General features: G+C 30.8%; 104 protein-coding genes, 3 tRNA genes, 1 pseudogene, 2 riboswitches and 3 other annotated features. Of the genes and pseudogenes, 7 read left to right on the top strand and 101 right to left on the bottom strand.

The features are described 5' to 3' along the window. Nucleotides 1-109: 109 nt before the first annotated feature. The 4 genes from I2E98_RS09140 to I2E98_RS09125 all read right to left on the bottom strand — a co-directional run bounded on the left by I2E98_RS09140 (nt 110) and on the right by I2E98_RS09125 (nt 738). A tRNA-Gly gene (locus I2E98_RS09140) sits at nt 110-183 on the bottom strand. A gap of 102 nt (nt 184-285) precedes the next feature. Continuing rightward, nucleotides 286-357: transfer RNA gene (locus I2E98_RS09135), tRNA-Gly, on the bottom strand. 3 nt (nt 358-360) lie between these two features. Next, nucleotides 361-444 (bottom strand) — tRNA-Leu (locus I2E98_RS09130). Between the two features lie 57 nt (nt 445-501). Continuing rightward, entirely contained in the window at nt 502-738 is a 237-nt protein-coding gene (locus I2E98_RS09125; protein WP_195468607.1) for a hypothetical protein, read from the bottom strand. Nucleotides 739-886: 148 nt separating this feature from the next. Further along, nucleotides 887-1,096 (top strand) — a binding site (T-box leader). A gap of 256 nt (nt 1,097-1,352) precedes the next feature. Between I2E98_RS09125 and thrS the strand changes: the two genes are divergently transcribed. Continuing rightward, nucleotides 1,353-3,284 (top strand): threonine--tRNA ligase, encoded by a 1,932-nt coding sequence (gene thrS / locus I2E98_RS09120; protein WP_195468606.1) that lies wholly within the window; start codon nt 1,353-1,355, stop codon nt 3,282-3,284. Nucleotides 3,285-3,437: 153 nt separating this feature from the next. Continuing rightward, nucleotides 3,438-4,364 (top strand): M48 family metallopeptidase, encoded by a 927-nt coding sequence (locus I2E98_RS09115; RefSeq protein WP_195468605.1) that lies wholly within the window; start codon nt 3,438-3,440, stop codon nt 4,362-4,364. A gap of 177 nt (nt 4,365-4,541) precedes the next feature. Here the strand turns inward: I2E98_RS09115 and rpsD (I2E98_RS09110) are convergent. From rpsD (I2E98_RS09110) to I2E98_RS09080, 7 genes and pseudogenes are all read right to left on the bottom strand, one after another. Next, nucleotides 4,542-4,916 (bottom strand): annotated as a pseudogene (gene rpsD, locus I2E98_RS09110) (30S ribosomal protein S4); the annotation flags it as partial. Between the two features lie 74 nt (nt 4,917-4,990). Beyond that, on the bottom strand, nt 4,991-6,211 hold the full coding sequence (locus tag I2E98_RS09105; protein ID WP_195468604.1) for a homoserine dehydrogenase: 1,221 nt from the start codon (nt 6,209-6,211) through the stop codon (nt 4,991-4,993). A 21-nt stretch (nt 6,212-6,232) separates the two neighbouring features. After that, nucleotides 6,233-7,510 carry an O-acetylhomoserine aminocarboxypropyltransferase/cysteine synthase family protein gene (locus I2E98_RS09100; protein ID WP_195468603.1) on the bottom strand — a complete coding sequence of 426 codons (1,278 nt, stop codon included), beginning with the start codon at nt 7,508-7,510 and terminating at the stop codon, nt 6,233-6,235. A gap of 234 nt (nt 7,511-7,744) precedes the next feature. Then, nucleotides 7,745-7,941: riboswitch (SAM riboswitch) on the bottom strand. Between the two features lie 71 nt (nt 7,942-8,012). Beyond that, complete coding sequence (locus tag I2E98_RS09095; RefSeq protein ID WP_195468602.1) at nt 8,013-8,585, bottom strand: 5-formyltetrahydrofolate cyclo-ligase; 573 nt, start codon at nt 8,583-8,585, stop codon at nt 8,013-8,015. Between the two features lie 57 nt (nt 8,586-8,642). After that, entirely contained in the window at nt 8,643-9,671 is a 1,029-nt protein-coding gene (locus tag I2E98_RS09090) for a homoserine dehydrogenase (protein WP_195468601.1), read from the bottom strand. Nucleotides 9,672-9,730: 59 nt separating this feature from the next. Further along, nucleotides 9,731-10,585, bottom strand: coding sequence for a CPBP family intramembrane glutamic endopeptidase (locus tag I2E98_RS09085; RefSeq protein WP_195468600.1), 855 nt, complete (start codon nt 10,583-10,585; stop codon nt 9,731-9,733). 105 nt (nt 10,586-10,690) lie between these two features. Then, nucleotides 10,691-11,011, bottom strand: a complete 321-nt coding sequence (locus I2E98_RS09080; RefSeq protein WP_195468599.1) for a DUF1540 domain-containing protein — start codon at nt 11,009-11,011, stop codon at nt 10,691-10,693. 305 nt (nt 11,012-11,316) lie between these two features. Here I2E98_RS09080 and I2E98_RS09075 point away from each other — a divergent pair, with 305 nt between their 5' ends. Next, nucleotides 11,317-12,978 (top strand): glutamine--tRNA ligase/YqeY domain fusion protein, encoded by a 1,662-nt coding sequence (locus I2E98_RS09075; protein ID WP_195468598.1) that lies wholly within the window; start codon nt 11,317-11,319, stop codon nt 12,976-12,978. 118 nt (nt 12,979-13,096) lie between these two features. Here the strand turns inward: I2E98_RS09075 and I2E98_RS09070 are convergent, their stop codons facing one another. The 29 genes from I2E98_RS09070 to cdaA form a co-directional block, all read right to left on the bottom strand. After that, complete coding sequence (locus I2E98_RS09070) at nt 13,097-13,249, bottom strand: hypothetical protein (RefSeq protein ID WP_195468597.1); 153 nt, start codon at nt 13,247-13,249, stop codon at nt 13,097-13,099. A gap of 108 nt (nt 13,250-13,357) precedes the next feature. Beyond that, entirely contained in the window at nt 13,358-13,561 is a 204-nt protein-coding gene (locus I2E98_RS09065; protein WP_195468596.1) for a hypothetical protein, read from the bottom strand. A gap of 268 nt (nt 13,562-13,829) precedes the next feature. Beyond that, nucleotides 13,830-13,976: a hypothetical protein gene (locus I2E98_RS09060; protein WP_195468595.1), complete on the bottom strand. Its 147-nt coding sequence runs from the start codon at nt 13,974-13,976 to the stop codon at nt 13,830-13,832. A 172-nt stretch (nt 13,977-14,148) separates the two neighbouring features. Continuing rightward, the gene (gltX, locus tag I2E98_RS09055; RefSeq protein ID WP_195468594.1) at nt 14,149-15,810 is read right to left on the bottom strand and encodes a glutamate--tRNA ligase; all 1,662 of its coding nucleotides are present in this window, start codon (nt 15,808-15,810) and stop codon (nt 14,149-14,151) included. 94 nt (nt 15,811-15,904) lie between these two features. After that, nucleotides 15,905-16,093 (bottom strand) — a binding site (T-box leader). 106 nt (nt 16,094-16,199) lie between these two features. Beyond that, nucleotides 16,200-17,066, bottom strand: a complete 867-nt coding sequence (locus I2E98_RS09050; RefSeq protein WP_195468593.1) for an ABC transporter ATP-binding protein — start codon at nt 17,064-17,066, stop codon at nt 16,200-16,202. Continuing rightward, on the bottom strand, nt 17,063-19,456 hold the full coding sequence (locus I2E98_RS09045) for a hypothetical protein (protein ID WP_195468592.1): 2,394 nt from the start codon (nt 19,454-19,456) through the stop codon (nt 17,063-17,065). The genes I2E98_RS09050 and I2E98_RS09045 overlap by 4 nt, the downstream gene beginning before the upstream one ends. Nucleotides 19,457-19,563: 107 nt before the next feature. Further along, nucleotides 19,564-20,805: a hypothetical protein gene (locus I2E98_RS09040; protein ID WP_195468591.1), complete on the bottom strand. Its 1,242-nt coding sequence runs from the start codon at nt 20,803-20,805 to the stop codon at nt 19,564-19,566. Nucleotides 20,806-20,888: 83 nt separating this feature from the next. Further along, on the bottom strand, nt 20,889-22,148 hold the full coding sequence (locus I2E98_RS09035; protein WP_195468590.1) for a hypothetical protein: 1,260 nt from the start codon (nt 22,146-22,148) through the stop codon (nt 20,889-20,891). A 492-nt stretch (nt 22,149-22,640) separates the two neighbouring features. After that, nucleotides 22,641-23,948 carry an NCS2 family permease gene (locus tag I2E98_RS09030; protein WP_207737589.1) on the bottom strand — a complete coding sequence of 436 codons (1,308 nt, stop codon included), beginning with the start codon at nt 23,946-23,948 and terminating at the stop codon, nt 22,641-22,643. 126 nt (nt 23,949-24,074) lie between these two features. Next, nucleotides 24,075-24,176: riboswitch (purine riboswitch) on the bottom strand. A gap of 228 nt (nt 24,177-24,404) precedes the next feature. Beyond that, nucleotides 24,405-24,554 (bottom strand): hypothetical protein, encoded by a 150-nt coding sequence (locus tag I2E98_RS09025; RefSeq protein ID WP_195468611.1) that lies wholly within the window; start codon nt 24,552-24,554, stop codon nt 24,405-24,407. 11 nt (nt 24,555-24,565) lie between these two features. Beyond that, nucleotides 24,566-24,880 carry a heavy metal-binding domain-containing protein gene (locus tag I2E98_RS09020; RefSeq protein WP_195468589.1) on the bottom strand — a complete coding sequence of 105 codons (315 nt, stop codon included), beginning with the start codon at nt 24,878-24,880 and terminating at the stop codon, nt 24,566-24,568. A gap of 178 nt (nt 24,881-25,058) precedes the next feature. Next, complete coding sequence (locus tag I2E98_RS09015) at nt 25,059-25,982, bottom strand: type II CAAX endopeptidase family protein (RefSeq protein WP_195468588.1); 924 nt, start codon at nt 25,980-25,982, stop codon at nt 25,059-25,061. A gap of 165 nt (nt 25,983-26,147) precedes the next feature. Beyond that, nucleotides 26,148-27,152: a ketol-acid reductoisomerase gene (ilvC, locus tag I2E98_RS09010; RefSeq protein WP_195468587.1), complete on the bottom strand. Its 1,005-nt coding sequence runs from the start codon at nt 27,150-27,152 to the stop codon at nt 26,148-26,150. A gap of 77 nt (nt 27,153-27,229) precedes the next feature. Continuing rightward, on the bottom strand, nt 27,230-28,912 hold the full coding sequence (gene ilvB, locus I2E98_RS09005) for a biosynthetic-type acetolactate synthase large subunit (protein WP_195468586.1): 1,683 nt from the start codon (nt 28,910-28,912) through the stop codon (nt 27,230-27,232). A gap of 115 nt (nt 28,913-29,027) precedes the next feature. Beyond that, complete coding sequence (locus I2E98_RS09000) at nt 29,028-29,381, bottom strand: four helix bundle protein (protein WP_195468585.1); 354 nt, start codon at nt 29,379-29,381, stop codon at nt 29,028-29,030. A 110-nt stretch (nt 29,382-29,491) separates the two neighbouring features. After that, on the bottom strand, nt 29,492-31,150 hold the full coding sequence (ilvD, locus tag I2E98_RS08995; protein WP_195468584.1) for a dihydroxy-acid dehydratase: 1,659 nt from the start codon (nt 31,148-31,150) through the stop codon (nt 29,492-29,494). A gap of 165 nt (nt 31,151-31,315) precedes the next feature. Continuing rightward, nucleotides 31,316-32,386 carry a 3-isopropylmalate dehydrogenase gene (gene leuB, locus I2E98_RS08990; protein ID WP_195468583.1) on the bottom strand — a complete coding sequence of 357 codons (1,071 nt, stop codon included), beginning with the start codon at nt 32,384-32,386 and terminating at the stop codon, nt 31,316-31,318. Between the two features lie 118 nt (nt 32,387-32,504). Next, nucleotides 32,505-32,999 (bottom strand): 3-isopropylmalate dehydratase small subunit, encoded by a 495-nt coding sequence (gene leuD, locus I2E98_RS08985; RefSeq protein ID WP_133015443.1) that lies wholly within the window; start codon nt 32,997-32,999, stop codon nt 32,505-32,507. A 14-nt stretch (nt 33,000-33,013) separates the two neighbouring features. Next, entirely contained in the window at nt 33,014-34,273 is a 1,260-nt protein-coding gene (gene leuC, locus I2E98_RS08980) for a 3-isopropylmalate dehydratase large subunit (protein WP_195468582.1), read from the bottom strand. 14 nt (nt 34,274-34,287) lie between these two features. Continuing rightward, nucleotides 34,288-35,880: a citramalate synthase gene (gene cimA / locus I2E98_RS08975; protein ID WP_195468581.1), complete on the bottom strand. Its 1,593-nt coding sequence runs from the start codon at nt 35,878-35,880 to the stop codon at nt 34,288-34,290. Between the two features lie 77 nt (nt 35,881-35,957). Beyond that, nucleotides 35,958-36,470: an acetolactate synthase small subunit gene (gene ilvN, locus I2E98_RS08970; protein ID WP_195468580.1), complete on the bottom strand. Its 513-nt coding sequence runs from the start codon at nt 36,468-36,470 to the stop codon at nt 35,958-35,960. Between the two features lie 653 nt (nt 36,471-37,123). Next, nucleotides 37,124-38,467, bottom strand: coding sequence for a phosphoglucosamine mutase (gene glmM, locus I2E98_RS08965; protein ID WP_195468579.1), 1,344 nt, complete (start codon nt 38,465-38,467; stop codon nt 37,124-37,126). Nucleotides 38,468-38,570: 103 nt separating this feature from the next. Next, nucleotides 38,571-38,873, bottom strand: a complete 303-nt coding sequence (locus tag I2E98_RS08960) for a YerC/YecD family TrpR-related protein (RefSeq protein ID WP_195468578.1) — start codon at nt 38,871-38,873, stop codon at nt 38,571-38,573. An 83-nt stretch (nt 38,874-38,956) separates the two neighbouring features. Then, nucleotides 38,957-39,730 (bottom strand): AIM24 family protein, encoded by a 774-nt coding sequence (locus tag I2E98_RS08955; RefSeq protein ID WP_195468577.1) that lies wholly within the window; start codon nt 39,728-39,730, stop codon nt 38,957-38,959. Nucleotides 39,731-39,943: 213 nt separating this feature from the next. Next, complete coding sequence (buk, locus tag I2E98_RS08950; protein ID WP_195468576.1) at nt 39,944-41,011, bottom strand: butyrate kinase; 1,068 nt, start codon at nt 41,009-41,011, stop codon at nt 39,944-39,946. 21 nt (nt 41,012-41,032) lie between these two features. Further along, nucleotides 41,033-41,941, bottom strand: coding sequence for a phosphate butyryltransferase (gene ptb / locus I2E98_RS08945; RefSeq protein WP_195468575.1), 909 nt, complete (start codon nt 41,939-41,941; stop codon nt 41,033-41,035). Between the two features lie 248 nt (nt 41,942-42,189). Then, nucleotides 42,190-43,788, bottom strand: a complete 1,599-nt coding sequence (locus I2E98_RS08940) for an FAD-dependent protein (protein ID WP_195468574.1) — start codon at nt 43,786-43,788, stop codon at nt 42,190-42,192. Nucleotides 43,789-43,931: 143 nt separating this feature from the next. Further along, the gene (locus tag I2E98_RS08935; RefSeq protein WP_195468573.1) at nt 43,932-45,191 is read right to left on the bottom strand and encodes a CdaR family protein; all 1,260 of its coding nucleotides are present in this window, start codon (nt 45,189-45,191) and stop codon (nt 43,932-43,934) included. Further along, complete coding sequence (gene cdaA, locus I2E98_RS08930) at nt 45,161-46,015, bottom strand: diadenylate cyclase CdaA (RefSeq protein WP_195468572.1); 855 nt, start codon at nt 46,013-46,015, stop codon at nt 45,161-45,163. Before cdaA ends, I2E98_RS08935 begins: the two co-directional genes overlap by 31 nt. Before the next feature lie 244 nt (nt 46,016-46,259). Here cdaA and I2E98_RS08925 point away from each other — a divergent pair, with 244 nt between their 5' ends. Together I2E98_RS08925 and I2E98_RS08920 are read left to right on the top strand one after the other, a co-directional pair. After that, nucleotides 46,260-47,282, top strand: coding sequence for a hypothetical protein (locus I2E98_RS08925; RefSeq protein WP_195468571.1), 1,023 nt, complete (start codon nt 46,260-46,262; stop codon nt 47,280-47,282). 73 nt (nt 47,283-47,355) lie between these two features. Beyond that, a complete protein-coding gene (locus tag I2E98_RS08920; protein ID WP_195468570.1) occupies nt 47,356-47,934 on the top strand; it encodes a cell wall hydrolase in 579 nt (192 codons plus the stop codon). A gap of 51 nt (nt 47,935-47,985) precedes the next feature. Here the strand turns inward: I2E98_RS08920 and iadA are convergent, their stop codons facing one another. Beyond that, nucleotides 47,986-49,158: a beta-aspartyl-peptidase gene (iadA, locus tag I2E98_RS08915; protein WP_195468569.1), complete on the bottom strand. Its 1,173-nt coding sequence runs from the start codon at nt 49,156-49,158 to the stop codon at nt 47,986-47,988. A 346-nt stretch (nt 49,159-49,504) separates the two neighbouring features. Here iadA and I2E98_RS08910 point away from each other — a divergent pair, with 346 nt between their 5' ends. Next, the gene (locus I2E98_RS08910) at nt 49,505-50,221 is read left to right on the top strand and encodes a helix-turn-helix transcriptional regulator (protein ID WP_195468568.1); all 717 of its coding nucleotides are present in this window, start codon (nt 49,505-49,507) and stop codon (nt 50,219-50,221) included. Nucleotides 50,222-50,301: 80 nt separating this feature from the next. Here I2E98_RS08910 and ptsP read toward each other — a convergent pair whose 3' ends face one another. The 3 genes from ptsP to I2E98_RS08895 form a co-directional block, all read right to left on the bottom strand. Continuing rightward, complete coding sequence (ptsP, locus tag I2E98_RS08905) at nt 50,302-51,921, bottom strand: phosphoenolpyruvate--protein phosphotransferase (RefSeq protein ID WP_195468567.1); 1,620 nt, start codon at nt 51,919-51,921, stop codon at nt 50,302-50,304. A 469-nt stretch (nt 51,922-52,390) separates the two neighbouring features. After that, the gene (locus tag I2E98_RS08900) at nt 52,391-53,425 is read right to left on the bottom strand and encodes a ribonucleotide-diphosphate reductase subunit beta (protein ID WP_195468566.1); all 1,035 of its coding nucleotides are present in this window, start codon (nt 53,423-53,425) and stop codon (nt 52,391-52,393) included. A gap of 102 nt (nt 53,426-53,527) precedes the next feature. Then, nucleotides 53,528-55,717, bottom strand: coding sequence for a ribonucleoside-diphosphate reductase subunit alpha (locus tag I2E98_RS08895; RefSeq protein WP_195468609.1), 2,190 nt, complete (start codon nt 55,715-55,717; stop codon nt 53,528-53,530). 357 nt (nt 55,718-56,074) lie between these two features. On the opposite strand from I2E98_RS08895, the gene I2E98_RS08890 reads away from it, so the two are divergent. Next, nucleotides 56,075-56,932, top strand: a complete 858-nt coding sequence (locus I2E98_RS08890) for a YitT family protein (protein ID WP_195468565.1) — start codon at nt 56,075-56,077, stop codon at nt 56,930-56,932. A 53-nt stretch (nt 56,933-56,985) separates the two neighbouring features. On the opposite strand, the gene I2E98_RS08885 is transcribed toward I2E98_RS08890, so the two are convergent. From I2E98_RS08885 to tuf (I2E98_RS08605), 57 genes are all read right to left on the bottom strand, one after another. Next, nucleotides 56,986-57,546, bottom strand: a complete 561-nt coding sequence (locus tag I2E98_RS08885; protein ID WP_195468564.1) for a Fe-S-containing hydro-lyase — start codon at nt 57,544-57,546, stop codon at nt 56,986-56,988. A gap of 12 nt (nt 57,547-57,558) precedes the next feature. Then, nucleotides 57,559-58,401, bottom strand: a complete 843-nt coding sequence (locus I2E98_RS08880) for a fumarate hydratase (protein ID WP_195468563.1) — start codon at nt 58,399-58,401, stop codon at nt 57,559-57,561. Nucleotides 58,402-58,565: 164 nt separating this feature from the next. Beyond that, nucleotides 58,566-59,261 carry an N-acetylmuramoyl-L-alanine amidase CwlD gene (gene cwlD / locus I2E98_RS08875; protein ID WP_195468562.1) on the bottom strand — a complete coding sequence of 232 codons (696 nt, stop codon included), beginning with the start codon at nt 59,259-59,261 and terminating at the stop codon, nt 58,566-58,568. Between the two features lie 121 nt (nt 59,262-59,382). Beyond that, entirely contained in the window at nt 59,383-60,984 is a 1,602-nt protein-coding gene (locus I2E98_RS08870) for a Na/Pi cotransporter family protein (RefSeq protein WP_195468608.1), read from the bottom strand. A gap of 273 nt (nt 60,985-61,257) precedes the next feature. Next, on the bottom strand, nt 61,258-61,650 hold the full coding sequence (gene rpsI, locus I2E98_RS08865) for a 30S ribosomal protein S9 (protein ID WP_133016271.1): 393 nt from the start codon (nt 61,648-61,650) through the stop codon (nt 61,258-61,260). Nucleotides 61,651-61,676: 26 nt separating this feature from the next. Beyond that, entirely contained in the window at nt 61,677-62,111 is a 435-nt protein-coding gene (gene rplM / locus I2E98_RS08860) for a 50S ribosomal protein L13 (RefSeq protein WP_042401459.1), read from the bottom strand. A gap of 162 nt (nt 62,112-62,273) precedes the next feature. Then, nucleotides 62,274-63,008: a tRNA pseudouridine(38-40) synthase TruA gene (gene truA, locus I2E98_RS08855; RefSeq protein ID WP_195468561.1), complete on the bottom strand. Its 735-nt coding sequence runs from the start codon at nt 63,006-63,008 to the stop codon at nt 62,274-62,276. Between the two features lie 25 nt (nt 63,009-63,033). Continuing rightward, a complete protein-coding gene (locus I2E98_RS08850; RefSeq protein WP_195468560.1) occupies nt 63,034-63,831 on the bottom strand; it encodes an energy-coupling factor transporter transmembrane component T in 798 nt (265 codons plus the stop codon). Nucleotides 63,832-63,921: 90 nt separating this feature from the next. Next, the gene (locus tag I2E98_RS08845) at nt 63,922-64,776 is read right to left on the bottom strand and encodes an energy-coupling factor transporter ATPase (RefSeq protein ID WP_195468559.1); all 855 of its coding nucleotides are present in this window, start codon (nt 64,774-64,776) and stop codon (nt 63,922-63,924) included. Next, on the bottom strand, nt 64,761-65,603 hold the full coding sequence (locus I2E98_RS08840) for an energy-coupling factor transporter ATPase (protein WP_195468558.1): 843 nt from the start codon (nt 65,601-65,603) through the stop codon (nt 64,761-64,763). The genes I2E98_RS08845 and I2E98_RS08840 overlap by 16 nt, the downstream gene beginning before the upstream one ends. A gap of 220 nt (nt 65,604-65,823) precedes the next feature. Next, nucleotides 65,824-66,165 (bottom strand): 50S ribosomal protein L17, encoded by a 342-nt coding sequence (gene rplQ / locus I2E98_RS08835; RefSeq protein WP_195468557.1) that lies wholly within the window; start codon nt 66,163-66,165, stop codon nt 65,824-65,826. Nucleotides 66,166-66,177: 12 nt separating this feature from the next. After that, entirely contained in the window at nt 66,178-67,125 is a 948-nt protein-coding gene (locus I2E98_RS08830) for a DNA-directed RNA polymerase subunit alpha (RefSeq protein WP_195468556.1), read from the bottom strand. A gap of 102 nt (nt 67,126-67,227) precedes the next feature. After that, nucleotides 67,228-67,848, bottom strand: a complete 621-nt coding sequence (rpsD, locus tag I2E98_RS08825; protein ID WP_195468555.1) for a 30S ribosomal protein S4 — start codon at nt 67,846-67,848, stop codon at nt 67,228-67,230. Between the two features lie 31 nt (nt 67,849-67,879). Next, nucleotides 67,880-68,275, bottom strand: a complete 396-nt coding sequence (gene rpsK / locus I2E98_RS08820) for a 30S ribosomal protein S11 (protein WP_005212098.1) — start codon at nt 68,273-68,275, stop codon at nt 67,880-67,882. A gap of 15 nt (nt 68,276-68,290) precedes the next feature. After that, nucleotides 68,291-68,659: a 30S ribosomal protein S13 gene (gene rpsM / locus I2E98_RS08815; protein WP_042401482.1), complete on the bottom strand. Its 369-nt coding sequence runs from the start codon at nt 68,657-68,659 to the stop codon at nt 68,291-68,293. Between the two features lie 215 nt (nt 68,660-68,874). Beyond that, a complete protein-coding gene (gene rpmJ, locus I2E98_RS08810; protein WP_003448032.1) occupies nt 68,875-68,988 on the bottom strand; it encodes a 50S ribosomal protein L36 in 114 nt (37 codons plus the stop codon). Between the two features lie 41 nt (nt 68,989-69,029). After that, nucleotides 69,030-69,248 (bottom strand): translation initiation factor IF-1, encoded by a 219-nt coding sequence (gene infA, locus I2E98_RS08805; protein WP_005212092.1) that lies wholly within the window; start codon nt 69,246-69,248, stop codon nt 69,030-69,032. A gap of 7 nt (nt 69,249-69,255) precedes the next feature. Continuing rightward, nucleotides 69,256-69,537, bottom strand: a complete 282-nt coding sequence (locus tag I2E98_RS08800; RefSeq protein WP_195468554.1) for a KOW domain-containing RNA-binding protein — start codon at nt 69,535-69,537, stop codon at nt 69,256-69,258. Between the two features lie 83 nt (nt 69,538-69,620). Next, nucleotides 69,621-70,370, bottom strand: coding sequence for a type I methionyl aminopeptidase (gene map, locus I2E98_RS08795; RefSeq protein ID WP_195468553.1), 750 nt, complete (start codon nt 70,368-70,370; stop codon nt 69,621-69,623). Then, the gene (locus tag I2E98_RS08790; RefSeq protein WP_195468552.1) at nt 70,370-71,020 is read right to left on the bottom strand and encodes an adenylate kinase; all 651 of its coding nucleotides are present in this window, start codon (nt 71,018-71,020) and stop codon (nt 70,370-70,372) included. The genes map and I2E98_RS08790 overlap by 1 nt, the downstream gene beginning before the upstream one ends. 23 nt (nt 71,021-71,043) lie before the next feature. Continuing rightward, on the bottom strand, nt 71,044-72,321 hold the full coding sequence (secY, locus tag I2E98_RS08785; RefSeq protein ID WP_195468551.1) for a preprotein translocase subunit SecY: 1,278 nt from the start codon (nt 72,319-72,321) through the stop codon (nt 71,044-71,046). A gap of 1 nt (nt 72,322) precedes the next feature. Next, nucleotides 72,323-72,763 carry a 50S ribosomal protein L15 gene (gene rplO / locus I2E98_RS08780; RefSeq protein WP_195468550.1) on the bottom strand — a complete coding sequence of 147 codons (441 nt, stop codon included), beginning with the start codon at nt 72,761-72,763 and terminating at the stop codon, nt 72,323-72,325. 22 nt (nt 72,764-72,785) lie between these two features. After that, entirely contained in the window at nt 72,786-72,965 is a 180-nt protein-coding gene (gene rpmD, locus I2E98_RS08775) for a 50S ribosomal protein L30 (RefSeq protein WP_005212077.1), read from the bottom strand. 12 nt (nt 72,966-72,977) lie between these two features. Then, entirely contained in the window at nt 72,978-73,475 is a 498-nt protein-coding gene (rpsE, locus tag I2E98_RS08770) for a 30S ribosomal protein S5 (RefSeq protein ID WP_195468549.1), read from the bottom strand. Between the two features lie 20 nt (nt 73,476-73,495). After that, the gene (rplR, locus tag I2E98_RS08765; RefSeq protein WP_195468548.1) at nt 73,496-73,858 is read right to left on the bottom strand and encodes a 50S ribosomal protein L18; all 363 of its coding nucleotides are present in this window, start codon (nt 73,856-73,858) and stop codon (nt 73,496-73,498) included. 19 nt (nt 73,859-73,877) lie between these two features. Continuing rightward, nucleotides 73,878-74,420: a 50S ribosomal protein L6 gene (rplF, locus tag I2E98_RS08760; protein WP_195468547.1), complete on the bottom strand. Its 543-nt coding sequence runs from the start codon at nt 74,418-74,420 to the stop codon at nt 73,878-73,880. 65 nt (nt 74,421-74,485) lie between these two features. Further along, complete coding sequence (rpsH, locus tag I2E98_RS08755) at nt 74,486-74,884, bottom strand: 30S ribosomal protein S8 (RefSeq protein WP_005212071.1); 399 nt, start codon at nt 74,882-74,884, stop codon at nt 74,486-74,488. A gap of 28 nt (nt 74,885-74,912) precedes the next feature. Beyond that, nucleotides 74,913-75,098, bottom strand: a complete 186-nt coding sequence (locus tag I2E98_RS08750; RefSeq protein WP_005212070.1) for a type Z 30S ribosomal protein S14 — start codon at nt 75,096-75,098, stop codon at nt 74,913-74,915. A gap of 15 nt (nt 75,099-75,113) precedes the next feature. Further along, nucleotides 75,114-75,656 (bottom strand): 50S ribosomal protein L5, encoded by a 543-nt coding sequence (gene rplE / locus I2E98_RS08745; RefSeq protein WP_133016285.1) that lies wholly within the window; start codon nt 75,654-75,656, stop codon nt 75,114-75,116. Nucleotides 75,657-75,678: 22 nt separating this feature from the next. Beyond that, nucleotides 75,679-75,993, bottom strand: a complete 315-nt coding sequence (gene rplX, locus I2E98_RS08740) for a 50S ribosomal protein L24 (protein WP_195468546.1) — start codon at nt 75,991-75,993, stop codon at nt 75,679-75,681. A gap of 17 nt (nt 75,994-76,010) precedes the next feature. Continuing rightward, nucleotides 76,011-76,379 carry a 50S ribosomal protein L14 gene (gene rplN / locus I2E98_RS08735; protein WP_195468545.1) on the bottom strand — a complete coding sequence of 123 codons (369 nt, stop codon included), beginning with the start codon at nt 76,377-76,379 and terminating at the stop codon, nt 76,011-76,013. 32 nt (nt 76,380-76,411) lie between these two features. Continuing rightward, on the bottom strand, nt 76,412-76,666 hold the full coding sequence (gene rpsQ, locus I2E98_RS08730) for a 30S ribosomal protein S17 (protein ID WP_005212062.1): 255 nt from the start codon (nt 76,664-76,666) through the stop codon (nt 76,412-76,414). Nucleotides 76,667-76,688: 22 nt separating this feature from the next. Beyond that, on the bottom strand, nt 76,689-76,901 hold the full coding sequence (rpmC, locus tag I2E98_RS08725) for a 50S ribosomal protein L29 (RefSeq protein WP_005212060.1): 213 nt from the start codon (nt 76,899-76,901) through the stop codon (nt 76,689-76,691). Then, a complete protein-coding gene (rplP, locus tag I2E98_RS08720; protein ID WP_040419026.1) occupies nt 76,901-77,335 on the bottom strand; it encodes a 50S ribosomal protein L16 in 435 nt (144 codons plus the stop codon). The genes rpmC and rplP overlap by 1 nt, the downstream gene beginning before the upstream one ends. Before the next feature lie 18 nt (nt 77,336-77,353). Next, entirely contained in the window at nt 77,354-78,022 is a 669-nt protein-coding gene (rpsC, locus tag I2E98_RS08715) for a 30S ribosomal protein S3 (RefSeq protein WP_195468544.1), read from the bottom strand. Nucleotides 78,023-78,042: 20 nt separating this feature from the next. Further along, nucleotides 78,043-78,378, bottom strand: a complete 336-nt coding sequence (gene rplV, locus I2E98_RS08710) for a 50S ribosomal protein L22 (protein WP_005212053.1) — start codon at nt 78,376-78,378, stop codon at nt 78,043-78,045. A 21-nt stretch (nt 78,379-78,399) separates the two neighbouring features. Next, on the bottom strand, nt 78,400-78,684 hold the full coding sequence (gene rpsS, locus I2E98_RS08705) for a 30S ribosomal protein S19 (RefSeq protein WP_005212052.1): 285 nt from the start codon (nt 78,682-78,684) through the stop codon (nt 78,400-78,402). A gap of 65 nt (nt 78,685-78,749) precedes the next feature. Then, nucleotides 78,750-79,583: a 50S ribosomal protein L2 gene (rplB, locus tag I2E98_RS08700; RefSeq protein WP_195468543.1), complete on the bottom strand. Its 834-nt coding sequence runs from the start codon at nt 79,581-79,583 to the stop codon at nt 78,750-78,752. A 58-nt stretch (nt 79,584-79,641) separates the two neighbouring features. After that, nucleotides 79,642-79,938, bottom strand: coding sequence for a 50S ribosomal protein L23 (gene rplW, locus I2E98_RS08695; RefSeq protein ID WP_133016289.1), 297 nt, complete (start codon nt 79,936-79,938; stop codon nt 79,642-79,644). Then, nucleotides 79,938-80,558, bottom strand: a complete 621-nt coding sequence (gene rplD / locus I2E98_RS08690) for a 50S ribosomal protein L4 (protein WP_133016290.1) — start codon at nt 80,556-80,558, stop codon at nt 79,938-79,940. Before rplD ends, rplW begins: the two co-directional genes overlap by 1 nt. Nucleotides 80,559-80,582: 24 nt before the next feature. Beyond that, nucleotides 80,583-81,212, bottom strand: a complete 630-nt coding sequence (gene rplC, locus I2E98_RS08685) for a 50S ribosomal protein L3 (protein WP_195468542.1) — start codon at nt 81,210-81,212, stop codon at nt 80,583-80,585. Between the two features lie 80 nt (nt 81,213-81,292). Then, nucleotides 81,293-81,601 (bottom strand): 30S ribosomal protein S10, encoded by a 309-nt coding sequence (rpsJ, locus tag I2E98_RS08680; protein WP_195468541.1) that lies wholly within the window; start codon nt 81,599-81,601, stop codon nt 81,293-81,295. Nucleotides 81,602-82,560: 959 nt separating this feature from the next. Then, complete coding sequence (gene tuf, locus I2E98_RS08675) at nt 82,561-83,754, bottom strand: elongation factor Tu (protein ID WP_195468540.1); 1,194 nt, start codon at nt 83,752-83,754, stop codon at nt 82,561-82,563. 181 nt (nt 83,755-83,935) lie between these two features. Beyond that, a complete protein-coding gene (fusA, locus tag I2E98_RS08670; protein ID WP_195468539.1) occupies nt 83,936-86,002 on the bottom strand; it encodes an elongation factor G in 2,067 nt (688 codons plus the stop codon). 77 nt (nt 86,003-86,079) lie between these two features. Next, nucleotides 86,080-86,550: a 30S ribosomal protein S7 gene (gene rpsG, locus I2E98_RS08665; RefSeq protein ID WP_005212828.1), complete on the bottom strand. Its 471-nt coding sequence runs from the start codon at nt 86,548-86,550 to the stop codon at nt 86,080-86,082. Nucleotides 86,551-86,704: 154 nt separating this feature from the next. Beyond that, nucleotides 86,705-87,082: a 30S ribosomal protein S12 gene (gene rpsL, locus I2E98_RS08660; RefSeq protein ID WP_133016968.1), complete on the bottom strand. Its 378-nt coding sequence runs from the start codon at nt 87,080-87,082 to the stop codon at nt 86,705-86,707. Nucleotides 87,083-87,137: 55 nt separating this feature from the next. Continuing rightward, nucleotides 87,138-87,377, bottom strand: coding sequence for a ribosomal L7Ae/L30e/S12e/Gadd45 family protein (locus tag I2E98_RS08655; protein WP_195468538.1), 240 nt, complete (start codon nt 87,375-87,377; stop codon nt 87,138-87,140). A 151-nt stretch (nt 87,378-87,528) separates the two neighbouring features. Continuing rightward, the gene (gene rpoC, locus I2E98_RS08650) at nt 87,529-91,065 is read right to left on the bottom strand and encodes a DNA-directed RNA polymerase subunit beta' (RefSeq protein ID WP_195468537.1); all 3,537 of its coding nucleotides are present in this window, start codon (nt 91,063-91,065) and stop codon (nt 87,529-87,531) included. 21 nt (nt 91,066-91,086) lie between these two features. Further along, nucleotides 91,087-94,794 carry a DNA-directed RNA polymerase subunit beta gene (gene rpoB / locus I2E98_RS08645; protein WP_195468536.1) on the bottom strand — a complete coding sequence of 1,236 codons (3,708 nt, stop codon included), beginning with the start codon at nt 94,792-94,794 and terminating at the stop codon, nt 91,087-91,089. A gap of 328 nt (nt 94,795-95,122) precedes the next feature. Next, the gene (rplL, locus tag I2E98_RS08640) at nt 95,123-95,488 is read right to left on the bottom strand and encodes a 50S ribosomal protein L7/L12 (protein WP_195468535.1); all 366 of its coding nucleotides are present in this window, start codon (nt 95,486-95,488) and stop codon (nt 95,123-95,125) included. Nucleotides 95,489-95,521: 33 nt separating this feature from the next. Further along, entirely contained in the window at nt 95,522-96,025 is a 504-nt protein-coding gene (gene rplJ / locus I2E98_RS08635; protein WP_133017086.1) for a 50S ribosomal protein L10, read from the bottom strand. A gap of 36 nt (nt 96,026-96,061) precedes the next feature. Then, nucleotides 96,062-96,193: a sequence feature (ribosomal protein L10 leader region), on the bottom strand. A 45-nt stretch (nt 96,194-96,238) separates the two neighbouring features. Next, nucleotides 96,239-96,928 (bottom strand): 50S ribosomal protein L1, encoded by a 690-nt coding sequence (gene rplA, locus I2E98_RS08630; protein ID WP_195468534.1) that lies wholly within the window; start codon nt 96,926-96,928, stop codon nt 96,239-96,241. A gap of 61 nt (nt 96,929-96,989) precedes the next feature. Next, nucleotides 96,990-97,415 carry a 50S ribosomal protein L11 gene (gene rplK, locus I2E98_RS08625; RefSeq protein ID WP_042402288.1) on the bottom strand — a complete coding sequence of 142 codons (426 nt, stop codon included), beginning with the start codon at nt 97,413-97,415 and terminating at the stop codon, nt 96,990-96,992. 81 nt (nt 97,416-97,496) lie between these two features. Continuing rightward, complete coding sequence (gene nusG, locus I2E98_RS08620; RefSeq protein ID WP_133017084.1) at nt 97,497-98,018, bottom strand: transcription termination/antitermination protein NusG; 522 nt, start codon at nt 98,016-98,018, stop codon at nt 97,497-97,499. Between the two features lie 39 nt (nt 98,019-98,057). Beyond that, nucleotides 98,058-98,294, bottom strand: coding sequence for a preprotein translocase subunit SecE (gene secE / locus I2E98_RS08615; RefSeq protein ID WP_195468533.1), 237 nt, complete (start codon nt 98,292-98,294; stop codon nt 98,058-98,060). 50 nt (nt 98,295-98,344) lie between these two features. Then, nucleotides 98,345-98,494: a 50S ribosomal protein L33 gene (rpmG, locus tag I2E98_RS08610; protein WP_042402281.1), complete on the bottom strand. Its 150-nt coding sequence runs from the start codon at nt 98,492-98,494 to the stop codon at nt 98,345-98,347. A 175-nt stretch (nt 98,495-98,669) separates the two neighbouring features. Continuing rightward, nucleotides 98,670-99,863, bottom strand: a complete 1,194-nt coding sequence (gene tuf / locus I2E98_RS08605; RefSeq protein WP_195468540.1) for an elongation factor Tu — start codon at nt 99,861-99,863, stop codon at nt 98,670-98,672. Nucleotides 99,864-99,868: the final 5 nt, after the last annotated feature.

Below are 99,868 nucleotides of genomic sequence, written 5' to 3'. Positions count from 1 at the left end.
AAAGGAGTTTTTTTATATACTCAACGCTTAAGCTAATCTGAACATACCTGCACAGCAGGTAGTATTCATTTATACAACAAAAAAAGCTGTGAAAAACACAGCTTTAACATGGAGCGGGTAGTGGGAATCGAACCCACCTTTCCAGCTTGGAAGGCTGGAGTATTACCGATATACGATACCCGCATATTCATTTTATTAAGTTCCCTTGAACAATTTAAATTATATTATAATCATTATAGGTTGTCAACATATTTTTTAAAATTTATATAAATATTTTTATTATGAAGCGAAAGACGGGACTCGAACCCGCAACGTCCACCTTGGGAAGGTGATGCTCTGCCATTGAGCCACTTTCGCAAATGGTGCAGGTGAAGGGAGTCGAACCCTTACGCCACTGGCGCTAGATCCTAAGTCTAGTGCGTCTGCCAATTCCGCCACATCTGCATCTACTATTTATATATTACCATATTTTGTAAGAAAATTCAATGTATTTTACTTTTTTTATATTCCCATATTAAGTTGAACAAAAGCTTCTCCTAATGGTTTTCTGAATTCGTAAGTATTTCCCTTCTCCTTATCCCCTATTATAAATAATCTTCTATCACTTATTATTGTAAATCTATTAAAAAACTCTTCTCCATTATTTCTCCAATATCTTAATACCCAATGATTAGACCTACCTGAAAAGTATTGAAGCCAATCATAAGAAGAAAATTCCATAGAATTATAATCATACATAAGACTCACTCCCCAAACTTTAATTTATAAAATAATATGTTACTTTACTTAATAATATGACTTGTTAAACAAAATATTTTACCTTACAATTTATTGACATTACAAAGTTAGATACTTATAATTATTGTTAAGTAAAATTGTAAATTATTTTAATTCGATGAAGAGACGAGTAAATTAAACCTTCATTTACAGAGAGAAAATGCATTAGCTGTAAGCATTTTTAAATGAAATTAATTGAAGACTACCTCTGAGAGACTCTAATCAAGTCCGTTGCATCACGTTACGATGTTTACTTAAGTGGTCTATTTTAGACAATTAAGGGTGGAACCGCGGGAATTATAATGCTCTCGTCCCTTTTCTATACTATTTTGTATAAGAAAAGCGACGAAGAGCTTTTTTTATACAGTAAATTACTACTATATTATTTAAGATAAAGCATAATTTATTTAGAGTTAATTTAAAAACAGCTACACAAACACTTTAACTCTTTTTTATTACTACTTAGCTCTTAAATACTATAAAAGGAAACTCATCATCATATTCAATTCGATGAGCAAATTCAATTAACAAAATCAAAGATTTTGAATTTTACTTAAATGAAGGGAGATATAAAAATGATAAAAATCACTTTAAAAGATGGATCAATTAAAGAAGTTGAAAATGGATCATCAGTTTTAGACGTTGCTAAAGCTATAAGCGAAGGTTTAGCAAGAGTTGCTCAATGTGGAATAGTTAATGGTAAGGTTGTTGATTTAAGAACAACTTTAAATGAAGATTGTGAATTAGAAATTTGTACTTTTGATTCTCAAGAAGGAAAAGATGCCGTAAGACATAGTATTTCTCATGTACTTGCTGCTGCAGTTAAAAGATTATTCCCTGAAGCAAAAATTGCTATTGGACCTGCAATTGCTAACGGCTTCTACTATGATTTTGATGTAGAAAAACCTTTCTCTGCTGAAAATTTAGAAAAAATCGAAGCGGAAATGAAAAAAATAATAAAGGAAAATCCTCAAATTGAAAGATTTGAACTTCCTAGAAATGAAGCTTTAGAGCTTATGAAGGATGAACCTTACAAAGTTGAATTAATAAATGATCTTCCAGAAGATGAAGTTATATCATTCTATAAAATGGGTGATTTTACTGATTTATGTGCTGGACCTCACGTATTATCATTAAAGAATATCAAAGCTATTAAACTTATAAGAAGTGCTGGTGCTTACTGGAAAGGTGACGAAAAGAACAAGATGCTTTCTAGAATATACGGAACTGCATTCTTAAAGAAAGCTGACTTAGATGTTCATTTAGAAGCTTTAGAAGAAGCTAAAAAGAGAGATCATAATAAATTAGGTAGAGAACTTGGATTATTTACTACTGATGAAAAAGTAGGTCAAGGACTTCCATTATTCATGCCTAAGGGAGCTAAATTATTCCAAACTCTTCAAAGATGGATTGAAGATGAAGAAGAAAAAAGAGGTTATGTTTTAACTAAGACTCCATTCATGTCTAAGAATGACTTATTTGTAGCTTCTGGACACTGGAGCCACTATAAAGATGGTATGTTTGTATTAGGTGATGAAGAAAAAGATGCTGAAGTTATGGCTTTAAGACCAATGACTTGCCCATTCCAATTCACTGTTTATAATGCAGAACAACACAGCTATAGAGATCTTCCAATAAGATATGCTGAAACTTCTACTCTATTTAGAAAAGAAGCTTCAGGTGAAATGCACGGTCTTACTAGAGTTAGACAATTCACTTTATCAGAAGGTCATATAATCTGTACTCCAGACCAATTAGAAGATGAATTCAAAGAAGTTGTTGATTTAATAAACTACGTTATGGAGACTTTAGGAATTTCTGAAGATATATCTTACAGATTCTCTAAATGGGATCCAACAAATACTGAAAAGTATATAAACAATCCAGAAGCTTGGGAAGCTACTCAAAACCAAATGAGAACTATATTAGATCACTTAGGAATTGATTATGTTGAAGCTGAAGGTGAAGCAGCATTCTATGGGCCAAAACTTGATATTCAATCTAAGAATGTTCACGGAAAAGAAGATACAATAATTACTGTTCAAATTGACTTTGCTTTAGGTGAAAGACTTGGTATGACTTACATCGATAAAGATGGTGAAAAGAAAATACCATTTGTTATTCATAGATCATCAATTGGATGTTATGAAAGAACTATCGCAACTTTAATTGAAAAATATGCTGGTGCTTTCCCAACTTGGATGTCTCCAGTTCAAGCTAAGGTTCTTCCACTATCAGATAAATATGCTGACTATGCTAATGAAGTAGTTAAAACTTTAAGAAGCAATGGTGTTAGAGTTGAAGCTGACCACAGAGTTGAAAAAATTGGTTACAAAATTAGAGAAGCTAGACTTGAAAGAGTTCCTTATATCTTAGTTGTAGGTGAAAAGGAAGCTGCTAACAATGAAGTTTCTGTAAGAAGTAGAAAGAATGATGATGAAGGAGCAATGGCTTTAGATGCATTTGTTTCTAGAATCACTTCTGAAATAGCTAATAAAGAAAGATAATTTTATTAAACATGATAAGCAAATTTGTTTATCATGTTTTTTTATTTAATTTTATAATTTTAATATATTGTTTTATATGCAATTAACATAAAATTTATTAATTTGTATATCATTATATATATGAAGTATTTAGTATAAAAGGATTGATTAATTTTGAGATTTAATGAAAATAATAATTTAAAATTAACTAAAGAAGAAATTGAAAATTGTAGACATAAATCCGAAAAAAAGTGGTATGGAATTCTAGTATTTATTAACTTAATTATAATAATTTCAGTAATAATTTTTTGTATTATAAATATTCATAATTATAATACCTTACCTAATACTTTAAAAGAATCTTTTTCCGATCCTTCTGCCTATGCAAATGTTGTAATCTCTCCTAGTTCTGCTTTAAGTAATTTTCCAACAGAACTTCAACTACTAATAACAGGATTAATAGTAATAATTGCTTTTCCTTTTGGAGTAAATATCTATTATGCAAAATATAGATCTAGAGCAATAAAGATAACTGAAAATAACTTTCCAGAAATATACTATAATATTTCTGAATACTCTAATAAGCTAGGTCTAAAAAAAATACCTGAAGCTTTTTTAATTCAACAAAATGGTGTTATGAATGCTTTTTCTGCATTTATAATTCATAAGCAATATATAGAAATAGATAGCGATTTATTTGAAATTGCTTATAGAGAATATAATGATTTAGAATCTATTAATTTTATAATAGCTCATGAATTGGCTCATATAAGATATAAGCATGCTACATTTTCTTATAATTTATTTATTTTATTTTCAACTTTAATTCCTATAATAGGAACTACCGCATCTAGAGCCAGAGAATATAGCTGTGATAGGCTTGCTCAAAAAGTTACTGGTAATAGTGGTGTTGAAGCCATATTTTCTTTATTTGCCGGTAAGCATCTTTATAAGAAAATTGATGTTTATGATTATATTGAAAATAGTAAGGATATAAAAGGATTTTTTGTATGGTGTAATAATTTAGTAAGTTCTCATCCAATATTACCAAAAAGAATTAGAGCATTAATTATGGAAAAAGGAAGCGGAGAACTTTATTAGCAAATTACAAATTTTAACCTTAATGAGTTATAAATAAGAAAAAAGCTAATGTAATCTGCACATTACATTAGCTCTTTTCCTTTTCACACAACTTATTTAAATTCAACATTGGCTTATAAATAATACAAGATATAATTTTTAGAGAAAATTTCTTCCTTAAAGAAAAGATGATTTTAACTAGTTTTTAGAATAATACTCTACAACTAAAACTTCATTAATTTCTATTGGAACTTCAGATCTTTCAGGAAGTCTTTCTAAAACTCCAGAGAAATTAGCTTCATTTTTACTTAAGTATGGTAAAACATTAAGTATATTTGATTCAAAGTTTTCTTTGAACATAACATTCTTTTGAGATTTTTCTCTTAATTTAATCTCATCCCCAACTGAAACGTTGAATGATGGAATATCAACTTTTTTACCATTAACTAAAATATGACCATGAACAACCATTTGTCTTGCTTGTCTTATTGAGTTTGCAAATCCTAATCTATAAACTAAATTATCTAATCTGCATTCTAATAAGTTAATTAAAGCATGACCTGTTAATTCTTTTATATAATTTTTAACCAAATCAAAAAAAGAAAGTGCATTAAATTTAAATGCACTCCCTTTAGCTTTTCTTTTTATTAAGCAACTATTAATTTCTTTGCTTCTTCGTAATAATCTTCATTTTTCATATTCTCAATAAACTTCTCTACATATGCTTCTGAAGTACATTCAATAAAAATTGCAACTTCCCCACTTATACTTTTATCTATAATCTTTATATTATTAAAATTTTCCCTACATTTATTTATTGCTTCATCTATATTTAATGTCTTTATTCTTAATATACAATTACATGTCTTGCTTGCAAATTTTATTACATTTGCTTCTTCTTTATTAAAACTATCAACATCAGTAAATCTATTATTTATAATATCATTTAAATCACTATAAACAGCACTTCCTGTAGGTAATTTTCCAGCCCCTTTACCTACAAATAATAATTCACCTATTTCATCCCCATTTAAAATAACTGCATTAACTTCATTATTAATCTTAGCTAATATACTTTGTTCATCTACTAATACAGGCTTAACAGATGTATATATTCCACTTTTACATTTAAATGCTTCTGCTACAAGCTTAATCTTACAATTTAATTTATTAGCATATTTAAAGTCATTTTCATCTATATTAGTGATTCCTTCTATTGATATATCATTCCACTTAAACTTCTTATCAAAAGCTAGACTTGATAGTATTGAAAGTTTTCTAGCTGCATCATACCCCATAACATCAGATTCTGGATTAGTTTCTGCAAACCCAAGCTCTTGCGCCTCTTTAAGTGCCTCTTCATAAGACAAACCTTCACTATCCATCTTAGTTAATATAAAATTAGTTGTTCCGTTTAATATTGCTTTTATACTATTTATCTCATTTCCATAGAGGCTTTCAGTTAATGGCTTTATTATAGGAATACCACCTGCCACTGCTGCTTCAAATTTTAAAGAAACATTATTTTCCTTAGCTAATTGAAATAATTCATGTCCAAATGTAGCTATTAAATCCTTATTTGCTGTAACTACATGCTTCTTTAATGATAATGCATTTTTAACATAATCATAAGCTGGATGAAGACCACCCATTACTTCTATTACAACATCACTCTCTACAGAAAATAATTCTTCTACATTATCAGTAATAACTTCATTATGGCTTGAAGCAATATGCTTTTCCTTGTTTCTAACTAATATACTTGTTATTACTACTTCATTTTTTTCATTATTTTCTCTATTTTTATCTATTAATTCAATAAGTCCACTACCTACTACTCCATATCCCATAATAGCTACTTTAGTCATAATTATTCCTCCACTCAATTCTTATATAGCTTTTAATGCTTCACTAATATCATTAATTAAATCTTTAGTATCTTCTATCCCAACAGAAAGTCTTAATAAATCTGGTGTAACACCACTTGCTAATAACTCTTCTTCATTTAATTGACTATGACTTGTAGTTGCTGGATGTAAAAGACAACTTCTCGCATCTCCTAAAGTCACTGCCAATGCTATTAAATTTAATCCTCTACTAAATTCTTTAGCATTTTCTATTCCACCTTTAATTCCAAAAGTTAAAAGACCACTTGCTCCACCTTTAAGATATTTCTTTGCTAAATCATAAGATTTACTTCCTTCAAGTAAAGGATAATTAACCCATGATACTTTTTCTTGAGTTGTTAACCACTGTGCTATTTCTAATGCATTTTTGGAATGTCTTTCCATTCTTAAATGTAAAGTTTCTAAACCTAAATTAGTTAAATAAGCATTAAATGGACTCATACATGCTCCTAAATCTCTTAATAAAGTTACTCTAAGCTTAACTATATATGCTGCACTTCCGAAGCTTTCAACATATTTAATTCCATGATAACTTGGATCTGGTTCTGTAAAATCATTGAAATTACCATTTGTCCAATCAAAATTTCCTCCATCTACTACTATTCCCCCAATAGTTTGGGCATGTCCTTCAGAATACTTTGTTGTTGAATGAACAACTATATTTGCCCCATGTTCAAATGGATTGCAAAGATAAGGTGTTGCTACTGTATTATCAACTATAAATGGTACCTTAATCTTTTTAGCTACATTTGAGAATTTATTGAAATCTAAAACATTTAATCCTGGATTTCCTATTGTTTCTCCATATATAGCCTTTGTATTTGGCTTAGCCTTAGATAAAATTTCTTCTTCAGATGCGTCTGGCTCTACAAAAGTAACTTCTATTCCTAAATTCTTTAAGTGTACTGTAAATAAATTAACTGTTCCGCCATATAAAGATGTTACTGAAATTAAATGATCTCCAGCTTTACAAACATTTAAAACTGCGTAAAGAATTGCTGATTGACCTGAAGCAGTTGCAACTGCACCAACTCCGCCTTCTAATTTTGCATACTTTTCTTCCAACGCCCCAACTGTTGGATTAGAAATTCTACTGTATAAATGACCATCAGCCTTTAAAGCAAATAATGCCTCTAATGTATCTGGGTCATCATACTTATAAGTTGCACTTTGGTAAATTGGTAAAACCCTTGGTTCACCTGACTTTGGTGAATATCCTCCATGAATTCCTACTGTTCCTTTTCCTAAATTAATTGCCATAAAAAATCCCCCTTTTTATTAGTTAGAATTTAGTAGTTTTAATTATTAGATATTTTAAAACTATGCTCCTATCTTCATTTAATTTTTAATACTTATTGCTTTTTATTAATAGATAATTTTCAAATATTGTTTATTATCTAAAATGCCCCTAATTTTTTGTACAAAAAAAGCTATTTCTTATTATCCTTTATAGATAATGAGAAATAGCTAAATAAGCTTATTTACTAATATATACTCTCATTTCTCAGGTTAAACCTGCAGGATTTAGCACCAGCGTCAATGAGTGACAAGTTTCAAGTGATAAGTTTCAAATTATTTAAAACTCCTTATGGAACTTTATTATTAACTATTCACTTGCCACTTGTTACTTGTCACTTGCGACAGGTTGCTAGGTTTCTCAGGGCCAGTCCCTCCACCATTCTTAATAAAAGATTTTTTATTTAATTTGTTATCTTTATTATACACATATGGAATATTTTTTCAAGTAATTTGTTTTATTTTTTTAAATTTCATCAATTTTTATAAATTCATTATTAGTTATTATACAATTCACTTTAATATCATGAGCTTCATTCTCGATACTATTTACTATCTGAAAATCATAAGCTAATACTATCTTATTACTTTCATCTTTAATGTGTGAAAAATATTTATCATAATATCCTCCACCATAACCTATTCTATTTCCTCTTCTATCAAAAGCCACACCTGGCATTATTATTAAATCAAAATTTTCACATATTTTATCTTTATCCACATGTTTTGGCTCAAGTATTCCCCACTTATCCACAATCATGTTATCCAAACTGTTAATTCTCATTGCTACCATTTCTTTATTAACCTTATCAGTCTTAGGAACATAGATTTCTTTATTATCATTTAAAGCATATTTTATAAATTCAATAGTATCAACCTCAGAGCCGAAACTTACATAAGTGAATATTTTCTTAGAATTTTTATAAAACTCACAATTTATTAATTCACTAAATATACAAATATCATATTCAATTTTAATATCTAAAGATAAATCATTTCTTTTGTTTATTATATTTTTTCTTATACTTTTCTTATCCATTAATATTATCCCCCATATAACCTTTACTATATTACTTATTTTATATTATTAAATAAATTATTCTAAAACTCTCTCTTTAATTAAAACAATATCCCTTAATATTGACGCTGCTGCATTCATTGTACCAGAAGCTCCTCCAATTATACTTATATCTCCTAATGTATCAGTTTTAAAACAAACTCCCTTATTTTTATAATCAACAAAATAAAGTGGATGATCTTCCTTTATTTCTATTAGTCTTACATAAGCTTTTACTATATTATCTTCTCTCTGAACTTTCCCTATTAATTTTAACTTTTTATTTTCTTTTTGAGCCTCTTTTATTGTTTCTAGTTTAACTTCTGTTATACCCTTTACTTCTATATCTTCTAATTTCATATTTGCATCCATAAGAACATTAGCTAATATTACTATCTTACATGCAGTATCATATCCTAAAACATCAAGACTTGGATTAGCTTCTGCTATTCCATCTTTTTGTGCTTGAGTTAAAGCCTCTTCATAACTCACTTCCTCCATTGACATTTTACTTAATATATAATTTGTCGTTCCATTTAATATACCTGCAATAGATTGTATCTCACTACCCGCAACATCATATAAGCCTCCATTAATTGAAGGCAATGCTCCTCCAGTTGTACAACCTACCTTAAGTTTTACTGAATTTTTATCAGCAATTTCTTTTAATTTTTTATATTTTAATATAATAGGGCCCTTGTTACCTGTAACAACATTTATTCTGCTCTCTAATGCTCTTTTTATATGTGTTAATCCAGGCTCACCAGTTTCTATATTAGTAGATGTTAATTCTACCAAAGTATCAATATCATTATTTTTTATTACTTCATCAATACTTAAATTATCTTTCCATGATATATGTTCTTTAATACTTTTGCCTTTATTAATAAATTCAAGTAATTCTTCTAAATCAATACTATTTGCTTTATAGATTCCACCATCACTTTTTATTATATATTTTACTTTTATATCTACGTTATATTTTTCAAAAATATAGTTTTTCTTTTCTACTAATAACTTTATTAATGCTTGTCCTACTCCACCAAAACCTATTAATCCTATCTTCATATTACACCCCAAACTTTATATTAAAGGCATTTACCTTTAACAGATAAACGCCTTCTATGCTATTCATAAATATTTATTTCTTTTTTAGCTCGTTCTTTTAAATTTAATATCTTAAAACATAAAACCATTAATACCAAACCTATTATAGGCACAGCAATAAATAATATAGTTGTCCATATTTCACTTGTAGGATAATAAACAAAATTAACTAAAAAATTATTTGTAAAATGCATGGTCATACATAAATAAATTGACCTAGTATAATAAAATACAGTTCCTAATATTAATCCTAATAAAAAGGCATTAATACCTTGTGGTACATTTAAATGTGCTATCCCAAAAATTAATGCTGAATAAACTATAGCCTTTTTGCTATTATACTTATTTATTAATCCCTTTAATAATATTCCCCTATATAAAGTTTCTTCAAAAATAGGTGCAATTACACAAGTTTCTATTAACAATATTACTATTGGCAATGAATTAAAGTATTCAACTGCAGATTCAAACATATCTCCTGTGGGGATTAAGAATAATATATAATCAAACCATCCATAAGTAATAAATATATATGAAATAATTAATAATGATACAACTAAATAATCTCTTTTTCTTATTTCAAAACTATTACTAATATCATTTGATATATGAAAGTTTCTATTTATAAATACAATAATAATTAAAAGAGTTCCAAATTGATAAATACATGATAATAATGTTGATATAATATACCAAAAATCAGTATATGTATCAACTCCTACCTCACTTAAAACACTATAAAATACATCTGTCGGAGTATTCAAAAACATAAGCACTATATCAAATAAAAATGATAGTCCCAATGCTTGCCAAAAATTTATTGGCTTTATTTCTATTTTTTCTTTATTCAAATCTTTAAAATAGTTTATACTCATACAATCCTTTTCCTTTTATATTAATATATTTATTTTATTTTATTCTCCAGTTAATGTAAACATTATTGTAAAAATAAAAAAGCTAGTTAAACTAGCCTTTTATTTTTACTTATCTATTTTTGATGAAAAAGTTGCACATTCAGTCTGTATTTCTGATAAGGCATAAGAGCCTTCTATACTTATATTGCCAGCTTCACATTTCTGATTATTATTATATTTACAATTTTCTGCTTCACATAATACATTTAATAAATTTTTAGGTGATTGTATATTATTAGTAAGTTCTCCTTGACTTCTTCTAAAATTTTCACAACTTGTAAATTTTGCAGTAATTGTATTTTTGCCTGCAACTTTTATAACTTCTCTACAACATAAATTATTTTGATTATGAGTACATGTATTAACACTACATACTAAGTTATTCATTTTTAATCCTCCGATAAAATACTATTTCAGATAATATTATCTTATTAATATTACCTTTTTATACTTTGTTCTAATTTTAAATAATGTATAAATGATATTACTCTTACTTCCTCTCTAGTAATTAGCTAACTTTTTCTATAAGCCACTTTATTTTTTACTTATATTCGATTAAAATTATTAGTAATAGCCAAAATATATGTTATAAATGTTATATAATTAGGAAATAATTATTTTTTATAGAATAATTTTTATTCTTATATAAATATTTTTAACTTAAAATTAATCGTTAATAGGAGAGGTAAACTATGTCAACTGAAATTAATTCTTCTAATTTTATAAGAAATATAATAGTAGATGATTTAGAAAGCGGAAAACACAAAGAAATAATAACTCGTTTCCCACCAGAACCAAATGGATATCTTCATATAGGTCATGCAAAATCTATACTTTTAAACTTTGGTTTAGCTGAAGAATTCAAAGGTAAAACTCATCTTAGATTTGATGATACTAACCCAGTAAAAGAAGATACTGAATATGTTGAATCAATAAAGGAAGATGTAAAATGGCTTGGTGGAAACTGGGATGAACTTTACTTTGCATCAGATTATTTTGATGAAATGTACAACAGAGCAGTTCTTTTAATAAAGAAAGGATTAGCTTATGTTTGTGATTTAACTCCAGAAGAAGCTAAAGAATACAGAGGTACTTTAACTCAACCTGGTAAAGAAAGCCCATATAGAAATAGATCTGTAGAAGAGAACCTAGATTTATTTGAAAGAATGAAGAACGGTGAATTTAAAGATGGAGAAAAAGTTTTAAGAGCTAAGATTGATATGTCTTCTCCTAATATGAATATGAGAGATCCTATTATCTATAGAATTGCTCATGCAACTCACCATAATACAGGAGACAAATGGTGCATCTATCCTATGTATGACTTCGCTCATCCATTAGAAGATGCTATAGAAAAGGTAACTCACTCTATTTGTACTTTAGAATTTGAAGATCATAGACCTTTATATGATTGGGTTGTTAGAGAGTGTGAAATGGAAGCTCAACCTAGACAAATTGAATTTGCTAGATTAAACATGACTAACACAGTTATGAGTAAAAGAAAACTTAAACAATTAGTTGATGAAGGTATTGTTGATGGATGGGATGATCCAAGAATGCCTACTATATCTGGTTTAAGAAGAAGAGGATGTACTCCAGAGGCCTTAAAGAACTTCTGTGCTGCAATTGGTGTTGCTAAAGCTAACTCTACAGTAGACTCTCAAATGCTTGATTATTTTGTAAGAGAAGATTTACAAATGAAGGCACCTAATGCAATGGCAGTTTTAAGACCTTTAAAATTAGTTATTACTAACTATCCAGAAGGGCAAACTGAAATGCTTGAAGTTAGTAATAATGCTAAGGATGAGTCTTTTGGTAAGAGATTAGTTCCATTCTCAAGAGAATTATATGTTGAACAAGAAGACTTTATGGAAGTTCCAATAAAGAAATATTTCAGATTATTCCCTGGAAATGAAGTTAGATTAATGGGTGCTTACTTTGTTAAATGTAATGAAGTAATTAAAGATGAAAATGGTAATGTAACTGAAATTCATTGTACTTATGATCCTGAAACTAAGAGTGGTTCTGGATTTACAGGAAGAAAAGTTAAAGGAACTATTCACTGGGTAGATGCAAATAATTGTGTACCTGCTGAATTTAGATTATATGAACCTTTAATTTTAGATGATGCTCCTGAAAATGAAGGTAAACACTTCTTAGAACAAATAAATCCAAATTCTATGGAGGTTTTACAAGGATTTATAGAGCCAACAGCTGTAGAAAATGCTAAACCTCAAGATAAATTCCAAATGGTTAGAAATGGGTTCTTTAATGTAGACTCTAAATATACTACACCTGAAAAATTAGTATTTAATAGAATAGTTTCTTTAAAATCTTCATTTAAATTAAAATAAGAGAAAGGCATTTGCCTTTCTCTTATTTTAATTAGGTATAGTGAGTGTCTTTGAGGTTTCATACACAGTAATTTTTATAATTTTATAATCAGGTACACACAAGTCGCCACTTATATAATCATTTTTTTAGAGTTCCTCTATCTTCATGGAACCCATAATCACCAGTTAAATCGTTTAACAAATTACAATCACAGTCTATATCCCAATATTGAGAACTTAAATGATTGTCTTCACTTTTATAAGTATAAATTTTCTTTTTATTATCATTCATCCCATTGGTCTACCCTCCTAACACTCTTATCGATATTAGTTTGCACTATATTATTAATTTAATACTAGTACTTATTGTTATAATTTAAAAAATTTATATTTTCTTAATTTAGCACCATTGGTTATTTGTTTCAGTTTTTTCTTTTTTCTCACATTTACATTTATCAGTAATATTTGATTTTACACTTGCAGGTGATGCCCATTGATTATTTACTGCAGATTTTGGTGCACCACTATTGCATCCACATCCACAAGTTGATTCACAATCACTTTTTCCTTCTGTATGACATCCACAATTTGAATGTTTACTCATAACATTTACCTCCAATATTCTGTTAAATTTAGTCCTGATACAACCAAGTCTAATACTTAGTTCTACCACCACTACAATAATAGTTTATACATTATAATTACTTTGATACCTTGTATTAATTGTTGCTATTAGCGAGAGCTTCTCATTTTTTCTATAATATAATCTAATTTATCTTTTTACCCAATACAAATTAAATTTAGCACCTTTAATAATATTTCTACAAAATAAAAACTTTCTATAAAAATAGAAAGTTTTTATTTGAAATATTTTATTGCATAGAATTTTGATTTGAATTTTGTTGTGCTTTTTTATATGCTTCAATATTTGCATCAATTTGAGCACTACTATTCATACCTTGTTGTGCATTGTTAGTCATAGCTGAATTACTTTGATTTTTATTATTCATATTGTTCATAATATTACCTCCAATTATATTTTTCGGTATTATTTTATGAATTTTAAATAATATAATACATACCAATATATTCAGATTAAGCTTAATTATGTAATATAATAAATATAAATTAGTATAAAAATGCTGTATTTAGATTAAATTAATAATTTCAATCTAAATACAGCTCCCTTTATTATAAACTTAAAAATTTATTAAATCTTTCTCTAACTCTTTCTTCACCCATGATTTGCATTAAAGTATAAAGATCTGGAGTATTTGTTCTATGTGATAGTGCACTTCTTACAGCTCCTGCAACATCAGAAATCATACCCTTATATGCATCTGGATTAGCCTTGAACTCTTTTCTATTTGCACAGTATCCAAGCTCTGCTCCAATCACTTTTAATTCTTCAAACCAATTTTCTTGGCTTCCTATATTGAAAGTAAACTTCTTTGCATATTCTTCAATTATAGCTTTAGCATTTTCTAAAGATAAAGTCTTTGGTAATTCTACTTGTTCAGCAGTTTCATTATAGAATAATTCATCAAAGAAGTAGAATATTTTATCTTTAACTTCATCCCACTTAGCAAAGTCTTTTCTTGGCTTTGGACCTTCTTTATCTATATTAAATATTTCTCTAGCCATAGCTTCATTTGAAGTTACTAGGTTATACATTTCTTCGTCATATTGCTTAGCCCATGCAGTATATTGTTCATATACTTTATCTGCTGGCATTCTAGCTATAACATCTTTAGAAACGTCATTTAATTTTACTAAATCAAATAATGCTCCACTCTTACTCATTTTTTCTAAAGCAACATGGAATTCATGATAATCAGCAGTTGGATTTTCTGCTCTCCATTCTTCATAACTTGAGTTTACTATGTTTAATAAGTATTCAATAACACATACTACTGGATATCCAACTTCATTATAGTAAGAAACAGCTGCTTCAGCATCTTTTCTCTTAGAAAGCTTTCTCTTAGATCCACCTTCTTGTTTCATTATTGTTGGAATATGAGCATAGTTTGGTCTTTCAAATCCTAATACTTCAAATAATTGAACGTGTATTGGAAGTGATGATAACCATTCTTCTCCTCTTATTACATCTGTAGTTCTCATTAGATAGTCATCTATAGCATGTGCAAAGTGATATGTTGGAAGTCCATCACCTTTTATTAAAACTACGTCTTGATTATTTTCTGGGAAAGATATGTCTCCCTTTATTAAATCGTGGAATTCTACTCTATTTTCAATGTTTCCTGGTGATTTTAATCTTAAAATATAAGTTTCACCATTATTTATTCTTTCAATAGCTTCCTCTTCAGTAATATTTCTGTATTTAGCATATTCTCCATAGTATCCTGGAGTTATTTTATTAGCAATTTGTTCTTCTCTTAATGCTGCTAATTCTTCTGGAGTACAGAAATCTGGGTATGCTAAACCTTTTAATAATAAATCCTTAGCAAAAGTTCTGTATATTTCAGCTCTTTCACTTTGTCTATATGGACCGTATTCTCCTTTTGAAGTTTCTTGACCAGTCATTCCTTCGCTGAAGTCCATTCCAAAGTTATGCATAGTTGCAATTGTATCTTCAATAGCTCCTTCAACTTCTCTTTTTTGGTCTGTATCTTCTATTCTTAAATAGAAAACACCTTCACTTTGGCTTGCTAATCTTTCATTGATTAATGCAGCAAAAACTCCACCTATATGTTGGAATCCTGTTGGTGATGGTGCATATCTAGTTACTCTAGCACCCTCTTTTAAGTTTCTTTTTGGATATTTTGCTATGTAATATTCTCTATCATGTTCAACATTAGGGAATATTATTTCAGCTAACTTTTCAAATGCCATATTTAATTCTCCTTTATATATAATGTAAAAAAATGGCTGTTCCCCGGAGGTACACCCATTTATATCCAAATAAAAAAGTTTCCATCCTAAATATTATTAGGACGAAAACTTATATTCCGCGTTACCACCTAAATTGGTTAATATAAATTATTAACCCACTCAAATACTTATTAATTTTTATTGCTCCAAGGTTTCCTTCAATAGTTTTAAATTTTAGGCTCTCACCATTCCTAAATCGCTTTAAATTAAATATCTATTTACTGCTCCTCTTCAACGCAATTACTATAGTTATTTTTAACAAATTACACATTAATTATACAGATTCAAATTATTATTGTAAAGTATTTCTCTTATCTATAGCTTATATAAAAACGTCTATATACCTTTATCTAATTAAAATAATATAAATAAGTATCCTCTAAGGTACTCTTTACATCATTGATATTTAATTCCTTTGGTTTATCTTCTGATACTATTCTTGCTAATAATCCATCATTAGTTTTTATAATATTACTAATATTATATTTTTCTTTTACTTTATTAAGTTGATTTTCTTGTATTCTAGCTTCAAATACTTTTCCTTGCATACTCTCTACTATAGTATCAGGATTGTCCTTTAATAATAATTTACCTTTGTTCATAAGCAAAATTTCTTTAGATATATACTGTATATCTGAAACTATATGTGTCGTGATAATAACTATCTTATTTATAGCAATTTCACTTATAAAATTTCTTATTCTTATTCTTTCCATAGGATCTAATCCAGCTGTAGGCTCGTCTAATAACAAGACTTCTGGATCATTAAGTAATGCTTGAGCAATAAGTATTCTTTGTTTCATTCCTCCTGAATATGCTCCTAACTTCTTATCAGCATGATCCTTCAAATTAACTAAATTTAATACATTTTCAATTCTTTCTTTTGCCTCTTTTTTAGGAATTCCTTTTAAAGATGCCATGTACCATAAAAATCTTCGCCCAGTAAAACTTTTATAAATTCCTTGCTGCTGTGGCATATATCCTAATATATTTCTAAAATCTTTGCCTAATTCTATTATATTTTCTCCATTATATAATACTTCACCACTATCTGCTTTAATATTATCAGCAATTATATTCATTAATGTAGATTTTCCAGCTCCATTTGGACCTAATATACCATAAACACCACTAGTAAATTCAGTACTTAAGTTATCTAAAGACTTTGGCTTTCCTTTAACATACGTCTTGCTTAAATTCTTTATTTCCAGCTTCATGCTTGTACCCCTCTTCTTAATAACTTCTCATTTTTAAACTTCTTTTGTGTAACAAATACAATTCCAACTACTAATATTATGATACTAATAAAATAAATTATATTAAAACTTATTCCACTCTTATAAGATAATGATTCATTAAGACTAAAAATATTTGAAATTGATATATTTCCATTAAGATTTACCCCTATTACCCTCATTAATATACTTGGTATTAATAAAATTGTAGAAATTATTATAGTAGTAATATGATTTTTACTTAAAAGTGATAAACAAACTATACATGTTGTTATGCACATTACTCCAATACACTTTAATATACTTTCTAAAATTATAAACTGAATAATTGTTAGATTTGCTGATATATTCATATATTGTTCTATACTTTGAATTGGTGCCTTTAAAAATTCAATTCCAAATTCATCTATAACATTAATATAAGTAGGCATATATACCAATATTAATAATATTGCTGTAATTATATAACTTATAATAAATTTATATAAAAATAATTTTTTTCTTTCCTTACTACCTTGAATTAATATTATAGCTCCACTTTTATATTCTTTTGCAAAAATATTAGAAAGAATAATAATAAGTAATATAGATAAATATATTCCATTATTTAATTCTGACTTTAAATTAAACAACTCTTCTTTTATATTTTTATCTATAAAATGAACATTTATATTTTTAGTATCTTTTATATATTTTAAATACTGATATTGATTATATACTTCATCAAATGCCTCTACCTTCTTATTAAGAATTTCTAACTTAAGTGATTTTTTTTCATATTCATCTCTAGTTATCTTATTTTTTTGAAGCAAATATTCATTTTTTAATTTTTGTTCTCCGATACTATAAAGCTTTTGTTGTTCTCTTTCTAAGTACCTTTCCTTTCCTTGGGTTAATACTCCTGAAAGTTTATTTATATAATTTTTATATATAATAGTATCATTATCATAAGATCTTTCTTCATTAATATTTATATTAGAAATACTTATAAATACAGCTATTAGTATTACTACATAAGCTTTATTTTCAATAATTATTTTATAAATCTCATTAAAAAATAATGTTGATGGTATGGTCATTCTACTTATCTTACTTTTTAATTTTAAGAAAATATTTAAGTTAAATTCCTTACCTTTAATATCTTTTTCCTTTATAAAAATTAAAATATTAATACATATAAGTATTGGTAAAACTGTTACTAACATAATTTTATATATAGAAAATAAGTTTATAGCCTTTGTAAAAAAATTTATATTTATATATTCTCCTAGTAACTTTCCTACAGCTAAAAATGAAAATATGTTTATATATTTTAAAGCATTTAATGCAGAATTAAATGGAATAAATTTATAGAACATATAGCTTAAGAAAATAAAAGTAACTACTGCTATATATGATTTTGTCACATTTTTATTTAATTGAATTATCATAGTAACTATTACTGAAATCATTATTGATGTAAATATTTTAAATATAATAAAAAGTACTAAATATTCTTTTACACTTATTAATAAATTACATTCTCTAAAGTTTGAAATAGATTGAATACTTCTATTTATGTCTCCAAATCCATATAATTTATCTGAAATTATCATTAATGAAAAATAAACAAATGCCGTTATTGTTATTACAGAAAGAATCATTGTAATTAATTTTGTAGTAATTAATGGTTGTCTTCCTTTTTTATTAGCTTTAAGAAGATTTAAAATTTCATTTTCTCTTTCTTGTAAAAATATATTTATTGATAAAATTATAATTATTAATAGTATACTTAAATCTGATATCCAGTAGTTAGATATAGCTGTAACCCCTTTTTCAATTCCCACACTCGTTTCTACTGAATTTAACTTTTGGAAATCTTCAGCTGTTTTTATTATATTGTTATATGAAAAACTTCCCTTTTTATGAAATATAGATACTTTAAGTAGTTTATCTTTATCCTCTTCCACACTTTTTAAATAATCTTTATATGTGCTAACATGATTAATCTGATCACTTAAAATTTCTATTAAATATAAATCTAAATTAAGTTTATTAAAGTCCCTTGAATATATACTTTTATTGAACTTTTCTATTATTTCTTTCTCTTCATCATTTAAGACCATATAATTATTATCATTTTCTATATACATATAATAAATACTAGTATAATTAATTAACTCTTCTTCTAGTTCTTTTAATCCTTCTAGATTATTTTTATATTGTTCCTCTAGTTCATAATATCTATCTAAATTATCTATAAGAATATCATTATATTTAATTTGATTATTATAGAACCCTAGAATACTGATAATAATTAATATAATAATACTAGATATTACTGCTTTATTAGAAAATAATTTTTTAAATTCATACCCTAATATTTTCCTCACCTCTATAAAAGCTCATCTACTATAAATTTTTACTCTTATTACATCCAATCATTCAAACAATAATTAAATAAAATTATACTAAATATCCTTTTACTCCTATATCATCTTTATTTACTAACTGTAGTATCTAAATATTTTGATTCCAATTCAAATAATGTTTGCCATTGCAAATTACCTGTTCCTATTTTACTTTTATCAGCATATCTTATATATGCTTTTTCTTCACTTCTACCTCTTAAAAACATATACTTTTCATCCCCACTGATAAAAGAATTATAAATACCACTATATGGAGTATCTATAGAATCTACTTTATTTCCCTTTTTATCATAAATTGTTATAATTCGATTCTGATTCCCATCCTCAATTGATAGAATATTGTCTACATATATATAATTATCATCAGAATAATAAAAAGTTCCTTCAAATTCTTTATTAAATAGTACCTTACTTTCTTTTGTTTCTAAATTATATTCATATAGCTTATTATCAGTAATATAATTATTCCCATCTAACTTCCTTGGTAATATAACTAGATTTTTATTGGAAATTCCAAATGAGCCAATTGTATCAGCACTTATATCTTCTGCAATTTTATATCTTTTATTATTTTTAATATTATACAAACTATCATATACTATAATTTTTCCACTCTCTTGATCAAATCCACTTTCAGAAAATATTAAATTTTCTCCAATTGGTATAATATTCGAAATACTTCCATCAACTAATTTACCTGTAAATAACTCCTTTATTTCTGATCCACTATTTAATATATCGTATTCCTTTAATGTATATTGGTATATTCCCTTTTCTGCATCATCGCTTTCAAGTGAAAGCTTGGATACTGAATAATATAATTTCCCTCTATGTAAAGCCATAGAATAAATATCTGATTCTAATTTACATACTGTTTCTCTTTTATCTCCATCTAATGAAATTCTAATTAACTCTGGATTAAAGCTATCTTTTAAGAAATCTGCTTCTATATCACAATAAATATAACCATCATAAATAGTTAATAATTTAGGAGTAACTCCAGTTATTAAGAACCCATTACAATTATACTTTTTAGAAGAATCAATTTCTTTATCATGCAAACAATTAAGCTTATTACATAATACTATTGGCTCCATACCATTAAAATCACAATAATATAAGTATAATCCGTTAATAAAGTAATATCCTTCATTACTTGCTGTTATATATTGCTGAGAATTCATACCCATGTACATATACTGTGCATCTTTACCTTTTATATAATTATTATTTGATTCATAATTACCTGCACAAGAAATAATACTTGTAATTGATATAATAATTATTATAAAACTTAAAAATTTTCTCATTTTTTCTCCTATTAAGTGAGAAGTTAAAAAATTAACTTCTCACTTATATCTTAATTATTTCATTTAGATATATCGCTCTATTACTACTCTACTATCATACGAACACCAGTATCCAAATACTTACTTTCTAATTCAAATAATGTTTCTAATTTTGCATTACCTGTTCCTATTTTACTTTTATCAATATATTTTATATATGCTCCTTCTTCATTTTCTGCTTTTATCACCATATATTTATCATCACCACTTAAAAAATAAGCAAAATCATCACTAAGTTCGCTAACATCTATACTATCTACTTTATCCCCTTCTTTATCATATATATTTAATATTCTTTTAAAAGCCTCTGTAGATGATTCACTTTTAAATTTTTGTAAAATATTATCTGAATATATATATTTATCATCTGAATAAAAAATAATATCCTCAAACTCACGTTTAAATAATATCTCTGATTTATTAGTATCTAAATTATAACTATAAATATTATCATCTAATACTACTTCTCCATTCTCAATTTTCCTTGGGATAAATATAATATTATTATCACTAATACTAGTTATTCCTAAATCATCTTCTGTAACATCTTTACCAATATAATTAATGCTTTTATTTTCTAAATTATAAACCTCTGAACTATAAATGGTATTATAATCCTTATCAAGATATGCCTTAGTATAAATTATGTTATTTCCTTTAGGTATTACATTGTTTATATTAGCTGAAATACCTTCTAATGATACGATTTCTTTTGGTTCAGTATTTTTATTAAAAATATTAAGTTCTTTTAATGTTACATTAACAATTCCCTCATCTTCATCTATAATATTCTCTACAACGTAATATAATTTTCCTCTATGTAATGTCATAGATCTAATACTTTTTTCTAAAGTACATATAGTACTTCTTTCAGAACCATCTAATGAAATTTTAATTAATTCAGGTATAGATTTACTAGGATCAGTCGCTTTTACAAAATCCTCTGATATATAACAGTATAAGTATCCATCATATACAGTTAAAAAAGTACATGGAACTCCAGTTAATACAAAACCATTACAATTATATTTTTTAGTTTCATCTAACTCTTTATCATGAAGACAATTAGGTTTATTACATAAAACCACAGATTCCATTGTGTTAAAATCACAATAATAAATATATATACCATTTAAAAAGTAGTATCCATTTTCAGCCATTGCAATATAATTTTGATCTTGACTTCCCATAAACATATATTGAGCATCTTTTCCTTCTATATACTCATTACCTAAATTTTTATTATCACTACATCCAATCATTAAACCTAATATTAATACTAATAAAACTATTACCTTTCTCATACTACTATATAGTGAAAGCAAAATACTTTGCTTTCACCTCTCCTTTTACCTTATTTTACCACCATCTTGTTCTAGTTGCATTATATCTTTCGCTTTCATAAACATTGTGTGTTGATTGTGCATAAGCATCACAAGCATATCCATTTTTAGTTTTAGACTTCACTACTGTATGACTGCTTGGTCCACTTGTTGAAATAGTTTTTGTTCATATATTTTTTCTCCCCTATTAAATAATTATTTAATCGTGATTATATATCAATTATTTCATTTATGTATTTTTTTGTAAATACTGCATGTAACTTTTTATAAAAGCTTACAAAAACATGAAATTTGTTTTTTGGTAAGTTTCTACAAAATAAACTTATCCTTATATATTTAAGTGTTGCTATTTTCTAGTTAAAGTTAATTAAAACACAAAAAAGCAAATTGATGCTAAATTATTTTTAAAATAATTTAACTTCAATTTGCTTAAAAGCTTTTATATAATACCTTCTATCTTATTGCAAAATATATTACAAATAATACTGCTAATACATACATAACTGGATGTACTTTTTTAGCTTTTCCTTTAAATATCATAAGTACTACATATGATAAAAATCCGCATGCTATACCTTCACCTATACTATAAGTTAAAGGCATTAATATTACAGTTAAAAATGCTGATATTGAAACTTCCGGCTTGTCCCACTCAATTTCCTTAAGATTACTACACATTAACGAACCCACTATAATAAGAGCTGGTGCAGTTACTGCTGAAGTAATCACTGTAAGTAATGGTGAGAAGAATAATGAAATTAAAAATAATATTCCTACTACAACACTTGAAAATCCTGTTTTTGCACCTACTGCTACTCCAGACAATGATTCAACATAAGAAGTAGTATTAGTTGTTCCAAATATTGATCCTATACAAGTAGCAACTGAATCTGCAAGTAATGCCTTAGATCCATTTTCAACTGAACCATCTTTTTTAAGTAATCCAATCTTTGAACCAACTGCAACCATTGTACCTGCTGTATCAAAGAAGTCCATAAATAAGAAAGTAAAAATAACTAATATCATTTGTGGATTAAATATATTTCCTATGTTTTGAAGTGCAACTCCAAATGTAGGTGCTATTGATGGTGGCATTGATATTATTGAATTTGGAACATCTATTAATCCAAATATCATTCCAACAACTACTGTTGCTACCATTCCTATAAATATTGCTATATTAGATCCTCTAACCATTAATATCGCCATTACAATAAGTCCAAATATTGAAAGTAATACTGTTGGATTTGTTAAATCTCCAAGCCCTACAAATGTTGCTTCATTTGCTACAACTATTCCTGCATTTTTTAAACCAATAAAAGCTATAAATAATCCGATTCCTGCACTTACTGCAAATTTTAAATTTGTTGGTATTGATTTAATAACTAACTCTCTTAATCCTGTTGCTGATATTATTAAGAATATAACCCCTGATGCAAGTACTCCTGATAATGCTGTTTGCCAAGGAATATCCATTCCTATGCATACACTATATGTAAAGAAAGCATTTAATCCAACTCCAGGAGCTAATCCCATTGGAAATTTTGCAAATATCCCCATTATTAATGTTCCAACTGCTGCAGCTAATGCTGTTGCAACAAAGACGCTTTTTTCTGGCATTCCTGCATCCGCTAAGACACTAGGAATTAAAAATAATGCATATGCCATTGTTAAAAATGTTGTTATTCCTGCTATTGTTTCAGTTTTAAAATTTGTATTTTTTTCTTGAAAATTAAAGTATTCAGATATGAATCTTGTCATTTGTTTACCCCCATGCTTTTTATTGTAACCGTAATATTTATCGCATGTAGAGTATAAATTTGATATGTAAATTAGTGATTGTTTTATATTTATATGTTTATATAATACTTAGATTAGAGTAGTATTTTCTTATACAAAACATATCGTAGTCAAATCATTTATGGTGATTTGGTAGAAACTGTTGGACCCTATTTCCAATTTTATACGATAAACACGATTACTTTTTAATTATATGAATAATATTAATACAAATACGAATGTTTGTCCAGATTTTTTAGTTATTTTTCATAAATATCGCTGTTTTTTTATATGAACGTTCGTGTTTTTCTTTTTAATATTGAATTATATTATATAATAATAAATATTAAACCTTTATTTATATATAAAATAAAAGGCATACCTTATATTTAAGATATGCCTTTTAACCATATTGTTAGAGTTTATTTATTAAAATAGTTAATACTTCTTATATTCATCTAATTTATCTTTTTCAATCTTCTTTTCCTTTATTCTAGATGTTATAGCCCATATTACTAATCCTATAGATCCTATAATTATTACTGCATAAAATATTAGTATAAGTATTGGTACTATCATGACTCCCATATATTTGTCACCTACTCTATAACTACAGCAGTTCCGTAAGCCACCATTTCAGCTGCACCTGCCGCAACTGCTGATGACATAAGTTTCATTCCTATAATAGCATTAGCTCCCATGGCTTCTGCTTCCTCAACCATTCTTCCAATTGCAATTTGTCTAGCTTCTGTTAACATTTCATTATATCCTGTCATTTCTCCACCAACTAAATTCTTGAAACTTGCTGTAATATCCCTACCTATATTTTTACATCTAACAGTACTTCCTTTTACTAATCCCTTAATTTCCTTAACTTCTTTTCCTGGTACATTTTCAATAGTTAAAACTAACATAATTATTTCCCCTTTATACAACTCATTTTATTTAACTCTTAACATAAACTTTTATATTTTCTAAAGAGTTATTTATTAACTTATAATAAATTATACTTTATCATCTTACGTTTTACAATAGTTTTGTAACAAATTTCCTTAATAAAAGTAATTTTTAATTCTATTTAATTTCTCTCACTTACATAAACAATATAGATATCATAGAAATCAAACAAATTACTACATATAATATCATTCCTATATTAATCCAAACAATTTTAAATATAGTTCCTTTTTCTAATTCAATTTCACCATCTAATAAGGATATATTTTTTCTATTTTTTATTAATAATACTAAACCTATTATTACTATTGCTAATAATACAAGCCCTACACATCCAACAGCTACTAGATTACTGCCATCTCCAATTGCTGCCGGTAAAATAACACTTCCCATCATATTTACAACTATATGTAGTACTATTGAATATTTTATAGTTCCTGTTTTTAATGTAACATAAGCAAAAATCATACCTAATGCTACTGCATAGAAAAATTGTGAGAAGTTTGCATGAAATAATCCAAATAAAATTGCAGTTGTTATTATTGTAACTTTATCACCATATCTTCTTAATTTATTTAGCATTACACCTCTAAACATCATTTCTTCAATTATAGGCGATAATATTCCTGCAAAAATCAATGTCCATATCCAATTACTTCCTTCAAGCATATTTACTAATGGATTTGTAACTTCACTACCTTTAATTGCCGCTATCAACATCATAATAAGGTTAGTCAAAAAATTAACTATATATACTACACTATAAGACATAACACATATTTTTATAACTTCAAAAACTCCAAGTGTTCTACTTTCTCTTTTTTCTTCTTCTGGTAAATTTCTAATCATAAGATAAAATATAGGAAATCCTATTAAATAAAAACTAATTGCAATTCCTGCGTAATTTATCCATGGAGCTGATAATAACTCTTGATTAACTACTCCAATAATTCCAAAAAATATAACTTGAATAATATTTACTAATATCATTGAAACAAAAATAGCAAGTCCAATTCTATTAAATACCTTTTTATTATCTACTTTTACCTTTAATTCCATATACCTCTCTCCTCTAATTTATTTTTAAAATTATACACTTAAAATTTTATCATTAACTTTCATATTTTGAAACTAACCCCTAAAATTTTGTAAAATCATACAAAAAAAAAGAACCACATTCTTAATATTAAAAATGTGATTCTTAACATCTATAAGATTAATTTATTAGTCTAATTTCTTAGTATCAATCCAAGACATCATTTCTCTTAATTCTTTACCAACCTTTTCAATTGGATGTTCAGCTTCCATTCTTCTCATTGCATTAAATTGTGGTCTACCAACTTGGTTTTCCATTAGCCAATTTCTAGCGAAAGTACCATCTTGAATTTCAGTTAATACCTTCTTCATTTCTTTTTTAGTTTCATCAGTAACAATTCTATTACCAATCATATAATCTCCATATTCAGCAGTATCAGAAATAGAATATCTCATAGCAGCCATTCCACCTTGATACATTAAATCAACAATAAGTTTCATTTCATGTAAGCATTCAAAGTAAGCATTTTCTGGAGCATATCCTGCTTCAACTAAAGTTTCAAATCCAGCTTTTATTAATGCTGTACATCCTCCACAAAGAACTGCTTGTTCTCCAAATAAATCTGTTTCAGTTTCATCTTTAAATGTAGTTTCTAAAACTCCAGCTCTTGCTCCACCAATACCATTTGCATAAGCTAATGCTAATTCTTTTGCTTGTCCTGTTGCATCTTGATAAACAGCTATTAAGCAAGGAACTCCTGAACCTTCAGTATAAGTTCTTCTTACCATATGTCCTGGTCCCTTTGGAGCAACCATAAATACATCAACATCTGCTGGTGGTACTATTTGTCCATAATGAATGTTAAATCCATGAGCAAATACTAAAGCATTTCCAGCTTCTAAGTATTGTGCAACCTCTTCTTTGTATAATTTAGCTTGTTTTTCATCTGGTACAAGCATCATTACAACATCAGCGCTCTTTACAGCATTAGCCACTGTTGCTACTTCTAACCCTGCTGCTTTAACTCTATCCCAAGATTTACTTCCTTCATATAATCCTACTACTACATCTACTCCACTTTCATGAAGATTTAATGCATGTGCATGTCCTTGGCTACCGTACCCAATTACTGCAACTTTTTTACCTTTTAATAAATCTAAATTTGTGTCCTTTTCATAAAACATTTTTGCCATTTTTAATACCCCCGCTTTATTTATTATTTTTTATTTATTAAAATTTGCTACCATTATTCCTATGATAGAAATTTAGATTAACATTCTATGTCTTCCTCATTTATTATTTGATGAATTGGTGCACCTGGTGCAACCATAGGAAATACTTTTTTATCACTATCTATCCTATAATCAATAATTACAGGCTTATTTATAGCTAATGCTTCTTTTAATACATTTTCTAGCTCTTCTCTTTTTTCAACTCTAAATCCAACACCACCAAAAGCTTCTGCAAGCTTAACAAAATCAGTTGCTCTATCTAGAGTGGTTTGAGAATATCTTGCTTCATAGAAAAGACTTTGCCATTGTCTAACCATTCCTAAAGCATTATTGTTCATTACAATAACTTTAATTGGAATATTATATTTAACTGCAGTAGCAAACTCATTGCAATTCATACCAAAGCTTCCATCTCCGGCAATATTAAATACAGTCTTATCTGGATTAGCAACCTTAGCTCCTATAGCAGCCCCTAATCCAAATCCCATTGTTCCAAGACCACCTGAAGATATTAATGTTCTAGGAGTTTTAAAGTTAAAATATTGAGCTGTCCACATTTGATGTTGTCCAACTTCTGTTGCTATAATAAAGTCTCCATTATCCATATCACTAAGCTTTTCAAATAAAAATCTTGGTGTTAACTCTTCTCCATTATCTTTATTATTCTTAGTTATAGATAAAAGTTTCAACTCATCTACAGTATTTAACCACTCTTTATTTTCTTTATTGTTTAATAAAGGCATTAATCTTTGTAATGCAACTTTTATATCACCTATAATGAATGAATCAACTTTTACATTTTTATTTACTTCAGCTGGATCAACATCTATTTGTATAACTTTGGCATTATTAATAAATTCTCTATCACTTATTACTCTATCGCTAAACCTTGCCCCTAATGCAATTATCAAATCACATTTTGTTGCTAAAATATTAGATGCATTACTTCCATGCATTCCTATCATACCTGTATTTAATCTATGGTCAGAAGGTATTGCTCCTCTACACATTAAAGTAGTTGCTACTGGTGCGTTTAATTTTTCAGCAAAATTAATTAACTCCTCTGTAGCATTAGCATTAATAACTCCACCACCGGCATAAATAAGAGGTCTCGAAGATTCATTTATATATTTTGCAACCTCAGCTAAAACTGATTCCGTTATATGCTTACTTTTAGGTTCAACCTCTAATGGTTGTAAATCTTTATACTCTGTCTTAGCAGCTGTTATGTCTTTTGGTATATCTATTAGAACTGGTCCTGGTCTTCCTTCCCTAGCGATATAAAATGCTTTTCTAACCGTTTCTTGTAAATTATTAACATCTTTAACTATAAAATTATGCTTTGTTATAGGCATTGTTATGCCGGTTATATCAACCTCTTGAAAGCTATCTTTACCAAGTAAGTCTTTTGAAACATTTCCTGTTATAGCAACCAAAGGAACTGAATCCATATAAGCTGTCGCTATTCCTGTAACAAGATTAGTTGCACCTGGTCCTGATGTTGCTATACAAACACCAACCTTACCAGTAGACCTTGCATATCCATCTGCCGCATGAGCTGCACTTTGCTCATGGCAGGATAAATAATGTTTTATTTTATCTTTATATTTGTATAAATAATCATAAATATTTAATACTGCTCCTCCAGGGTATCCAAAAATAGTATCAACACCCTCGCTTAATAAACATTTAACAAGAATTTCAGCCCCTGTTAATAACACTAAAACCCCCCCTTTATTCAGTGACAAGTGGCAAGTTATAAGTGATAAGTTTATAGGATTTTCTATTTCTTATAATTTTCTTTATCATTAATATTGCCCTTGTCTATCTTGAACTTTATATTTGCTTTTTTGTCGTTTTTACAATTGAATTTAATATTTTAGATATCTCTCTACATTTATTTAGCATTTCGTTTCCTAAATCTTTCTCTATAAATTCTGTTTCCACTAACAATAGAATCCAATATTCTGTTTCATCAGCTTCCTTTAATGCTATATACATTTTAGATAAAAAATCTCTTTTACTTTGTCCTCTTAATCCGTCTTTAACATTTGCTCCTATACTAGTTGCTGATCTTAATAGTTGATTTAATAAAACACAATTTTTATTACTAGTTGATAATCTTTTATATAGATTAACTATATCAATGGCAAAATCGAAAGATTTATTTGCAATAATACTATTTGTCAAAATACACCTCCAAAATATAATAATATTTAAACTATTACCACATTTTATAAGTATATTCACTTCAACAATACTACTTAACTAACTTTCCACTTGTCACTTGAAACTTGTCACTACTTATACACTGCTCCTGTACTTGCTGAACTTACTAACTTAGCATATCTTGATAAATAGCCTTCTTTAACCTTTGGTTCAACTGGTTTTAAATCTTCTCTACGTTTAGCTAGCTCTTCATCACTTACAAGTAAATCCAAGTTTCCATTTAATATATCTATAGAAATAATATCCCCATCTTGCACTAAAGCAATATTTCCACCTTCAGCTGCTTCCGGTGATACATGTCCTATTGCTGCTCCTTTTGTTGCCCCACTAAATCTTCCATCAGTTATAAGAGCTACTGACTTATCTAATCCCATTCCACAAATTGCTGAAGTTGGTGATAACATTTCTCTCATTCCTGGTCCGCCTTTTGGACCTTCATATCTAATTACTACAACATCACCTTCAACTATTTTCTTACCTAAGATGGCTGCTATAGCTTCCTCTTCAGAGTTAAAAACTTTAGCTGGTCCTTTATGTGTTAACATCTCCTTAAGTACTGCAGATCTTTTAACTACAGCACCATCTAGAGCTAAATTTCCCTTTAAAACTGCAATTCCACCAGTTTCACTATATGGTTCTTCAATATGTTTTATTACTGAATAATCTAAAACCTTAGCATTTTCTATATTCTCTCCAACAGTTTTTCCTGTTGCTGTAATACAATTTAAATTTAATAAATTCTTTTTATTTAGCTCACTCATTACAGCTTTTATTCCACCAGCTGCATATAAATCCTCAATATGAGTATCAGAAGCAGGCGCTAATTTACAAAGATTAGGTACTTTAGCTGACATTTCATTTATAATATCTAAATTTATAGGAGATTTTGCCTCATTTGAAATAGCAGTTAAATGTAAAACACTATTTGTTGAACATCCAAGAGCCATATCTACTGTTAAAGCATTTTTTATAGATTCTTCAGTAATTATATCTCTTGGCTTTATATCTTTTTCTAGAAGATTCATTACTGCCATACCAGCATACTTAGCAAGTCTAATTCTTTCTGAATAAACTGCTGGTATTGTTCCATTTCCAGGTAAAGCAATTCCTAATACCTCACATAAACAATTCATAGAGTTTGCTGTAAACATTCCTGAACATGATCCACATGTAGGACAAGCTTTTTCTTCTAAATCAGCTAAATCTGATTCTAGCATTAAACCACTTTCTACTGACCCAACAGCTTCAAACATTGTAGATAAGGAAACCTCTTTATCTTTAAATTTACCAGCTAACATTGGACCACCACTTACAACTACTGATGGTATATTTAATCTTAAAGCTGCCATAACCATTCCAGGAACTATCTTATCGCAGTTTGGTATAAATACTAATGCATCAAAGGCATGAGCCTTTGCCATACATTCAATAGAATCTGCTATAAGTTCCCTTGTAGCTAAAGAATATTTCATTCCTTCATGTCCCATTGCAATACCATCGCATACCCCTATAGTTGGAAATACTAATGGCGTTCCTCCAGACATCAATATACCCTTTTTTACACCCTCAACAATTTTATCTAAGTTTATATGTCCTGGAATTATATCATTTTGAGATGTAACAACACCTATTAAAGGCTTATTTATTTCTTCATCAGTTAACCCTGATGCCTTAAATAACGATCTATGCGGAGCCTTTGTGACTCCTTTCTTTACTACATCACTTCTCATTTAAATCCCTCCGTAATTAGTTTTAAGTGACAAGTTTCAAGTAGCAAGTTTTCAGAGTAAATTTAGTTAATACAAAATTATATATTTTTGAAACTCCCCAGGAGTTTCCTCCTTAACTTGTCACTTATCACTTGCAACTTGTCACTCACCAACTCTTGCCACTTACTAAATTCTCTCTACAACAAGCGTTCCCATTTCCTTAGTACCAACAAGAGTAGTACCTTCGCTCTTAATATCTCCAGTTCTATAACCTTCTTCTAAAACTTTAACTACTGCATTTTCTATATCTTTTGCTTCATTTTCTAAATTAAAGCTATATCTTAACATCATAGCTGTAGAAAGAATTGTTGCTAATGGATTTGCTATTCCTTTTCCTGCAATATCAGGTGCAGATCCGTGTATTGGTTCATACATTCCTAAAGTACCTTCCCCTAAAGATGCTGAAGGTAACATTCCTATTGATCCTGTAATCATAGATGCTTCATCTGATAATATATCTCCAAACATATTTGAAGTAACAATAACATCAAATTGTCTAGGATCTTTAACTAATTGCATAGAAGCATTATCAATATATAAATGATTAACCTCTACTTCTGGATAGTCCTTAGACATTTTTTCTACTACGCTTCTCCATAATCTAGAGCTTTCTAATATATTAGCCTTATCAACACTTGTTAACTTCTTATTTCTTTTCATTGCTGTATCAAAGCCTATTCTTACTATTCTTTCGATTTCTTCAATATTATATCTTTCAGTATCATATGCTGAAAGAATTCCATCAACAACTTCTCTACCTCTCTCACCAAAGTAAATTCCTCCAGTAAGTTCTCTTACAACACAAATATCAATTCCATCCCCAATAATTGTATCTTTTAATGGTGATGCTTCTTTTAATGCTTTATATAAAAGCGCTGGTCTTAAATTACAATATAGATTTAATCCACCTCTTAATCCTAATAAGGCTTGTTCTGGTCTAACCTTTGCATTAGGATCATCCCATTTTGGTCCACCAACAGCTCCTAAAAGTACTGCATCACTTTTTTTACAAATTTCCAAAGTCTTTTCTGGTAATGGTGTTCCTAAACTATCTATTGCACATCCACCTGCTTGTAGAAATTCAAATTCAAAGTTATGATTATATTTCTCCCCAATTTTACTTAATACTTTTATTGATTCATCTACAACCTCTGGACCTATTCCATCTCCTGGTATAACTGCTATATTAAAATTCATAATTTATCCCCCTTAATTCCATTTATAAACTAAGTACAGTCCCATATTTTTCAATCTGTACCATGTACTTAATCTACTTTTGCACTTATTGCTTCATAATTTTTAATTTAATAAACTCTTATTTTTCTTGAGAATTTTTTATATATCCTATAAGACCATTACTATTTATTATTTTTTGCATAAATTCTGGGAATGCCTCTCCTTGATACTCTTCATTTTTAGTTAAATTTTTAATAACTCCAGTATCAAAATTTACTTCTAACTTATCCCCTGCTTCAATACTTTTAACTGCTTGGTCACATTCAAGAATTGGTAAACCAATATTAATAGCATTTCTATAGAAAATTCTTGCAAAAGTTGAGGCTATAACACAACTAATTCCACTTTCTTTAATTGCTATAGGTGCATGCTCTCTAGATGACCCACATCCAAAGTTTTTATTTGCAACTATAATATCTCCTTCTTGAACTTCTTTTGCAAAATCTAAATCTATATCTTCCATACAATGTGCTGCTAATTCTTTCGGATCTGATGTATTTAAATATCTTGCTGGTATAATTACATCTGTATCTACGTTATCTCCATATTTAAAAACTCTTCCTGTTGCTTTCATATTTATTTACCCCCTTAAAGTGTTTCCGGATTTGTTATTTTTCCTGTTATTGCTGAAGCTGCCGCAACTGCTGGACTTGCTAAATAAACTTCTGATTCAACATGTCCCATTCTTCCTACAAAGTTTCTATTAGTAGTTGAAATTGCTCTTTCACCTTTAGCTAATATACCCATATGTCCACCTAAACATGGACCACAAGTTGGAGTTGAAACAACTGCTCCTGCCTCTACTAAATCCTTTATTATTCCTTCTTCTAATGCTTGTAAATAAATTTTTTGAGTTCCAGGGAACACTATACATCTAACTCTCTTATTTACTTTTTTACCTTTTAATATATCTCTTGCAACTCTTAAATCTGAAATTCTTCCATTTGTACAAGATCCTATTACAGCTTGATCTATATCTATATCCCCAACTTCATCAATAGTTCTTGTGTTGTCTGGTAAATGTGGGAAAGAAACTGTTGGTCTTAAAGTAGATAAATCTATTTCATAAACTTCATCATATTCGGCATCTTCATCAGCCTCATATACTTTCCATTCTTTCTTTCCATGCTCTTTTAAATATTCAATTGTTTTTTCATCAACAGGGAATATTCCATTCTTTCCACCAGCTTCAATAGCCATATTTGCCATTGTAAATCTATCATCCATTGATAAATAATTAAGTCCATCTCCGAAGAATTCCATTGATTTATATAAAGCACCATCTACTCCTATCATTCCGATGATATGAAGTATTACATCTTTACCACTTACCCATTTTGATGGTTTTCCTTTTAAAACAAACTTTAATGCTGAAGGAACCTTAAACCAACATTTCCCTGTGGCCATTCCAGCAGCCATATCAGTAGATCCTATACCTGTTGAAAATGCTCCTAATGCACCATAAGTACAAGTATGAGAGTCTGCACCAATAACTACATCTCCTGCAACTACTAATCCTTTCTCTGGTAATAAACAATGTTCTATTCCCATTTCACCTATTTCAAAGAAATTTGTTATTCCTTTTTCTCTTGAGAACTCTCTAATAAATTTACACTGCTCTGCAGCTTTTATATCTTTGTTAGGAGTAAAGTGATCTGGAACAATTGCTATCTTATCCTTATCAAATACTTTTTTTACCCCAAACTTTTGAAATTCTTTTACTGCAACTGGAGAAGTAATATCATTTCCTAATACTAAATCTAAGTTTGCCTCTATTAATTGTCCTGCTTTTACACTTTCTAATCCTGCATGTGCAGCTAATATTTTTTGTGTCATTGTCATTGCCATGACGGTTTCCCCCTTTATAAATATGCTTTTGCTTTTCTTTCAATATCTTTTATAAGCTTATATTCTATTGAATCAACTAATGCAATCCAACTTGCTTGAATTACATCCTTAGATACCCCAACTGTACTCCAACTTTCATTGCCATCAGTACTTTCTATTAATACTCTAACTTTTGCACCTGTAGTGCTTTCAGAGTCTAAAACTCTAACTTTATAATCAACTAATTTAACTTCCTTTAGTTCCGGATAAAATACCTCTAATGCTTTTCTAAGTGCTTTATCTAAAGCATTTACAGGTCCATCACCTTCAGCCGCTGTCATTTCAGTTTTTCCATCAACAGTTACATTAATTAAAGCAGTTGAGCTAAACTCTCCATTATTCCATGGATTTTCTCCTATTGTTTTAAAATGATTTAGTTTAAAAAATGGCTTGTACTTACCTATTGTTTTTCTTATCAATAACTCAACGGTACCTTCTGCACCTTCAAACTGATATCCTTCATACTCTAACTCTTTTAATCTTTTAGTAACTTTTTTAACTTCTTCTCCATCTTTCTTAACATTAGGAAAAATTTTGTGTATTTCTTGTAAAACTGTACTTTTACCACTTACCTCTGATAATAAAAATCTTCTTTTATTCCCCACCATTTCTGGTTTTATATGCTCATATGATTGAGGTGTTTTGCAAATAGCATCTATATGCATTCCTCCCTTATGTGCAAATGCTGCTTTCCCAATGTAAGGAGCTGAATCTTCTAATTGAATATTTGATATCTCAGAAATATATCTAGCCTTTGCTGTTAAGTCCTGCAAATAATCCTTTGCCTTTATGTTAAAATTCATTTTAAGTGCTATGGTTGGAATTACAGTACTTAAATTAGTATTTCCACAACGCTCACCTACACCAACAAAAGTTCCTTGAATATGTGATACACCTGCTTCTATTGATAGTATTGAATTTGCTACTGCCATTCCCATATCATTGTGACAATGTATTCCTATCATACTACCAAATTTCTTCTGAACTTCAGATGTTATTTTTTTTATTTCACTAGGTAATGTTCCACCGTTAGTATCACATAAGACTAATGTTCTTGCTCCAGCTTCTTTTGCAACTTTTAAAGTAGACATTGCATATTCACTATTTTCTTTATATCCATCAAAGAAATGTTCTGCATCAAATATCACTTCTTTGTTACTTTCTTTTAAGTATTTTATAGTTTCTTCTATCATCTTTAAATTCTCTGATAAAGACGTTTTTAATATATCAGTAACTTGAAAAGCTGATGATTTTCCAAATATTGATACCACATCTGTTGCTGCTTCTATTAAGCTTTTTATATTTACATCATCTTCAACTTTTATATCTGGTTTTCTTGTCGAACCAAAGGCTACTAATCTGGAATTCTTTAATTTTATATCTTTCACTACTTTGAAAAACTCCATATCTTTAGGATTTGACCCTGGATTGCCAGCTTCGATATAATCAATTCCTACATCATCTAAAGCTTTAACTATTTTCAGTTTATCCTCCACTGAAAATGATATGCCCTGTCCCTGAGCACCATCCCTCAATGTAGAATCAAAAATTTCTATATTCCTATTCAAATTTAAAAAGCCCCCTTTAGTTAATTGAGAATTGGTTTTTTATTTAATATCAATTCCAAATCATTAATTAACCTTAATTAGTTAAAGATTTCGCAGTAGTCTGTTATATCATTAGCTCCCCTTTCTAATGCACATACTCCTGTTCTTACTAATTCTTTTATTTCATACTCTTCTAAAAGCTTTATAAGAGCATTTATTTTACTCTCGTCTCCTGTTAATTCAATAGTCAATGTTTCTGGAGAAACATCTATGATTTTACTTCTAAATATCTTTACTACTTCATTTATTGCTGCCCTTTGCTCAGCATCAGCTTTAACTTTAATAAGTACTAACTCTCTATATACCGAATTGTCAAATTTTAAATTTAATACTCTTAAGACATCTTCTAACTTATTTAACTGTTTAGTGAATTGTTCTAAAACATCTTCATTTCCATTTAAAGTAATAGTCATTCTTGAAATCTCTGGATTCTCGGTCCTTCCAACAGTTAAACTATCAATATTAAACCCTCTTCTTGCAAATAGCCCTGAAACTCTTGTTAGTACTCCTGAAGAATTCCTAACTAAGACAGATAACACATGTCTTTCCATTTTAATACCCCCAATCAAATAATTTGTAATTATTGAACAAAATGGTTCTAAATTAGGTTAAAAAAATCCCACCCTTAATGATAAAATCATAACGGTGGGATAAAATTCCTCATCATTAATATCACTAGGCTCAAACAAACCCTTGCATTTAACGGTGCTTACCGGTACCCCCCTACTTACCAATAGCTAGTGTTCAGGATACAGCTCAAGAGTGATCATTATTTAGTTAAAGTATCCATTCACAGCATACATGGACTCTCTGAAACTTTTTTTATCTAAATAAATATCTCTATCACAGCTTTTATTTTTCAAAAGAACTTCCAAAATATTCTATTGTTAATATATTACTCTTTCTTTTGACACTCTGTCAATACACTCTTTCTATTTTTAGTAAATTAATTGTATTTTTTATCTTTTATTAATTATTTTTGATATTTAGTTAATATTTTACTATTTTTATTGCTATATCAATACTTCGTTTTAGAAAATAATACCAAATCAATAATATATATAATTTCATCTATTAATTAAAATAATATTAAATAATTAATAATTCTTATAAAATTCCATATATATCTTTATAGTAATATAATAAATTTGTAAATTTTCACAAAAAAAATTAACGCCCATAGGGACATTAATTTTTTAATATTTTAAATTTTACTTAATATTAAATCTACTAAGCTATTTGCCATTTCATTTATTTCTTCTTGATTTTCACCTTCAAGCATAACTCTTACTAATGGTTCAGTTCCTGATGGTCTTATAAGAACTCTACCTACACCATTAAGTTTAGCTTCAACAGAATTTATAGCATCAATTATTTCTGCATCTTCTAAGTAAATATTCTTCTTTTCATTTGGAACTTTAGCATTAACTAATACTTGTGGTAATTCTTTCATTACTCCAGCTAATTCACTAAAAGTCTTACCACTTTCTTTAAGAATTGCTGCAATTTGAAGTGCAGTAACTAATCCATCTCCAGTAGTATTATGATCTAAAAATATTATGTGACCTGATTGTTCCCCACCTAATATATAATTTTCTTTAAGCATTTCTTCAAGTACATATCTATCTCCAACTTTAGTCTTAACTAAGTTAATTCCCTCTCTCTTAGCCGCAATGTCTAACCCTAGATTACTCATTACTGTTACTACTAAAGTATCATCTTTTAACTTTCCAGCTTCTTTTAAAGCTTTTGCACAAATTGTTAATAAGAAATCACCATTTATCATATTTCCTTTTTCATCGACAGCTAAACATCTATCAGCATCTCCGTCAAAAGCAAATCCAATATCACAATTCTTTCTTACAACATAATCCATTAACTCTTCCATATGAGTTGAACCACAATTTTCATTTATGTTATTTCCATCTGGATTATCATTAATTACATAAACTCTAGCACCTAAAGCTCTAAATGCTTTAACTGCTGCCTTATAAGCAGCCCCATTTGCACAATCTAAAGCAACTCTAAGGCCCTTTAAATCTGTTTTAATTGTACTCATAGCATAATCTATATATTCTCTTAATGCTGTTTCTTCAGTATATGATCTTCCAACATCTCCACCAACTGGACTTGGAACACCTTCAAAATTCCCCTCTATTATAGCTTGTATTTGATCTTCTAATTCATCAGATAACTTATATCCTCTTCCATCAAAGAATTTAATTCCATTGTACTCAACCGGATTATGAGACGCTGAAATCATAACTCCTGCATCTGCGTTATACTCTCTTGTTAAATGAGCTACTGCTGGTGTTGGAACTACACCTAAAATTACTGCCTCTGCTCCAACTGAAAGAATCCCTGCAACTAAAGCAGCTTCTAACATATCTCCTGATATTCTAGTATCCTTAGCAACTAATATCTTAGGTTTATGTGTCCCCTCTGTTAAAACAAATGCACCTGCTCTTCCTAAACTATAAGCTAATTCCGCTGTTAATTCTGTATTAGCTATTCCTCTAACACCATCTGTTCCGAACATTCTACTCATATATAATACCTCACTTATTTATTTCAATTTAACTCTTATAGTATATCCTTTATTCCGTTTTTTTACAATAGTATATAACCTTGTATTTATCATGCTTTATAGCTTATTTATCGGCAGAATTAATCCTATCTAATACTAAATCATAACCTCCTTGACCATAATTAAGACACTTATTAACTCTACTTATAGTTGCTGTGCTAGCACCTGTTACTTCTGCTATTTCTATATAAACTCTTTTTTCCTTAAGCATTTTTGCTACCTGAATTCTTTGAGATATAGCTTTTAATTCTGTAATAGTTGCAATATCTTCAAAAAACTTATAGCATTCATCTATACTTTCTAATTCTAAAACCGCTTTAAACAACATATCTAAATCATTTTTAAATTCTAAATCTTTTAGGCCCATATTATCACTCCTATTTAACTTACATCTTAATTTTAACACTTTAGCACACTAAATTTAAGATATAATTTATATTTTTCTTTAGTTTATTCATCACACTCTTCTAAACAACAATTTATTTTAACATATTTATCATATATACTTCTAGTTGGTACTAACCATACTTCTCCTACCCCATAATAAAAAGTATTAATATACTGTTCAATATTATCATCTATTACATTTTCATACTTTTCAAATCCAACATTGATACTACTACTTTTTAATATAACTAAATCTTCATTAACTGTTAGTCTATCATTAAATAGCTTACACCTTATTATTTCTTTTTCTGAAACTGGTAGCTTTAATACTATAATTCCACTTCCCCTAAGCTTTATTTCCTTATAATTATCTTTTACGCTTTTAATATCTATTTCTTCATCACATGCATAAAACATCGAATCACTAATTATTATTTCTTCATCAACTAATTCTATCAACGTAAAATCACTAAAACTAGATTTTAATAAAATTTCTCCTGTTCCTTTAAATATTGTTTTATCTTTACTAGCAATTACTTGTTTAGAGTCAAATATTAATTTTTTAATTCCTTTATATTCATGAATCAAATCATTTCTTTCAATATATCCCTTCATATAACTTAATTCATTATTTTGTATTTTAACAGCACTTTCATTTAATAATATTCTTACCTGCTTAAGCCTTTGTCCACTATTTTCTATGGACTTAATAGCCGATACACTATCTACTCTATTTATTCCACTAAGTTCATTATATTTTAAAATTTGAAATTTAGATTCATTAACTAATTCAGATACTAAAGTCAATTTATTTTTCGTTTCAATATTACTTCTCATAGTACCTCCATACAATTAATATTTCATATCATAAATTCTATCCATATTACCGTAAGTTAAAACTATAATCTTATATTTTCTTCAATAAAAAAATCTGCTTCACAAACTATGTGTTTCTGCTACTTTTAAAAGCTATCCACAATTCTTTAGGAAATTATATTTTCTAAAGAAAAAAAGTGCGCAAAGCGCACTTAAAAATTTTTAATTTTATTTCTAATATACTTTAGCTTCTTCTTCTCCACTAAGTACTCTAATAGTCCCTTGAGCTAATGCTAACAATTCATCCTCTCCCGGATATACAGCCACATTACTAATCCATTCTACTCTTTCTTTAATATCACTAACAACTATAGGTGAATATGCTATTCCACCTGTTAGAATAATAGAATCCACTTTTCCCTTTAAAACAGTTGCCATTTCTCCTATTGCTTTAGATACTTGATATATAAATGCATTATATATTAATTCAGCAAATTCATTTCCTTCTTCTTTTTCTCTTAATACATCTCTTGCATCATTAGTATTAAGATATGCAACATATCCACCTTTACCAACGATTTTTCTATATACCTCTTCCTGAGTATATTCTCCACTAAAGCACATTTTTATTAAATCTCCAACAGGAACTGCTCCAGCTCTTTCTGGTGAAAATGGACCATCTCCATCTAATGCGTTATTAACATCAATAACTTTGCCATTTTTATGAGCTCCAACAGAAACTCCTCCACCCATATGAACTACTATAAGATTTAAATTTTCGTATCCTCTCTTGCTTTCTTTTCCAAATCTCTTAGCAACGGCTTTTTGATTTAATGCATGGAACTTACTTTTTCTTGGTAACTCTGGAACCCCAGATATTCTAGCTACAGGCTCTAATTCATCAACAACAACTGGATCAACTATAAAAGCTCTTCCACCAACTTCTTTTGCAATCTCGTTAGCTAAAATTCCTCCTAAGTTAGAAGCATGTTGACCTTGAACCCCAACCTTTAAATCATTAAGTAATGAGTCATTTACCTCATAAGTTCCTCCAGCCATTGGCTTAAGCATTCCACCTCTACCAACAACTGCGTCTAATGTATTAACATCAAAATTATTTTCTTTTAATACATTCATAATTACATCTTTTCTAAATCCCTTTTGTTCAAAAATACTATCGTATTTAGCTATTTCTTCTGATGAATGTCTTAAAGTTTCAACAAAAACCTCTTTTTCATCCTCATAAACGCCTATTTTAGTAGATGTTGATCCTGGATTAATTATTAATAATTTATATGCCATAAATCTCAATACCCCCTAATACTATTTTCTTCCCTCTGAAACTAACGCTGCTAATGCAATAGAATATACCTTTGTTTCAAAACTATCTGCCCTTGATGTTAAAATAACTGGAGCTGATGTTCCAACCAATATACCACCATTCTTTGTTTGTGCTGTATAAGTTAATGATTTATACATAACATTTGCAACATCTATATTAGGAAGTAATAATATATCAGCCTTACCTGCTACTGGCCCAGTAACTCCTTTATGATGTGCTGCTTCTTCTGATAATGCATTATCTAAAGCTAAAGGCCCATCAACTATGCATCCTTTAATTTGACCTCTATCACTCATCTTAGATAATAATGCTGCATCTACTGTTGCTGGCATATCTGGATTTACTACCTCAACAGCACAAACCGGTGCAACTTTTGGATTTTCTATTCCACAAGCTTTTGCAACCATTACAGAATTATTTATTATTTGAACTTTCTGCTTTAAATCTGGATAAGTATTAAAAGCAGCATCTGTTAATAATATTAATCTATCTATTCCTTCAATTTCAAATACAGATACATGAGACATTAGTTTTCCTGTTCTAAGCCCAACTTCTTTATTTAATACACTTCTTAAAAATGTAGCTGTATCTACTAATCCTTTCATAACCATATCTGCTGCACCACTAGAAACTAATTGTATTGCTTTTAATGTTGCTTTTTTAACATCTTCTTCATGAATTATTTCAAAATCAGTTAAATCCATATCTATTTTTACTGCTACTTCTTCAATTTTCGCTTTATCTCCAACTAAAATAGCCTCTGCTATTCCTCTGTCTTTTGCTGCCTTAACAGCCTCTAGAACTGGCTCATCTTGAGCTACTGCTACAGATAATTTTTTTGTTTCTGCTACTTTTAACTTTGAAAGTAAATCATCAAAATTCTTACTCATAATACACCTCTCTTATTATAACCCTTCATTTTAAAACCATATCAATTTGAATTTTTGAAAATATTTTTATATATTGAAATATTTACCTATTTACTATTTTATCAAAGTTTTTAATAAAAACCTAAATTTTCAGAAAATTCATGTTAATTTTTAACTATTTTAGGAAATAAAAATAAAGAAAATCAATAATTTTTAATAACTACTGATTTTCTTTAAATATATTTATTATTTACTTATTCATTAATTAATTATATTTGTTTATATTTTTCTATAATTCTTTCAGCAACTTTAATTCCATCGACTGCAGCTGATACAATTCCACCTGCAAAACCTGCTCCCTCCCCACAAGGATATAGTCCACTTAATGATATACTTTCTAATCTCTCATTTCTCGTTATCTTAACTGGGGCTGAAGTTCTTGTTTCTATTCCTGTTAAAACAGCATCTTTTCTTCCATAACCTTTAATTTTTCTATCAAAATTATTAACTCCATCTTTTATTCCCTCTATTACATATGAAGGTAAACAATCTCTCATATCAGCAAATTCAAATCCTGGTTTATAACTTGGTGTAACTGCTCCAAGCTTAGTTGATTTTCTATCATTAACAAAGTCACCTAATAATTGAACTGGTGCTTTATAATCTCCTCCACCAACTTTATATGCTAAAGATTCATAATGCCTTTGGAATTCCATTCCTCTTAAAACTGAAGTTCCCTCAAAATCTTCTGGTCCAACAGTTACAACTAAAGCTGAATTGGAATTTTCCTCATTTCTTGCATGATAACTCATACCATTAGAAACTAATCTTTTATCTTCAGACGCTGCAGCAACAACAACTCCACCTGGACACATACAGAAGGAATATACTCCTCTTCCTAAAGCTCTGCTTTGATATGTTAAGTTATAACTAGCTGCTTGTAATCTTGGATGGCTAGCCATTTTACCATATTGACCTACATTTATCATTTCTTGAGGATGTTCAATTCTAACTCCAATTGCAAAAGCTTTTGGTTCCATGAATATTCCAATACTATTTAACATTTCATATGTATCTCTTGAGCTATGTCCTAGAGCTAAAACAAGTGCATCACATGGTATTTCATCACCATTTACTATTATACTCTTTACTTTTCTATTATTACTTTTTATGTATTCAAGCTTAGAAGAAAAACGAACCTCTCCTCCTAAAGCAATAATTTGCTTTCTTATATTTTTAACTACATCCTTTAATATATCTGTTCCTACATGTGGCTTTGCCTCATATCTAATCTCTTCTGGAGCTCCTGCTTTAACTAACTCAGCTAAAACATAGTCACACTTTTTATCTTTAATTCTAGTAGTTAGCTTACCATCTGAAAATGATCCCGCTCCTCCTTCTCCAAATTGAACATTAGATTCTAAATTCAACTCTCCTGTTTTCCAAAATTTATCCACAGTCTCCGTTCTTTTATCAACATCTTCTCCACGTTCTATAACTAATGGTTTGTAACCTTTTTGTGCTAACATTAGCGCAGAAAATAATCCTGCTGGTCCTAAACCTACAACTACTGGTCTATGATTTAATACCTCATTACCCGGCTCAACATCTGGTTCATATTTTGAGTTATCTATTCTCACATCATTATCATGAACTCTATTTACTAACTTTTCTTCATCTTTATGTTCAATTTCAATTGCATATATAATCTTAATATTATCTTTATTTCTTGCATCTATACTTTCTCTAACTATTTTAAAGTCTTTAATTTCATCTACTGAAATTCTTAATTTTTTACTTGCTTTCTTTTTTAATAATTTTATATCATCATCTAACCCAAGACTTAGGTTGTTAATTCTTATAGTCATATAATCACCCTTAATAATATTATTTCTAGTTTTTAATATTGTATCACAAGATTAACATAGTTAATAGTTAAGGTTCTCTATGTCTTAAAATAACTATACAAAGAAAAAAAATAAAGTTAGCATAAACCAACTTTATTTTTTAACTATTGTTGCGGCACTTCTTCTTGCACGTCATCTCCACTTGTAGGTATATCTTTTGTTACCGTCAGCTTTATTTCACTTACAGTATCTATATTAACATTATCTACTCCAACTAAATTTACAGTTGGTACTTTAGAGAATTCACCTTCTTCAGTATATTCAGATACATCTAATTCTGCAGTAAAATTTGCTTCAGTAAGACTATTTAAAATATCTTCAAAACCTGAAACTGTTATAGTAACTTTATTATTATCAGGAACAACAGTTATACCTTCTTGTTGTCCTATCATTGAATAATCAATAGTAAATTCCTTTGTTTGTACTTTTTCTACAACTATACTTACTGTTATGGAATTTTCACCATTATGAATTAATATTCCATCTGGTATTCCTAATGCAACATCAATATTTGTACTATCTTTTATTTCAGAAAGATTTATAGTTTCTGTGTTAATTTCATTAATTGAACTTAATGTAGATTCAGGACCTGTTATTCCTATCTCTGTTGTAGTTGAACTTATGGATTTTAATCTTAAACCGCTTGGCAATGTTCCTGTGGTATTAATTTTAATTGGAACTGTCTTACCTTCGTTTATTTCAATAGTGGCCTCTGCCCACTTTTGAGATAGTTCAACACCTGTAATCTCTTTATCATTTTCATCTACCGGTGTAACTATATAATCTTTAACAATTGTCTTTACAGCATTACTTTCTTCACCCTCTGCAACAACTTTTGTTACTTTATTTACTAAAGATTCTGGACCAGATACTATTATAGTTTCTGGAGTAAATATAGGTGTTGCTACATAATAACTTGATTTTGAAATAACATTAATCTTAGATTTTACTGGAACTTCCTTTGTAGAATATGCTTCAGTATTTATTGTTATGGTCAATCCGTTACTATTTTTTATTTTAACTGTACTAGGAACATTTTCTATATTTACTGCAATTTTATTCTCTCCATTTTTAAGTACAAATTCATTTAAATCCACACTTATAGTAAAATCACTTTTATCTATGCTAAATAGATCCTGACTGCTACCTTCTATTTTTAGATTTACATAAAACTCTTGATTAGGAGATAACGCTAACCCTGCATCTTTTAAACTATCAGCATTTTTAATTTCTACTGGCACTCTACTTAACTCATAAGATTTTATAGGATTCTCTATGTTAGTTACATAAATCCACAATCCTATTGATAGCAAAAGACATACTAATTGAACAATTATTTTCTGTTTATTTTTCCAGTTATCCATGTTTTCACCTTCTTGCCAGCAGTTTTAACATTCTTTTCTTCTCTATGCTCCATTATCTTAAGTAAGATAGTTCTCAATCTATCTTTATCATAATTTCTAGTTAAACGTCCGTTTATGGCTAAAGAAATAATTCCTGTTTCTTCAGATACTATAATAACAAGTGCATCAGATATTTCAGATAATCCTATTGCTGCTCTATGTCTAGTTCCTAACTTTTTATTAATTTCTTTATTATTAGTTAAGGGTAAAACACATCCTGCTGCTAATATTTTATCCCTTCCTATTATTGTTGCTCCATCATGAAGTGGCGTGTTTACAACAAATATATTTTCTAGTAGATTTGAAGTTATTTTTGCTTCTATTATAGTTCCTGAAGCTATTATTTCTCCAAGTCCTGTTCCTTGTTCAATTGCAATTAGTGCCCCTGTCTTTGTTTCTGCTAAGTTAGATACTGCATTGACAATTTCACTAACATAAATATTCCTCTGTTCCCTATCTTCAAAGCCATGTTTATCTTCAAAAGCACTTCTTCCTAAATGCTCTAATGCTCTTCTTATCTCTGGTTGAAATATTATAACCACAGATATTATTCCAATAGTTAAAGTTTTGCTTAATATAAAATATAGCATACTCAAATTTAGTATAGAACTAATTGGAATTAATATTATTATAAATGCTATTCCCTTTAATAGCTGTTCTGCTCTTGTTTCCTTAATAAGCATATATCCTTTATAAAATATAAATGCTACTACTAAAATATCAATAATAGCAGTAAGTGACATGCTCTTTAGTGAATTCATTATCATTGAAATAAAGTTTTGCATCTAATCCACCACCATAAATTTTCTAATTAAATTATACACTATTCTCATAATTGTTAAAATATTATAATTCTATTTTTATTAGTCTAAATTCTCCCATATTTCTCATTTTTAGCTTTCATAACTTCTTTTATTTTCATCAATAAATTTATTTAAGTATATTTTATTTTTCATAATAATATAAATTATAGAAAAAGTTTTTTCATAATATTTAATATTGTAAGTTAATTTAAAGGATGTGATATATATGGAAAGCATAAAAAAATCATTTTTTGAAAATAAAACCTTTGTTATAACGCTATTAATTTGTGTATTTTTAACCTCCTCTATGATGTTATTATTACATAACCGTAATAATTCTATTTCTTCATCTGCTAATAATAATGATATTTCTACTGAAGATACAGCTTTAAAAGATTTTGAGCCTTATATTACCGAACTATCTGAAATAAATCTTTCTTTAAAAAAATGTATTAATGGTGTAACTATAAATAGTAAATCAGCCTCTAGCATATTAAATGATGATTTAAAGCAATTAGAAGAACTAAAGGGGAAAGTATCTGCTGTAGTAATAGCAAATAATAATACTCCTAACATAATTCCAACATTAATTTCATGTATCGAAAATACAGAGAATTTATATAGCTATTGTATTGATGTTTTATCTTATACTAGTAATTTATCTACCTCTGAAATTACTTCTGAAATACTAATTTTAAAAGAAAGCTGTAAAAAAAGTTATGAAGATTTATCTCCTTATGGGTTTTCTTTAACCTTACCAGAAGAAAGTGAAACCTTTTTAGACAATTTAATTGGCTACTTAAATACTTTAGAAAAATTAAACAAAGAAGAATCAATTAAAACAACTCAATACAACGCATATATTGAAAAATTAACTAAATGCACTAATGAATTTTATGAAATATTAGATGATTTAGAACCAGCTATAAACTTAATAAGAAAAGAAAATAGGTCTTTAGATGTAATTCTTGATGATATTAAAGAAAAAGAAAGCACTCTTGAAACTATAAAGAAAGATTTTAACTACTCTTCAATACCAGAAGGTTGTATGTCTTATTATAATAGCTTAAATAATACCTTTACTTTATATTCAACCTACTTAAATTCTTTAAAAATTGCTGTTATCTATGAGAAATCTTCACCTAGTTATGAGGAAAATAAAGATACTATAGATAAGAACTACGATAATGCTTATTCTAAATATGATGATGTAAAAACTTCCTTTGAATCGTTATTAAACTCTTTCTGATAATGTTTTGTATTATTTTAAATTTTCTGGGTAAAATATATCTCGATTGGGTTATTCCAAAAGGAGGTTTTTTATGAAACTTGGAAAATTCTTATTTTGTATTATTCTAACCCTATCTCTTTCAGCACTTGACTTAAGCTTATCAAATTTATCTACTACTAAGGTAAGCGCAAGTACAAGAATAGAAGATAATTTATCAAATTTAGAAAATAACGGAAATAACTATATAAATTTATCTGATGAAGAATATGTTGAAGTTTTTAAGGATAATAATCAAATGCTTTATTTAACACAATCAGATATTTATTTAATGTCTCAAGTTGTATATGCTGAAAGTAAGGGTGAACCCTACGAGGGAAAAGTTGCTGTTGCATCAGTTATATTAAACAGGGCTCTTAATAATGGGTTTCCTAATACTATACAAGATGTTATATTTCAACCAAAAGCTTTTTCTTGTATAGTCGACGGTAGTATTGATGTTCAACCAACTCAAGAATGCTTTGATGCTGTATATGATGCATTAAGCGGTAATGATCCTACAGGAGATGCTGTATTTTTCTACAACCCCCATATAGCTACTTGCACTTGGATGCAGGGTGTTGAAAAACATAATATAGTTTCTATAGGACAACATTTATTCTTTACATTATAATAAAAATTAGGGCTACTCTTTTAGGTAGCCCTTAAATTTTTAATCATATTTTTATTGGAATGTTGGTTTTATAGATGCTTTTCCATCCTCAACAACAATTTTTCCTTTAGCAATTACCATATCAATATCTAAACTGTCTTTATTTACAATAACAAAATCTGCATCTCTTCCTTCTTCTATCTTTCCTTTATTATCTAACTTAAGGAATTCTGCAACATTTGAAGTAATTACCTTTATTGCTTGTTCTATAGGCACATTATGTTCTTTTATGGTATCTTTTACTTCTCTGTAAAGAGTTTTAACAGAGCATATTCCAAGGCCAACTAGTTTTCCATCTCTATCAAATACCGGCATGCTTCCATTTCCATCTGATGAAAATGTTATATGTTTAATATCTACACCCTTCTTTAATAAGAGTGCTAATCCCTCTCCTGCTCTTAGCTCTCCTGGTTCTAAGAATCTTGGATCTGAGCTTGTTGTTAAATCAATAAATCCTCCCTTTTTAGCATATTCAATTCCTACTTCAAATAATTTATCACTTCTATTAATATGTGTAGGTAAGAGTTGAGTTGGTGGAATTTCTGTTTCTTCTATAAGTTTAAATAAATATTCTAACCTTCTAGCACCATCTCCTAAATGTACATTAACAATTCCGGCTTTTCCTGATAATAATCCTCCTACTCTGGCTTGAGCTACAGTGTTTACAAACTCTTGATATGATGATTGTGAACTTCTATGATCTGATAATGCTACTTCTCCAACACCAATAACCTTATCCACCATCATAAAATCACCTTTTATACTTTCTGTAATTGTTTTTACTGGTATCTCATAGGAACCTGTATAGCAATAGGATGTTATTCCTTCTTCTTCTAGTCCTTTTGCTTTTGCAATAAGTGATCTCATATTTCTACATACCCCATCAGTTCCTATGCATCCTACAACTGTGGTAATTCCAGCTTCTACTAAAGAAATCACTGATATTTCTGGAGTTCTTGTCCTAAATCCCCCTTCTCCCCCTCCACCAATAATATGGACATGGCAATCTAAAAATCCCGGAAATAATATTTTATCCTTTCCATCTATTACTTTTATCTCTATAAAATCATTAGGAATATTCACATTATCATATATTCCTTCAATCTTATCATTTACAATAACAACATCTTTCTTACCTAACTTTTCTGGTGCATATACATTTATATTCTTAATAACAGTAATCATTTTTAACCTCCTTTAAATAGTCTAATCTTACTATATTTATTATTATACTTTTCAAATTTATCTATGCTTCTTTGATTAAATCAACAAATGTATATATAAGTACAATAAATTACTCAAATTTTAACTATTAATATGTAAAATTATATAATTAATGGTAAATTACTATTAATTAATGTTACTATATTCTTACTAAATTTAAATTAATTTTTTATATAATAAATCTTGATAATCCCTTTAAAAATCACGATGCAAAGGAAATTTGCGTACTTAAAATATCACTGTAAAATACCAATTGCTAGACTTATATTTAATTTAAATAAATAATTGGTACTGAGGAGGAGAATTTATGAACATTGCAATGTCAATACTTAAAATTAGAAAAGATAAAAAATTAACTCAAGAAGAGTTTGCTAAATTATTTAATGTTACAAGACAAACAGTATCTAATTGGGAAAATGAAAAAAGTTATCCCGACCTACAAACATTGATAAAAATAAGTGATATGTTTGAAATTTCATTAGATACTTTAATGAAAGGGGACAAGACTATGGTTAAAAAATTTGATAAAGAATTATTACAAAATAAACTTATAAAAAATATACTGAAAATATCATCTATTATACTTGCTATACTTGTTATAGCTTATGGTGCCTATACTGCTATTTGGTATAATAATAAAAAGATTTGTGAAGAAAAATTTCAAACTTCTATAACAGATGCAGGATTCAAATTTGATGATAACCTTGGATACTATAAACTTGAATCTAATGAAGCTCTTTATTATACTCCTAATCAAAAAATTTCTGAATATAGTTTTCATTTTTATAATCAAACCATCTCATCTGAAATACCTGATGAAGATGTTTCTATTCTAGTGACAGGTGATGGTAAAGCTTATTTAGAGTTGTCAAATAATTATACCCTTGATTCAGAAGGAAATATAATTAAAGGCAAATTATCTAAACGAGATAAGGTAACTTATGATGAACTAAAAGATCAAATTGCTTTAATGACTAAAAAATCCTTAGAATTATTTGATGAGATTTATGGGCAATACCAATAAAATTTCTAATTATTTTAATTTAAAGAACTATGTCAACACAGAAAAAGAGAGAATCACTAATGCGATTCTCTCTCTATATATTATTCTTGTTCTAATATTATCTTCTTAGCAGATAAGATTGATGTAGCACTCATTGAGAACTCATCTAATCCATATTCAACTAATGTAGGGATAGCAGCTTCATCTCCTGCCATTTCTCCACACATTCCAACCCACTTACCGTGTTTGTGAGCTCCGTCTATAGTCATCTTTATTAATCTTAATACAGCTGGGTGCATTGGATTATAAAGGTATGATACTTTTTCGCTCATTCTATCAGCAGCTAATGTGTATTGGATTAAATCGTTAGTTCCAATTGAGAAGAAGTCAACATACTTAGCTAATTCATCAGCCATAACTGCTGCAGCTGGAATTTCAACCATAATACCCCATTGAGTAGTTTCAGAAGTTTTAACTCCTTCAGCATGTAATTCTGCTCTACATTCTTCAACGAATTCTTTAGCAGCTTGGAATTCTTCTAAGCCAGAAATCATTGGGAACATAACGCATAGGTTTCCGTATACAGAAGCTCTTAATAAAGCTCTGATTTGAACCTTGAATATATCTTTTCTATCTAAACATAATCTTATAGCTCTGTAGCCTAAGAATGGATTCATTTCTTCTGGTAATGGTAAGTAAGGTAATACCTTATCTCCACCGATATCTAATGTTCTGATAACAACTTGCTTACCGTTAGCTTTTTCTAAAACAGTTTTGTAAGCTGTGAATTGCTCTTCTTCAGTTGGAGCTTGGTCTCTGTCCATGTATAAGAATTCAGTTCTGAATAATCCTACACCATCTCCACCGTTAGCTAAAACTTGATCTATATCTTCTGGCTTACCGATGTTACCGCAAACTTCAATTCTCTTACCTGATTTAGTTACAGTTTTAACTTCGATAAGTTTCTTTAATTCTTCTTGTTCTGCTGCAAACTTTTCTTTCTTAGCTTGATATTCAGCAATAACTTCTTCTGATGGGTTAATTATTGCAAATCCTTCAATACCATCAACGATTATTGAATCACCATTTTTAACTGTTTTAGTTATATCTCCTAAACCAACAACAGCTGGAATTTCTAATGTTCTAGCCATAATAGCTGAGTGAGAAGTTCTTCCTCCGATATCAGTTAAGAAACCAACAACTTTAGTTCTATCTAATTGAGCTGTATCTGATGGAGTTAAATCATAAGCAACAACAACTGTATTTGCTTCAGTTATAGCAAATCCACTTCCACCTTTTCCTGCTAAGTTAGAAATGATTCTCTTAGAAACGTCTTTAATATCAGCAGCTCTTTCTCTCATGTAAGCATCATCCATTGATTCAAAAATCATAACGAATGTATCTGTTACATTTTGAACAGCTTTCATAGCATTTAAGCTTTCGCTTTCAACAGTCATTTCCATTTGTCCAGTGAACTCTGGGTCATCTAATAAAGTTAAGTGAGCTTCAAAAACAGCAGCTTCATGTTCACCTATTTCAGCAAGTGTCTTTTCCTTAATTGCTGTTAACTGTTCTTTTGATGCTTCTAAAGCAACTTTTAATTTTTCTTTTTCTGCAGCTACGTCACTAACTTTTGCGTCAGTTATAACTATTTCTTCATGTTCTTGAATGAATACTTTACCTATTGCATAACCTTTTGATGCAGCGATACCTTTTTTCATTTCAATTCTCCTCCTACACTTAAGCATAAACTTAGTACTGTTATTAATATTCTTTATACCTTACATCACTCTACTACAATATTATGTAAATTTCGTGATAAAATATAAACATTTAATTAAATTTATAAATAGATTTTTTATAATTTTAATCTATATTATAGAAATTTTATACGAACAAAAATTATTATAACATATTTTTAAGAACGTTATCATTAAAATTTTTAAAATTTATATTTCCGTGGAAACTTTATCCTAAAAATATAGACTTAAATAGTTAAAGTAAGTATAGAATATATAACTTTAACTGCCCAAATATAAAATTTGGGCTTTTTAAAGGAAACTCGACTCCTTTCAGTCGCTGAGTAAGTTCAAGCAACCAAATATAAAATTTGGGCTTTTTAAATGAAACTCGACTCCTTTCAGTCGCTGAGTAAGTTCAAGCAACCAAATATAAAATTTGGGCTTTCACTTACAAATCATCAACTAAAACACTAGCTTTTGCATATGCTGTTGATTTAGCTTCAAAGAAATCTGTTTTAACAGAATTTGCGTTAGCTAAAGAATCTACCCATGCTGCTGGATTTTTATCATATCCTTCAAATAATGGTTCTAATCCAATTTCCTTTAGTCTTTTATTTCCTAAGAATTTAATATATGATTCAATTAAATTCTTATTAATTCCTTGGATATTCTCTCCTATAACATAATTTCCCCAGTTAATTTCATGTTCAACTCCTGTTTTCATCATAAGTCTTAATTCATTAACTAATTCATCAGTAAATACATCTGCCTCTTCCTTTTGAAGTTCTCTAATTAAGTTTCTAAATAACCAAAGATGCGTATTTTCATCTCTATTTATATAACGTATTTCTTGAGCTGATCCTGGCATTTTTCCATTTCTCTCAAGATTATAGAAAAACATAAAACCTGAGTAAAAATAAATTCCTTCTAATATAAAGTTTGCCATGATTGTCTTTATAAGATTTTCTTTGCTTGGATTTTCTAAAAATTTATTATATTGTTCACCAATAAACTTATTTCTTTCTAAAAGAATTTTATCATCTTTCCATTGATATAAGATTTCATTTCTTTTTTCTGGTGAACATATAGTATCAAGCATGTAACTATAACTTTGTGAATGCACGGCTTCTTGGAAAGCTTGAATAGTTAAACATAAATTAACTTCACTTGCTGTTATATAGTTATTTATATTACTTAAATTAGCTGTTTGTATTGAATCTAAAAATATCAAAAAAGATAAAATCTTATCATATGCAGTTCTCTCATACTCATTAAGCTTATTATAATCTTTTAAATCTTGTGATAAATTTATTTCTTCTGGAATCCAGAAGTTGTTCATCGCCTGCCTATACCAATCAGCAACCCAACCATATTTCATATTATTAAAATCATTTAGGTTAGTAGTATTACCATTTATCATTCTCTTCTTACTAACTTCTATATCACCATTTTCATTAAATAAAGGCTTTTTATTTATATTCATTATTATTCTCCCACTATTCAAATTTGACTATACCTAAGGGGTTCATTAAAATACTTAAACTATTTTTAATTATTTTATACCCTTCCCCTGAGGCACTTTAATTTATGCAGAGCAACTTTCACACTCTTCCACTTCTAAAGATTTTGATCTAACATAATAAATTGATTTAACACCACATTTACATGCAGTTATATATAAGTTCATTATCTGTCTCATAGTAAAATCTGTTGTTATATATAGATTAAATGATTGTCCTTGATCTATATGTCTTTGTCTTATTCCATTTATTTTTAAAGAAAGAGTTTGATCTGTATTATATGCTGAATTATAGAACCAGAAATTTTCCCAACTTAAATTAGGAGCTGTTTTAGGAACTATGCTTCCCTTCTTTTCTTCTAACCAGAATCTTGCCATAACTGGATCTACACCTTCTGATGTCCCTGCTATTGTTGCTGTTGAACCATTAGGAGCAACTGCAAAAAGATACCCATTTCTTAATCCATATTCTTTAATATCTTTTTGTAACTTAATCCACTCTTCTGAATTATAATCTCTTAACTTAAAGTAATCACCATTATCCCAATCTGAGCCTCTAAAGCATGAATATTCTCCTTTTTCTCTTGCAATATTCATACTTGCCTTAATTGCATAATAATTAATTTTTTCATATACCTTATCTGTAAATTCTAAATGTTTTTCATCATTCCAGTGAATTTTATTATTTGCAAGCATATGATGATATCCACTAGTTCCAAGACCAATCGCTCTATATTTTTTATTAGTAACTTCAGCAAAAGGTACTGAATAATAATTTAAATCTATAACATTATCCATAGCTCTTATTTGAGTTTCAACTACATACTCTATCTCTTCATCACTATTTACATCTACATTTCCTAAAACAACAGATGATAAATTACAAACTACAAAATCTCCTGCTTTAGTCTTTTCTACGATAATAGTATCTCCATTTTCATCATACATAGTTGTTTGTTGAATATCCATTGGACTCATATTTTGCATTATTTCAGTACAAAGATTTGAAGAATAAATCATTCCTTTATGTTTATTAGGATTCATTTTATTTACCGTATCTCTATAAAAAGCAAATGGAGTACCTGTTTCAGCTGCACTCTTTATTATTAATCTAACTATATCTTTAACAGACATAACTCTTTTATCTATTCTTTCATCATTAACACAATCATAATATCTTCTTTCCCATTCTTTTCCACAGAAATCTTCTAAAGAATATCCCTTAACAGACTTTATTTCATGAGGACACATCATATACCAATTTGCATCGATATCCTCTTCTGCTAATCTCCAGAATAAATCTGGATAACAAAGACCTGGGAATATATCATGAGCTTTTTTTCTATCATCACCATTATTAGTTCTTAATTGTAAAAACTCTGGAACTTCTTTATGCCATGCATCTAACCATATAGCAACTGATCCACTTCTAACACCTAGCTGATCAACAGCAACTGCTGTATCATTAAATAGCTTTATCCAAGGAATAACTCCTCCTGAAGCACCTTTAAATCCTCTTATTGCTGAACCAATTGCTCTTATTTTTCCTATGTAAATTCCCATTCCACCGCCAAACTTTGAAACTTCAGCAAAGTTATCTAATGATTTATATATTCCTTTTAAACTATCTTCCACTGTATCAATAAAACATGAGCTTAATTGATAAAATGGCTTTCTTGCATTTGACATTGTAGGAGTAGCCATAGTTGCTTTAAGAGAACTTAAAACATCATAAAACCTCTTTGCCCACATAACTCTATTTTCTTGCTTTTCTGGAATAGCTAAGTGCATTGCTATTCCCATAAACATTTGTTGTGGAAGCTCAAGAGGTTTTCTATTATAATCTTGAATTAAATATCTTTTTGTTAATAAATCTATTCCACTATAAGTGAAGATAAAATCTCTTTCAGGCTTTATTTCTTTTTCTAATTCCTCAATTTCAGCTTGAGTATAGTTTTCTAGAATATATTTCCCATATAAATTTTTATCTGTCATCTCATTAATGAACTCATAAAATTTACTATAAGGTTTAACTTCTAAATTTATTCCTCTATTTCTTCTAACCTCATCATATAATCTATATATATATAACTTAGATGCAACATATTGCCATTTAGGCTCTTGTTCAGTAGTTAACTCCAGTGCTGCTTGAATTACAGAGTCTCTAATTCCTTCACTATCCATAGATTCTCTAATTATATTTTTACAACTTTCAATAAGTTTTTCTTTTATATAAATTCCTTGTAAATCATCCATTCCACCAATTGCTTTTTGGCATATATTATCTAAATTAATCACTTTTATTCCTCCACTATATGTTGTACATGCTTATATCTCTCACACAATATATTGTCAATTATAATATTGCTATTTATTCTTGTAAAACAAAATAGAAATCAAAATATAGAAAAAAAAATACTATTTCATTTAATTACTATCTTTTTCTTTATTTATCTATAATAATTATTTATAGAGAATTATTATTCCTTATTATTCCTAAAATAAATCCTTTTATTTTATTAAAAAGTAAGTTAATAAATCACTTAACATAGTTTACTTTTTAATATATAATCTTTATGATGACTATAGATATATCTATACAGAGGTAATATTATGAAAGATTTATTTAAAAGTAAAAGTTTTTATGTTGATGTTGTAGTAATTATAATAGGATGTTTTATCTCCTCTCTAGGAGTAAATTTATTCTTATCTAACGCTGGATTACTAAGCGGCGGAGTAACAGGTATAGGACTAATCCTTCAATACCTATGGAATATTCCATCAGGTATTACTGTATTTATACTTAATATTCCCTTATTTCTTGTAAGCTATAAATTTCTTAGTAAAAGATTTACTATCTATACTGCAATAGGAATGATTTCTTTTTCAACAGCATTAATGATAACCAAGCCTTTATCTTCATTAGTTCAAGTTGATGATACATTATTATATTGCATATATGGTGGTGTTTTTAGTGGAATCGGTTATGGGTTAATATTCTTTAGAAATGGTTCTATTGGAGGAACTGACATAATCACCATGGTTATAAGAAAGAAATATTCTAATCTTGATATAGGTAAAGTTGGATTTGGATTTAACTTAATTATAGTAACTGTAGCAGCCTGTATTTTTGGTTTACCTAAAGCTTTATATACTCTTATATCTCTGTTTATTACAAGCACTATATTAGATAAAGTTTTAAGTGGATTTACTAGTAAAAAACTTCTTCTTATTTTAACTGAAAAAGAAGAAGATATAATAACTTATGTCATTAAAGATATGAATCGTGGTATTACATCTCTTATGGCTGAAGGTGGCTATACTCATAACCAAAAGAAGCTTTTATATGTTGCAGTAACTACATCACAAATGATAAGTTTAAAGAATAAAATTCTTAGAATCGATCCTAAAGCATTTATTACTATAATTGATGTCTCTGAAGTTAAAGGTAAGGGATTCCAAAGTATTTAAGTTATCTTATTAATACTCTATAAATTTTAAAAAAAGCGGATTAAACCGCTTTTTTATTTATTAATACTATTTAAATATTCATTTTTTCCTATTTCATATAAATTATTTCCTTTAGAATCAATAATAACAACTAAAGGCATATCTTTTACTTCTAATTTTCTTATAGCTTCAGCACCTAAATCATCATATGCAATTACTTCACATGAAGTTATACATTTACTTATTAAAGCTCCAGCTCCTCCTATTGCCCCAAAATAAATTGCTTTATTTCTTTTAATTGCATCTATTACTTCTTCATTCCTAGCTCCTTTACCTATCATTCCTTTTAATCCTAAGTCTAAAAGTCTAGGAGCATAACTATCCATTCTATAGCTAGTTGTTGGTCCTGCTGATCCGATGACTTGTCCTTGTTTTTCTGGTGTAGGCCCAACATAATATATAATTTCATCTTTCACATTTATAGGAAGTTCTTTTCCCTCATTTAATAAATTAATTAATCTACCATGAGCTGCATCTCTAGCCGTATATATAGTTCCAGTTAATAGAATACTATCTCCAGCTATTAATCCAGTTGTAATCTCTTCAGTTAAAGGCGTATTTATACTTTTAATCATTTCATATCCCCCTTATATTTCTCTTTCCTTATGCCTTGTGGCATGACAGTTAATATTAACTGCAACAGGTAATCCTGCAATATGAGTTGGATACGTTTCTATATTTAATCCTAAGGCAGTTGTCTTCCCACCAAAACCTTGTGGTCCTATTCCTAACTTATTTATAATCTCTAATAATTCCTCTTCTAAATCACTATAAAATTTGTCTTGGTTTCTTTTATTTAAAGGTCTAATCAATGCCTTCTTAGCTAAATAAGCAGCCTTATCAAATGTACCTCCAATTCCAACCCCAACAACTATTGGAGGACATGGATTAGGTCCAGCTAATTTCACAGTTTCAATTATAAAATCTTTTACCCCTTGTAATCCATCAGAAGGTTTAAGCATCTTTATCCTACTCATATTTTCAGATCCAAATCCTTTAGGTGCTACTGTAATCTTAATCTTATCACCAGGTACTATATCATAATAAATAATAGCAGGTGTATTATCCTTTGTATTAACTCTATGGATAGGATCCTTAACTACTGATTTTCTTAGAAAACCTTCATCATATCCTCTTCTAACCCCCTCATTAATAGCATCTTGTAATAATCCACCAACTATATGTACTTCTTGTCCAATTTCCACAAATACACATGCCATACCTGTATCTTGACATATTGGCATATCTTCCTTTTTGGCAATATTAGAGTTTAATATTAATTGATCTAAAACATTTTCTGCTAATGGCCATGTTTCATTTTCTTTAGCTTTGCATAAAGCTTCCTTTACATCACTTGATAAATAATAGTTTGATTCTATACATAACTCTCTTACCGTGCTAATAATTTCTGATATATGTATTTCTCTCATTGGTGATCCCCCTTTTCATTTTTATAATTTTAGTTTATTATTTTATTACATTTTTTACAAGATTAAGATTATAGATTGCTCTATAAATTATAAGGTCGATATAAGTCGGCTTTATAATTTATTCTATTACTATATAAATATTCTATCTATTTCCTAGGAAATTACTATGATTCTACAGTCTTATTTATATCACCATCAAAATACTTATCAATTCCATTTGATATTCCTTCAACTATCAAATTTTGATGCTCATCACTTTTTAATCTAGACTCTTCATCTGGATTTGATAAAAAGCCACATTCTACTAATATTGAAGCACCTTCATATTTATCTCTTAAAATTAAATATGCTTCAGCAGCTGGCTTTGCTACCCTTTTATTATTATCCTTAACAGATTCTTTTATTGACTCTTGAACAATTGTAGCTAAATTATAACTATTTTCATTTGAAGCATACCATACTTGTGCTCCATAACATTTACTTTGTGGAAACATATTTTGATGAATTGAAACAAATATATCACAATTTGTTTCTTTTTTCATTTCAACTCTTCTATTTAAATCTTCTCTCTTCTTTTCTTTAATAGTATTACCCTTTTGATAAAGCCCTTCATCCTCATCTCTTGTCATATATACCTTATATCCCTTTTCTTCAAGATTATCTCTTAACTTTAATGAAATTTGTAAATTTATATCCTTCTCAATAGTTCCTGCTTTAGATTTTGCTCCGCCATCAATTCCTCCATGACCTGGATCAATCAAAATAACTTTATTCGAATTATCAAAAGCAAATGCATTAACTGGTATTATATAAGTAACAATAAGTAGACATGTAATAATAGCAACAATTACTTTCTTCATGACATATCCTCCATTATTTTAATATCACCTTTATTATGTTTAACTTTTCAACTTATTATACTTGATATATTTCTTACCATTCATAAATTTTGAAAAAAAAGAAGCCCTTTTGGCTTCTTTTTTATGCATTATTTTCAATAACTATTTCAGCTATATTTGTTGAATGATCTCCTATTCTTTCTAAGTTACTTAGTAAGTCTAAGAAGATTGCTCCTGCATAAGCATTACAAGTACCTTCATGTAATCTCTTTATATGTAGGTCTCTATATCTCTTATGTTGTTTATCTATTTCTGCTTCAATATTAGTTATTTCATTAGCTTTGTTTACATCTCTATCAGCATAACTATCAATTGATACATCTAATGCCTTCAGTGTAGTTTGATACATATTAGTTATTTCACTAATAGCCTCTTCACTATATTGTAACTTTTTATTTATTTTTTGAATAGTTAAATCTGCAAGATTTTCAGCATGATCTCCTATTCTCTCTATATCATTTACTATATGGAATGTAGATGCAACTATATTTTTTTCTTTATCTGATAATTCACACTTAGAAAGTTTAACTAAGTATGTAGTTATACATTCTTCAAGGTTATTAATTACTTCTTCATTTTCATAAACTTTTTCAGCTAAACTTTCATCATTCTTAATAAATGAATCCATAGCTAATTCTAAACTTAACTTAGCTTTATTAGCCATTCTTATAGTTTCTTTTAGAACTTGTCCAGCTGCAATTACCGGAGTTTCTAATAATCTATCATCAATATATTTAGGTCCTACCTTTTCATCATCTTCACCCGGTATTATTTTTTCTACAATTTTACATAATATCGGAATTAAAGGTACCATTACTAATGTATTAACTACATTAAATATTGTATGTGCATTAGCTATTTGTCTCTTTACATCACCTGTAAAATATGAAACAAAATCACCTAAGAAACCTGGTATTATTATTGGTAAGAATAATAATGTACCAACAACATTAAATATTAAATGTAACATAGCTGCTCTATGTGCTGTTTTATTTGTACCCACTGTTGCAAGCATTGCTGTTATACAAGTACCAATATTACAACCCATAATTATTGGCAGTGCTTGATTAATGTTTAATGCACCTGCAGTAGCTAATGCTACTAATATTCCTGTAGTAGCTGATGAACTTTGTAATACTGCTGTAATTAAAGCCCCTGCTATTACTCCTAAGTACCAATGTTGTCCTACTGTTGTAAGTATCTCTTGGAACATAGGTAATGTTGTTAATGGCTTCATTGCGCCACTCATTGTTCCCATACCAACAAATAGTATACCGAAACCTAATATTATGTTACCTATTTCTTTTCTTTTCTTACCTTTTACGAACATTACCATCATAGCACCAACAAAAACGAAAACTGGCGCTATTTCATCTAATTTAAATGCAACTAATTGAGCTGTAATAGTTGTTCCTATATTAGCCCCCATAATAATTCCAGCTGCTTGTGCTAAATTCATTAATCCTGCATTAACAAATCCAACTACCATTACAGTTGTATCACTACTACTTTGAATAACCATAGTAACTACTGCACCTACAATTACTGCTACTATAGGATTTTTAGTTACTTTTTCTAGTATCTTCTTTAATCCTTCTCCCGCAGCATTTTCTAGGCCATCACCCATTAGCTTCATTCCGTAGATAAATAGTCCTAATCCACCTAACAACTTGATTATTGTCATTAACGTATCCAAGATTTATTCTCCTTCACTCTTGTATATTTTATATATTTTTATAAAACTTTTATAACGTTAAGTTTACAATAAAATTTAACATTTGTTAATAGATTTCAACATTTTTTAACATAGATTTAATATAAATTTTTACTAAAATATATTTCATGCTAATTTACACCATTTATTTGTTATTAATTTTTTATTTAATTAAATAGCAAAAAAAGCCTTGGAATAAACATTCCAAAGCTTTTGATAAGTCTTTCGCTTGAAAGATCCAAACTATCTCTTAGAGAATTGTGGAGCTCTTCTTGCTTTCTTAAGACCGTATTTCTTTCTTTCTTTCATTCTTGGGTCTCTTGTTACGAAACCAGCTTTCTTTAATTCAGATTTTAAGTTTTCATCTGATTTAATTAAAGCTCTTGTTATTCCGTGTCTGATAGCTCCAGCTTGACCTGTGAATCCACCACCGTGAACGTTAACTAATACGTCAAATTTATCCTTAGTTCCAGTTAAAACTAATGGTTGGTTAACGATCATTCTTAAAGTTTCTAAACCAAAGAAATTTTCGATTTCTCTGTTATTGATAACAACTTTACCGTTTCCTGGTACAAGTCTAACTCTTGCAACTGATTTTTTTCTTCTTCCAGTACCCATGTATTGAACTTTTGCCATTTTTTATTCCTCCTCCCGAGCCTGTATTAGTACTTTAATTCAAGTACTTCTGGTTGTTGAGCTGCGTGTTCGTGCTCAGCACCTTGGTATACTTTTAACTTCTTAAGCATTTTTCTTCCTAATACTCCTGTTGGAAGCATTCTTCTAACAGCTTCTTCGAAAGCGAATTCAGGCTTCTTAGCTAATACTTCTCTATATGGAGTCTCTTTTAATCCACCTGGATATAAGCTGTGCTTTCTCATCATTTTTTGATCTAACTTCTTACCAGTTAAAACAACTTTTTCAGCATTGATAACTATTACGAAATCTCCGCAGTCAACATTTGGTGTAAATGTTGGCTTATTCTTTCCTCTTAATATTGAAGCAACTTGGCTAGCAACTCTTCCTAGTGGCTTACCAGCAGCATCAACAACATACCATTTTCTTTCAACTTCTTGTGCTTTTGCAATGTATGATTTCATGTTTTTCCCTCCCTGAACTTACATTTATCGTTATACCTCATATGTATAACATTTATGTCAAGACCTCGGGGCTCGTGGCCTTTCGTACATAAATTATTCTAACAAACAAAATAAATTATAATACACGCTTACGGGCGTGTCAACAATTTTTATTAATTTTTTTTAATAATACACTTCTTTCAGTAACAAGCCATTAGGTGGAACACAATCACCTGCTAGTGTTCTATCTTTTTGGGCTATTATATCTGATATAGAACTGGCTGGAGTCTTTCCTCTTCCAACATTTATTAAGGTCCCAACTATTATTCTAACCATATTGTATAAAAAACCATCACCACTTACAGAAATTTTTATAATTTTTTCTGTTTTCTCTACTTTTACATCAAAAATAGTTCTTATAGTTCCTTTTACTGAACTTCCTTGCGTTTTAAATGCAGCAAAATCATGAGTCCCAATAAATTGTCTTGCCCCCTCCTTCATTAATTCGATATCCAAATCATATTTATAATGATACACTTGATTTCTCATCAATGCTGAAGGTACCTGATCATTTAATATGTAATACTCATATGTTTTACCTTTAGCACAATACCTAGCATGAAAATCATTTTCCACCTTTTCTGATTTAATCACAACTATATCATTAGGTAATTTAACATTTAGTGCCTCTCTAAATCTTTCTGGAGGCACTTTACTATTTGTTTTAAAGTTAGCAACAAACCCTTTAGCATGAACTCCTGCGTCTGTTCTAGAACTTCCTGTTACCTCACAAGGTTCCTTAGTAACAAGAAAGAGAGCCTCTTCTATCTCTCCTTGTATTGTTTTCATTCCTTTTTGCTTTTGCCAACCATAATAATTAGTTCCATCATACTCTAAAGTTAATTTTATATTATTCAACTTATCACCTTTTTTATTCAAATTATTAAATTGCAAATCTAACAATAAGAGTACTTGCAAATAATAATGCGAAAACTCCAAATGCAATAAAATCCTTAGAAGTGAACTTTAAAACTTTCATTCTAGTTCTACCAGCTCCCCCTCTATAACATCTTGCTTCCATAGCCATAGCAAGTTCATCAGCTCTTCTAAATGAACTAATAAATAATGGTACTAGTAAAGGTATTAAACTTTTTGCTTTTTTTACTAATCCACCAGTTTCAAAATCAGCCCCTCTGGCTTTTTGTGCTTTCATTATTTTATCAGTCTCATCTATAAGCGTAGGTATAAATCTTAGCGCGATTGTCATCATCATAGCTAACTCATGTGCAATTTCTTTTCCGATAGGTCTTAATAGCCTTTCTATTCCATCTGTTAATTCTATAGGAGATGTTGTTAATGTTAAAACTGAAGTTCCCATTATAAGAAGTATTAATCTCATTGCCATAAAAAATGCAGTTCTTATTCCTGATTCATAGATTTTTATAAATCCAAGATGAAAAATCAATCTCCCATCTCTAAGCATAAAAATATTTAATATAGCAGTTAATGCTACTAATAAGAATACAGGCTTTAATCCTTTATAAAGATATCTTGGAGATATCTTTGCAATATAAACCACCAAAGCTAAAAATGCTACAACAAATATATATCCCACAAATTTATCAACAATAAATAAACTTATTATAAATAAAAATGAAATTAATATCTTTGTTCTTGGATCTAGTTTATGTATAAAAGATTCACCTGGTATATATTGACCTATAGTTATATCTTTAATCATATTAAACTTCTCTCTTTCATATATTTTTAACTAAACAAATTGTATAAATTTTAAAATATTATCTTCAAAACAACCTTATTATTTGTTAAATTATTTTTTTAATAATACCCTTAAAAGTTCTTTGCTACCTTGCTCTACAGTAAATACTTCATCAGAAACATTAAATCCTTTTTCTCTTAGAGCTCTCATTAAATAGGTCACTTGTGGTACTGCTAAACCTATACTTTCTAATGTCTCAACCTCTTTAAATATTTCTGCTGGTTTACCCATTAAAGCTATTTTTCCTTTATTCATAACAACTATTCTTTCAGCTAGCTTTCCAACATCCTCCATGCTGTGACTAACTAATACAATTGTCATTTTATATTTTTCATGAAGAGTTTTTATTTGTTCTAAAATATCATCTCTTCCTTTAGGATCTAATCCTGCTGTAGGTTCATCTAATATTAATACTTTTGGTTCCATAGCAATAACACCAGCTATAGCAACTCTTCTTTTTTGTCCTCCACTTAAATCAAATGGTGAGACATCTTTATAGCTTTCATAATCTAATCCAACCATTTCCATAGCTCTTTTAACTCTATCAGAAACCTCTTCTTCACTTAATCCTAGATTGTTAGGCCCAAATGCTATATCTTTTTCAATTGTTTCTTCAAATAATTGATATTCTGAATACTGAAATACTAAACCTATTTTCTTTCTTATATCTGTAAGTTTAGTTTCTTTATTTGTAATATCAATATTATCAACTAAAATCCTTCCTGAACTAGGTTCTAATAAACCATTTAAGTGTTGTATTAAAGTTGACTTTCCTGATCCTGTATGCCCTATTAAAGCTAAAAACTCTCCGTCCTCAATAACTAAGTTAATATCATCTAATGCTTTTTTTTCAAAGGGTGTTTTAGGCATATATATATGTGTTAAATTTTCTATCTTAATTGACATAATGCACTCACCATCTCATTCACATTTAAAATTTTAGTATCTATATCTATACCAGCTTTTCTAAGTTCATAACATATTTCCGTTACTTGTGGAACATCTAAACCTATCTTCTTCATAGTTTCAACATGTGAAAAAACATCGCGTGGAATACCTTCAATGATAACTTTTCCTTTATCCATTACTACAACTCTATCTGCTTCCGCTGCTTCATCCATATAGTGAGTTATTAGTATTACAGTTATTCCATGCTTCTTATTTAATTCCTTAATATTATTAATTACTTCTTTTCTTCCTGATGGATCAAGCATCGCTGTTGGTTCATCAAAAATTATGCACTTAGGTTGCATAGCTAATATTCCAGCAATGGCAATTCTTTGTTTTTGCCCTCCTGATAATAAATGAGGTGCATGTCTTTTATACTCACTCATTCCAACTTTATCTAAAGCATCATCAACTCTTTGTCTAATTTCTTGTGGCGGAATACCTAAATTTTCTGGTCCAAATGCCACATCCTCTTCTACTATTGTAGCTACTAATTGGTTATCTGGATTTTGAAACACCATTCCAGCAGTAGATCTTATATCCCATATGTTATTTTCATTCCCTGTATCTAGTCCATTAACGATAACAGTTCCCTCTGTAGGTGTTAATAATGCATTCATATGCTTTGCTACTGTTGATTTTCCTGATCCGTTGTGTCCTAATATTACTAAAAATTCACCTTTACTAACCTCTAGATTTAATCCATCGATAGCTAATTTCTCTATTCCTTCTTCACCTGTAGAATATTTAAATACTACATTTTTACACTCTATCATTTTCTCCATATATATCCCTCCTTTAGTAGCATATTAATTATATAACTAAGTTCTATAAATTTTATATAAATTTCCATAACTTAATTATATATAAGCATAAATTAATTACAAGTATTTTACTTAAGTTATTATTTTCTTATATTTTGCAACAAAAAAATATTTAATCACTATTTTTATATTTTTATATACAAAAATGGGGATTAAGTTAAACTTAATCCCCAGAGTGAAATTATACTAATTCAAGTATAACAACTTCAGCTCCGTCTCCTCTTCTAGGACCTTTTTTGATCATTCTAGTATATCCGCCGTTTCTTTCAGCGTACTTTGGAGCGATTTCATCAAATAATGTCTTAACTACTTCTTCTTCTAAAACGTAAGCTAAAACTTGTCTTCTAGCGTGAAGATCTCCTCTTTTTGCAAGAGTAATCATCTTTTCAGCTATAGATCTAGCTTCTTTAGCTCTAGTTTCAGTAGTTTCAATTCTACCATGCTTTAAGAAGCTAGTAACAAGACTTCTTAACATAGCTCTTCTTTGGTCTGTAGAAAGACCTAACTTACGATAACCTGCCATGGATTTACCTCCCTACTCGTCGCTTAGTTTTAAGGCTAAACCTAATTCCTTAAGCTTTCTTTCAACTTCTTCTAAGGATTTCTTTCCTAGATTTCTTACCTTCATCATATCATCCATTGATTTACCAGCAAGTTCTTGAACTGTATTGATTCCAGCTCTCTTTAAACAGTTATAAGATCTAACTGAAAGGTCTAGTTCTTCAACAGTCATTTCTAGGACTTTTTCCTTTTTATCTTCTTCTTTTTCAATCATAATTTCAACATCATTAGTCGCAACGCCTAATGACATGAATAATTTGAAGTGCTCTATTAAAATCTTAGCAGATAAGCTTATAGCTTCATCTATTTTAATAGTTCCATTAGTCCAAATTTCAAGTGTTAATTTGTCATAATCAGTGATTTGACCAACTCTTGTGTTGTCAACAGTAAAGTTAACTCTCTTAACTGGAGTGTATATAGAATCAATAGCTATTGCTGAAAGTGGTAATGCATCACTCTTATTTTTATTTTGAGTAACATATCCTCTTCCTCTATTAACTGTTAATTCCATGTACAGTCTTCCATTTTCATCAAGAGTTGCAATGTGTAAATCTTTGTTTATAACTTCAACATTTCCATCAGTCTTAATGTCTGCACCTGTAACAACTCCAGGTCCTTTAGCATCTATATAAATAGTTTGTGGACCTTCGCCTTCCATTGTAAGTGCTAAAGATTTAATGTTAAGAATTAATTCAGTAACATCTTCTTTAACCCCTTGTACAGTTGAGAATTCATGAAGTACTCCATCAATTTTAATTGATGTAGTAGCTACACCTGGAAGTGATGATAAAAGAATTCTTCTCATCGCATTTCCAAGTGTAATACCATATCCTCTTTCTAATGGCTCAACTACATATTTACCATATGTACCATCTTCATTTGATTCTATACACTCAATTATTGGCTTTTCTATTTCTAACATGTACAAACCCTCCTTGTATATAAAATGGCAACCTTATTACGAGGGCAACTGATTCCATTTAATAATCTAATATAATATCTTAATATTAAAAATATTAATTTATTATTTGCTGTATAATTCGACAATTAGAGTTTCGTTAACTGGTACGTCAATGTCTTCTCTAGCTGGCGCAGCAACTACTTTACCTTCATAGTTTTCAACGTTAGCTTCTAACCATTTTGGTAATGTCTTTGGATTTTCTACGAAAGTCTTGAACTTTTCAGTTCCTCTGCTCTTTTCGCAAACAGATACTACATCATTAACTGATACTTTGTATGATGGAATATCAACTTTCTTACCATTTACTAAGAAATGTCCATGAGTAACTAATTGTCTAGCTTCATTTCTTGAAGCACCGTATCCTAATCTATAAACAACGTTATCTAATCTCATTTCTAGTAACATTAATAAGTTTTCACCAGTGATTCCCTTCATGTGGTCAGCCTTTTCATAGTAAGTTCTGAATTGACCTTCTAAAACACCGTATATTCTTCTAGCTTTTTGCTTTTCTCTTAATTGTACTCCGTAGTTAGATAACTTTTTCTTAGCTGCTCCGTGTTGTCCTGGTGCATAGCTTCTTCTTACGAAAGCACATTTATCTGTATAACATCTATCTCCCTTAAGGAATAGCTTTTGACCTTCTCTTCTACATAATCTACATGTAGCTCCAGTATATCTTGCCATTCGTTACACCTCCTGTTGAATTTAAATATAATTAGACTCTTCTTCTCTTCGGTGGTCTACATCCGTTGTGTGGAATTGGAGTAACGTCTTTAATTAGAGTTACTTCTAAACCTGCAGCTTGTAATGATCTTATAGCTGCTTCTCTACCAGCACCTGGTCCTTTAACGTATACTTCTATACTCTTTAAACCGTGTTCCATAGCTGCTTTAGCTGCAGTTTCTGCTGCCATTTGAGATGCAAATGGTGTGCTCTTTCTTGAACCTCTGAAACCTAAAGCTCCAGCACTTGACCATGATAAAGCATTTCCAGCCGCATCAGTTAAAGTAACTATTGAGTTATTGAAAGTTGATTGGATGTGTGCAGCACCATGCTCAACATTCTTTCTTTCTTTTCTTCTTCTAGTAGTCTTTTTGACTTTTTGAGCCATCGAAATCCCTCCTTACTACTTCTTCTTATTTGCGATAGTCTTCTTAGGACCTTTTCTAGTTCTAGCGTTAGTCTTAGTTTTTTGTCCTCTAACTGGAAGACCTTTTCTATGTCTGATTCCTCTGTAACAACCTATTTCAACTAATCTCTTAATATTTAAAGCAACATCTCTTCTTAAGTCACCTTCAACCATTAAGTTCTTGTTTACATAGTTTCTGATTTCATTTACTTCATCCTCAGTAAGATCCTTAATTCTAGTATCTGGATTAATTCCAGTAGTAGCTAATATCTTTTGAGAAGTAGATAAACCAACTCCGTATATATATGTTAGACCTATTTCAACTCTTTTTTCCTTTGGTAGGTCAACTCCTGCTATTCTTGCCATTTGAACTTACACCTCCTGTTTATTGAAATGCAATTTTTTTATTTTTGCTTTTGATAAATTTATATTAAAATCTTAGGTCGATAGATCAAAAACCTATCGTCAGCCGTACCTAAAATTAATAAGCTGATTTAAACGCCTATATAATAATATTGAACTTTCAAAAAAAAGTCAACATATTAATATTTGTAAATTATTCTGCCTAATATGAAATTATATTAGCCTTGTTTTTGCTTGTGCTTAGGATTTTCACAGATTACCATTACTCTTCCTTTTCTTCTTATAATCTTGCACTTTTCGCAAATAGGCTTAACTGATGGTCTTACTTTCATCGCTAACCCTCCTTGTGTAATTTATGGTAAACTTTTTTACCTTATTTTGCTCTCCAAGTAATTCTTCCTCTTGTTAGGTCATATGGAGAAAGTTCTATAGTAACCTTATCTCCAGGTAGAATTCTTATGAAGTTCATTCTTAATTTTCCTGATATGTGAGCTAAAATTTTATGACCACTTTCTAACTCAACTTGAAACATTGCATTTGGTAAAGCCTCTAGGACTACACCTTGCATTTCTATTACATCATCTTTTGACATAAGGTAATCAACCCTCCTTAACAATGCCTTTTAGTTTTAGAAATCTTTTAATTTTTAAATCAGTACCTTTATCCTTTAATATAACTGATGCTTTAATCTCATCATCTACATTTTCTAAAACAATAAAATGTTTTATGTTTTTCTTCTTAGGCATCTGAATTGTCTTATTACTTCCATTACTTAGAAGGTAATAATCATCATCAACTTTATCAACAATAACGTAATAATGATCTTTATCTCTTCCGCATTTTGAAAGAACAATTTTCCCAATTAAGTCATTGTTTTGCAAATTTCTTTCACCTCGATGATTACCTTAGTCATAAATCTACAAGCCACCTTTTGGTATCATGCGAATTTATAACTAAGCAACACTTATTTAATTAGTGTTAATATCTCCGGTCCATCTGGTAAAATTACAACAGTGTTTTCATAGTGAGCCGAAAGGCTCTTATCTGCTGAGACTACTGTCCAATCATCACCTAAAGTAGCTACTCTATATGTTCCCATATTAACCATAGGTTCTATAGCTAAAGTCATACCAGCAACTAATTTTGGACCTCGGCCTGGTCTTCCGAAGTTAGGAATTTCCGGATCCTCATGGACACTTCTTCCTATCCCGTGACCTACGAAATCTCTTACAACTGAGAAACCTGAAGCCTCAACATAGCGTTGTATTTCATGTGAAATATCAGTTAGTCTATTTCCTACTTTAGCAAACTCCAAACCTTTAAAGAAAGATTCTTCAGTAACTTTTATAAGTTTATTTGCTTCTTCTGAAATATCACCTACAGCAAATGTTCTTGCTGCATCACCGTGGAATCCATTAATGTTTGCTCCACAGTCTACACTAATAATATCTCCCTCTTTTAATACATACCCTCCTGGTATTCCATGAACTACTTGCTCATTAACAGATATACATAGTGAAGCAGGAAATCCATAGAGCCCTTTAAATGAAGGTATTGCCCCATGCTTAGTTATAAATTCTTCTGCTATCCTATCTAATTCAGCAGTAGTTATTCCTGGTTTAACTTTTTTTTCAACAAGTAGTAGAGTTTCTGCTACAATTCTTCCTGCAATTCTCATTAGGTCGATTTCTTTATCATTTTTGATAATAATCATTAGTTTGCACTCCCTAATATATTACAGATACCTTCGAATACTTCATTAATAGCTTTTGTTCCATCTACTGTGGAAAGTAAGTTTTTCTCTTTATAAAAATCAATCAGTGGTTGTGTTTGTCTTTCATAGACATCTAGTCTCTCTTTTACTGTTTCTTCAACATCATCTTTTCTTTGGATAATGTTATCACCACAAACATCACAAACTCCATCAACAGCTGGTGGATTAAATTTGATATGATAACTAGCTCCACATGATAAACAAACTCTTCTTCCTGTCATTCTTTCAAGTATGAAACTGCTAGGTACTTCGATACATAAAGCTGTATCTAAGTTTTCATTTCTTGAATCTAAAAACTCTTGTAGAGCTTCAGCTTGAGCAACAGTTCTTGGGAATCCATCTAATAGATAACCATTTTTACAGTCTTCCCATGTTAGTCTATCTTTAACCATATTAATAGTTACTTCATCTGGCACTAATTGACCATTGTCAATATATTGCTTAGCTTCTATTCCTAAAGGGGTTTCTTCTGAAATATTCTTTCTAAAGATATCCCCAGTAGAAATATGTGGTATAGAGTATCTATTACTAATTGATTTTGCCTGTGTTCCTTTTCCAGCCCCAGGAGGACCTAATAATACTATCTTCACGGGCATCATCTCCATTATAAAATCTATTTTAAGAATCCTTGATAGTGTCTCATAACTAATTGTGAATCTAATTGTCTAGAAAAATCTAAACCAACTCCAATTAAAATTAACATTGACGTTCCACCAAATTGAATTCCTCTTAAATCTGTATAATTACTAATTAATATTGGAGTAACAGCTAGTAATGCTGCAAATACTCCCCCGATTAGAGATACTTTTGTAAGTACTCTTTCAAAATACTTCTCTGTAGCTTCACCTGGTCTTACACCTGGTACAAAACCTGCAGACTTATGAAGATTTTCAGCCATTTCATCTGGTTTAAATGTTATTTGAGTATAGAACCAAGTAAAGAATACTGTTAATACTGCATAACAAACTGGATACATCCATGTACTTTTATTAAAAATACTATATGGATTAGTTAATATCCATTTAGACCATCCCTTAGTTGGGAAGAAATTAGCTATTGTTTCAGGGAACATCATTACAGACATTGCAAATATTATTGCAATAACCGCTGATCCAATTAAACTTAATGGTATATGAGTAGATTGACCTTTCATAACCTTAGCACCTACAGCCTTACCAGCATATTGGATTGGCACTCTTCTCTCTGCTAATGAGAAGTAAATTGTAACTGCTAATAGTGCTAATGCACCAATTAAGAATAATGCTATTTCTATTATAGAAATTTCACCTGCTTCTTTTAATGTAAATAATGACATTAAAGTTGTAGGTAATTGAGATACTATATTAACGAATATTAATATTGAAACCCCATTTCCAAATCCTTTTTGAGTTATTTGGTCACCAAGCCACATACAGAAAGTAGATCCTACAACTAATGAAATTAGTACTACCGCTTTTTGAGCTGTTCCTAATCCACTTGCGGCACCTTGTGCTGCAATCATTGAGTAAATTCCTATTGCTAATACAAACCCTATTGCTATAGAGGCATATCTTGTAATAGATTGAATTTTCTTTCTACCTTCTTCACCTTCTTTAGAAAGTTGTTCTAAAGATGGAATTGCAATTGTTAATAATTGCATTATGATTGATGCATTAATATAAGGTGAAACACTTAATGCAAATATACTGAATTTACTTAAAGCTCCTCCAGATATTAAATTGTAAAACCCAAGCAACCCATCAGAGTTAGTCATTGAGCTTAAATAACTAGTATCAATTCCAGGAACCGGAATATGTATTCCTATCCTGAAAATTGCTACTAAAAATATCGTCCATAAAAATCTTTTTCTTAGTTCCGGAACCTTCCAGGCATTACGTAGGGTTGATAGCATATTATATCACCTCAACTTTTCCTCCAGCTGCTTCTATCTTTTCAGCCGCTGACTTAGACATCTTGCATCCTTGTACAGTTAGGCTCTTTTCTAATGTTCCGTTTCCTAATATCTTAACTCCGTCTAAAACTTTAGATATTACTCTTGTTTCAAGTAATAATTCTGGAGTTACTACTGTGCCGTTTTCGAATATGTTTAATCTATCAACGTTTATAGAAACAATTTTCTTAGCGAAGATATTAGTGAATCCTCTCTTAGGAAGTCTTCTGTATAATGGCATTTGACCACCTTCAAATCCTGGTCTAACTCCACCGCCTGATCTAGCGTTTTGTCCTTTTTCACCTTTACCAGCGTTTCTTCCTAAACCTGAACCAGTACCTCTACCAACTCTCTTAGGAGCTTTCTTGCTACCAGCTGCTGGCTTTAATTCATGAAGTTTCATATCTTAGTGCACCTCCTCTTTATTATACTTCTTCTACTTTTAATAAGTAGTCAACTTTGTTGATCATACCTCTGATTTGAGGAGTATCCTCATGCTCTACAGTTTTGTTAATCTTTCTTAGACCAAGAGCATTTGCAGTAGCGATATGGTCTTTCTTTCTGCCTATTAAGCTTTTAACTAAAGTAACCTTTATCTTTGCCATTGCGTATACCTCCTAACCTAATATTTCTTCTACAGTTTTGCCTCTTAACTTAGCTATTTCTTCAGCTGTTCTTAAGCTTGCTAAACCGTTAATTGTAGCATTTACCATGTTTCTTGGATTGTTTGAACCTAAAGACTTAGCTCTAACGTCCTTTAATCCTGCTAATTCAAGTACAGCTCTTGCTGGTCCACCAGCGATAACTCCTGTACCTTCTTTAGCTGGCATGATTAAAACTTTACCAGTTCCAAACTTACCATATATTTCATGAGGAACTGTTGTTCCAACTATAGCAACGCTAACCATGTTTTTCTTAGCGTCTTCGATACCTTTTTTAATTGCTTCTGGGATTTCGATTGACTTACCCATTCCTACGCCTACGTGTCCGTTCTCATCACCAACAACAACTAAAGCGCTGAATCTGAAGTTTCTACCACCCTTAACAACCTTAGTAACTCTGTTTATAAAAACAACCTTTTCCTTAAGGTCTAGTGTGCTAGGATCGATTCTCATTGATTTCCCTCCTTGTTTGATTAGAATTTTAAGCCTGCTTCTCTAGCGCTTTCTGCTAATGTTTGAACTCTTCCGTGATATACGTATCCACCTCTGTCGAATACAACTTCAGTAATACCTTTATCTAAAGCTCTCTTAGCAACTAGTTCACCAACTAATTTAGCAGCTTCTTTGTTTCCGCCTACTTTAACATCAACTTCTTTATCTAAAGTTGAAGCAGATACTAAAGTTACAGCATTTATATCATCTATGATTTGAGCATATATATTCTTTTCACTTCTGTAAACTGAAAGTCTTGGTCTTTCAGGAGTACCAGAAACTTTCTTACGTACTCTAAGGTGACGCTTTGCTCTATTTGCCTTTTTGTCTGCCTTCTTGAACATAAGGTTCACTCCTTCCTAATTATTTCTTACCAGTCTTACCTTCTTTACGTCTGATAACTTCGCCTTCGAACTTAATTCCTTTACCCTTATATGGTTCAGGTTTTCTCCACTTTCTGATATCAGCAGCAGCAGCACCAACTAATTGCTTATCGATTCCTGATACAACTACCTTTGTAGCTGCTGGAGTTTCGAAAGTAATTCCTTCAGCTGGTTCTATTTCAACTGGGTGTGAATATCCTAAGTTCATTACAAGTTTCTTTCCTTGTAATTGAGCTCTATAACCAACACCGATTAATTCTAGAGTCTTTTGGTATCCCTTTTCAACTCCTATGATCATGTTGTTGATTAATGCTCTAGTTAAACCGTGAAGAGCTCTGTGCTCTTTAACGTCACTAGGTCTTGTAACAACAACTTGGTTGTCTTCAACTGCTATATTCATGTCTTTGTCCATAGCCTTAACTAATTGCCCTTTAGGTCCTTTTACAGTAACAACGTTACCTTCAGCAACTGTTACTGTAACACCAGCAGGGATAGCTATTGGTAATCTACCTACTCTTGACATAACCGCACCTCCTGTATTACTTGTTAGATCTATATGTTAATCTAGTTAATTTTCAAAATTAATTACTACCAAACGTAGCAAACAACTTCTCCGCCTAAGCCTAATTTTCTAGCTTCTCTGTCTACAACTATACCTTTTGAAGTTGAAATTACAGCGATTCCTAATCCATTAAGAACTCTTGGAACTTCATCTTTCTTACAGTATACTCTTAAACCTGGCTTTGATATTCTCTTAATTCCAGTTATAACTCTTTCTTTGTTAGAACCGTATTTAAGAGATAATCTCATCATTGGAACAACACCATCATTGTATTCTTCAATATTCTTGATGTATCCCTCTTGTAATAATATATTTGCAACAGCCTTCTTTACGTTTGAAGAAGGAACTTCTACTACTTCGTGTCTTACAGCATTCGCATTTCTAATACGAGTTAGTAAATCTGCGATAGGATCTGTCATAACCATTTAATTTGCCTCCTTTCAGTCGTTAGGTTTACCAGCTTGCCTTCTTACAACCAGGAATTTCACCTTTGTAAGCAAGTTCTCTAAAGCATATACGGCAAATACCAAACTTTCTTAATACTGCATGTGGTCTTCCACATATTCTGCATCTTGTATAAGCTCTTGTTTTATATTTAGGAGCTTTGCTCCACTTTTCAATAATAGCTTTACGTGCCACAGTTTTCCCTCCTTATTATTGAGCGAATGGCATTCCAAGGAATCTTAATAATTCTCTTGCTTCTTCGTCAGTCTTTGCAGTTGTAACGAAGATGATATCCATTCCTCTAACCTTATCGATCTTATCGTATTCTATTTCTGGGAATATTAATTGTTCTTTAATTCCTAAAGAATAATTTCCTCTTCCGTCAAATGCTCTATCAGAAACTCCTCTGAAGTCTCTAACTCTTGGAAGAGCTATTGACATTAGCTTATCAGCAAATTCAAACATCTTTGCTCCTCTTAATGTAACTTTACATCCTAATGCCATGTTCTCTCTTATCTTAAAGTTAGCAACTGATTTCTTTGCTCTAGTTAAGATTGGCTTTTGTCCTGAGATAAGTTGTAAGTCAGCAACCGCAGATTCTAAAACCTTTTGGTTATCCTTAGCTTCTCCAACTCCCATATTTATAACGATTTTTTCAAGCTTTGGAACTTCCATGATGTTTTTGTATCCGAACTTTTCTGTCATAGCTTGAATTACTTCATTTGTGTACTTCTCTTGAAGTCTTGGTGTCATAATTAGTACCTCCTTTCAGATTTTAGAATGTTTCTCCACACTTCTTACAAACTCTAACCTTAGTACCATCTTCTAAGATTTTACTGCTAATTCTTGTAGCATTTTTGCATTTTGTGCAGTATAACATAACTTTTGAGCTGTATATAGCTCCTTCTTTTTCTATTATTCCACCTTGAGCGTTTGCTCTAGTTGGCTTTTGATGTTTCTTTACTATGTTAACTCCTTGAACAAGAACTTTTCCTGTTTTTGGATATACCTTTAAAACTTCACCAGTTTTTCCAGCATCTTTACCAGAAATAACTACTACTGTGTCGTTCTTTTTAACGTGTAACTTCAAATTAGCCACCTCCTCTATTATAGAACTTCTGGTGCTAATGATAATATTTTGTTAAATTCCTTATCTCTTAGCTCCCTAGCAACTGGTCCGAAGATACGAGTTCCTCTTGGTTGCTTATCTTCCTTTATTATAACAGCAGCGTTCTCATCAAATTTGATGTATGAACCGTCAGCTCTTCTTAATCCTCTTACTGATCTAACAATAACAGCTTTTACAACGTCACCTTTTTTAACAACTCCGCCTGGTGTTGCACTTTTAACGCTAGCTACTATTGTATCTCCAATGTTACCGAACTTTCTCTTTGATCCGCCTAAAACTCTGATACACATGATTTCTTTAGCACCTGAGTTATCTGCTACCTTTAATAAGGTTTGTTGTTGTATCATTGAAATTTACCCTCCTTTCAGTCTTTAAAAGCTTATTTAGCTCTTTCAACTATTTCAACAAGTCTCCATCTCTTATCTTTAGATAATGGTCTAGTTTCCATTATTAATACTCTATCATTCATGTTAGCTTCATTATTTTCATCATGAGCTTTGAATTTAGTAGTTCTGTTCATAGTTTTTCCGTATAGTGGATGTCTTACCTTAGTTTCAACAGCAACTACGATAGTTTTATCCATTTTATCAGAAACAACTCTACCGATTTTCTTCTTTCTTAATCCTCTTTCCATTAGGGGCTACCTCCTTCCAGATTTACTGTTCAAATGCCCTGATCTCTTCTTCTCTAATGATGGTTTTGATTTGGGCTATAGATTTCTTTACTTCTCTTATTCTCATAGGATTTTCTAATTGTCCTGTAGCTAATTGGAATCTTAAGTTGAATAATTCAGCTTTTAATTCTCCTAGCTTAGCAACTAAATCTTGAGGATTATTTGCTCTTAAATCTTTTAATTCTCTAGCCTTCATTATTCTTCACCACCCATTTCCTCAAAATCTCTTCTTGTAACGAATTTACACTTTACAGGAAGTTTGTGTGATGCAAGTCTCATTGCTTCTCTTGCAACTTCTTCGTTAACTCCTGATAATTCGAATAATACTCTACCAGGTTTAACTACAGCTACCCAGTATTCTGGTGAACCTTTACCAGAACCCATTCTTGTTTCAGCTGGTTTCTCAGTAACTGGCTTATCTGGGAATACTTTTATCCAAAGTTTTCCTCCTCTTCTAATGTATCTGTTAATTGCTATTCTGGCAGATTCTATTTGGTTACTTGTTATCCATCCACAAGTTTGCGCTTGGATACCAAAATCTCCGTATGCAAGGAAATTACCTCTAGTAGCTTTTCCTTTCATTCTACCACGTTGTACCTTACGATGCTTAACTCTTTTAGGCATTAACATGATTATATTCCTCCTTTCTTACGCGTTAACTTCTTCCTTCTTTTCAACTTTTTTAGTTGGAAGAACTTCTCCATTATAAACCCAAACTTTAACTCCGATTTTACCGTATGTTGTATCTGCTTCAGCAAATCCATAATCGATATCAGCTCTTAATGTTTGTAGTGGAATTGTTCCTTCATGATATTGTTCAGTTCTAGCGATTTCAGCTCCGCCTAATCTTCCTGAACAAGCTGTTTTAACACCCTTAGCTCCTAATTTCATAGCTCTTTGGATGCTTTGTTTCATAGCTCTTCTGAAAGAAACTCTTTTTTCTAATTGAGCAGCAATGTTTTCAGCAACTAATTGAGCGTTTGCTTCAGCATTCTTAACTTCAACTATGTTTATTAAAATATTCTTTCCGTTTACTAATTTAGCAACCTTAGCTTTTAAAGCTTCGATTCCTGCACCACCTTTACCGATAACAACACCTGGTTTAGCAGTATATATATTTAACTTAACTCTTTTAGCTGATCTTTCGATTTCAACTTTAGCGATACCAGCTGAGAAAAGTTCTTTCTTTACGAATTCTCTTATTTTGTTATCTTCGATTAAGTTATCTGCAAATGTTCTCTTATCAGCATACCATTTTGCATCCCAACCTTTGATAACTCCAACTCTAAGTCCGTGAGGATGTACTTTTTGACCCACTTGTTTTTCCCTCCTTCTTACTAAGCTCTTTCTTTAACTACTACTGTTATATGACTTGTTCTCTTATTGATTCTGAACGCTTTTCCGTGGTCCATTGGTCTGAATCTCTTTAAAGTTGGACCAGCACCTACGAATGTTTCAGCAACATATAAGTTTTCAACATTTAAGTCATGATTGTTCTCTGCATTTGCAACAGCTGATTTTAAAACTTTGTTTATAACAACTGCAGCATCTTTTGGAGTATATTGTAATATAGCGAAAGCCTCGTTAACGTTTTTTCCTCTTATTAAATCAAGAACAACTCCTACTTTCATTGGAGACATTCTAACATATTTAGCTATAGCTCTAGCTTCCATTGGTGTTCCTCCTTTCCCAGATTACTTTCTTTTTCTTGATGCTTTTTCGTCGTAATCGTGTCCTCTGTATGTTCTAGTAAGAGCAAATTCTCCTAATTTGTGTCCTACCATATCTTCGCTCACATATACTGGAACGTGTTTTCTACCATCATGAACAGCGATTGTATGACCAATCATTTGTGGGAAAATTGTTGATGATCTTGACCAAGTCTTAACAACCTTATTTTCACCATTAGCATTCATTTCTTCTATCTTCTTTAAAAGTCCTTCGTGTACGAAAGGTCCTTTTTTTATTGATCTACTCACTATAATTTGCCTCCCTTCATAATCTCTAGGCCCAGTAAGCCTGAAGAGAATTAACTTCTCTTCAATTACTTACTATTTCTTCTCTTTATTATGAATCTATCAGAATACTTCTTATTCTTTCTAGTCTTGTATCCAAGTGCTGGTTTACCCCATGGAGTAACTGGACTTGGTCTACCGATTGGTGATCTACCTTCACCACCACCGTGAGGGTGATCGCAAGGGTTCATTACAGAACCTCTAACTGTAGGTCTCCATCCCATGTGTCTCTTTCTACCAGCTTTACCAATGTTGATGATATCGTTAGTAGTGTTAGAAACTGTACCGATTGTAGCTCTACATTCGATTCTTACATATCTCATTTCACCTGAAGGTAATCTTAATGTTGCATAGTTACCTTCTTTAGCCATTAATTGAGCAGAAGTACCTGCTGATCTAACCATTTGGCCACCTTTACCAGCTTGTAATTCTATATTGTGAACAACTGTACCAACTGGCATATCTTTTAATGCTTTTGCATTACCAACTTTGATATCAGCTTCTGGTCCAGATACGATTGTATCTCCAACCTTTAATCCTACTGGTGCAAGAATGTATCTCTTTTCACCGTCAGCATATACTACTAAAGCAATGTATGCTGTTCTGTTTGGATCGTATTCTATTGTAGCAACTTTTGCTGGAATACCATCCTTATTTCTCTTGAAATCTATTATTCTGTATTTTCTCTTAGCTCCACCACCGTGGTGTCTTACAGTTATTTTACCTTGAGCATTTCTACCACCAGTTTTCTTTAAAGAAACAAGAAGTGATTTCTCTGGGCTGCTTGTAGTTATTTCTTCAAAACTAGCCATTGTCATTTCTCTTCTTGATGGTGTAGTAGGTCTAAACTTTTTAACTGCCATGCTAATTCCCTCCTTCTTTAAGCTTATCTGGTATTTTTACCAATACTTCGCTTTGATATTATTGCATTCCTTCGAAGAATTCAATACCTTTGCTATCTTGAGCTAATGTGATTATAGCTTTCTTTTGGTCAGCTCTCTTACCAACATGTACGCCCATTCTCTTAGTTTTTCCCATAGTTCTTATTGTTTGAACTTTTTCAACTTTAACGCCGAAAACTTCTTCAACCGCTTTCTTTATTTGAACTTTGTTAGCGCTCATATGAACTATGAAAGTGTACTTCTTTTCTGCCATTGCAGCCATTGACTTTTCAGTTATAACTGGTTTTCTGATTATATCGTGGCTTGTTAACTTCATTATGCGTACACCTCCTCAATCTTTGATACAGCATCCTTAGTCATGATTACTTTTGAGTATTTTAATAAATCATAAACGTTGATGTTGTTAACTGGAAGTACTGCTACTCCTTCTATGTTTCTAGCTGATTTGTAAACTGTTTCGTTTGCTTCAGCAGTAACAATTAATGTCTTTTTAGCATTGAAAGCATTTAACATTTTAACAATTTCCTTAGTCTTAGGAGCTTCTAATGTTAAGCTATCTAATACTACCATTTCATCATTTTGAACTTTGCTAGTTAATGCTGATAACATAGCTACTCTTCTCATTGATTTTGGTATTGACATTCTGTAATCTCTTGGCTTTGGTGCGAATACAACTCCACCTTTGATCCATTGTGGTGCTCTGATTGATCCTTGTCTAGCTCTACCAGTTCCCTTTTGTCTCCAAGGCTTGATTCCGCCTCCTCTAACCTCAGCTCTAGTCTTAGCTGATTGAGTTCCTTGTCTCTTGTTAGCTAATAATGCAACAACTACTTGGTGCATAGCATCTGCATTCACTTCAACAGCGAATACTTTATCATTTAATTGAATATCTTCAATCTTATTTCCTTCTTTGTTAAATAATCCTACTGTAGGCATTCTGTCTCCTCCTTTCTAAAGAAATTAAGCTTTAACAGCGTTTCTTATTACAACTGTGCTCTTGTTAGCACCTGGGATACCACCCTTAACTAATATTAAGTTCTTTTCAGCTATTACTTTAACAACTTCTAAGTTTAATACTGTAGTGTTAACAGCTCCCATGTGTCCTGGCATCTTCTTGTTCTTGAATGTTCTTGATGGATCAGAAGAAGCTCCCATTGAACCTACTGCTCTGTGGAACTTAGAACCGTGTGACATTGGCCCTCTGTTTGCATTCCATCTCTTAATAACACCTTGGAATCCCTTACCTTTAGAAACTCCTGAAACGTCAATTTTATCTCCAGCTGCAAATAAATCAGCTTTGATTTCTTGACCTACTTCGTAAGCGCTGCAATCTTCTAATCTGAACTCTTTTAATGTTCTTCTTAAAGATACTCCAGCCTTAGCAAAGTGTCCTTTTCTTGGCTTATTAACTAATTTTTCTCTTATTTCACCGAAACCAACTTGTATTGCTTCATAACCATCCTTTTCGATAGTCTTCTTTTGAACAACAACACATGGTCCAGCTTCTACTACAGTTACAGGAACTACCTTTCCATTTTCATCAAAAATTTGAGTCATTCCTATTTTCTTACCGATTATAGCTTTTTTCATGTATTTACACCTCCCAAACGTATTAGCGGATTGCTTTAGCAATCATAACCGTTCAAACTGTTTATTTAATAGTTAAGCTATTATAGCTTTATTTCGATATCTACACCAGCAGGTAAGTTTAATCTCATTAACGCATCAACAGTCTTTGGTGATGGATTAACGATGTCGATTAATCTCTTGTGTGTTCTGATTTCGAATTGTTCTCTTGAATCTTTGTACTTATGAACAGCTCTTAATATAGTAACAACATCTCTTTCAGTAGGTAGTGGTACTGGACCTGCAACCTTAGCTCCTGTTGATTTAGCTGTTTCAACGATTTTTTCAGCAGATTGATCTAATATAGTGTGATCAAAAGCCTTTAATCTGATTCTTATTTTTTGTTTTGACATTCTGGTTTCCCTCCTTTTCATGTACGCTTTACTTCTAACGCACAACAGCAATAGTTATGTAAACTGTTCCTGGTGTTTCCTACCTAAGAAGACAAATTACTATTCCTGCCGTCGGATTCTAGATCCTGACTTGCTCCTCAAGAATAACCCGGAAGTCCGGCAACCTCTTGATTCATCGCGTTATGCTACACAACTTCTTTATTATACTATCTTTATAAATCTTTATCAAGACTTTTTTTTCATCTTTTTTTAACCATTTTTTATAAAAATTTTTTAAGTTTTTAGAAGTAATCCTGTCGTTCAACTGTTATAATTTTATATCGAATTTAACTTTTTTTCAATAGTATATTTGATGAAATTTTAGTTTCTATTGCCTTATATTTTATATATTTAACCAATTTATTCTAATATAAACATTTTTTATATATATTTTGGGTTTCTATTTATATTTTTACTCAAATAGCTTATAGATTTCTATCTTATATATAAGAAAGTTTATTAATACACTTCCAACGTAATTAAATAATCATTTTAGTAATCCATCCTCATTTTAATTAATTCGTAATAATTTATTTTTGCTATTCATACATATAATAAATTGTATAATTTTCATTTATATAATAATAAACTCTATATAAAATCTAATAAAGCAATATAATTATTTCCTAATAAATGAAGATCTACTAATTCTTTATTAAAACACTTCTCTTATAATTATTTATTTTCTTTTACATATTAAAAACTTTAAAATACAATTATCATTAAACACGCTACTATTATTATTTATATGTTCAAATTAAAAATATCTATATTATAACCATCCATAAAAAAGATATAAAAAAAGAAAGAGTAAAGGCGTCCCCTTACTCTTTCTCTTTTTGTGATCACATTTTTTTAAGCGCTTTAATTTAAAATTTATATTTAAAAAGATTTTAAAACTTAATTTGAAAAGTTTAAAACTATTCGATTATAGAAGTAACAACTCCTGAACCTACAGTTCTTCCACCTTCTCTGATAGCGAATCTTAAACCTTCATCCATAGCTACTTGAGTGATTAACTCAACGTTCATATCGATGTGGTCTCCAGGCATAACCATTTCCATTCCTTCTGGTAATTTGATTGATCCTGTAACGTCTGTTGTTCTGAAGTAGAATTGTGGTCTGTATCCATCGAAGAATGGAGTATGTCTTCCACCTTCATCTTTCTTAAGTACGTATACTTGACCTACGAACTTGCTGTGTGGATTTACTGATCCAACTTTTGCTAAAACTTGACCTCTTTCGATTTCAGTTCTTTGAACACCTCTTAATAATGCTCCGATGTTATCTCCAGCTTGTGCTTCATCTAATAACTTTCTGAACATTTCGATTCCTGTAACAACAACTTTTCTCTTTTCTTCTGTTAATCCAACGATTTCTACTTCGTCTGATACGTGAAGAACTCCTCTTTCAACTCTTCCTGTTGCAACTGTTCCTCTACCAGTGATTGTAAATACGTCTTCGATTGGCATTAAGAATGGCTTATCTGTTGCTCTTTCTGGAGTTGGGATGTAGTTATCTACAGCATCCATTAATTCCATGATGCAAGCTGTTGCTTCTGGATCTGTTGGGTTTTCTAATGCTCTTAAAGCTGATCCTTTGATTACTGGAATGTCATCTCCTGGGAAGTTGTATTCAGATAATAATTCTCTAACTTCCATTTCAACTAATTCTAATAATTCTTCATCGTCAACCATATCTGCTTTGTTTAAGAAAACAACGATGTAGTCAACACCAACTCTTGAAGCTAGTAGTATGTGCTCTCTTGTTTGAGGCATTGGACCGTCTGCAGCTGAACAAACTAAGATAGCTCCGTCCATTTGTGCAGCACCAGTGATCATGTTCTTAACGTAGTCAGCGTGTCCTGGACAGTCAACGTGAGCATAGTGTCTGTTTTCTGTTTCGTATTCAACGTGAGCTGTGTTGATTGTGATTCCTCTTTCTTTTTCTTCTGGAGCTCTATCGATATCAGCATAGTTGAACGCTTCTGCGAATCCTCTGTTTGCTAATACTGTTGTGATAGCAGCTGTTAATGTAGTCTTACCGTGGTCTACGTGACCGATTGTTCCGATATTTACGTGTGGTTTACTTCTTTCGAACTTTTGCTTTGCCATTTTGAAAATCCTCCTTTATGGAAACAAAATTATGTGAACTTTAAATATACTTTTAAAATTCTTAATTTGTTTTTTTATTATAAATTAAAATTATTTTTAAATTAATATATATTAATTTCTGTAATGTTACCCATAAATATATTATGGATAACATTGCAAAAAATTATTACAAAATTATAAACTATTTAGCTCTTTTTCCAGCAACTTCTTCTTGGATGCTCTTTGGTACTTCTTCATAGTGATCGAATACCATTGAGTAGTTACCTCTACCTTGAGATCTAGATCTTAAAGCTGTAGCATATCCGAACATTTCAGCTAGTGGTACGTATGCTCTTATAACTTGAGCTCCGTTAACAGCTTCCATTCCTTCCATTCTACCTCTTCTTGAGTTGATATCACCGATAACATCTCCCATGTACTCTTCTGGTACAGTTACTTCAACCTTCATCATTGGTTCAAGTAATACTGGGCTTGCTTTTTGCATAGCGTTCTTGAATGCCATAGAACCAGCAATCTTGAATGCCATTTCTGATGAATCGACTTCGTGGTAAGAACCGTGTACTAACTTAACTTTGAAGTTAATAACTTCGTATCCAGCTATAATACCGTTCTTAGCAGCTTCTTGAATACCAGCATCAATTGCAGGAATGTATTCTCTTGGAATAGCTCCCCCAACGATAGCATTTTCAAAGCTGTATTCTCCTTCAGTTGGTTCCATTTCAATTACAGCATGACCGTATTGACCTTTACCACCTGATTGCTTAGCATACTTAGCTTCAGCTTTAACAGCTGATCTGATAGTTTCTTTGTAAGCAACTTGAGGAGCTCCAACGTTACATTCAACCTTGAATTCTCTTTGTAATCTATCAACGATGATATCTAAGTGTAACTCACCCATACCAGCGATGATTGTTTGACCAGTTTCTTGGTCAGTCCAAGTTTTGAAAGTTGGATCTTCTTCAGCTAATTTAGCTAAAGCTAATCCCATCTTTTCTTGACCAGCTTTTGTCTTTGGCTCGATAGCTACAGATATAACTGGCTCTGGGAATTCCATTGATTCAAGTATGATTGGTGCATTTTCATCACATAAAGTATCACCAGTAGTAGTGTTCTTTAATCCGATGATTGCTCCTAATTCACCTGCTTCTAATGACTCAACTTCTTCTCTAGTGTTAGAGTGCATTTTAACAAGTCTTCCGATTCTTTCTTTCTTACCCTTAGTTGAGTTAAGAACATATGAACCACTGTTCATTATACCAGAGTATATTCTTGTGAAAGCAAGTTTTCCAACGAATGGGTCAGTAGCAATTTTGAATGCTAAAGCTGACATTGGAGCTTCGTCTGAAGCTTCTCTTGAATCTTCTTCACCTTCTAAAGTTTGACCTTGGATTGCAGGAATGTCTAATGGTGATGGTAAGTAAGCAACAACACCGTTGATCATTTCTTGAACCCCTTTGTTTTTGTATGAAGAACCACAGATACATGGAACTATTTCATTAGCTATAGTAGCTTTTCTTAAAGCAGCGTGTAACTCTTCTTCAGTTAATTCTTCACCTTCAAGGTATTTTTCCATTAACGCTTCATCAGTTTCAGCAATTGCTTCAATCATAGCCATTCTGTATTCTTCAGCTTGATCAGCTAATTCTGCAGGAATTTCTTCAATTCTTACATCTTTACCTAAATCATCATAAGTAACGATTGCATGATTAGATATTAAATCAACCATACCTTTGAATTCTGATTCAGAACCTATTGGAATTTGTATTGGAACTGCATTAGCTTTTAATCTATCTCTAACAGTGTTAACACATCTGAAGAAATCAGCACCTGTAGCATCCATCTTATTAACATAAATCATTCTTGGAACACCGTACTTATCTGCCTGTCTCCAAACAGTTTCAGTTTGTGGTTCAACCCCACTCTTAGCGTCTAGAACTGTAACAGCTCCATCAAGAACTCTTAATGATCTTTCAACTTCAACTGTGAAGTCTACGTGACCTGGAGTATCTATGATATTTAATTCATGACCTTCCCAGAAACAAGTTGTTGCTGCAGAAGTAATTGTTATACCTCTTTCTTGTTCTTGAACCATCCAGTCCATTGTTGCAGCACCTTCATGAACTTCTCCTATTTTGTGGCTCTTTCCTGTATAGAATAATATTCTCTCAGTTGTTGTTGTTTTACCAGCATCAATGTGAGCCATTATTCCGAAATTACGGAATTTGTCTAATGGATATTTTCTAGCCATTGTATGTCCTCCTCTCAATGAGTAATTTTATATTCGACAAAACTGTTTTGGCATAGGCCAAAACAGTTTTTGTAATATTAGTATCTGTAGTGAGCGAATGCTTTGTTTGCTTCTGCCATTTTGTGAGTATCTTCTCTCTTCTTAACAGCAGCTCCAGTATTGTTAGCTGCATCTAATAATTCTCCAGCTAATCTTTGAGCCATAACTTTTTCGCCTCTTTTTCTAGCAGCAGCTAAAATCCATCTGATACCTAAAGTTTGTCTTCTCTCAGGTCTAACTTCGATTGGAACTTGGTAGTTAGCACCACCTATTCTTCTAGCTTTAACTTCTAATAAAGGCATAACATTGTTCATAGCTTCTTCGAATACTTCTAAAGCATCTTTGCCTGTTTTTTGCGCCATAATTTCAAACGCTTCGTAGCAAATCTTTTGTGCTACTCCTTTTTTACCATCTTCCATTACGTTGTTTATTAACTTAGTAACAACCTTTGAGTTGTACATTGGATCTGGTAATACATCTCTTTTTGCGATAAATCCTTTTCTTGGCACTTTTCTTCCCTCCTTAACAATTTTTAATTTAATTCATAGGTACTCGGTAAGTAAACTTACCGTAAAGTGCTTCGCTTCTTACATCTATATAAACTTATGTAAAATTTCTAGTCTATGTAAATGCCGAAGATAAGCACTGTCTTAGTTTAGAAAACTATTTTTGCTTTGGTCTCTTAGCACCGTATTTTGATCTTCCTTGCATTCTGTTAGCTACTCCAGCACAGTCTAGTGCTCCTCTTACGATATGGTATCTAACACCAGGAAGGTCCTTAACTCTACCACCTCTTATAAGAACAACGCTGTGCTCTTGTAAGTTGTGACCTACACCACCGATGTAAGCAGTAACTTCGAATCCATTTGTAAGTCTTACTCTGGCAATTTTTCTTAACGCTGAGTTAGGCTTCTTTGGAGTAGTAGTTTTAACAACTGTACAAACTCCTCTTCTTTGTGGACACTCGTTTAGTGCTGGTGCTGTTGATTTGTTAACAACAGTCTTTCTACCTTTTCTTACTAATTGGCTTATAGTTGGCATTTCTTCACCTCCTGAAATTTATTTATCTATATAAAATAAGATAAACACTAATTTATTATTCTAGGGTCAATACTGCTGATGATTTAACATCAATTCCACTTATCTTCCCAAGCTCTTTCATTGTAGGTATTTCTACAATATCAATGTTTTTCTCTTGTGCTAGTTGAATTATTGGAGAAATCAACTTAGCATTTGCATCTTTAGCTACATATAAAACTTTTCCCTCATTACTTTTAAGTAATTTAGTACACTGTTTTATTCCAATTACTTTTTTTACTACAATTCTGTCTAACATGAATCCCCCTCCTTAATCAAAGATCATAGAGGCATGCTATACAGGATGCCTCCATAAATCATGTAGACAATCATACTGTAGTGTAGCTTTAAAATCACACAATTGGTATTTTATCATTTAAGCATACACATGTCAATAAAATTGCATTGTATTATTCTATTGTATCAATATTATCTTCTTCTGTTTCTTCCCCTGGTACATCAAGTTTTACAGATCTATATCTCATCATACCTGTTCCAGCTGGAATTAACTTACCTATAATAACATTTTCTTTCAATCCTATTAATGGATCTATTTTTCCTTTGATAGCTGCTTCTGTAAGAACTCTTGTTGTTTCTTGGAATGAAGCTGCTGATAAGAAACTATCAGTTGCTAAAGCCGCTTTAGTAATACCTAGTAATGCCATTTCACCCTTAGCTTCTTCCCCACCAAACTCTCTTACTCTTGCATTTTCTTCTTCAAAGTCAAACATATCTATCATTGTACCTGGTAATAATTCAGTATCTCCTGAATCAGAAACTTTTACTTTTCTAGTCATTTGTCTAACAACTACTTCTAAGTGTTTATCATTGATATCAACCCCTTGAAGTCTGTAAACTTTTTGAACTTCAGAAAGTAAGTATCTTCTAGCACCTTCAACACCTTTAATATTCATAATATCATGAGGGTTAACTGAACCTTCTGTAATTTCATCTCCAGCTTCAATAACATCATTATCAGATACTCTTAATCTTGAACCGAATGGAATGTCATAGCTACGTTCTTCTCCGTCAGCTGCCATTACATATACAGTCTTCTTCTTCTTAGTTTCTTCAATTCTTACAGTACCTGCAATTTCAGAAACTATAGCAAGACCCTTTGGTTTTCTAGCTTCAAATAATTCTTCAACTCTAGGAAGACCTTGAGTGATATCCGCACCAGTAGCAACACCACCAGTATGGAAGGTTCTCATTGTAAGCTGAGTACCAGGTTCTCCGATTGATTGAGCTGCTATTATACCAACAGCTTCACCTATATTAATCTTTTGAGCTGTAGCCATGTTCATACCATAACACTTAGCACAAACACCAACCTTACAGTTACATGTGAATACAGATCTTATTTTAACCTTTTTAACACCTGCAGCTGTAATTCTATCAGCCATATCAGATTCTATATATTCATCTTTACCTAATAGTATTTCTCCAGTTTCAGGATGTATAACATCTTCAGCTGTATATCTACCATATAGTCTTTCTGCTAATCCTTCGATTACTTCATTACCTTCTTTAATTTCAGCAACAACTAAGCCTCTATCAGTACCACAATCTTCTTCTCTTACGATAACATCTTGTGATACGTCAACAAGTCTTCTTGTTAAGTAACCTGAATCGGCTGTTTTAAGTGCTGTATCGGCATTACCTTTTCTAGCACCGTGTGTTGAAATGAAGTATTCTAATACGTCAAGACCTTCTCTAAATGAAGCCTTGATTGGTAATTCGATAATCTTACCTGATGGAGCCGCCATAAGTCCTCTCATACCAGCTAATTGCTTAATTTGAGCCTTAGATCCTCTGGCTCCTGAATCTGCCATCATGAATATTGGGTTGAATTTATCCAAGCTATCCATTAATGCATTGGCAACATCTTCTGTTGTCTTACTCCATTTTTCAATAACTTTTTCATATCTTTCATCTTCAGATATGAATCCTCTCTTATACATCTTTTCTACCTTTTCAACTGTTTCTTCAGCTTCTCTAAGTAATTCATACTTAGCTTCAGGTACTATCATATCTGATGCAGCAACTGTTACGGCACCAATTGATGAATAATGATATCCTAATGCTTTGATCTTATCTAGCATTATTGATGTATTAGTAGGTCCGTGTTTTATATAACACTTATCTATTAATTTACCTAAAGTTTTCTTAGTTATTAAGAAATCAACTTCAAGTTCAAATTCTTTTTCTGGATTTGTTCTATCTACATATCCTAAATCTTGAGGAATAGATTCATTAAATATAATCTTACCTACTGTAGTCTTGATTATACCATGTCTTACTACTCCATCTACTTCTTTAAACATTCTAACGTTAATAGCAGCATGAACAGCTATTTCACCAACGTTATAAGCCATTATAGCTTCATCAACAGATGCAAAGTACATTCCTTCTCCCTTCGCACCTTCTTTATCCATTGTTAAGTAATATGAACCTAGAACCATATCTTGTGTAGGAACACAAACTGGTTTACCATCTGATGGTTTCATTATATTACCTGCTGCAAGCATTAAGAATCTTGCTTCTGCTTGAGCTTCAACTGATAATGGTACGTGAACAGCCATTTGGTCTCCATCGAAGTCCGCATTATATGCTGTACATACTAGTGGGTGAAGTTTTATTGCTCTACCTTCAACTAATACTGGTTGGAATGCTTGAATACCTAGTCTATGTAGAGTAGGCGCTCTGTTAAGTAAAACTGGATGATCAGTAATAACTTCTTCAAGTATATCCCATACTTGATCATTAACTCTTTCAACCATTCTCTTAGCACTCTTTATGTTATGTGCAACGCCATCTTCAACTAACTTTTTCATTACGAAAGGCTTAAATAACTCTAAAGCCATTTCCTTAGGTAATCCACATTGGTACATTTTTAACTCTGGCCCAACAACGATAACTGATCTACCAGAGTAGTCAACTCTCTTACCAAGTAAGTTTTGTCTAAATCTACCTTGCTTACCTTTTAACATATCTGATAATGATTTTAAAGGTCTGTTTCCAGGACCAGTTACTGGTCTTCCTCTTCTACCATTATCTATAAGAGCATCAACTGCTTCTTGAAGCATTCTCTTTTCATTTCTAACGATTATATCAGGAGCTCCTAAATCTAAAAGCTTCTTTAATCTGTTATTTCTATTGATAACTCTTCTATATAAATCATTTAAGTCAGATGTTGCAAATCTTCCTCCATCTAATTGAACCATTGGTCTTAAATCTGGTGGAATAACAGGAATTACGTTTATAACCATCCATCTTGGATCATTTCCTGATTTTCTGAAAGATTCAACTACTTCTAATCTTCTTATGATTCTAACTTTCTTTTGACCACTACTAGTTTTTAACTCTTCTTTTAAGTCTCTTGAAGTTGCTTCTAAGTCAATTTCTCCTAAAATCTCTTGAACAGCTTCTGCACCCATTCCAGCTACAAAGCTTTCTTCACCGAACTTATCTACAGCTTCTCTATATTCTTTCTCACTTAAAAGTTGTTTCTTTAATAGTGATGTTTCCTTAGGGTCTATAACAACATATGAAGCAAAATAAAGAACTTTTTCTAAAGCTCTTGGTGACATATCTAAAAGTAATCCCATTCTTGATGGAATTCCTTTAAAGTACCAAATGTGAGATACTGGGGCAGCCAGTTCAATGTGCCCCATTCTCTCTCTTCTTACTTTAGCCTTTGTAACTTCAACTCCACATCTGTCACAAACAATACCTTTGTATCTAACTCTCTTATATTTGCCACAATGACATTCCCAGTCTTTCATAGGTCCAAATATTCTTTCACAGAATAGACCATCTCTTTCTGGTTTTAAAGTTCTATAATTAATTGTTTCAGGTTTCTTAACTTCACCTCTAGACCATTCTCTAATTTGGCTTGGAGAAGCTAAACCAATTTGTATAGCATCAAAATTGTTCAATTCAAACAAGGGTATATCCTCCCTTCAATTTTAGTGTTCGTCATTAACGAAATCATCTAATTCTAATTCTTCTTCATGGAAACCTTCTAAAGTAAATGATTCATAATCTATATCTTCTTCAATTTCCTCATCATTAGTTGTATAACTATCGTCACCTGTAAATTGTTCTGGAACAACTTCTTCAGTTCCTTCGATATTTACTTCTAATTCTTCAGAATCATCATCTGAGAATTCTTTTAACTTAACTTCTTCGTTATCTTCATTTAATACTTTAACATCTAAGCATAAAGCTTGAAGTTCTTTTATAAGAACCTTAAATGATTCTGGAACTCCTGGTTCAGGGATATTTTCACCCTTAACAATTGCTTCGTATGTTTTAACTCTACCTACAACGTCATCTGACTTAACTGTTAAGATTTCTTGTAGTGTATGTGCAGCACCGTAAGCTTCTAATGCCCAAACTTCCATTTCCCCAAATCTTTGACCACCAAATTGAGCTTTACCTCCAAGTGGTTGTTGAGTAACTAGTGAGTATGGACCTGTTGATCTAGCATGGATCTTATCATCAACTAAGTGAGCAAGCTTTAAGATGTACATTATACCAACTGTAACTTCATTATCAAATGGTTCTCCAGTTCTTCCATCGTATAATACAGTCTTTCCATTTGCATTGTATCCAGCTTTTTCTAAACAATCTTCAATATTCTTTTCTGTTGCACCATCAAATACAGGTGTTGCAATGTGCCATCCTAATGCACTTGCAGCCCAACCTAAGTGAACTTCTAATACCTGACCGATGTTCATACGAGATGGAACCCCTAATGGATTTAAACAAATTTGTAGTGGTCTACCATCTGGTAAGAATGGCATATCTTCTTCTGGTAAAACTCTAGAAATAACCCCTTTGTTACCATGACGTCCTGCCATCTTATCTCCAACAGATATTTTTCTCTTTTGAGCTATATAACATCTTACAAGTTCGTTAACACCTGGATTTAAGTCATCACCGTTTTCTCTTGTAAATACTTTTACGTCAACGATAATACCAGCTTCTCCATGTGGTACTCTTAATGAAGTATCTCTAACTTCTCTTGCCTTTTCACCGAATATAGCTCTTAATAATCTTTCTTCGGCAGTTAATTCAGTTTCTCCCTTAGGAGTTACCTTACCAACAAGAACGTCTCCTGATCTAACCTCAGCACCGATTCTGATTATTCCTCTTTCATCTATATCTTTAAGAGCATCTTCACTTACGTTCGGAATATCTCTTGTTATTTCTTCTGGTCCTAGCTTAGTATCTCTAGCTTCACATTCATATTCTTCAATATGGATAGAAGTAAATACATCGTCTCTTACTAATTCTTCAGAGATAAGCATAGCATCCTCGTAGTTGTAACCTTCCCAAGTAATGAATCCCATTCTGATATTCTTTCCTAATGCGATTTCCCCTAGGTCAGTTGCTGGTCCATCAGCTAAAACTTGATTCTTAAATACAATTTCACCCTTATCCACTAAAGGTCTTTGATTTATACAAGTACCTGGGTTACTTCTCTTGAACTTAAGTAATTTATATGTGTCAATTCCACCATCAACATCTCTCTTGATTCTGATTTCTGAAGAACTTACATATACAACTGTACCTGAATTTTTAGCTTTTGGTAATACTCCTGAATCAGCCGCTGCTCTATACTCTATTCCTGTACCAACTATAGGTGCTTGTGGCTTTAATAGTGGAACTGCTTGACGTTGCATGTTCGCTCCCATAAGTGCTCTAGATGCGTCATCATTTTCAAGGAAAGGTATCATTGCTGTTGCAACTGAAACTATTTGTCTTGGTGAAACGTCTATTAAATCTACATCTTTAGCATTAACTTGTAATATATCATGCTTATGTCTAACAGTAACTCTACTGTCAACGAATCTTCCATCTTCACCAATTGGTTCTTTTGCTTGCGCAATTAAGTATAAATCTTCTTCATCAGCTGTGAAGTATCTTATTTCATCTGTAACTTTACCAGTTTCTTTATCAATAATTCTATATGGAGTTTCAATAAATCCATACTCGTTAACTTTAGCATATGTTGCTAATGAGTTAATTAATCCTATGTTAGGTCCTTCTGGAGTTTCTATAGGACACATTCTACCATAATGTGAATGGTGAACGTCTCTTACTTCGAAACCAGCTCTTTCTCTTGAAAGACCTCCTGGCCCTAATGCAGATAATCTTCTCTTATGTGTTAATTCTGAAAGTGGATTTGTTTGATCCATGAATTGTGATAATTGTGAACTACCAAAGAATTCTTTTATAGCTGCAGCTACTGGTCTAATGTTTATTAACATTTGTGGAGTAATTGCTTCTTGGTCTTGAATAGTCATTCTTTCTTTAACTACTCTTTCCATTCTTGATAAACCAATTCTAAATTGGTTTTGTAGTAATTCACCTACAGATCTTAATCTTCTATTACCTAAATGGTCTATATCATCAGTATATCCAACTCCGTAAGCTAATCCTAACTCATAGCTTATAGTTGCAAATATATCATCTCTTACAATGTGCTTAGGTATTAATCTAGTTATGTTCTTTTTGATTTCTTCTTTTATAGATTGCTCATCATCATAATTTTCTAATATTTCCATTAGAGTAGGATAATGAACAGCCTCTCTTATGTTTAAATCACTAACATCAAAAGGTAAAACTTTTTCTAAATCAACAAAATGATTTCCTATTACTCTTAATACTTTATCTTCTACTAAAATATCAACTGAGTTTATACCTGCATTTTGTATGTCAGAAGCCATAGCTCTGCTTATTTTTTCACCTTGCTCAACCATTATTTCTCCAGTTGAAGGGTTTATAATATCTGCAGCTGCTATTTGATTTATTAATCTAAGATTAATAGCTAATTTTTTGTTAAATTTATATCTACCAACTCTTGATAAATCATATCTTTTTGCATCAAAGAATAAAGAGTCTATTAAAGACACGGCACTATCAACTGTTGGTGGCTCACCTGGTCTTAATCTCTTGTAAATCTCAAGTAAAGCTTCTTCCTTAGTCTTAGTGTTATCTTTTTCTATTGTTGCTTTAAATCTTTCTTCTTCACCAAAATAGTCTAAAAGCTCTTGGTCACTTCCATAACCCATAGCTCTAGCTAAAATTGTTATTGGTAACTTTCTAGTCTTATCAATTCTAACATAAATAACATCATTAGAATCTGTTTCATATTCTAACCATGCACCTCTGTTAGGAATAACAGTTGATGAAAATAGTTTTTTACCACTCTTATCAACAGTATTACTATAGTAAACACCTGGAGATCTTACTAATTGGCTTACTATAACTCTTTCAGCACCATTAATAATAAAAGTTCCTTGTTCAGTCATTAATGGGAAATCTCCCATAAATACTTCTTGTTCTTTTATTTCTCCTGTTTCATTGTTTGTCAGTCTTACTGACACTTTTAGTGGAGCCGCATAAGTGCAATCTCTTTCCTTACACTCTTCCACTGAGTACTTAATATTATCCATATCAAGTTTATAGTCTACAAACTCAAGTACAAGATTACCAGTAAAGTTTGAAATAGGATTTACGTCATCAAATACTTCTAATAATCCTTCTCTTAAAAACCACTCGTAAGAATCTAATTGTACCTCGATTAAGTTTGGCATTTCGGTTACATCTTTAACCTTAGCAAAGCTCATTCTAGTTCTTTTTCCGACTTGGACAGGATGTACCATGAATTTTCACCCCTTGTTTAAAGTAAAATAACCAAAAGCATAACTTCCCTAGGGACCTATGCTTTCGGAGAGCATCACGTTATAGTATAACCATTTTTTTGACGATTATACTCATTTTCGCAAGAATATATAATTATCCATAATGAATAGTACATTTTATGATAGTAACATATCAATTTTCCTTTGTCAATACTTTTATAATTTGCATATTAAGTACATTTTATTAATAATAGTATTGATAAAAACAATTTTCATTATGTTTTTTCTTTTTTCATTTAGGCAATAAAAAAGGTGCTATAAAGCACCTTTTTTATATTAAATTAAGAAATTACTTAACTTCTACTTCAGCTCCAACTTCAGCTAATTTAGCTTTCATGTCTTCAGCTTCTTCTTTAGAAACAGCTTCTTTTAATGTCTTAGGAGCTCCGTCAACTATTTCTTTAGCTTCCTTTAATCCTAATCCAGTTATTTCTCTAACAACTTTGATTACTTTGATCTTGTTTGAACCAGCGTTTGATAATACTACGTCAAACTCAGTCTTTTCTTCAGCTGCAGCACCTGCAACAGCTCCACCAGCAACAGCAACTGGAGCAGCAGCGCTAACACCAAACTCCTCTTCGCAAGCAGTTACTAATTCGTTTAATTCTAAAACAGTCATTTCTTTTATAGCTTGAATGATTTCTTCTCTTGTCATTTTAATTGCACCTCCAAAAATTTTATCAGTTTATTATTCAGCTGACTCTGATTCTTTTTTTTCTTTAATTGCATTTAATAAGTATGCAAGGTTTGATAATGGAGCTTTGAAGCTTCCAAGAAGTTTTGCAATAAGAACTTCTTTTGATGGGATTGTTGCAAGTTTTTCAACTCCAGCCTTGTCATAAACAATACCGTCAACAATACCTGCTTTTAATTCTAACTTCTTGTGGTCCTTAGCGAAGTTATTTAATACTCTAGCTGGAGCAGTAGCATCTTCATATCCGAATGCTATAGAAACTGGTCCTTCTAAGTATTGAACTAAATCACCTAAACCTAATTCGTTAGCAGCTAATGTTACTAATGTGTTTTTGTAAACTTTATATTCAACACCAGCTTCTCTTAAGCTCTTTCTTAACATTGTATCTTCTTCAACTGTTAAACCTTGGTAGCTAGCTAATGCAACACCTTGAGCTTTTTCTAACTTTTCCTTAATTTCAGCTACTTTAGCTTCTTTAATTTGTCTGTTCTTCTTTATCACTGTGTGTCCACCTCCTCACAGTTATTAACTGTAATATATATTAAGAAAGGTCTTCCCATAGACACAGGAAGACCAAATAAACAATCACTTATCTAGTTATCCTAGGTAGGCGATCACTTTAAACCTTACGGCACCTACTGTCTACGGAAACAGTATTCTCTTTTTTCACAACGAAATTTATTATACTATGTAAATTTCACTATGTCAATATTAATCTAAAACTTTTGTTGGGTTAACTTTAGCTCCAGGTCCCATTGTGCTTGAAACTGATACTGATTTAACGTATTGTCCCTTAGCAGCAGCTGGTTTAGCTTTTACTAAAGCATCCATTAAAGCATGGAAGTTTTGTTGTAATTTTTCAACTCCAAATGAAGCTTTTCCGATTGGGCAGTGAACGATAGCAGTTTTATCAACTCTATATTCAACCTTACCAGCTTTGATGTCAGCTATAGCTTTAGCAACATCAAATGTAACTGTTCCTGATTTTGGGTTTGGCATTAATCCCTTAGGCCCTAAAACTCTACCTAATCTACCAACAACTCCCATCATATCTGGAGTAGCTACTACTACATCGTAATCGAACCAGTTTTCACCTTGGATCTTTTGAACTAATTCTTCAGCTCCAACGAAATCTGCTCCTGCTTCTTGAGCTTCTGTCGCTTTAGCACCTTTAGCAAATACTAAAACTTTAACAGTCTTACCAGTTCCGTTTGGAAGAACAACAGCTCCTCTAACTTGTTGGTCAGCGTGTCTTGGGTCTACCCCTAATCTTACGTGTAATTCGATTGTTTCATCGAACTTAGCTTTTGCAGTTTTTACAGCTAAATCTAATGCTTCAGCTGGTGTATATAAAACGTTCTTATCTACTAATTTTGAACTTTCAACATATTTCTTTCCCATTATTATGCCTCCTTCGTGGTTTTAGCGGTTTTTACCTCCCACATTTTAAAAAAACTCAGAATTACTCTGCTATTGTAACACCCATACTTCTTGCAGTACCTTCGATCATGCTCATAGCAGTTTCGATTGTTGCAGCGTTTAAGTCTGGCATCTTTAATTCAGCGATCTTTCTAACTTGATCCTTAGTTAATGTTCCAACTTTTGTTCTGTTTGGAACTCCTGATCCGCTTTCTAATCCTAATTCTTTCTTAATTAGAACTGCAGCTGGAGGAGTCTTTAAGATAAAACTAAAAGATCTATCTTGGTATACTGTTATAACAACTGGTATTATTAATCCAGCTTGATTAGCAGTCTTTGCGTTAAACTCCTTACAGAATCCCATAATGTTAACACCGTGTTGTCCTAATGCTGGACCTACTGGTGGTGCTGGTGTTGCCTTACCTGCAGGAAGTTGTAATTTAATCATTCCTGTTACTTTCTTAGCCATTTACTATTCCTCCTATACTGTGGTAATACGGACTTTTTGTCCTCCCACTTAATTAAAAACATTAGTTTTATATATAATATATTAAACTAATTTCTCAACTTGGTTAAAATCTAGTTCAGCTAATGTTTCTCTGCCGAACATATCTATTAAAGCTTTTATTTTGTGTTTTTCAACACTTATCTCTTGGATTATTGCCACGAATTCTCTTAGTGGTCCAGAGATAACTCTTACACTTTCTCCTACTTCTAAGTCAATATCAATTGGCATTTCAACAACACCCATTGATTCTACTTCCTCATCAGTAAGAGGTACTGGTTTAGAACCTGGTCCAACAAATCCTGTTACACCTCTTGTGTTTCTAACCACATACCATGACTCATCAGTCATTAGCATTTTAACTAACACATATCCTGGGAATTTTTTCTTTAAAGAAACCTTTTGCTTTCCATCTTTCTCTTCAATAACTTCCTCCATAGGAACTTGAATATCAAGAAGTAAATGCTCAAGATTTCTGTTTTCTATAGTTTTTTCAAGGTTAGCTTTAACCTTATTTTCATATCCTGAATATGTGTGTACTACATACCATCTAGCTCTTTCACTCATATTTACTATAGATGAGAAATCTCACCTAAACCTCCTTCATTATAGTTTGAAGATCAATTTAAAGAGGTTTGTAAAAATATAATCTAACCCGCCTACTAATACAATATATATTAGTACGACTACGCCTACTGCAATTAACGCTTTTTTTGTGTCATCTTTAGAAGGCCAAGTTATTCTTTTAACCTCTGCCTTAAGCTCTCTAAAAAACTTAGAAATCCCTCTTTTTTCAGAAGTCTTAGTATTAATATTTACATTTACATTTTCTTTAATAGCCATTACTTCACATCCTTAACTATTGCGAGTATGTGTCATCACTCTAAAGCGAACTATTTAGTTTCTTTGTGTTGTGTGTGTTTTTTACAGAATCTGCAATATTTATTCATTTCCATTCTGTCTGGGTTGTTTTTCTTATTTTTCATTGTGTTGTAATTTCTTTGCTTACACTCTGTGCATGCTAATGTTACCTTAACTCTCACAGTCTGCACCTCCAGTTTATCCAAATAATTATATAAGTCTATATGATATTGTGTTATCTATTTCGTTAATTACTTAAACACCTTACCACAAAACCGATATTATGTCAATAATATTAGCTTTGTAAAGGACTAGGTAAACTAACCCAGTCCTTATCTATATTAAGTAAAACTACTACTATTCGATTATAGAAGTAACAACTCCTGAACCTACAGTTCTTCCACCTTCTCTGATAGCGAATCTTAAACCTTCATCCATAGCTACTTGAGTGATTAACTCAACGTTCATATCGATGTGGTCTCCAGGCATAACCATTTCCATTCCTTCTGGTAATTTGATTGATCCTGTAACGTCTGTTGTTCTGAAGTAGAATTGTGGTCTGTATCCATCGAAGAATGGAGTATGTCTTCCACCTTCATCTTTCTTAAGTACGTATACTTGACCTACGAACTTGCTGTGTGGATTTACTGATCCAACTTTTGCTAAAACTTGACCTCTTTCGATTTCAGTTCTTTGAACACCTCTTAATAATGCTCCGATGTTATCTCCAGCTTGTGCTTCATCTAATAACTTTCTGAACATTTCGATTCCTGTAACAACAACTTTTCTCTTTTCTTCTGTTAATCCAACGATTTCTACTTCGTCTGATACGTGAAGAACTCCTCTTTCAACTCTTCCTGTTGCAACTGTTCCTCTACCAGTGATTGTAAATACGTCTTCGATTGGCATTAAGAATGGCTTATCTGTTGCTCTTTCTGGAGTTGGGATGTAGTTATCTACAGCATCCATTAATTCCATGATGCAAGCTGTTGCTTCTGGATCTGTTGGGTTTTCTAATGCTCTTAAAGCTGATCCTTTGATTACTGGAATGTCATCTCCTGGGAAGTTGTATTCAGATAATAATTCTCTAACTTCCATTTCAACTAATTCTAATAATTCTTCATCGTCAACCATATCTGCTTTGTTTAAGAAAACAACGATGTAGTCAACACCAACTCTTGAAGCTAGTAGTATGTGCTCTCTTGTTTGAGGCATTGGACCGTCTGCAGCTGAACAAACTAAGATAGCTCCATCCATTTGTGCAGCACCAGTGATCATGTTCTTAACGTAGTCAGCGTGTCCTGGACAGTCAACGTGAGCATAGTGTCTGTTTTCTGTTTCGTATTCAACGTGAGCTGTGTTGATTGTGATTCCTCTTTCTTTTTCTTCTGGAGCTCTATCGATATCAGCATAGTTGAACGCTTCTGCGAATCCTCTGTTTGCTAATACTGTTGTGATAGCAGCTGTTAATGTAGTCTTACCGTGGTCTACGTGACCGATTGTTCCGATATTTACGTGTGGTTTACTTCTTTCGAACTTTTGCTTTGCCATTTTGT

Source organism: Clostridium sp. D43t1_170807_H7 (assembly GCF_015555905.1).
In the GTDB taxonomy this organism is placed as follows: Bacteria; Bacillota; Clostridia; order Clostridiales; family Clostridiaceae; genus Clostridium.
This window is presented reverse-complemented; position numbering and strand designations above follow the sequence as displayed.

What these genes read in the sequence shown, in the direction of transcription:
- I2E98_RS08655 (WP_195468538.1), bottom strand. Translation starts at nt 87,377, where the DNA reads ATGTTAGACAGAATTGTAGTAAAAAAAGTAATTGGAATAAAACAGTGT.
- rplL (WP_195468535.1), bottom strand. Translation starts at nt 95,488, where the DNA reads ATGACAAGAGAAGAAATCATTCAAGCTATAAAAGAAATGACTGTTTTA.
- rplB (WP_195468543.1), bottom strand. Translation starts at nt 79,583, where the DNA reads ATGGCAGTTAAAAAGTTTAGACCTACTACACCATCAAGAAGAGAAATG.
- I2E98_RS08845 (WP_195468559.1), bottom strand. Translation starts at nt 64,776, where the DNA reads ATGTCAATTAAGATAGAAAATTTAACACATATATATATGCCTAAAACA.
- rpsQ (WP_005212062.1), bottom strand. Translation starts at nt 76,666, where the DNA reads ATGGAAAGAGGATTAAGAAAGAAGAAAATCGGTAGAGTTGTTTCTGAT.
- glmM (WP_195468579.1), bottom strand. Translation starts at nt 38,467, where the DNA reads ATGAGTAGAATGTTCGGAACAGATGGTGTTAGAGGAATAGCTAATACA.
- I2E98_RS08935 (WP_195468573.1), bottom strand. Translation starts at nt 45,191, where the DNA reads ATGGATAACTGGAAAAATAAACAGAAAATAATTGTTCAATTAGTATGT.
- secY (WP_195468551.1), bottom strand. Translation starts at nt 72,321, where the DNA reads ATGCTATCAACCCTACGTAATGCCTGGAAGGTTCCGGAACTAAGAAAA.
- rpoB (WP_195468536.1), bottom strand. Translation starts at nt 94,794, where the DNA reads ATGGTACATCCTGTCCAAGTCGGAAAAAGAACTAGAATGAGCTTTGCT.
- I2E98_RS09040 (WP_195468591.1), bottom strand. Translation starts at nt 20,805, where the DNA reads ATGAGAAAATTTTTAAGTTTTATAATAATTATTATATCAATTACAAGT.
- gltX (WP_195468594.1), bottom strand. Translation starts at nt 15,810, where the DNA reads ATGGCATTTGAAAAGTTAGCTGAAATAATATTCCCTAATGTTGAACAT.
- rpsE (WP_195468549.1), bottom strand. Translation starts at nt 73,475, where the DNA reads ATGAGAATCGATCCTAGCACACTAGACCTTAAGGAAAAGGTTGTTTTT.
- I2E98_RS09085 (WP_195468600.1), bottom strand. Translation starts at nt 10,585, where the DNA reads ATGAGTATAAACTATTTTAAAGATTTGAATAAAGAAAAAATAGAAATA.
- I2E98_RS09050 (WP_195468593.1), bottom strand. Translation starts at nt 17,066, where the DNA reads ATGAAGCTGGAAATAAAGAATTTAAGCAAGACGTATGTTAAAGGAAAG.
- rpmC (WP_005212060.1), bottom strand. Translation starts at nt 76,901, where the DNA reads ATGAAGGCTAGAGAATTAAAAGATTTAAGAGCAAATAATCCTCAAGAT.
- rplK (WP_042402288.1), bottom strand. Translation starts at nt 97,415, where the DNA reads ATGGCTAAGAAAGTAACAGGAATGATTAAATTACAACTTCCTGCAGGT.
- rplF (WP_195468547.1), bottom strand. Translation starts at nt 74,420, where the DNA reads ATGTCAAGAGTAGGTAGATTACCAATAGCTATCCCTGCTGGTGTTACA.
- fusA (WP_195468539.1), bottom strand. Translation starts at nt 86,002, where the DNA reads ATGGCTAGAAAATATCCATTAGACAAATTCCGTAATTTCGGAATAATG.
- rpsJ (WP_195468541.1), bottom strand. Translation starts at nt 81,601, where the DNA reads ATGTCAAAACAAAAAATAAGAATCAGATTAAAGGCTTTTGATCACACT.
- cdaA (WP_195468572.1), bottom strand. Translation starts at nt 46,015, where the DNA reads ATGCAAAACTTTATTTCAATGATAATGAATTCACTAAAGAGCATGTCA.
- leuC (WP_195468582.1), bottom strand. Translation starts at nt 34,273, where the DNA reads ATGGCAATGACAATGACACAAAAAATATTAGCTGCACATGCAGGATTA.
- I2E98_RS08955 (WP_195468577.1), bottom strand. Translation starts at nt 39,730, where the DNA reads ATGAGAAGTAATATTGAAACGAAAAATAAATTGACTTTAGTATCTGAA.
- rplO (WP_195468550.1), bottom strand. Translation starts at nt 72,763, where the DNA reads ATGAAACTTCATGAATTAAAGCCAGCAGCTGGTAGCAAGAAAGCTCCT.
- rplA (WP_195468534.1), bottom strand. Translation starts at nt 96,928, where the DNA reads ATGGGAAAGAAATATGTTGAAAGTTCAAAATTAGTAGATAAGAACGTT.
- ilvD (WP_195468584.1), bottom strand. Translation starts at nt 31,150, where the DNA reads ATGAGAAGTGATGTAGTAAAGAAAGGAGTCACAAAGGCTCCGCATAGA.
- I2E98_RS09035 (WP_195468590.1), bottom strand. Translation starts at nt 22,148, where the DNA reads ATGAGAAAGGTAATAGTTTTATTAGTATTAATATTAGGTTTAATGATT.
- I2E98_RS08925 (WP_195468571.1), top strand. Translation starts at nt 46,260, where the DNA reads ATGGAAAGCATAAAAAAATCATTTTTTGAAAATAAAACCTTTGTTATA.
- rplR (WP_195468548.1), bottom strand. Translation starts at nt 73,858, where the DNA reads ATGTTCAAGAAGGCAGACAAAAAGGCAAATAGAGCAAAGCGTCACCTT.
- ilvN (WP_195468580.1), bottom strand. Translation starts at nt 36,470, where the DNA reads ATGGAAAGACATGTGTTATCTGTCTTAGTTAGGAATTCTTCAGGAGTA.
- I2E98_RS09015 (WP_195468588.1), bottom strand. Translation starts at nt 25,982, where the DNA reads ATGGAATTAAAGGTAAAAGTAGATAATAAAAAGGTATTTAATAGAATT.
- I2E98_RS09060 (WP_195468595.1), bottom strand. Translation starts at nt 13,976, where the DNA reads ATGAACAATATGAATAATAAAAATCAAAGTAATTCAGCTATGACTAAC.
- I2E98_RS09095 (WP_195468602.1), bottom strand. Translation starts at nt 8,585, where the DNA reads ATGGATAAGAAAAGTATAAGAAAAAATATAATAAACAAAAGAAATGAT.
- rplM (WP_042401459.1), bottom strand. Translation starts at nt 62,111, where the DNA reads ATGAAATCATACATTGCAAAAGCACAAGAAGTTGAAAGAAAATGGTAT.
- buk (WP_195468576.1), bottom strand. Translation starts at nt 41,011, where the DNA reads ATGGCATATAAATTATTAATAATTAATCCAGGATCAACATCTACTAAA.
- I2E98_RS08870 (WP_195468608.1), bottom strand. Translation starts at nt 60,984, where the DNA reads ATGACAATAATCAAGTTGTTAGGTGGATTAGGACTATTTATCTACGGA.
- rplE (WP_133016285.1), bottom strand. Translation starts at nt 75,656, where the DNA reads ATGACACCAAGACTTCAAGAGAAGTACACAAATGAAGTAATTCAAGCT.
- leuD (WP_133015443.1), bottom strand. Translation starts at nt 32,999, where the DNA reads ATGAAAGCAACAGGAAGAGTTTTTAAATATGGAGATAACGTAGATACA.
- I2E98_RS09100 (WP_195468603.1), bottom strand. Translation starts at nt 7,510, where the DNA reads ATGGCAATTAATTTAGGAAAAGGAACAGTAGGAATTCATGGAGGATAT.
- rpsM (WP_042401482.1), bottom strand. Translation starts at nt 68,659, where the DNA reads ATGGCAAGAATAGCAGGAGTTGACCTACCAAAGGAAAAAAGAGTTGAA.
- I2E98_RS08850 (WP_195468560.1), bottom strand. Translation starts at nt 63,831, where the DNA reads ATGATTAAAGATATAACTATAGGTCAATATATACCAGGTGAATCTTTT.
- I2E98_RS09070 (WP_195468597.1), bottom strand. Translation starts at nt 13,249, where the DNA reads ATGAATGATAATAAAAAGAAAATTTATACTTATAAAAGTGAAGACAAT.
- thrS (WP_195468606.1), top strand. Translation starts at nt 1,353, where the DNA reads ATGATAAAAATCACTTTAAAAGATGGATCAATTAAAGAAGTTGAAAAT.
- I2E98_RS08920 (WP_195468570.1), top strand. Translation starts at nt 47,356, where the DNA reads ATGAAACTTGGAAAATTCTTATTTTGTATTATTCTAACCCTATCTCTT.
- rpsH (WP_005212071.1), bottom strand. Translation starts at nt 74,884, where the DNA reads ATGGTTATGACAGATCCTATCGCAGATTTACTAACTCGTATTAGAAAT.
- rpsD (WP_195468555.1), bottom strand. Translation starts at nt 67,848, where the DNA reads ATGGCAAGATATACTGGAGCTACATGTAGATTATGTAGAAGAGAAGGT.
- I2E98_RS09030 (WP_207737589.1), bottom strand. Translation starts at nt 23,948, where the DNA reads ATGACAAGATTCATATCTGAATACTTTAATTTTCAAGAAAAAAATACA.
- rpsK (WP_005212098.1), bottom strand. Translation starts at nt 68,275, where the DNA reads ATGGCTCAAAAAGTCAAAAAGACTACTAGAAGAAGAAAAGAAAGAAAG.
- I2E98_RS09080 (WP_195468599.1), bottom strand. Translation starts at nt 11,011, where the DNA reads ATGAATAACTTAGTATGTAGTGTTAATACATGTACTCATAATCAAAAT.
- I2E98_RS08895 (WP_195468609.1), bottom strand. Translation starts at nt 55,717, where the DNA reads ATGGATGATTTACAAGGAATTTATATAAAAGAAAAACTTATTGAAAGT.
- nusG (WP_133017084.1), bottom strand. Translation starts at nt 98,018, where the DNA reads ATGAGTGAAAGAGCTAGATGGTATGTAGTACACACATATTCAGGATAT.
- leuB (WP_195468583.1), bottom strand. Translation starts at nt 32,386, where the DNA reads ATGAATTTTAATATAGCAGTTATACCAGGAGATGGAATAGGTCCAGAG.
- ptb (WP_195468575.1), bottom strand. Translation starts at nt 41,941, where the DNA reads ATGAGTAAGAATTTTGATGATTTACTTTCAAAGTTAAAAGTAGCAGAA.
- I2E98_RS08960 (WP_195468578.1), bottom strand. Translation starts at nt 38,873, where the DNA reads ATGGGCCTAAAAGATTTAGAATTTAAAAATGATTTAGATATGTTGTTT.
- map (WP_195468553.1), bottom strand. Translation starts at nt 70,370, where the DNA reads ATGATTATTATCAAAAATGATAAAGAAATCGACCTAATGAGAATTGCA.
- rplC (WP_195468542.1), bottom strand. Translation starts at nt 81,212, where the DNA reads ATGAAAAAAGCTATAATCGGTAAGAAAATAGGAATGACTCAAATTTTT.
- I2E98_RS08830 (WP_195468556.1), bottom strand. Translation starts at nt 67,125, where the DNA reads ATGTTAGAAATAGAAAAGCCAATAATTGAGTGTATAGAATCAAATGAA.
- I2E98_RS09075 (WP_195468598.1), top strand. Translation starts at nt 11,317, where the DNA reads ATGTCAACTGAAATTAATTCTTCTAATTTTATAAGAAATATAATAGTA.
- rpsI (WP_133016271.1), bottom strand. Translation starts at nt 61,650, where the DNA reads ATGGCAAAAGTTCAATACATGGGTACTGGAAGAAGAAAAAAATCAGTT.
- tuf (WP_195468540.1), bottom strand. Translation starts at nt 99,863, where the DNA reads ATGGCAAAGCAAAAGTTCGAAAGAAGTAAACCACACGTAAATATCGGA.
- I2E98_RS09125 (WP_195468607.1), bottom strand. Translation starts at nt 738, where the DNA reads ATGTATGATTATAATTCTATGGAATTTTCTTCTTATGATTGGCTTCAA.
- I2E98_RS08890 (WP_195468565.1), top strand. Translation starts at nt 56,075, where the DNA reads ATGAAAGATTTATTTAAAAGTAAAAGTTTTTATGTTGATGTTGTAGTA.
- I2E98_RS08840 (WP_195468558.1), bottom strand. Translation starts at nt 65,603, where the DNA reads ATGGAGAAAATGATAGAGTGTAAAAATGTAGTATTTAAATATTCTACA.
- rpmD (WP_005212077.1), bottom strand. Translation starts at nt 72,965, where the DNA reads ATGGCAAAGATAAAGGTTACTTTAGTTAAAAGCTTAATAGGCAGAAAG.
- tuf (WP_195468540.1), bottom strand. Translation starts at nt 83,754, where the DNA reads ATGGCAAAGCAAAAGTTCGAAAGAAGTAAACCACACGTAAATATCGGA.
- rpmJ (WP_003448032.1), bottom strand. Translation starts at nt 68,988, where the DNA reads ATGAAAGTAAGACCATCAGTTAAGCCTATTTGCGAAAAGTGCAAGATT.
- secE (WP_195468533.1), bottom strand. Translation starts at nt 98,294, where the DNA reads ATGGCTATTAAAGAAAATGTAAATGTAAATATTAATACTAAGACTTCT.
- I2E98_RS09105 (WP_195468604.1), bottom strand. Translation starts at nt 6,211, where the DNA reads ATGACTAAAGTAGCTATTATGGGATATGGAGTAGTAGGTAGTGGACTT.
- I2E98_RS09065 (WP_195468596.1), bottom strand. Translation starts at nt 13,561, where the DNA reads ATGAGTAAACATTCAAATTGTGGATGTCATACAGAAGGAAAAAGTGAT.
- rplP (WP_040419026.1), bottom strand. Translation starts at nt 77,335, where the DNA reads ATGTTAATGCCTAAAAGAGTTAAGCATCGTAAGGTACAACGTGGTAGA.
- I2E98_RS08880 (WP_195468563.1), bottom strand. Translation starts at nt 58,401, where the DNA reads ATGAGAGAAATACATATATCAGAAATTATTAGCACGGTAAGAGAGTTA.
- cwlD (WP_195468562.1), bottom strand. Translation starts at nt 59,261, where the DNA reads ATGAAGAAAGTAATTGTTGCTATTATTACATGTCTACTTATTGTTACT.
- iadA (WP_195468569.1), bottom strand. Translation starts at nt 49,158, where the DNA reads ATGATTACTGTTATTAAGAATATAAATGTATATGCACCAGAAAAGTTA.
- rplV (WP_005212053.1), bottom strand. Translation starts at nt 78,378, where the DNA reads ATGGAAGCTAGAGCTATAGCTAAATATGTTAGAATGTCTCCAATGAAA.
- I2E98_RS09020 (WP_195468589.1), bottom strand. Translation starts at nt 24,880, where the DNA reads ATGTTAGTTTTAACTATTGAAAATGTACCAGGAAAAGAAGTTAAGGAA.
- rplW (WP_133016289.1), bottom strand. Translation starts at nt 79,938, where the DNA reads ATGAAGTTAACAAGCCACGATATAATCAGAAAACCAGTTATAACTGAA.
- I2E98_RS09090 (WP_195468601.1), bottom strand. Translation starts at nt 9,671, where the DNA reads ATGAAGATAGGATTAATAGGTTTTGGTGGAGTAGGACAAGCATTAATA.
- I2E98_RS08940 (WP_195468574.1), bottom strand. Translation starts at nt 43,788, where the DNA reads ATGACTATAAGAATTAACAACCTAAGTCTTGGGTTAGATGATGATATA.
- rpsL (WP_133016968.1), bottom strand. Translation starts at nt 87,082, where the DNA reads ATGCCAACTATAAGCCAATTAGTAAGAAAAGGTAGAAAGACTGTTGTT.
- rplN (WP_195468545.1), bottom strand. Translation starts at nt 76,379, where the DNA reads ATGATACAACAACAAACCTTATTAAAGGTAGCAGATAACTCAGGTGCT.
- rplD (WP_133016290.1), bottom strand. Translation starts at nt 80,558, where the DNA reads ATGCCTACAGTAGGATTATTTAACAAAGAAGGAAATAAGATTGAAGAT.
- I2E98_RS09025 (WP_195468611.1), bottom strand. Translation starts at nt 24,554, where the DNA reads ATGGGAGTCATGATAGTACCAATACTTATACTAATATTTTATGCAGTA.
- I2E98_RS08910 (WP_195468568.1), top strand. Translation starts at nt 49,505, where the DNA reads ATGAACATTGCAATGTCAATACTTAAAATTAGAAAAGATAAAAAATTA.
- ilvC (WP_195468587.1), bottom strand. Translation starts at nt 27,152, where the DNA reads ATGGCAAAAATGTTTTATGAAAAGGACACAAATTTAGATTTATTAAAA.
- I2E98_RS08900 (WP_195468566.1), bottom strand. Translation starts at nt 53,425, where the DNA reads ATGAATATAAATAAAAAGCCTTTATTTAATGAAAATGGTGATATAGAA.
- I2E98_RS08885 (WP_195468564.1), bottom strand. Translation starts at nt 57,546, where the DNA reads ATGATTAAAAGTATAAATACGCCTTTAACTGAAGAGATTACAACTGGA.
- rplQ (WP_195468557.1), bottom strand. Translation starts at nt 66,165, where the DNA reads ATGGCAGGTTATCGTAAGTTAGGTCTTTCTACAGACCAAAGAAGAGCT.
- infA (WP_005212092.1), bottom strand. Translation starts at nt 69,248, where the DNA reads ATGTCAAAAGATGATGTAATAGAAATGCAAGGTGTAGTCCTAGAGGCT.
- ptsP (WP_195468567.1), bottom strand. Translation starts at nt 51,921, where the DNA reads ATGAAAAAAGGTATCGCTGCATCAAAAGGTTATGCAATAGGTAAAGTA.